Below are 115,343 nucleotides of genomic sequence, written 5' to 3' on the forward strand. Positions count from 1 at the left end.
CGAGAATGCGACGCGCGGTCATTCAAACGAACAGACATCGCTGAAACCATTAGAGCAAAAGATCCTCGAAGATTTTGAATGTCAGAAATTTATTTACTGCAGCGATGCAGGTCTGGGATCCGAATCTATCAGGGAATATAACCATATGGGGGAACGGGCCTATATTGTGACCCAGTCTATTAAAAAGCTGAAAAAAGAAGAGAAAGAATGGGCTTTAAGCCCGCAGGGATTCAAAAGGGTATCTGATGATAAACCTGTTGATATCTCAAAACTGCCCGAAGACGACAAAGGACTTTATTACAAAGACGAACCATATACCACTAAAAAGTTACAGCAGCGTTTGATCATTACTTATTCCCCTAAATATGCCCTTTACCAGAAATCCATCCGCAGCAAACAGATAGAACGTGCACAAGCGATGCTGGAAGCAAAATCTCCGCAACATTCCAAACAAATCAGAGGGGATACTGCAATGTATAATGTGCATTGCCGGTATCCCCTCTGATTTATTCAACCATTATTCACAATTTTTTATTTCATTTTAACTTTTCTGACATTTGACCATTCGCTGAATGTTTTTGAGTTATCCTCAGAAGTACGGTTCCATGCATGTAAACCAATATAATAAATGCCTGATTTAACGTTCTTAAATGTAACAGTTACCGTATTTCCTTTTATCTTTTTTACATAATAATTCTCTCTGGAAACAGCAGGACGTTTCTGTCCGTTAGTTCTGGTAAGGGTATCACTGAGAACTACATCATAGCCCTGAGCGTTTTTGCTCTTCGTATATTTTACCGTCACTGTGGAGCCTTTAACAGTTACCTTACTGATCACAGGTGTCTGTGGCGTAATGGCACTCACATCTACTTTATGGATCTCAGACCACTGTCCAAATACTTTTTTGCCATCTTCACCCTTAAGCCATGCGTGACACGCTACATACCAGGTTCCCTTATCCATATATGCAAATGCAGACTTCAGGTCTTCCTGATTTTTCAGGACCTTTGTATACTGTCTTGTTTTAAGCATATCCTCAGAGGTGCCGATTACATAATCATAGTTAAGAGCACCCTTACACTCTTCATTCAGCACCATTTTTACAGAGTTTTTGGAAACAGATACATTCTTTATAACTGCTTTTGCAGGTCTGGTATAATTTCCGTCTGAATCTGTGATACTTCCGTCTGTACTGTAAATATTTCCTTTTGTATCTGTTACAGTTTCATCTTTATTTACAGTTGGCTTTTTACCATCTGCATCAGGTGTCAGCTTCGTGCCATCCGGAAGTGTTACAGTTCCATCTGAACTGATCACGATTCCTTTTGGTGTAACGAGATTTCCATTCTTATCTTTCTCAGTCCCCTCCGGGTAAGTATCCGGTATCGGAGTAACAGTTGGTGCTGGCGTTACTGATGGATTTACCGATGGTGATGGATTTACCGATGGTGTCGGATTTACCGATGGTGATGGTTTTACCGATGGTGTCGGATTTACGGTCTGTATGATTGTAGTGTCTGATATGGTACAGTTCTGAATTTTATCATCCGGTGTTTTTGTAATGTCACTCCAATATGTATTCGGAGCAGATTCACTGTTGGAAGTTATTTTTTTACCATTTACTGCTGTTCCTTTTGTAGAAGGAGATATAGTGACAGATTCAGTATACGCTTTGCCTGGTTCCGCATTTTTGTTCATAAATAAATAAGCAGAACCTCCTTCCAGATATGCTTTTGCTGTTTCTACATTTCCGGTGCCCTCAACTGCATTACCACCGTTATCACCATCTCCTCGTCCTGCAACAGCAATCAACGTTCCTGCTCCGGAAATCTTTCCGTTGTCAAGAATCACCGCTGCACCGCCAACTGAAGTAGTTGCTATGTTTCCTCCACCGTATGCTGCAAGCTGGCTGCCCTCGCCAATAGTAAGTGTCCCGCTGCTGACTTTCAGGGCCGGCTGTCCGCTGTAGCTTTTTCCTGTGGCAGGATCTGTTCCTGTGGCAGCTTCATCACCTTTGATATATACTTTTCCTTCTACCTTTACATTTCCATTTGTCACAACAACAGGTGATGTATTGTGACGTGCCTGTGTTCCATCAGTAAGGAAATTAGTGTTGGAGTAGATCATAGAATTCTTTATGGTCGCTCCATCATTCAGAATCAGCTGTCCATTAACAGAAGTACCTGTCAGGAATTTTCCGCTATAATCATCGTGGTTGACAGATATTGTTCCACCATTTTCTACTTCAATCTGTCCATATATGGAAGAATCTCTCAGATTCAATGTTCCGCCATTTTCTACTTTTACCTTCACACTGCTGAGAACCTTCATATTGACCATTGTAAGGTTACATCCATCCGGTATGATCAATGTCTGAGTTGTAGCTTCTCCCTCTGAAACAGCACATCCCAGTTCTCCATACGTACCGCTGGTATGAGAGCCATACCAGGCTTTAATCTTTGCCGGGACTATTACAATATCATCTGTATCATTAAAATCAGGAATTAACCATGGATCCATATCATACATATATTTTCCGTCTGCAGTCTCGGTTGCATTGGCAAGCTTCAGATGATCTGCCAGTTTTTCATTAGTACTGTAAACCTTGAAAGTAAGCTCATTACTTGTTACTGTACGCCCTGACTCATCGGTCAATGTAACGCTGACAGGATATGTACCTATTTCAGCAGGAGTTCCGCTGAGAGACAGAGAACTGTCATATGTGGAATACATCCCTGCCATTCCACTTTTACTGTCAATGTTTACCTTTGTATTCTTTGTGTCAATTTTTACACTTGTTTTTGTTAACTCCTTCCAGTCATCTTCAACAGGTTCCTTCCCATCCGGAAGATCTGCCGCTTCCACAACTACATTACTGTTTTTGTTGGATGAAACAGAAGTGGATGCACCTGAAACTGCATCGTATTTCTTCTGCCCTGTAACAGCGCTTTCGAAGTATCCTTTTAATCTGACATGAAGAGTGTTCACTCCGTTGGATGCACCGTTAATATTAGTTTTATCGGAATCAGTTGCAACAACTGTGAAGGCATTTCCCTCTGCATTTACCTTAAGATAAAGTTCTTTATATCCATCACTTTTTATTGTAATGACATTTCCAGTGTGAAGTACAGTTGAATCAAATACAACACGATTCTCACTGCTGTCTGGATAATATGCATTTCTGCCAAATAATGCTGCTGCAGAATTTGTTTTATCCCATTTTGTCCCATCTACAGATATTTCTGTGATTTTACTGATGTAATCAGAATCAGTATTTTCATCAGCTGGTTTAATGATCTTGTAGTCTGTATATGAAATTTCCACTTGATCTCCCACAAATGTTGGTGCATCTTTGGTCTGTTCAGGTTCAGTCTGTGAAGTTACTTTTTCAACAGCCCAGTTATTTCCGATTCCTGTTACCTTTAAAGTAAGATCCTTGTATCCGGTACTGGTGATTACAATCTGATCGTTTACTTCAAAAGAATCCGTCGAAAATTGAATATACTGATCCGTTGAATGCATATAATACTCTCCCTTTTTTAAAAAGAAAGAAGATGATGCTTTTGTTAAATTTGCAGTTGAATTATTGCTTCTTACAGATATTTGTAGAGTACCATTAAAATAGTCAATACCAAATTGTCCTTTTATTTTATATGTTGGACTCCATCCGCTGTTATATTCTGCCGTCACATCCGGCGGTTCTGTTGCATTTTGCGTTCCCTCATCCTGAGCTGCCTGTACATTGTCCTGCTCATCCGCAAAATCCGGTGTTCCCGATCCATCACTAAAGGAATCATCATCTGCCTCCTGTGTGGTCGCTGAATCCGTAGTCATTGAATCTGTAAATATGTCTGTTGCACATACCGGTACAGAAGCAATCATATTTGCCGCAATTGCCATAGACATCAGAATTGCCATTCTTTTCTTCATCTGTTTCTTTCTCCTCCTGTAATATGATATCAGGGGCAAAAAACATTTCGTCCCTGACTTGAAGCTATCTGTGCATCATCTCATTTCAGATGAAGCGGATAAAATCCTCCGATTCATCTCAGTTCTTCAATAGAAGTTTAAATGAACAAATCGCACAATAGTTTACTTCGGTTAACTCTGTTGGTTAGTGTATACTAATCTGTATAAAAATGCAAGAAAATTATCGTGCCACTGTTGAGAAAGTATCTCATAAATCAAGCAGTATCCTGTTGACAATTTTTTCTCATTTCACAGCAAAATAAGACAGAATAGAGCAATTATGGCAATTCCATAAAATAATGCAGGAAATAAATCAGGTAACATCCTGCTATCAGTCTGAAAATATCATCTTCTATCTCTTTTTCGCTGCTGTCTAAAGTAATTTTGTTTCTTTCTATCTGAAGCCCCATTGTATCCGCAAGATTCTCAATCCGTTGTCTGTCATATTCTTTTTCATCCAAAAGAACAGAATCCTCATAGACCCTGAATTTCCCGGCTTCATCACATTCCAGTCTCAGATGCAATTCAGGGAGTTTTCCGGGTTTAAAGGTTATCTCACTGTAATTCCTCTTCGCCGCAGTGCGATCCTGCCCGGAGGGCTTTTTTATATTATAGGAACATTACGGCGTAATTTCCTATAATATAAATAAAAAATCTCCGTCTGTATTATATGGACGGAGATTTTTTCACACACCTGTTATTTATTTTTCCTTGTTATAAACCTGAACATATCAGAACCAAGAATATGTACATCAAGTTTATCAGCCATCTTTTCCAGACGCCTTATCTCTTCTTCTGTAAGAATTGTATTTACAGCCTGACTTAGTTCCTTTACCTGTTGCAGCCGTCTGCATCCACATATCGGTACAACTCCTTTATTACTACAATAAGCAATGGCTACCTGTGGAATTGTCAACTGATGAGATTTTCCTATTTTGTTCATCAATACATAAAGAGGATGCAGCGTTCTCTTTTTTCGATCAAATATGATCTTCATTATAGACTTTCCCGTTTTGATACGTGGATCAACAAGCATCCCCTCTTCCAGAACTGCCCATGCCCAAAAGCTTATGCCATATTCTTTGCACCATGCTATAATTCATTAGTGAGTATAAAATATGCTATGATATTCAGTCAATATAATATGCTCATGTTTCATATTGTTTTCCAAACACACTCTAAAACAGTGGGAAGCTATTTCCCCAACATATTTTCAATAAAGATCCCATACCCACTCGTAGAATCCTGCACAAAGACATGGGTGATGGCCCCGACCATTTTGCCGTTTTGCAGCACAGGACTTCCGCTGAGTCCCTGCACGATTCCTCCGGTTTTCTCCAGCAGTTTTTCATCCGTTATCTGTATCACAAAGCTTTTATTGGTATCCTCATGGTTCAGATCGATTCTTTTAATCTCTGCCTGATATTCTCTGACTTCTCCATCGACGTTACATAAAACGGAAGCTTCTCCTGTTTTCACATCCTGCTTATATGCCACCGGCATTTTTTTCAATGTGATTCCATCTTCCGCACCTTTGTAAAACTGTCCATAGATTCCGTTCTTACTGTTTATCTCAATACTTCCCAGAATATTCCTGTCATCATAGCGGATAAAGCCTGCCAGTTCACCCGGATTTCCCTTGCTTCCTTTATTGATTGCAAGAATCTGGGCTTTATACAGCGCTCCGTTTCTGATATTCAGAAGCTGTGCCGTGTCTATATCACTGATTCCATGTCCCAGTGCCCCATATCTTCCATTCTGATCTACATAAGTAAGTGTTCCGATTCCCTGCGTATCATCCCGGACCCAGATTCCAAGCTTATAGTCTCCTTTTGTGTCCTTTACCGGCGTTACTGAAACAGGCACACTCTCACCTTCCCGTTTCACTTCCAGCGTAACTTCTTCCCCATCCAGTCCGGCGATATCATTAATCAGCTCTCTCTTCGTAGAAATTTTCTCGCCGTTAAATGAAACAATATAATCTCCCTGTCTGACCAGGTTCTTCGCCGGTTCTTTCATTTCACCGTTCTGATCCTCTATCTCTCCGGTGTCGATCACCAGCACACCTTCTGTCTCCATGTAAATTCCTATCGTACTTCCGCTGACATAGATTTCCTGCTCATCTACCGGTGTCACTTTTACTTCTTTAAATGGAATATACCCTAACAGCCTGCAGGGCAGGATATATCCTCCATCCTGCGAGACTGTAACCGCTTTTTCAAATGTGACCAATGGTGCCGAGAGAACTTCCGTTACATCTTCAGTATTCTCACCACTGTCCCTGGATATCTGGATCTCGTCCGGAATTTTTCTGTCCAGATACTTATATCCAAGCCAGAATATTGCCAGCAGATCCAATGCCAGACAACATATAACAAAGAATCTGTATTTTTTTCTTCTGTTCATTCCTGCGCACATCCTTTCCGTAAAAAAATAAGAGAGAACAATCTGTTATAGGATTATCCTCTCTTAGTATATGGTCAATTATTTTATTTGAATCTTGTATTTTTTTGTTTCTGTGCCAATTCTTTCATTTCTTTTGCATTCTCAAAAACCGCAGATGTGATTTCTGCACCACCTAAGAGTCTTGCCAGTTCCCGGATGGAATCATCTTCCTCGAGTACATGAATCTGGGTGATCGTTTCCGTTCCCTGCAGATGTTTCTCAATTTCAAAATGACTGTCAGCCATAGCCGCGATCTGTGGCAGATGCGTGATACAGAGCACCTGATGATGCTGACCGATCACTGCCATCTTCTCTGATACCTTCTGCGCAGTTCTTCCACTGATACCAGTGTCTATCTCATCGAAGATCAGAGTTTCTATCTGATCTCTGTCGGCAAGGATTGCTTTCAGTGCAAGCATGATTCGTGATAACTCACCACCGGATACAATCTGGCCCAATGGTTTCAGACTCTCACCAGGGTTTGTGGAAATCAGATACTGAATATCATCGGTTCCGTTATCTGTATAATTTTTCTTCTGTTGGAAATCAATGGCAAAATTCACATCCAGGAAGTTTAAATCTTTCAGTCCCTGAATAATCTTTTCTTCCAGCTGTTTACTATATTCTTTACGGATTCGGGATAATTCATCCGATCTTTCTTCAAGAACATCTTTTAGTTCTTTGAGATGGTTCTTCAATTCCTGCAAATTTTCCTCATATTTACGTAATTTTTCCAGTTTTTCTTCTTGAAGTTTACGATAGGAGAATATATCTTCGATCGTACGTCCATATTTTGCCTTCAGCCCATTGATTAAATCCAGACGCCTTTCTGTCTCATAAAATTCTCCCTCATCAAAGGTCATATCATCCAGATATGCGGACAGTTCTCTGTTAAAATCATTCAGCAGACCATCCACAGAAGTCAGTGTTTCTGCCATAGGTGCAAGCTCTGAATCGTACTGGGTTACATGTGAAAACTCCTTCAAAGCCTCACCTACCGTCTCACCGGCGCCTTCTTTGCTCTCATATCCTGTAAGATTATGTACTAGCTGTAATGAATCCACGATTAGTTTTGCATTACTCATTTTCCTGTACTGGCGCTCCAGTTCCTCATCCTCATCCGGCTGAAGATTCGCCTTCTCAATCTCTTTGATCTCAAATTCCAGAAAAGCAAGCTCCCGGTTTCTCTGTTCTTCATCCATATTCATGGAATTCAGTTCTGTTTTGCATTTACTGTACTCTTTATAGGCCTGAGATACTTTATCTTTTACAGGAAGAACCCGGTTCTTTCCATACGCATCCAGAATTGCAAGCTGCTTATCCTGATACAACAGAGACTGGTGTTCATGCTGTCCATGAATATCTAACAGACAAGCTGCCGCAGCTTTCATCTGACCGACTGTACTTGTCTCACCGTTAATTTTATTGATACTTCTTCCATCCATGATTTTTCTGGAAAGAAGTACCTGACCATCCTCCGGATAAATATCCAGCTCTTTTAATGCTTCTTTTGCTTTTTCATTCTCTATCTGAAAAAGCAGCTCCACTAACGCATAAGGTGCATTTTCTCTTATCATATTTTTAGAAGTCTTTGCCCCGAGGATCAGCTGCATTGATCCCAACAGAATCGATTTACCCGCTCCGGTCTCACCAGTCAGAATGTTTAATCCCGGTCCGAATTCAACTTCTATTTCTTCTATCAGTGCAAGATTCTTTACATGCAGATGAGCTAACATTTATAATTGCCTCCAAACTAGTCTCGTTGTTGTCATTGATTCAGCCTTACAAAGCTTCTTAATTTCTCTGCTGCTCCCAGTGCCATGTCTGCATTCTTTGCAGCGCACATAATGGTATCATCACCTGCAATACACCCCAATATTTCCGGCCATTTCAGGGCATCCAGTGCTGCTGCCACGCCCATTGCCATTCCGGAAACGGTCTTTATCACAATGATATTCTGTCCCACATCAATAGAAAGCAGGGTATCTTCCAGTACTCTTGTATATTTTGCTCCAAGACTGCCTGATTCATTATTAATGATCGCATAGCGGGATTTTCCCTCTTTTCCTGCTACTTTTGTCAGTTTAAGGGCACGGATATCTCTGGAAACAGTCGCCTGTGTTACCTTAAATCCTGCCTCATTAAGTCTGGATGCCAGTTCCTCCTGTGTATCAATATCATACTGATGAATCAGTTCAATAATTTTCTCATGTCTTGCAACCTTCACGTTATTTCCTCCTGCTAATCAGCTGTCTCTCATCTTCCGGCGCAGCACTTCCACGAAGCTTAAATGATTCAGCTTCAGAATCTTTGTCTTTACATCCGCCTGACGAATCTGTATGCAATCACCGGTAACCATGGGAATAAATGTATCTCCGTCAAAAGATGCGATTCCCTTTTCGCAGTCACAGTGTCTTCCTTTTCCTATCTCCACAGTGATCACATCCTGTGCAGGAAAAATAATGCTTCTCATATTCAGCGTATGAGGTGCTATCGGAGTCATAATTGTCATCGCCGCATTCGGTGATACGATAGGGCCGCCTGCTGACAGACTATATCCCGTAGATCCGGTCGGCGTGGAAATAATGATTCCATCTGCATTATAGGAATTAAGATATACATCATTTACGTAATTCTTAAAACGCACCACGCGAAGATGTCCGTCTCTGCCGATCACAATATCATTCAGGGCAATGTCATCCCCGATGAGTTCTTTTCCCCTGTATACTCTTCCTTCCAGCATCATTCGTTCTTCCACTTCATAATCATCTGCCATCAGCTGATCAAGTGAACTGTATAAAGATGTCTGATCTACCTCTGCAAGAAATCCGAGATGCCCCAGATTGATACCAAGAAGCGGAATCTCTTTGTGCACCACATCTCTGGCCGCCTGAAGAAGTGTACCGTCTCCACCCAGAACGATGATACACTGTGTATCATCCGGAATCTTTGACGGATCTGTATAATGATAAGCCCCTTCATGCTTTCTTTCGGCCTGCTGTACTTCACAGCTTCTGCCATGTGCCTTCAGATATTCTGTAATTTTTCCTGTGATCGCAAGATTTGAATCTTTGTCACTGTTTGTAATGATATAAAACCTGTCCATAGTTTCTTCCTGATCCAGTCTTATTTATCTAATGCTCCATGTGCCTGGGCAACCACGTCCTCCACAGATACTTCCAGACTGTCTGTAACCTCCGTTCCTTCCGGATGCTTCTTAAGATGAAGAAGATATTCGATATTCCCCTCCGGTCCTTTGATCGGCGAAAAAGAAAGATGACATGGTTCCATGAAAATACTCATGGCATAATCGCGCACTTTCTCAATAACCTCCTGATGAACAGCAGGATCTCTTACCACACCTTTCTTACCGACTTTCTCTCTTCCGGCTTCAAACTGTGGTTTAATCAGGCATACAATCTCGCCCTCATCTGTAAGAAGATTTCTTACAGGAAGCAGAACTTTTGTAAGAGAGATAAAGGAAACATCAATAGATGAAAAATCTGCCGGTCCCTCTAAATCTTCCGACACTACGTAACGGATATTCGTTTTCTCCATACAGACTACTCTCGGATCATTACGCAGTTTCCAGTCAAGCTGTCCATATCCGACATCGATCGAATATACTTTTACAGCGCCATTCTGAAGCATACAGTCCGTAAATCCACCGGTAGAAGCACCGACATCCATACAGACTTTGCCGTCTAATGTCACATCAAAATTCTTCATCGCTTTCTCAAGCTTCAGTCCACCGCGGCTTACATACGGAAGAGTATTTCCTCTGACTTCAATCTTTACTGTCTCCGGAAACATTGTCCCTGCCTTATCCTCTTTCTGACCATCTACATATACATCTCCTGCCATGATGTATGCCTTTGCTTTCTCACGTGACGGCGCAAGGGCACGTTCCATCATAAGCATATCTAAACGTTTCTTCATTGTCTTTTTAATTCCTCACTATCCTCTATTGCCTGTCTGATATCAGCTACACCAAGACCAATTCTTGCACGCAGGCTGTCTACATTTCCCTGTGGCACAAAACGATCCCACACAGATGCAGATAATACTCTCACCTCAGGATGACAGGCTTCCATATAAGCAGATACATGCTCTCCGTATCCGCCGCTTTTTACGTTTTCTTCTACGGTTGCAAACAGGCTGTGATCTTTTGCAAGCTCATCAAGCAGCTTCACATCTAACGGTTTGACAAACCTGACATTTACAAAAGTAGGATCAAAACCGTCTTCTTTCAGTCCCTTACAGACTTCCAGGCAGGATGGAATCATGCTTCCTACTCCCAGTACTGCGATTTTCTTTCCTCTGTGAATAACTTCGCTCTTACCATGTTCCACAGGTGCCTGATGTTCCTGCAGACCCTGATATGCGCTTCCACGTGGATATCGAATGGCAACCGGTCCGTCACAATCCACTGCAAATGCAAGCATTTCTTCCAGCTCTTTGTCATTCTTCGGTGCAAGAACTGTCATATTCGGCATCATAGACAGATAAGACAGATCAAAGCACCCCTGATGTGTCTCTCCATCTGCTCCTACCAGTCCTGCTCTGTCAATAGCAAAAATCACATGAAGATTCTGCATACATACGTCATGCAATATCTGATCTACCGCCCGCTGGAGAAAAGATGAATAAATCGCGACTACAGGAACCAGTCCGCCAAGAGCCAGTCCTGCTGCAAAACTCACTGCATGTTCTTCTGCAATTCCCACATCAAAAAAACGATCCGGAAAACGTCTGGAAAACTCTATAAGTCCGGTTCCGTCTGGCATCGCAGCTGTAATAGCTGTCAGTTTCTTATTCTTCTCTCCCAAAGAAACCAGTGCTTTAGAAAAAACATCTGTATAACCCGGTACAGATTTCTTCTGAAGCGGATGGCCTGTATGAATATCAAATGGTCCGGTTCCATGAAATCTGTCCGGATGAGCGCTTGCAGGACCATATCCTTTTCCTTTCTTTGTAAGAACATGGACAACAACAGGTCCTTCCACTCGTTTCGCCTCATTAAACAGCTTCATCATCTGACGCATATTATGACCGTCAACCGGTCCAAGATATGTCAGTCCCATATTCTCGAACAGCATTCCCGGAATAAAAAGCTGTTTGATGCTGCTTTTGGTCTTTCGCATGGTATCTACCAGTGCGGTGCCGACTTTCGGAACTTTCTTCAACGTCTTTGTCACTCCCATCTTCATCCCTGTGTAAGCTTCCGCAGTCCTCAGGGCACTCAGATAAGTAGACATTCCTCCCACATTTCTGGAAATCGACATATTGTTATCATTAATGATAATGATAAAATTCGTCTTTAATTCTGCCGCGTTATTTAATGCTTCATACGCCATTCCTCCGGTAAGGGCACCATCTCCGATCACAGAAACCACATGATGTTTCTGACCCAGAATATCTCTGGCCCGCACATATCCAAGACCTGCTGAAATCGAATTGGAACTGTGGCCTGCATCATATGCGTCGCAGTCACTCTCACTTCTCTTCGGAAATCCACTTAAGCCACCCTCCTGACGGAGATTCTTAAATTCATCTTTTCTTCCGGTAAGAATCTTGTGCGTATATGCCTGATGTCCTACATCCCAGATCAGTTTATCTTCCGGAAAATCCAATACATTGTGAAGAGCCAGCGTCAGTTCCACCACTCCCAGGTTAGAAGCAAGATGTCCCCCTGTCCGGCTTACAGACTGGATTAAAAAGTCTCTGATTTCCTCTGCCAGAGGCTCAAAATCGGCCAACGGTATTTTATGGATATCATTGGGTTTCTTGATTTTTTCCAGAATCATTTGTATCCTTCCTTTATTTTCTGCGGTTTATCAATTTTTCAATTAACAAATACAGAAATTCATTATTTTTATTCAGGCTTTTCAGCAGTTTTATTGCTTTTTCTGAAAGCAGTTCTACCTGTCTGGAAGCCTCTTTTATCCCAAAAAGTGTCACATAAGTGACCTTATTATTCTTCTCATCACTGTGCACAGGTTTTCCAAGTTCTTCATCTGTGCTGGTCACATCCAGAATGTCATCCTGAATCTGGAAAGCAAGACCGATATTTCCGGCAGCCTCTTCTACCACAGCTACCTGCTGCTCATCTGCCCCTGCAAGAATTGCTCCTGTCATCATAGATGCTTCGATCAGTGCAGAGGTCTTATTTCTGTAGATGTAATCCAGCATCTCTTTTTCAAGAGGTTTTCCGTCGTTCTCTACATCCACGCTCTGACCGCCGAGCATTCCATGAATACCTGTTTTCTCTGCCATCACTTTCAATGCACAGATTACTCTGTCCTGGTCTTCTGTAAGTGAAAATGCCTGTAACATTGTTTCATATGCATAATTAAGCAAAGCAACACCGCTTAAGACTCCCATAGCTTCTCCATAAACCTTATGCGTTGTCAGCCTGCCTCGCCTGTAATCATCATTATCCAGCGCAGGAAGGTCATCATGGATCAGCGAATGGGTATGGATCATCTCCATTCCCGCCATAAATGGCTCTGCAACTTTCTCTGTGCCGCCAAATAAACGATATGTCTCCTGTATCAGCATCGGACGCAGGCGCTTTCCTCCGGCCAGCATGCTGTAATTCATCGCCTGTGCCATTGTTCTGGCAAATCCCTCTTCCGCTGGCAGAAAGCTACGGAACATTTCTTCTATTTCATCCGTTCTTCTCTTTAATTCATCTTGAAAATTCACTAAACGTACCATCCTCATTGAGCTGCAGCATCTTCTTCTCCACTGTATCTAGCTTCTCACTGCATAGTTTCAAAAGTTCCATACCCTGTCTGTACAGTCTGAAAGAATCCTCCAGTGATGTCTCGCGATCCTCCAGTTTCCCAGCCAGCAGATCAAGCTCTGTAAACATCTCCTCCAGAGGCTTCTCCTCCTGTAACTGTTCACTGTTCTCATTCTTCGCCATGGATCCTCTCCTCCTTTACTGTACTCTCAACCTGTGCTTCTATTGTACCATCTGTCACAGATATATAAATGGTATCCCCATTTTGTACCTGTTCTACACTTGTCAGTGTTTTTTTCGTCTTATCTGTTACATAAGAATATCCCTGATTCAGTTTCTTTAATGGAGAAAACCCTGTAAAACGTTCCAGATAAATAGACAGTCTGTGCCTGTCCTCCTGAAGTTTCCTCTCCATTGTATTCTGAATCGCATTCTCCAGATCAGCTAGGCGCTGTCTCTGCTCACGCAGTCGATTCTCAGGGCTCAGATAACCGAATTTCGTCTGAAAATATTCAACTTTGCTTCTATACAGATCTACCCTGTTGCTCATTGCACGGTAAATCCGCTGTCTGTAAAGGCTCACCGCCTCAACAACACTCCTGTAATCATCCACTGCAAGTTCTGCTGCAGCAGACGGTGTCGGCGCACGCAGGTCCGCAACAAAATCAGCGATCGTAAAATCAGTCTCATGACCTACTGCAGATATGATCGGAGTACGGCATTCAAAAATTGCCCGGGCTACAATTTCTTCGTTAAAGGCCCACAGATCTTCGATAGAACCGCCGCCTCTTCCGATGATAATCACATCTACATCTGCCACATCAAGCATCTCAATTCCTCTGACAATACTCTCTGCTGCCCCTGCACCCTGCACAAGAGCCGGATACAAAATAATCTGGAGATAGGGATTTCTTCGATAGGAAATATTGCGGATATCCTGAACAGCCGCACCTGTCGGTGCAGTTACCACACCTAGACGTTTGATAAATCTGGGAATGGGCTGCTTATACTCCTGTGCAAACATCCCCATATCTTCGAGCTCCTGCTTCAACGCAAGATATCTCTCATATAAAGCTCCGGCACCTTCAAGGGTAATCTCTTTTGCATACATCTGATAGCGTCCGTCGCGTTCATATACGTCTACACTTCCGCCTACGATTACCTTGTCGCCATTTTTCATGGCAAATGCGAGTCCCCGTCTGTGTCCGGCAAACATTACACAGTTTAATGTGCCTGTCTCATCTTTCAGGGAAAAATAGATGTGTCCACTTGTATGGTATTTACAATTGGACACTTCTCCTTTTACATAAATCTTCTGCAGTAAATAATCCTGGGTAAACATATTCTTAATGTAACGGTTTACCTGTCCTACAGAATATGCATTTCTCATTCTGTTTTCTCTTCGCTTTCACTGTTGGCGATCTTGCCAAGGATACCATTTACAAAGGAACCTGATGTCTCACCACCGAAACGTTTGGCAAGTTCTACTGCCTCGTTAATGGCAACTCCTGTAGGTACATCCTTGTCATATTTCAGCTCATACACTGCCAGACGCAGAGCAGTAAGGTCAACACGACTCATTCGCTTAGTCTTCCATCCCCTGCTTGTCTCATTTAACAATACATCGATCTCATCTAATTTCTCAAGTACATGACGATATTTCTGGCTCATATACTCCTGATCTTTCCCTGAAAGCTCCTCCAGAGTATCAAAATAAAGCGAAAGCTGTTCACTCATCTCTTCCTCTGAATTAAATTCTGTCATGAACAGTAATTTAAAAATATGTTCTCTCTGCTCTCTTCTTCGCATAATTCCCGCTGTATAAACAGCTTTCCTTTCTATTATCTTCTTAAGTACACAAAAAAGGAAAGGGTTACTTTCCTTTTTCGTTCTCCATATCTACACTGGCAATATGAATGTTGACATCTGCAACCTCAAGGCCTGTCATATTCTCTATGGATGATTTTACTTTCTCCTGGACTTTCTTACTTGTCTCAAGAATATTTCTGCCATATTCGATATTCAGGTTCAGGTCTACTGTTACTACTCCTTCGAGTACAGTAACCTTAACACCCTTGGAAAGATTCTTCATTCCAAGCTTGCTTACCAGTTCATTTGTAATATTGCCTGCCATGGAAGCAACTCCATCCACTTCTGTAGCAGCAAGTCCGGCAATGATAGCAACCACTTCGTCTGCGATCTGAACTTCACCAATGCCGCCTAAATCCTGTATTTTATATGTTGTTCTCTTCTCTGCCATTGAAAAACCTCCTAAGGAATCTCTTAATCTTTGTCCATTATACCAAATCGGCAGATAAATGAAAAGGGTTATTTGCTGAATTCCGTTAATATTAAGCCCGGATTTCTGTCTTCTGTCATACCCACGCTCCAGGAATTTACGAAAAGAAGCAGAGGATTTCCCTTAAGATCGGTAACTTTCTTCATATCAGAAGTTCCAACGATCTTGTCCACTTTTACCTCTTCTTTATTTGCGATCCAGCGGATATGTTCATATGGAAGTGTCTCCAGACGGATATCTACATTATATTCATTTTCCAGACGATATTTCAGAACATCAAACTGCAGGACACCTACAACGCCTACGATAATCTCTTCCATACCTGTATTAAACTCCTGGAAAATCTGTATTGCACCTTCCTGTGCAATCTGATTGATTCCCTTTACAAACTGCTTTCTCTTCATGGTGTCGATCTGACGAACTCTTGCAAAATGTTCCGGTGCGAATGTCGGGATTCCCTCAAACGCAAATTTCTTACCCGGTGCACAGATCGTATCACCGATAGAAAAGATGCCCGGATCGAATACACCGATAATATCTCCCGCATATGCCTCGTCTACTACATGACGTGACTCAGCCATCATCTGCTGCGGCTGAAGCAGACGCATTTTTTTGTCCCCCTGTACATGATATACTTCCTGGGAAGCATCAAATTTACCGGAACAGATTCTCATAAATGCGATTCTGTCTCTGTGCGCCTTGTTCATATTGGCCTGAATCTTAAATACAAATGCTGAGAAATTATCATCCATAGGATCAATCTCTCCGGCATCAGACATTCTCGGAAGCGGTGAAGTAGTCATGTTGAGGAAATGCTCCAGGAACGTTTCCACACCAAAGTTTGTCAAAGCAGAACCAAAGAATACAGGAGTTAATTTCCCCTTGCTTACCAGCTCCTGGTCAAAATCTGCGCTTGCTCCGTCCAGAAGCTCAATTTCATCCAGAAGCTGTGCTTTCTGTTCCGGATCCATAATCTCATCTGCATGACTGTCATTTAACGGAATTTCTTCAATGACACCCTCCTTCGTTCCCTTCTGTGTATCAGAAAAAGTAAGAATTTTTTCGGTGTTACGGTCATAGACACCGCGGAATTTCTTACCGGAACCGATTGGCCAGTTGATCGGGCATGTTGCGATTCCAAGCTCTTTCTCAATTTCGTCCAGAAGATCAAATGTGTCGTTTGCATCACGGTCCATTTTATTAATGAATGTAAAAATCGGGATATGGCGCATAACACAGACTTTGAATAATTTTCTTGTCTGCGCCTCGACACCTTTAGAACCATCAATTACCATGACAGCAGAGTCTGCCGCCATCAGTGTACGATAAGTATCCTCTGAGAAGTCCTGATGTCCCGGTGTATCAAGAATATTGATACAATATCCGTCATAATGAAACTGCAGAACAGAAGAGGTGACGGAAATACCTCTCTCTTTCTCGATTTCCATCCAGTCTGATACTGCATGGCGGGCAGTTGCCTTACCTTTAACACTACCGGCAAGGTTGATAGCTCCGCCATACAGCAGGAATTTCTCAGTCAGTGTTGTCTTACCTGCATCCGGGTGGGAAATAATGGCAAATGTTCTTCTTTTTTCTATTTCGTTCGTATACTTAGACACGTTTAGCCTCCTGTGCGCTTTCTTAAATTAATTATTATCTGCAACTGTCCAGCATCCAGCCAAACAGTATCTGTTACGTTTCCTATTTTTTTACAGCATTCCTATTCTAGTATATGCACCGCTTTTCTGTCAAGATATATGTCTGTTGATTTTCAGGATATTTCTGTCGGGCTGTCAATCATAAATGTCAGTCGTGTCAATCGTTGTATCTTCATATGGCTGTGCGGATGTCTCACTGTCCTCATAGGAAGTATCATCTGATGATCCGTCTGATGTGTCTGAACTTTCACCAACATCTGCCGCTGTATCTACGCTGTCCTCTGCAACATCTTCTCCTTCTTTCAGCGGAGTGATCACAATATTCTCTGCGGCAATTCCTGTTTTTCTTTTTACGATATCTTCAATCTGTGCCCTCTGGGCATCAGAAAGTTCCGCATCCGGAACTACTATATCTGCGGTTTCTCCGGTAAGATTTACCACGACATCCTTAAATCCTTTCGCTTCCAGCAAAAGTTCTGCCGCCGCTTCTTTCTCCGAAAGGTCTGTCATAGAAACCATGGTATGTATTGCTTCCTGCTTCTCTTCATCATCAATCCCCTCATTATTGATAATGTCCTGGAGGTCAGCTTTATTCTGAGACCGAACCTGTTCTCTGCTGATTTTTGCCTGTGCGGCAAATCCGGTAGAACCTGTAAGCACCGCCTCTCCCGGCGTATCTGTTTCCTGGCTGTTTGTGAGGCTGTCATCTGTAAGACTTGCACTTTTATCCGACTGATTTTCATCCAAAAGGGCTGTCTCATCTGTGAGATCATATCCCGCATCTTCAAGGATACTGCTGCTATCCGTACTTGCTTCCTTATCCTTAAATCCGAGATCTACATCTGCAAAGTTCAGATATCCTGCTACTGCAATGAGAATTGCCAGTGATGTAATGATGACCTGATTTTTTTTGATGACTTTTTTCACATTTCTCTCCTCATTTCATTTTCATTATTCTAATTCTATGAGCGTCCACCTGAAATAATGCCATTACTGCCTCCTGAATCTCCCGTACCACCACAGGATCTCCACCTCCTTCTGCCGAGATCAGAACGCCTGTCACCTGTATCGTGCCGGAATTATAAAAACTCTGTCCGTCCTTCTTCTCATCTGTCATCAGAATGACCTGTACTTTTCCCACTCCGTCCACATTTTCAAGAAGCGCTTCCAGTTTTTCTTCCAACATGCTTTTTTGAAGATCTGCTGTTTCATTCAATGCAAAAGTGGTCTTTTGTTTCTTATCAGAGACTGGCATCGCTGCCACGGCCAGAAGTATCCCAAGAAGTAAGAGAATCCCCCACTTTGCCGGACTCATCTTTGGCAGTTTGGATATGAATCCTGTTTTCATTAATCCCCCATTCTTCCACCAGTTCATCTGCGATCCCCCTTTTCTCTTCCTGCGAAATCTTTTTCTTTAGTAAAATATCTGCCTGCGCGTCCTCTCCTTCTATATTTACTTTCACCTTATATACTTCTATGCCTCTTTTTTCCAAAGATTCTCTGATTTTCTGTTCCAGCTCCATTTCATAGCCTTTTTCCAGATATATCTTTTGTAGATTTTGAAATTCCTGAAGTTCTTTTTCTTTATTCTCCCTCGAAAAGTTCTCCAGAAAACTCACCGTCAGTTCCTGACCTTTTCCAAGAATAGAAAATATCGGTGTGCTCATCATAAATATCAGTAGCAGCCCCATAAAAAAACGCACATATTTTTCATATTTTTTATCCGGAACCAGATTGAGAACAGCTGTAAAAAAAATATAAAACACAGCCAGATTCCGGATCCATAAATACAGCTCTTTTTTCATCCACTCCTCCTGCTGAATATTCTATAGCCGGCCAGGAAAATCAGCTGTGCTATGATTGTTTCAGGATACGCCTGCAATAACAATTAAAAAAGTCAGCATACAAAGTACTTCCGCAGTCATCAGAAGTTTCAGAAGCAACGCACAGCCTTCTCCCATTGTTGTCAGCGCTCCCACAACTCTTTTATCCGAGACAGGCTGTGCAAGTGCCGCCAGAAAGCGATAGATCAGTGACAGGCTCCCATAATGAAGCACCGGGCCTGCTCCGATCACTAGTAATAAAATGACGATCACAACTCCCAGACTGTTTCGAACCATCACCGCACTGGTCAGCACCAGCTCTGTCACCGCAGTTACCGCATTTCCGATTCCGGGGATTGCACTTGCAGTTTTTCCTATGGCAGATCTTTTCAACGTATCGATCACAGGACTTACCATGTTCCTCACAATCTGAAGTCCCACTACAGTTCCCAGAAGTGTTTTCAGCCCCCAGCTCACAGCAACATCCAGAAGTTCAGCCATTTTGCTGAGCATTTCTTCTTTTGACAGGTGATTTACCATCTTCAGAAGTACGCTCAAGTTAATGACAGGAAGAAACAGATTTACAAGCAGCCACTGAATCGCCCATACCATCAAAAGAACACCCTCATAAAACACAGCTGCCGTTGCAGCCCCTGTTGAAGCAGTTACTGTCATAAAATAAGCCGGAGACAATACTTTCATAAAATTTACCAGTCCCATAAGCCGTTGCGACAGAACATTTCCTAATCGTGTAAAGTTCTCCATCAGTATCATAAACAGAGCAAGATAAACAATATAAAAACTGATACTTCCAACCTGTCCATCTCCAAATACATCTGCAAACTCTGCCAGCACCGCCGCAATCAGTATGATCAGCAACAGTTTCCATATCATCTCCTTCTCATTCTTCATTTCCGAAAAAAAGAGACTGCACAAAAAACTTCGTACAGTCTCTTTTGAAATCGGTTCTTCCCCGTTTATTAAATTCAGTAATGCTTCTCTGACGGAAAATGTATGGTCAGCCATAATCTCGTTTAGCATCTTCTGCATATCATCAATCTGTATTTCATCGAGCAGTTGCTCCTGTAACGCCAAAGAAGTCGATTCTTCCTGCTGCTCATTCTGTGTAGCAGCTTTTACGAGTACTGTCTGCTTCCCAAAAAATATAATACCCTGCATGATCATCACTGCCGCTATCCTGCGCAGTATCTTCTTGCGCAGGATTTTCTTATGTAGGCGTATTTCTTTTTGCATCATATCATAAACTCCGAAATCGTATCAAGGATTGCCAGCAACACCGGCATGCTTAATACCATTACTGACAACTTGCAAAAAAGGTCTATCTGTGTTCCGATCGTCTGATATCCAGCATCTTTACAGATTGCTGATGAAAACTGTCCGATATATGTAATACCAATGATCTTTATCAGAACCGTCAGATAACTGCTGTCTATGGGAAAGCTTTCTTTCAGTCTGTTCATCGTTTCAAACAAATATGAAACCTTTCCGGCCGCCAGACTAAGGATCAGAAAACCGGTTGTCATAGTCACAAGTGCTGCAAACTCCGGTTTGGTTTCTTTCAAAATAAATCCTAACATCATTCCGCAGATTCCCATGACCGAAACTTTTACAATATCCATGATCGTCATCCTTTCTGATGCTAAGCATAGGATTACAGATTAATATTTTCAATTGGATCAAGTATTCGAAATCCGCTTTCACTACTTGCCTGATCAAAGTACAAATAACTGTTGAATACTCTCAAACAATTCATAAATATACGGAACAATCCAGAACAGCACCATCAAAAGCCCTGCCAGACTCACAAGAAATGCCTGTTCTTCTCTTCCACTGTGCTTCAGAATCTGGCAGAGAATGGAAACCAGAATTCCCACTGCAGCGATTTTGAAAATAAGACTTACCTCCACAGTCTCTCCTTTCCGGCTTCTGCCTTTTGACTCCATTACAGGAAAAGAACAACTACAAATATTCCGCCCAGAATTCCCATACTGCGGTATAATTTTCTTTTTTCATGAAAATCTTTCTCAAGTTCCCTGATTGCATATTCGGTTTCTTTTTCCAGCTGGTCCAACTGTTTCAGCTGCATCTCCAATCCAAGATAACCCAGTCGGTCTCCCAGTGAATAAAAACGTTCTCTTTCCTCTTTAGAAAGGCAGCTCAGATCAAGACATTTCCCTGCACATTCTCTGAATATTCTGCCAAAAGTCACTCCTGTTTTCTTTTTCATCTCCTGTGCAGTAAGTATAAAAAATTCTCTGTACTTTCCTTCCAGTTTACCGGAAGCGCCTGTAAAAGCATCGTACAGAGATTTATTTCCATAGCGTATTTCCCCTCTTAAGAGGATGATCATCCGTAAAATCATTTCCAGCATTTTCTTTCGTTTTCCAAGTTCAGCACTCTTGGCTGATCCAATGCCAATGCCGGAAATCATAATCACACATAATCCTATTGTTTTAAGCATACCCTGCCATTTTCGTCAAGCACGGCCTCGAGACAACCTGCCTGATCATTTTTGTCAAGAATAATATATCGTTCAAATACCTTTTCACTCATGAGCTTATAGAAAAATGGCTGCTCCAGAACATCTTCCAGACAATTTCCATGTGCAGTTGCGATCAGCTTACATCCACAATGGATCACTGACTCAACTGCCTTGAAATCTTCCTCACATCCCAATTCGTCCACAGCCACCACATCCGGTGACATGGAACGCACCAGCATCTGCATTCCTTCCGATTTCGGACAGCAATCCAGCACATCTGTGCGCATCCCCAGATCATTCTGCGGAATCCCCTGATAACATCCTGCCAGCTCACTTCTCTCATCCACCACACCGACAGTCAGGCCAGGAGTGTTTGACCAGCCGTTACTCAACTGCCTGATGATGTCTCTCAATAAGGTAGTCTTTCCACATCTCGGCGGTGAGATGATCAGTGTGTTTGCAACCCATTTCTCTGTACGGATATAAGACATTACTTTATCCGCGCATCCCTGGATCTCATGGGCCAGACGGACATTAATACAGGAAATATACTTCATTCCCATGATCCTGCCTCTGTCCAGCACGACTTTACCGGTCACTCCTACTCTGTGACCGCCCTGAACACTGATATATCCCTGTCTGATCTCATCTTCATAAGCATACAGGGAATATCCTGTCACGTATTCTAATGTTTCTTTCAGATCCTCCCTTGTTACCAGATATTGCTCCTGGCCCGGTTTTCTCAAGAAACATTCTCCTCCGTCATATGTCAGAAATAACGGACGCCCTACCCTCAGGCGTATTTCATATAATTTATCATAGTTAAGCTCCGCATCCATCAGTAACTGCCGGATATTTCCGGCAAACAGGTTTTCAATCTGCTGCGCTTCTATGTGTCTCACCTCTTTACCTCAATATCTACAGATTGCTCCGCTGTAAACAGCTCCCGCAATCCTGCATATCATAATATATGTGGACAAACCGTTTTTATTACTCTTCCTGATAGGAGTCTTCCATTTTAGTAAGATCCAGTTTCAGCACACGGTCTACCACATTGCCTGCATATCCTCTGTACGCATAGGCACCTGATTCAAAAAGTACGTAGAGTTCATCTCCATCTACTACGATCTGCTCGATCATCTCAGGCATTCTGTATGATCTGGCGGAATTTTCATTTACATACAGTCTCTTATCTGACTGCTCGTAGAAAACAATTCGAGACGGTAAAATTCCAAAAGAATGGGACAGCAGCAATTTATCGTTATAAAAAGCCATCCCCTGTGCCTGCTCTGATATCGTAGAATAATCCAGAGGAACTGCCATCTCAAACATCATGCCTAATTCCTCGTCAAAAGTATTCACCAGGTCTCCCTGCTCATCTACCGCATATCTTGCAATCATACTTTCTGTATATTTGTTAAAACAGCCAACATACAGGCATCCCTTATAAAAGGTCATAAAGGAATCTCTCACGATTCCGTAAAGACTGCATGTCTGGTTTACCTGCACAGGCATATGGTTGTCTGCATAATTATACTCTCTCAGAACATCCATCTTAATACTGACTGCCTGCGCAATCCCATTCGTATTTGAAGAGTACCACAACATATCATGATCCGGGTCGTATGCAAGTCCCCCTACATGAGGCAGACCAGGCAGCACGACTTCTTTGATAAATCTGTGAGTTTCTTTATTTATCACATATATAACGGAATTGTGTTTTGCCGTATGACAGTATGCACTTACAAGTACATACTCATCCGTTACCGCAAGGCCCTGCGGGGTCATGGATGTACATACTGCCTGCTTCGTACCTTGTGCATTCAGAAACGTTCTGGTATATTTCAGCCCCGGAATGATATAAGTTCCGTACTCCTTTTCTTTTTTTCTTCCATCAAAAGCAAATCTGTTCAATTCCTCCTGCTGTGACAGCATCTGAATCTGTCCCCGCAGTGAATACACTGCTGCATCCTGATTCGTTACAAGATATTTTGCAGGAGGCTCTGTCTTACCTCTGTATACGAAAGCATATCCCCAGAAAGCCAGTCCAAGTGCAAATACAACCATCAGCACCTTCACTGCCAGTCTTCGGATTTCTTTCTTCGTCTGTTTATTCATGTCTTACCCAAGTAGTATGATATCTTCAAACTTCCAGCAGATTTCCATGGGATTCATCGCCCATACGGCTCCACTGTAACCATCTTCCATGTCAAGGAGCATACTGCTGCCTTCATTCATTGATATTGTCCTTAAGTCCCTGGAAAGCCCTTCACCGGTCCATTTAATATAAGCTTCCCGTAATACCCACTGTTCAAAAAAACGCTCTTGCATATCCGCGCTTGCCAGAATCTCATTATACTCATCTTCCGGTACCATGCGCTTAAGCATCCTCTCATAATTGGCCTTACGATGAATCTGTACATCAATTCCAACTTCCTGGTCAGCCAGAATACATACCACATATTCTCCCGAATGACTGATATTATAATGTAAAGACGGACGATAAGATAGGAAAGGCTTCCCATGTTCGCCTTCCGCTCTCGGCTCATAACTCAGATTGATATTATATTCCTTTCTGAGCGCAGTCTCCAAAAGCTTCTCCGCGATCATGTGTTCCATATGCGCACCCACATATTCTTCCCGTATCTTCGTATAATAAATTACTCCTTTATTCATAGGCCTGTCTCCTCAAGGAACCGAGATGGCTCCCGTTCCTTCTCATACTGGTGTCTCACATAGGAAAGTACAAGTTTCTTCTTTGCTCTCGTCATACCTACATAAAACAATCTTCGTTCTTCTTCCACTGCTTCTGCAAGAACTGCCTTACGGTAAGGAATACTTCCCTCATTGACATTCAGGATATACACGATATCATATTCCAGGCCTTTCACAGCATGAAGGGTGGATATGGTCACTCCCTCTCTGTGATCCTGTTGCTTTCTCGCCTGTTCATTCAGTCTCTTTGTATATTCCTCTATGTATACCTGCCACTGTGCAAGGTTTTTCATCCCTTTTGTACTTTCATGAATCCTGTCCAGAGTTTCAAGCAGTTCCTCTGGTTTTATTTTACGATACTGTGCATATTCGCGCAAGTATTCTTCGAATCCCATTCCTTTTCGGATAAAATTAATTGCGGCAAAAGGAGAAAGTGTGCCAAGAATCTTAAGATGAGTCTCCAATGTAGTAATTCTGTCGCACATCCAGTCTTTATCTTTATAATATTCCCGTAACTGCTCAAAATTAATCTGTGTATTCTTCAAAGCTTCCCTTGAAATATATCGATTAGGCCTGTTCATCACTTCCAGAAAATTCTTCCGGCTTCTGTCACCTGCCGACATCTCAAGATAAGCCAGAATACTGCGGCAGATCCAGTGGCGGAAAAGATTGGGCAGCTGCTCTTTCATGGTAAATGGAACCTGATACTCCATCAGTGCATTAATCAGCCCTTCTGACTCCTGATTGGTACGGAGCAGAATCGCTGTATTTTCCAGATTCTCACCACGCTCCAGTCTCTTTTTCAAAGCCGCTACTACACACATATACTCTTCTCTGGGATTATCAAATTCCTTGCAGGTGACTGGCATTCCTTCTTCATTCGGTGTAGTAAGCTGCTTCTTAAATCGTTTCGTATTGCATGAAATCACTTCCATCGCTGTATGTAAAATATTCTTACTGCATCTGTAATTTACATCCAGAAGAACAGTCTCCGCTTTCGGATAATCCTTTGTAAAATTCAGCATGATCTCCGGTCTCGCTCCCCGAAAATGATAGATAGACTGATCATCATCCCCCACAATAAATAAATTATTGGCAGGGGCAGCCAGCATCTGCAAAATCTTATACTGCAAGCTGTTAATATCCTGAAACTCATCCACCAGGATATAGACAAACTTTCGTCTCCATGCATTCAGAATATCTGGTCTCTGGGAAAAAAGTTCATAGCAACACAATATCATATCATCAAAATCCAGTTTACGTTTTGCTTTCAGCGTCTGCTTATATCCTCGAAAAATATCCCTGAAAATCTCATCTGAACAGCAGGAAGCATAATAGTGCTCCGGAGAAATACAATTTCCCTTTACAACACTGATTTCTTTGGCAATCTCCTCAAGAAAATCTCCTTCCTGTGCCATTTCCTGTCCATATTTCTCAGTCATTTCCCTCAGAATACTATATTTCTCTTCCTCAGAAAGAATATTAGCCGCACTCAGATGATATGCCGCCTTTAAGATCCCATAAAAAATTCCGTGGAATGTTCCAAAAGTCACTTCACTTCTGTCTTGTCCCACGAATTTCAAAAATCGTTCTTTCATCTCTGTCGCCGCTGCTCTGGAAAAAGTTACAACCAAAATAGAAGAAGCCGGTATCTTCCCCTCATTGATCATGTATGCAGTTCTCTCCACAATAACGGATGTTTTCCCCGAGCCGGGACCTGCCAGAACCATCATAGGTCCCGACAGGTGAGCGATAGCCCGAAGCTGAGATGGATTTCTCTTCATATTTATTTGCTTAATTTCTCAATAGCCGCCTTTACTCGTTTGATCGTCTCATCTTTACCGATGATCTCCATAATCTCTGTTGCACCGGCAGGTGTCATCTGCTTACCTGAAACAGCAGTACGTAAAGGCCACATTACATATCCGTTCTTATAACCGTGCTCTTTGACAAAGCCGCTTAATGTCTCATATAACGGATCGTTCATGTAATCTTCCTGCTCTTCAAGGACCGGGAGTACTTCTTTTAATACTGCAAGAGAGGTCTCTTCATTTGTTTTCATTTTCTTGTGGCAGTACATAGCAGAATCATATTCCGGTACTTCCTCAAAGAAATCGATCAGAGCCGGGATATCAGGGAATGTCTCAATTCTTGTCTGAACCATTCCGGCGATCTTCTTAAAGTTATAATCTTTCTTCAGAACCTCTTTCATGTACGGAAGAGCTTTCTCATAGAATTCGTCCGGATCCATTTTCTTAATATACTCACCATTCATCCAGCGAAGTTTTGCAACGTCAAAGACTGCCGGTGATTTGTTGATATGATGATAATCAAATGCCTGAACCAGTTCATCCAGTGTAAAGATTTCTCTGTTGTCAGCCGGACTCCATCCAAGAAGTGCAACATAGTTGATAATTGCTTCTGAAACAAATCCCTGATCCAGCAGATCTTCATATGAGGAATGTCCGCAACGTTTAGAAAGTTTCTGATGTGTCTCATCTGTGATCAGAGGACAATGTACATAAACCGGGATATCCCATCCGAATGCTTCATAAATACGGTTGTATTTCGGAGCTGAGGAAAGATATTCGTTACCTCTTACTACGTGAGTGATCTCCATTAAATGGTCATCAATAACATTTGCGAAGTTGTAAGTCGGATATCCGTCAGATTTGATAAGAATCAAATCTTCAAGTTCTTCGTTATTTACTGTGATATCTCCATAGATTACATCATGGAAGGTTGTTGTTCCTTCTGTCGGCATGTTGAAACGGATAACATGTGGTTCTCCGGCATCCAGACGGCGCTGTACTTCTTCTTTGGAAAGTCTGAGGCAGCGTTTGTCATAGATAGAAATTTCTTTGCCTGCAACAACTCGTTTCATGCCTTCCAGTTCTTCTTTCTGACAGAAGCAGTAGTAAGCATCTCCCTGTTCTACTAACTGCTGTGCATATTTCAGATAGATTCCCTGTGCCTGACGTTCACTCTGTACATACGGACCGAATCCTTTGTCTTTATCCGGACCTTCGTCATGAACCAGTCCTGTTTTGGCGAGTGTACGGTAGATAATGTCTACAGCGCCTTCTACGTAACGTTCCTGGTCTGTATCTTCAATACGGAGGATAAAATCTCCGCCTTCATGTTTTGTAATGAGGTATGCATATAATGCTGTTCTTAAATTTCCAACATGCATTCTGCCTGTAGGGCTTGGTGCAAATCTTGTTCTTATCTTAGCCATAACTTTTCACTCCTGAATTTTTAGTCAATCTGTAAAAAAAGGCCCTGCTTAAAAGCAGCGCCTTTCTACTTTCGGGTTTATTATACGTCAGAGGCTTTTTTATTTCAAGACAGGATATGGGAATTTTTTTAATTTGTTTTAGAAAGGGGACGCATGGTGGATACTGGCTGTATAACATAACGTTAGTTCTCACATTCTGCGAAATCTTTCATACCTTTCCTGCGCGATCTGCTCTGCGGTTTTTCCGGATTGGTTTATAAGGAATTGTTTCATGCGGATTTTCATGTATTCTGCGATTTCCGGAAGGGTTTCTTTGCTGGCGGGGTGTTCTTCGGGGATGATTCGTTCAATGATTCCCAGTTCTTTCAGGTGTGCTGCTGTTACTTTCATAACTTCTGCGGCTTCGGGGGCTTTTTTGCTGTCTTTCCAGAGGATGGATGCAAATCCTTCCGGGGAGAGAATGGTGTAGGTTGCATTTTCCATCATCCAGACTTCGTTTCCTACGGCCAATGCAAGGGCACCACCGCTGCCGCCTTCTCCGATTACGATAGAGAGTACCGGCACTTTGAGATCAGAAATTTCCAAAAGATTGCGTGCAATGGCTTCTCCTTGTCCTCGTTCTTCGGCTTCGAGTCCGCAGAATGCTCCGGGGGTGTCTACGAATGTGATGACTGCCCGGCCAAATTTCTCGGCTTGTTTCATCAGGCGGAGAGCTTTTTTATATCCTTCCGGGGAGGGCATTCCGAAGTTGCATCTGATGTTTTCCTTTGTAGTGTGGCCTTTACGGATTCCGATTACTGTTACCGGCTGTCCGTCGAGCGTGGCAATTCCGCCGATGATTGCGGCATCATCTTTAACACCTCTGTCACCATGGAATTCCATAAAGTCGTCGAAGATTGTATCAATATACTCTGCGGCCGACGGGCGGTCATTACTTCTGGCAATTTTAACTCTGTCCCAGGCAGTGAAATTTTTTTGTTTCTTTTGTTTTTTCTTTTTTCCAAAAGTATCAATTGCTCTTGCGACAGTTTCTTTAGGAAATTCTTTGTATTGTTCTCTGGTGCTGTGCATTTTTAATACCAAAGACAGTACCTCTTTCATGGATCCACGTTCTGCGATTCCATCCAGAAAGCCGTGGTCCAGAAGAAATTCCGGGCGTTGGAAGCCTTCTGGCAGTTTCTGACCTATGGTCTGTTCGATGACTCTTGGACCTGCAAATCCGATCAATGAGCCAGGTTCTGCCAGGATGATGTCTCCAAGCATGGCGAAGCTTGCTGTGACGCCTCCGGTTGTTGGATCTGTCAGTACAGAGGTGTAAAGAAGTCCTGCTTTTGAATGGCGTTTAATGGCTGCGGATGTCTTTGCCATCTGCATCAGGGAGATGATTCCTTCCTGCATTCTGGCGCCGCCGGAGCAGCAGAAAAGAATGACCGGAAGTTTCTGTCTTGTTGCTTCTTCGAATGTGCGGGTTATTTTTTCTCCGACTACATAGCCCATGGATGCCATCAGAAATCTGGTATCCATGGCGCCGATTACTGTCCGGATCCCTCCGATGGTGGCTTCCCCGATTAAGATTGCTTCATCCAGTCTGGTTTTTTCTTTCAGGTTTTCTATTTTCTGTGGGTAGTCCGGGTAGTCCAGGGGATTGTTATTTTCAATTCCCTTAAACCATTCTTTAAAGCTTCCCTCGTCTGCGATCATCTTAATGCGGCGTTTTGCGCTGATTCTAAAATATCCTCCGCACTTCGGGCACGCATAGGCATTGGATATTACGTCTTCTTTATAAACCATTTCTCCGCATTTCGGACATTTAATCCATAACCCTTCCGGTACGGAAACAGATGCGGCCTGTTTATGTCGTTCTTCTGAAATTGTTTTTTTAAAAAATCTTTTTAAGTCTGCCATTGATCCTGCTCCTTTATGTAACCCGTTTCTCTTCTTTTCTCAAATCAATTCTGCCTACGGCGGGTCGCTTTAGCGCCGTAATTTCTCTATAAAATCTTTATCACAAATCCGGATAATGCTGTGGTATGAAATCTGTGGTGATATTTCCTTCCTGGAAATCCGGCTGGTTGAGGAGTTCATATAGAAAATCTACGTTCGTCTTTACCCCTTCTATTGCAACTTCTCCCAGTGCACTGATCATTTTGCGGATAGCATTGTGACGGTCTTTGTCATAGACGATGATCTTCGCAATCATGGAATCGTAGTATGGTGGAATTGCATAGTCATTGTATACTGCGGTGTCTACACGTATCCCATTTCCTCCAGGCAGATGTAATCCTGTGATCTTACCCGGGCATGGCATGAAATGTCTCGCAGGATCTTCTGCATTAATCCTGCATTCCATGGCATGTCCGCGAATTTCTATGTCTTTCTGCCTGATACTTAATGGTTCTCCTGCTGCAATACGGATTTGTTCTTTAATCAGATCCACGCCTGATACAAATTCTGTCACTGGATGTTCTACCTGGATTCTGGTATTCATTTCCATGAAGTAGAATTCTCCGGACTGGTCCAAAAGAAATTCGATTGTCCCGGCACTTTCATAGCCTGCGGCTTTTGCGGCAAGAACGGCTGTCTCACCCATTTTTTTTCGAAGTTTATCTGAAATTGCAATACACGGTGATTCTTCGATCATCTTCTGATGGCGGCGTTGTACAGAACAGTCACGTTCTCCAAGATGGATCACATTTCCGTATTTATCGGCAAGAATCTGTACCTCTACGTGTCTTGGATTCTCCACAAATCGTTCCAGATACATCGTATTATCAGAGAAAGAATGTATCGATTCCTGCTGCGCTGTCTCAAATAATTTGCCAAATTCCTTTTCGTCTCTTGCCACTCGCATTCCTTTTCCGCCACCACCTGCGGATGCCTTGATCATGACCGGAAAGCCTATCTCCTTTACAGCTTCCTGTGCCTGTGCGACTGTATAAACCGGCTCTTTTGTTCCCGGAACTACCGGAACTTTGGCTTTTCGCATGGTGTTTTTTGCTTCAGATTTATTTCCCATTCTGGAAATTACTTCTGCGGACGGACCAATGAATGCTACGTTACATTTCTCACACATTTCTACAAAGCGGCTGTTCTCTGACAGAAAACCAAATCCCGGATGAATCGCTTCTGCCTTTGTGGCAATCGTAGCACTTAAAATCCGTTCCATATTCAGATAGCTGTCTGTAGACGCCGCTTTACCAATGCAGACTGCTTCATCTGCAAGCTGAGTATGTAAGGCATCTTTATCCGCCTCCGAATAAACAGCAACCGTACGGATTCCCATTTCACGACAGGCGCGGATGATCCGCACTGCAATCTCTCCACGATTGGCGATCAAAATTTTTCCAAACATTTTTATGCTCCTACTGCAAAGGTCAATTCTGCGATTACTGCTACCTTGCCGTCCTGATTGGTGGCTTTTGCTCTGCCGACTCCCATAGGACCTTTTTCTTTGATAATCTCTACTTCCAGAGTCAGAGTATCTCCGGGTACTACTTTATTTTTAAATTTCGCATTATTGATAGATGCAAAGTATGCGATTTTTCCTTTATTTTCCGGTTTGCTTAAGATTGCAACTGCTCCTGTCTGGGCAAGTGCCTCAATGATCAGTACTCCCGGCATTACCGGTTCCTGCGGAAAATGACCTGCAAAATATGGCTCATTATAAGTTACGCATTTCTTTCCTGTTGCTTTCACTCCCGGCACCAGTTCTTCAATCGTATCAATTAAAAGGAACGGATGTCTGTGTGGAATAATTTCCATAATTTCTTTTGTTGTTAATTTCATGAGCTTTATCTGCTGCTGTTTACTCCTGATACAGCAGCAATACCTCCTTTCCTTTATTATGTACTCTCGGAGTCTTTATTGCACTTGCTTTTATGGCTGATTTTTCGCCAGATGCACCCGAATTTTATCAACGTACGCCTCAAAAATCCGGGCACATCTGACAAAAAATCTTCTCATAAAATCAAGTACAAAAAGATTCCGAGAGTACATTATTCTATCACAAACATGGGCTGTCCGAACTCTACCATTTGCTCATTTTCTACCAGAATTTCTTTAACTGTTCCGTCAAATTCTGCTTCTATTTCATTCATCAGCTTCATTGCCTCAACGATACCCAAGACCTGCCCTTTACTTACTTTATCTCCCACTTTTACAAATGGGGCACTGTCCGGTGAGGAAGCTGCATAGTAGGTTCCCACAAGTGGAGATTTCACTATATTTCCAGTGAGTTTTTGTGTATCATCTGCTCTGTCTGTGTCTTTCTGATTCTGTGCGGCAGCCTGTAAAGTCGGCTGTACTGTTGGCTGATAACCAGCCGCAAAGGATGCTGTATCTGCGCTTGCGGCTACCTGCTGTACGATTGTCTTCTCTGTTGACATGGAAATATTTAAGTTTCCATCCTGCAAATTAAATTCTGTCAGATTAGAATCGCTGACTGCATGAATGAGTTCCAGTATATTTGATAATTCCATCTACTTAGTCCTCGTATTTCTTAATAAGTAAGGAAGCATTATGTCCACCAAATCCAAGAGAGTTGGATAATGCATATTTAATGTCCATCTTAACCGGGCCATCTCCTACATAATCCAGGTCACATTCCTCATCTGGCACCTGATAACCAACTGTCTGATGAATCAGACCTTCCTGAAGTTCTTTTACGCAGGTGATCACTTCTACAGCACCGGCTGCTCCGAGAAGGTGTCCTGTAATAGATTTCGTAGAATTTACTTTCATTTCTTTTGCATGTTCACCGAATGTTTTCTTAATAGCGATTGTCTCAAATAAATCATTATGATGTGTGCTTGTGCCATGAGCGTTTACATACCATACGTCATCTGTGGAAATTCCAGCTTCTTTTACGGCAAGTTCCATAGCTTTGGCAGCTCCGGAACCGTCCTCTGCCGGAGACGTGATATGAAATGCATCACCTGTTGCACCGTATCCTACAACTTCACCAAGAATCTTCGCACCGCGTGCTTTTGCGTGCTCCAGTTCTTCGAGAACAACGACACCGGCACCCTCGCCCATGACAAAGCCGCTTCTTTCTTTATCAAACGGAATAGAACATCTTTTAGGATCTGTGGAAGATGTCAGCGCAGTAAGCGCCGCGAAACCACCAAATCCTGTTGGTGTAATGGCAGCTTCTGTTCCGCCTGCAACCATAACATCTGCATCAGAACACTGGATGGTACGATATGCTTCACCGATACTGTGGGTTCCTGTCGCGCAGGCAGTCACAACATTGATGTTTTTTCCGCGAAGCCCAAACTGAATGGAGACATTTCCGGATGCCATGTTGGAAATCAGAAGCGGAATCATCAGTGGATTCAGTCTGCCTGGTCCTTTCGTGTTAAGAATTTCGCAGGATTTCTCAACAACCTGCATGCTTCCGATACCACTTCCAACGCTGCATCCAACGCGAAATGGATCTTCTTTCGTCATATCCAGTCCGGACTGCTCAATTGCCTCTTTTGCCGCAGCTACTGCATACTGGCTGAAAAGCTCCATACGCTTTGCCGATTTAAAATCCATATAATCTTTTGCATTGAAGTTATTGATTTCTGCTGCCATATGTGCTCTGTATTTACTTGAATCAAAACGTGTAACTTCCGCAAAATTTGTTTTGCCTTCTTTCACGCTGTTCCAGAATTCTTCTACACTCAATCCTACCGGAGTGATTGCTCCCATTCCTGTGATTACAACTCTTCTCATTTTATTACATATAATCTCTGTTTATCCTCTTTGAGGATAATGGATTATTCCCCTTTCTCCCTGTTTCCTGGGTTTGGTCTTAGTTATCTGTCAATATCTTATTCTCACTTTACAGTTCATCGTATTTCCCGATTTTATATCTCTGGGAAAACTTATACATTCATTCCACCATCCACACTGATGACCTGTCCTGTGATATAATCAGCTTTGTCTGATGCCAGAAATACCGCCACATTCGCGATATCTTCCGGTTTTCCAAATCGTCCCAGGATAATCTGTCTGCAGGCATTTTCCCTGATTTCTTCTGAAAGAACGCCTGTCATCTCTGTATCCACAAATCCCGGTGCGATTGCATTTACTGTGATACCACGGCTTCCGAGTTCTCTTGCCATTGTCTTTGTCAGACCGATCACACCTGCTTTAGACGCTGCGTAATTTGCCTGTCCTGCATTTCCAAGAATTCCGGAAACTGAAGAAATATTAATAATTTTTCCACTCTTTTGTCTCAACATCTGACGGGCACTGTGACGAATTGTATTAAATGTACCTTTCAGATTCACATTCAATACAGAATCAAAATCCTCTTCCTTCATTTTCATGATCAATCCGTCTTTCGTAATTCCTGCATTATTAACCAGAATATCCAGACGTCCATGCTCTTTCACAATGTCTTTGATCATTGCTTCACATGCCTCAAAATCACTGACGTTACATTTATATATAGAAGCTTTTCCGCCATTTTCTTCGATTGTCTGTTTTACTTCTTTTGCTCTTTCTTCAGAACCGTTATAATTAACGACTACCTCTGCACCTTCTTTCGCAAGGGCAATTGCAATCGCACGTCCGATTCCACGTCCCGCACCTGTGACAAGTGCAACTTTATTCTCCAGCATTTACAGGCACTCCTTTCTTACTGCTTCCAAGTCTTCTATTTTCTCTATGTGTAATGCTTTCACATTCCTGTTAATCTTCTTGAGGAAGCCTGTCAGAGTTTTTCCCGGTCCAATCTCAATAAACGTATCTACACCATCATTTATCATCTGCTCCACGCATTGCTGCCAGCGGACAGAAGAAGAAACCTGTTTTACCAGCAAATTCTTTACATGGTCTGATTCTGTAACATATTGTGCAGTCACGTTTGTCACATACGGAATTGCGAAAGTCTGGATTTCTATTTTCTCCAGTTCTTCTCCAAGCTTTTTACCTGCTTCCTTAAGAAGCTCGCAGTGAAACGGTCCACTGACCTTAAGCGGAATCACACGTCTTGCGCCGGCTGCTTTTAATGCTTCTCCCGCTGTCAAAACCGCCTTTTCCTCTCCTGTGATCACAATCTGTCCAGGGCAGTTATAGTTGGCAATGGATACGATTCCCGGTGTCTCTTCGCAAATCTTCTCAATCAGTTCTGCATCTGTTCCAAGAATTGCTGACATCGCACCGCCTGTCGGATATGCCTCCTGCATCAGGATTCCTCTTTTTCTTACTATGGCAAATGCATCCTCTTCTCTCATTACTCCAGAGGCTGCAAGCGCACCATATTCTCCAAGGCTTAGTCCTGCATTTACCTGAGAGTGGATTCCCGCTTCCTCTACAGCTCTTAAGATTGCGATTTCTGCTGTCAGCATTGCAATCTGTGTATATTCTGTAATATTTAAATTCTTATTTTCCTCAAAGCACAACGTCTTTATATCCAACCCCGAGACTTTCGAAGCTTTTTCAAATACTTCACGGCTTACAGGAAATTTTTCATAAAAATCTTTTGCCATTCCTGTGTACTGTGCGCCCTGTCCTGGAAATACAAATGCAATTTTGGACATATCATTTTCCTTTCTTCATTTCTACTCAATAGTCAAGTGGATAAAAGTATTCCTTTTCGTTACTTGATTTGTTTAAACCAGTATAAATTCTCTTTAGTATGTTTATTATTTCAAATTATTTTGATTTAAAATATTTTGATATTCAAATTATAATATCAAAAAATTATCCCCGGAGTCATTTCTGACTCCAAGGAACGATTCATAAATCACTGTAATTAAGCTTCTACGCCTTTACCTTTAAGGTAATCCATAACAGCACCAACTGTTGTTAAGTCTGTAAGGTCTTCAGCCGGAATCTCGATATTGTATTCATCTTCCAGAGCCATAACCAGTTCAAACAAATCAAGGGAATCTGCTCCAAGGTCATCCTTAAAAGATGTCTCAGCAGTAATCTCTGCTGCATCACAATTTAACTGTTCTGCGATCATTTCACTCATTTTTTCTAACATAGTTCTTTTCTCCTTTAATCCAAGCCCGGAATATCCTATTTTCTGCCTCCGGTTATTACTTGTTTCTTCATTCTTTCATTTAAGCGGTCAACCGCTTTCTTCTCTACTTCTAACCATATCATTGTCATATAACAACTTTGGTTTCAGCTGCATCAATTACTTTGATGTTCAAAGTATATATTCTTCTCTTTTGTTTGTCAAGCACTATTTTATATTATTGAGCACATAGAAAACAGTAGGTGTTACTGTTCACTACGTGCTCAGTAACGTATGCTTAAAACGATATTCTGTAACTATCGTTATCGTCAGAATACATACCATACATATTATTAGCTCTCAAATTTAATCTGCCTTGCCACACTCAGCGCAAGACCCATCTCCGCCATAAGGAACAGTATCGACGTACCTCCGTAACTGATAAATGGCAATGTAACACCTGTATTTGGCATCAGATTGACAACAACTGCTATATTCAGAATTACCTGCAGTGCTATATGAATAAAGATTCCGCTGACCATCAGTGATCCAAATAAATCCGGCGCATTCTGTGCAATAAAGAATAATCGATAAAGCAGATACGCATACAGCATCAGAACGATCAGTCCACCGAAAATCCCAAGTTCTTCACAGATAATAGAAAAAATCATATCATTCTGTGCCTCAGGTACACTTCCAAGTTTCTGAATACTATTTCCAAGTCCTCTGCCAAAAAAACCACCTGAACCAATCGCATATAATGCCTGAATCGTCTGATATCCCCATGTATCCGCATATTCTTCCGGATGTAGCCACACCATGATTCGTCTCAGACGGAAACTTCCGCTTCCATCTACACTTGCAGTCGCATTTAAAATCAGCACTCCCACCACAATTAATGTGATACCGACAGCCGCGATAATCACAAAAATCTTCATATCCGGATGTGCTACAAAGATCAATCCTGCGGTAATACAGAAAATAATGATCGCCGTACTCAGGTTATCTGTAAATAAATATGCAGCAAATGCCAGAAGACCTCCTACACCGGCAAGAACCATACATCCCTTTAAAGTACGTACTTTCTTTCCCATGTGAACAATCATATACGGAAGACAGACAATAACCGCAATCTTTGCAATCTCTGCCGGCTGAAACTGAATCGGTCCAAGATTCAACCATCTCTGCGCACCATGTGAGGACTGTCCCAAAGGTGTCTTAACCAATGCCATTAATACTAATGCTGCTACATATAAAGCAGCTGCAAAACGATTAAGTATGCGATAATTGATTCTGGAAATAACAAGTGCCATAATAATACACGCAACACTGATCATGGCCTGTTTTTTGAAGAAGAACATATCATCTCCATAATTTATTTCTGCCGTATAGGAGCTTGTACTATATAGCATGATAAGCCCAAAACAGGTCAGTAAGACAATAACCGCAACAAGACTGTAATCATAATAATCTGCTTTCGCCTTTCGCTGCGTATTGCTTCTTCCTGATGAAGACGTATAAGACTGCTTCTGTGATTTTGTATTTGACATTTAATCACCTGCCGCTTTCTGTTTTTGTTTCCTGTAATAGGGAATCACCCCTAAATCGTACTTCATTATAACAGAAACTTTCTGTATAAGCAATGGGGCAGATGCATTATGCCTCTGCCCCATTTTTCAAGATATTTGTTACTGTTCACTCCGTTCCCAGCAACACGCTTCGCGATGCACAGAATTTATGCTAATCGCATAAATTCGCGCGGTATGTCTCGGGTTTTCTGTGACCTTCGCTCACAAAAAACACCTCGCGGGATATTACCAGTGAACAGTAACAGATATTTCCCCATTATTTCTCATCATCAATCTCAATCGGATCGGATTCAAAGATAAATTTAACATTTCCATCCATATCACTGGATCTATCTGTAAATGTTGTGTACATTACATCATCAGACTGAATTGCCTCAAATCTGTCAAGGATATCCTGAAGGTCTCCATTTACTGCATCATCCAGTTTCTTGATACCTTCTTTGTAGAACTTCTTCTGACCATCATTTAAATCTTTTGCCCCATCGTTGAGTTCTTTGATACCATCTTTAAGCTGGTCACTTCCGTCTGACAGTTCATTTGTTCCATCAAGCAGTGTCTGTGTTCCTGAAACAAGGCTTCCTGTTCCGGATGCAAGAGTCTGTGCTCCTGTTGCAAGAGTCTGTGCTCCTGTTGCGAGCTGAGATGCCCCGCTGTTTAATGTAGAACTGTTAGAAGAAAGCTGATCTGCGCCGCTATACAAAGCACCACTGTTGGATGCAAGGGTTTCCACACCACTTGTAAGCTGACCTGTTGCTGAACTGATCTGTGACATACCACTTGTCAGGCTCTTTCTTGCGCTCTTAAGTGTTTTTGCACCTTTTAACAGCGCCTGTGCGTTTGCATTATTCTTACCCTGAAGCTGTGTGATACCATCTGTCAAAGTCTTTCCGGAACTCAGAAGTGTATCTGCACCGGAGATCATCTGCTCAGTACTTGCTTTTGCAAGACTCTCATATCCACTCTGAAGGGATTTATTTGCTGTTGTAAGCTGTTCAGATCCGCTCTTAAGCTGTTCAATTCCCTGTAACATTGCAGGCATCTGCTGTCCAAGGCCATCAAACAATGTACTCATACCATTTACGCCGTTAGCAATCTGTGTTCCAAGTTCAGAAAGCTGACTTCCGGAAGCTGTCAGTGTGCCATCATTTGCAGTAAGCTGTTTTGCACCTGCATTCAACTGCTCTACAGTTGCTGTCACTGTCTGCATTCCCTGGCTTAATGCCTGTAGCTGCTGCTGAAGCTGTTCAACGCCACTGTTTACTGCTGCTTCCTGTGTATCTGCTGCGGAAGCCGCGCTGTCAGCAGATGCTCTTAAGCTGTCTGCTGCTGCCTGCAGCGCTGATGTGTCAGGTGCGGAAGCTGTGATCGTGGATGTTTCAATATTGGATGCGCTGTCTGCTGCTGCCTGGATAGAACCTAACGCACCGTCAACAGCTGCCTCTACTGCGGCTGCTGTCTCATCATCCATGTTGCTGTAATCAATATTATATAAAGCAGATTCTGCCGCTTCCAGCTGGCTGCTGACAGCTGCAACTCCTGCCTCTACTGAAGAAGCATCTACTGAAGCTTCTGAAGAATCACTGATCCAGGATTCAATCGCATCTGCCTGGCTGTTCATTGTATCTGCACTGTCACTTAACTGACCGGACATTGCCTGTGCACTTGCCTGTACCTCTGAAGCTGCAGAAGTTCCCATACTCTTAAGTGCAGTTTCAAGCTGATCCAGACCTGCTGCAAGCTGTTCTACACTTCCAACATATTCTTGTACTTTAGAAGTATAAGTAGAAACTCCTGTTGTATAATCAGTTATGTTTTTGCTGAAATTAGCAATCTGGTCTGCATCAATCTGGGAAGAAAGAGCAGTCATTTTATCTACTGCTGTCTGAATTCCGGTAACTGCAGTATCAATTCCCGGTACGATCTGTCCGATTCCATCTACCAGACTCTTAATTCCACCTGCATACTGGCTCACGCCACCTGCAAGCTGGTTAACTCCCGCAATGTACTGCTGCATTCCGTCTGTCAGAGTGCTGGTTCCGTTTACATAGTTCTGCACGCCACTTGCAAGCTGGTTACCACCGGAAACATAGGCATTTACGCCATCAGAAAGAGACTTCATTCCTGCCTCATATTCTGCCATCTTACTGTCCAGTGTATCCACACCTGCGGTATACTGTTTGATTCCGGCTGAAAGTGTATCTGCACCAGACGTGTAGGAAGAAACACCGCTGCTTAAAGACTGTGCTCCTGTGTTTAATGTCTGTGCTCCGCTGCTTAACTGCTGTGCTCCGTCATCCAGTTCCTTCGCACCATCATTAAGATCACTGACACCGGATTTTAATGTTCCGATTCCATCATAGAATTCTTTGTATTTATCATTTAATGTATTTGTTCCGTCATAAAGATCTTTTGTTCCATCTACCAGTTTTACCGCAGCATCTGTCAAATCTTTCATGGAGTCTTTCAGATCATCAAGTCCGTCTATATTGTCAAAATCGATATCTTTAAAGATATCAGTTAATGCTACGGTAAATGCAGAACTCATCTCGCAGTCTGTGACATCTGCTTCCATTGTAAACCCTTCCGGAATATCCACTTCATCAGCAATATCTGAAGACATATCCAGACTGTCTTTCATTCCCGGCATACCAAATCCAACTACAACATTTCTGCTTCCATCAGAAATAACTTTACCATTATCTACTGTTACGTTAGAGAAATTATCTGTAGAAAGAATCATTCCTGTTACCATAACAAACGGGGAATAAATCTCTGTGTTCTTACCATTCACTTTCTTGGTTGTTTTGGAAGTGTTTGTATAGGTAACCTCCATTTTAAGATGTCCGGTCTTTCCTGCCAGATCATCCGGTGAAACTTCTGTACCGTCCAGGTAATACTTGATTCCTACGGAAACCGGAAGTTCTTTATCTGTTTTACCCTGATAGTAAATATCTTTTCCTTCAGCACTCCATGTCAGATCATTTCCGCTCTGGGTAAATGTCTCATCACCTTTTACATTCTTGATATCTTCCAGATCAGAAGTATCCTTGATCTCAGAATCTGAACTGTCTCCTGAGTTTTTCAGCCAGTCGGATACGGTAACATCTGTTACTTCTCCATCTGCAGTTGTATTTACATAAACGGTTTCTTCCTTCTGAACGCTGTTATCACCTGTCTGTGCTGCTGCCATTACTGTACCTGCTCCGAGAACTACAGCCATACCTGCTGCAAGTGTTGCTGCAGCTGCTTTCTTTCTGTTTCTGTTCATAATAGACTACTCCTTTTTTATTCTGTCTCTTTACAATAAATTTCTTTTTATTTCTCTTTTAATCTTTTATTTCTTCTCTTCTGCGTTTTTCTTCTTGGCAAATCCAATAGATGTGTGGCAGATGAGTGGATCAAATATCATAAACATTGCCGGCAGGATCAACAATACAACCAGTGTACTGATAACCGCTCCTCGTGAAAGCAGGTTTGTGATACTTCCGATCATATCGACCTGTGTATAAAGACCAACGCCAAAGGTCGCTGCAAAGAAACTGCATCCACTGATTACGATTGACTTCATGGATGTCTTATGCGCAATGGCAATCGCTTCTTTTTTATTCTTTCCAAGTCCACGTTCTTTCTGATACCTGCTGGTCATCAGGATCGCATAGTCAACGGTTGCGCCCAGCTGGATACATCCGATAACGATACTTGCTACGAATACAACTTCTTTTCCCTGATAATATGGAACAGACATATTGACGAAAATTGCAAATTCAATAACTGCAACCAGGATAAATGGAAGTGAAATAGATTTAAACACAACCATAATAATGATAAAGATTGCCAGGATTGAGATTGTATTTACTGTCTTTAAGTCTACATCTGTAACATCCTGCAGGTCTTTTGTCAGAGGTGCCTCACCGATTACCATAGATTCCGGACTGTAGCTCTTTACAATCTTCTGAATCTCATCAATCTGATTATTTACCTCGTCTGTCGCTGTCTTATACTGGGAACAGATGAACTCCATCTCATATTCATCACTCTCGAGCATCTTCTTCAAATCACTCGGAATCATGGTATCCGGGAATGCAGCACCTACGAAGGAATCCATTCCAAGGGCCCATTTTACTCCGTCAACATCTTTGATCTGGTTGAGCATTTCTGTTTTTTCTTTTGATGTAAGTCCTTTCTTTAATAAGACCATATGAACATTGTTCATGTCAAAAGTTTCCTGAAGCTTTGCATTCGCCACGTTACTGTCCAGAGTAGCCGGAAGTGACTTATCAATGTTATAGTAGTTCTTTAAATTATTATTTCCATGGATTGCCGGGAAGAGCATTACCAGGAAAATGATCAGCCATATTTTATAATGCTTTGTGATAAATGCAGATGCTTTATCGAAGCTTGGAAGTAATGGCTTATGTGTTGTCTTCTCAATTGCTTTATCAAAAGTGAGTACTAATGCCGGAAGCAATGTTACGCAACAGAAAACACCGATCACAACACCTTTTGCCATAACGATACCCATATCTCGTCCAAGTGAGAAAGTCATAAAACAAAGTGCAATAAATCCGGCCACTGTGGTAATGGAACTTCCGATTACAGATTTGAAAGTTGCATTGATGGCATGCGCCATCGCTCTCTCTTTATCCCCTTCAAATCGTTTCTTATTTTCCTCATAACTGTTCAGCAGGAAAATAGAATAGTCCATTGTAACGCCTAACTGAAGAACCGCTGTCAGAGCCTGTGTGATATAGGAAATCTGGCCCAGGAAAATATTACTTCCGAGGTTATATAAAACTGCTACACCTATGCAAAGCAGGAAAAGCACCGGCACAACCAGGGAATCCATTGCAAGAAGCAGGACTACCAGAGAAAGACAGGATGCAATCACAACATAGATTGGCATTTCTTTCAGTGCGATCTGTTTGATATCAGTAACAATACCTGTCATTCCACTGACGAAACAATCCTTTGAAGTAATCTTACGGATCTCTGTTACAGCATCCATGGAAGTTTCAGATGATGTTGTATTGTCAAACAATGCAATCATCATTGTCGCATTTCCATTAAAGAATGCCTCTCTTAAATCTTTCGGAAGCATTTCAACAGGAACGGAAACATCCAGAACACTGTCATACCATAATACTTTCTTGACATGATCAACTGCTTCAACCTTTTCTTTTAAAGCAGCTACGTCCTTAAGCTCCATGTCCTCCACAACTATCATGGAGAACGCTCCCATTCCAAACTGGTCTACCATGATATCCTGTCCCTCAACGGTCTCAAGGGTGTCTGGCAGATAACTTAATACATCGTAATTGATTTTGGTTGCAGCCATACCGAGATATGCCGGAATCAGTAAGATAATCCCGATGATAATGATCAGTATTTTGTGTTTTGCAATCCACTTTCCTACCTTAATCATTTTATTCTCCTTTTCCTTTTTATTTCTTATTGATACTGTTTAATCATTCTATGACCAACAGTCATTTTTTATTTCATGGAATGTTATATACTAAAAATGACTGGTAGTCAATAATCATTTTTCACAATTTGTCTAAATTTTTTCAACAAATAAATAGACAGTATTTTTCTTTCTGTTGCCCGATTATGGTTCTATCATTTTTTTGCTTTCATTATCCAAAATCCAATATTGACTTTTAGTCATTTTTGTTTAAAATAAAAGTATGAACTCTTTGAAGAAAGAAGGAAAAACTGTAATGGGAAAACTGGAGCTAAATAAAAAGAAGAAAAAGGATGCTCTGTTTAACACCGCTTTTGAGTTATTTACTACAAAGGGACTCACAAAGACTACGATTTCAGATATCGTAAATCAGGCAGGTGTAGCCAAGGGTACTTTTTATCTCTATTTTAAAGATAAATATGATATTCGCAATAAGCTCGTTTCCCATAAAACAGGAGAACTGTTTTTCCGCGCACATGAAGCATTGCAGGATGCGCATATCACACAATTTGACGAGCAGGTACATTTTATTGTAGATTTTATCCTGACAGCACTTGATCAGGACCGCACTCTTCTGCTTTTTATTTCGAAGAATCTTGCCTGGGGTGTATTTAAGGGTGCTTTTGAAGAGAAGATGCCGGATGACGAATACAATTTCTATCAGTCATATCTGGATATGCTGGCTCAGAATGGGCTTCATTATAAGAATCCGGAGTTGCTTCTATTTACAATTATTGAACTGGTAGGGTCTACCTGTTATAGTTGTATTCTGTATCAGCAGCCAGTATCCATGACAGAATATCGTCCATATCTGCATAAGACAATCTCAGGCATCATGAAAACCTTTTCCCAGGATAATACTGTATGCGCTACTTTACCACCTGTGACTTCTGTTGATCATACTGCATAATAACTATAAAACTGTGAATCCAGAAGCTCAGAGTCTTTTGACTCTGACATCACAATATAAAAACCTCCGAATATTCAGATTTTTTCTCTGAATATTCGGAGGTTTTACTTTTATTTCTTCATCTGCAAGATTGTTTCAAGAATCAACTTGTCGGCACACTAATGTTTTTTGTTTTTTAGTTATTACTCGACGGCATATACTGTCTGAGAACTCCTGCCACATTACTGATTGGCATGGTCTGAAGCCATATATGACCAGGACCTGTAATTTCTGTATTAAATACCCCTTCTCCACCGAAAAGCATATTCTTTACTCCCGGAACTGTCACGATTTCCATCTTACAGCTGGCACTCATTGCGGCAAGATGTCCGGTATCAACTACGATCTTCTGACCTTCTTTTAATTCATATTCTACAACATGTCCATCAAACTCGGCAAACAGTGTTCCGTTTCCGGAAAATTTCTGCATGATAAATCCCTCACCACCAAAAAGACCTGCACTGAATTTTTTACTGAAATGTACAGAACAGCCTACGCTGGCTTCGCTGGCAAGAAAAGCTGATTTCTGTGCGATGATCTCATTTCCCGGTGTGATATCAAACGCACGGATAGATCCTGGGAAACAGGATGCAAATGCGATCATTCCATTTCCACCGACTGCTGTATAGATATTCTGGAACATTTTTTCCCCGGAGAACATACGCCCAAACATCTTTCCGATTCCGCCATTGGAGGTTGTCTCCATCTTCATATTTGGTGACATCCAGGACATTCCGCCGCCCTCTGTCACAACCTTTTCACCATTGTCCAGATAGCAGATTACAACTGGGAGTGTATCACCTTTAATTTCATATTTCATATATTTACCGCTCCTTTCCATTCCGTGTGGATTATACATCTTGATGTCTGAATAAAATATAATTTTACCTGCATCTTTTTCTATTAATTATAACATATTATACATCAGCTGCGATACAGGTATTTTCACAACAATTACAAAAAGATGGTGAACCGGGCTGAATTCACCATCTTTTTTTCTTTATCTTCTGTTATTAATAACCTCTCTCGCCATATCTGCAAGTTCACCGGCAGATAATTTTCCATCTATTTGCAGCAAACCATACTGGATGCCATCTTTATTCCAGTTAACGCTTTGAACCTGACTAACTTCAATCTGAGAAGCGCTGTCATCGTAACTGAATACAACTTTTCCACTGGCCTGGTCTTTTTTATCTTGTTCTGTCAATTCGTAATCATCCGATACCAATTTATTTATATAATGTACATAATACATATTTGTTCCACTGTAGAAATATTAAGCCCCATTGCTTTTGAAATGTCCTTGATTTTTTCATCAAATTTATACCACCTTACAAAAATCTCGCTGTCAGGTTCGCCAAGGCTCATAACTGTTTCCCATACATAATTATTGTGAAAATTCTCTTCAATGAAGTCTTTGCCATCTGACAGTTCAATATCTTCAAGAACTATATGATCCGTTTTTCTGTTTATCCGTTTCAGAGCAAAATTTCGGGCAACAGCAGCAAGATATGACCGTAATGTACCTTTCTGCAAATCTATCCTTTCAGCATTCTTCCAGAGTATAACAAACACATCTGCCACAATTTCTTCAATATCCTCTTTCGGCAGTGAATTGCCGGCCATATGATACAAAACAGTACTCAAATATGGCGTATAAATTTGGATTGCTTCATCTATTGAGTTTTTTTCTCTGTTCCTGAGACGTTGCAAAAGCTCTGCTTCATCTGTCATATCAATCCTACTTTCTTTTTAATACTTTCAAAAATTAAAAGCTTTTAACCTTTACATTCTTATATATCCTGTCAAAGAACAAAAAGTTTCATTTTTTATAAAAAAAAGTATACAGAACTCGTGTTAAATTCTGTATACTCTCAATAAACTGTTCCTTTTCCGGAATTATGAGCTTTACCTGTGTCCCAGCTCCCAGAATGCCACTGCACTTGCCGCTGCCACATTCAACGAATCTACTCCGTGGGACATTGGTATCTTTACTGTATAATCGCAGTCTGCAATTGTCTGTGATGCAAGACCATCACCTTCAGTTCCGAGAATAACTGCCAGTTTTTCTTCTGAACGGAGTGCTTTGTCATCAATTCCTACGGAATCGTCACGCAGAGCCATTGCCGCTGTTTTAAATCCCAGATTTTGCAGAATCTGCATTCCATCCTGTGGCCATACATTTTTTTTATTAAAGTATGTCCAGGGAATCTGGAATACGGTTCCCATGCTTACTCTGGCTGCACGTCGGTAAAGCGGGTCACTGCATCCGCTGGTCAGAAGTACTGCATCCATATGGAGAGCTGCTGCTGAGCGAAAAATAGCTCCGATATTTGTAGGGTTTACAACATTTTCAAGAACTGCTATTCGGCTGGCGTTTCTGCAGATTTCCTCTACAGATGGCAGTGGATTTCTGCGCATTGCGCAGAGCATTCCTCGAGTAAGAGCAAATCCGGTCAGCTTGACCAACAGTTCATATTCTGCAGTATAAACCGGCACATCCGGATATTGTTTCAGGATTTCCTGTGCCTCTCCTTCCAGGTCTTTATGCTCCACCAGAAAAGAGATTGGCTGATATCCTGCTTTCAGAGCTCGCTCAATTACTTTCGGACTCTCCGCAATAAAAATTCCCGGTTCCGGTTCATAATATCGTAAAAGCTGCACCTCAGATGTTCTGGCATATACATCCAGTTCCGGCGCAGCGAAATCTTTTATTTCGTTAAACATAAAAATAAAACCTCCAAACTGAGTAATCTTATCTTACATCAGTTTTGAAGTTTATACAAGAATTCTTTCCACAGTTGAATCAGGTAACTTATTTGATTCGGTTAAAATCTCAAGACTTATAAACTGAGATTTTATTGCTTTTGTCATGCGAAAATTTTATAATGAATTGTACCAATAAGAAGCCAAGTGCTATCTATTATTACTTATTTTTCTATGAGGGTGAATATTATGATTTACAGAACTTATTATCTGTCTCCACTTGGAAAAATGCTGTTGGCAGCTGATGATATTGGGCTTGTGGGAGCCTGGTTTGAGGGACAGAAGTATTTTGGAGAATTTCCAGGACACAGGGATTTTGTTTTTGAGGAAAAAGAAAACTGTATTTTGAAAGATGCTCTGCGCTGGCTGGATATTTATTTTAGTGGGCAGAAGCCGGATTTCCTGCCGAAGCTTCATTTGATCGGAACAGATTTTCAGAGAGAAGTGTGGGATATTTTACTGGAGATCCCTTATGGTCAGACAGTTACTTACGGCGAGATTGCCCGCAAAATAGCTGATAAACGTGGACTGAAAACCATGTCTGCTCAGGCAGTTGGCAGTGCAGTTGGACATAACCGGATTTCCGTAATCGTCCCCTGCCACAGAGTTATAGGTTCAGACGGAAGCCTTACCGGTTATGCCGGAGGGATTGAACGGAAAATCAGACTGCTTGATATTGAACAGCCTGATTTTATTCGGACAATTCCTAAATTTTAACCAAATCAAGCAAATCTCGCTCTCTTCTTTACTTGCTATAAGTTCAGACAACTGCCATTCTTTTTCTTCTGTCTTTATATGCCAGAAATAGAATCGTCAGAAAAGTAACTGTCTCCGCTGCAAGCAGAGAGATCCAGATTCCATTTAATCCAAATAATTTCGCAAGTATAACTGCGCAGATAACAATGGCAACAATTCCTCTCAGGAATGAACCGACAATCGCAATTTTCGGTTCATCCACTGCTGAGAAATATGCCACCAGTACAATGTTGATTCCTGCCACTATAAATCCAAGGAAGTACAAACGCAGTCCTGTGTGTGCATAATTCAATAACTGAACATTGTTTTCACTGTTGAAAATGCCAATCAGCGAGTCAGTTGCTGTCCAGATAATCAATTGGATCATTACTTCTACTGCAAGGCATACGAGCAGGCTCCATTTCAGAAGTTTTTTTACCTGAGTGAGCTGAACTTTTCCGTAGCTTTCACTGATCAGGGGCTGTACTCCCTGAGCCAGACCGTTGAAAATTGCAAATGCCACGATAGAAAGGTTTGCCACAACTCCATAGGCTGCTACACCCACATTTCCCGCGATTCCCAGGATTAGAAAGTTAAATACAATGGCGATCACACCGTAAGACAGTTCACCGACGAATGCGGAAACTCCCAGCTGGCAGCAGGAAATCAGGTGTCTGAATGACGGTTTTTTCCAATGGAATCCCACATGGTTTCTGCTGCTTCTGTAGTGTATGGTACAGACACTCATTGTTATGATCGGACAGATTGCAGTAGCCAGTCCTGCTCCGGAAAATCCCAGAGCTACAGGGAACATGAATATGTAATCAAATACAATGTTAAAAAGACTTCCACTGATGGAACCGATCATTGCAATAGAAGGCGCTCCATCATTTCTGGCAAATGCAGTAAATGTATAATTTGACATGAAGAATGGTGTTGCAATCAGAATAATTCTCATATAGTTTCGTCCAAGTCCGATCAGTCCGGCATCTGCACCCAGCAAAGCCAATGCTTTGTCCGGAATAAAAATTCCGATCAGCATAAATGGAACTGCAGCCAGTATGCTCCAGGTTACTGACTGTATGAAATAATAATCTGTATTTTCTCCTTTTGCCCTGCTTATGGCATACCTGGTAGCGGAACCAATCCCGATCATAGCCCCAATCGCATAGATCAGCCCATAAACCGGCAGGATCAGGTTCAGGATTGCCAGTCCGTCAGCACCTGAATATACAGATATAAAGAAAGTATCTGCCAGAATATAAACGGAAATCCCGATCATTCCGGCAACACTCTGGGTTACATATCTGGTGAATCTTTTCAGCATAATACTTCGCTCCTTCGTTATATTGTCAGCATTGTCTTCCTTTCATCTGCAGACTTATCCCACCATTATACTGATATAAAATAAAAATGCAACCACAAAAACTCCAGACATAAAAATCTCCTTAAGCAGATTTTCTAGCACTGCTCAAGGAGACCCGTTGATATTCGCAATTCACTTCACGACACTCTTTATTTTATCCTGTTTTTTTTCAGGTCTTCTATAATTTCATTGTAACGTTTTTTGTTCAGACGGTAGAAAAACAGTACAATTGCTGTCACTATCCATAAAATTCCCGGAATTGTAGTAAAGGAATGTCTCATAATACTGAGGACAGCCGGATTCTGTACCTGATTTGCCACATATCCATATTTTCCAAGAAGTGCTGCAAGAAGCGCAGTTCCTATTGCCATGCCAATTTTATTTCCCAGTGACACAAATGCATATTGAAAACCATCATTTCTTAATCCCGTTTTCCACTCTCCGTATTCTACGCAGTCGGGAATGATCGCATAGATCGCAGTGTTAAATCCAGAGAAAAAGAACTGTGTAATTCCTGCAAGTGTATAGAACGCTGCCGGTGTTTCTTTTACATTAAAGAAGAACATACAGAGCATGGAAATTCCAGTGAGGAGAGCAAAAATGGATGCCGTTCTTCCTTTATTGTTCAGTTTGCGGAATACAGGCTGGAAACATGCAGCACCGATAATGGATGGAATGATAATGCACATGGAATATGTAGTATAGTAGGATGCATTTCCCTCTACATAAGTGAAATAGTATAAAACATCTGCATTTCTTCCATAAAGTGTAAATCCGAATAACACCTGTCCGATTAATGCCAGAATATATGGGCGGTTCTGCATCACTGCTCTTAACTGCACTTTTATGGATATTTTTTCTTTTTCCGGCATAATCACCTGCTCTTTTGTTTTTGCGAAACAGAAGAAATGACAGGCTGCAAAAATACATCCGTATATGATTGCTACCAGTAGGTATCCGGTTTTAGCACTTTGACTGCCCAGTTTTTCAATCAGTGGAACTGTAATGATATTGATAATTCCAATTGCGACCATTGCAGATACTGAACGTGATGTATTAATCTTTGCACGTTCATCGATATCCTGTGTCATTGCTCCACAAAGGGTGCCATACGGGATATTTACACAGGTATATCCAAGTACCAGCAGACAGTATGTAATTACCATATAGATAACCTTTGATCTGTCCGACCAGTCCGGATGTGCCCAGAATGTCATAATCAGAAGCACGGCCGTGATCGGAGCTGCAATGAGAAGCCATGGACGATAACGTCCCCATTTCGTTTTGGTTTTATCTGTCAGTCCGCCCACGATCGGATCATTGATCGCATCCCAAAATCTTGAAAACAACATCAGGGCAGAGACTGCTGCCATACTGATTCCAAATACGTCTGTGTAAAAAATCATGAGAAAATTACTGACGAACATCCAGCTGAAATTACATCCTACATCGCCAAATCCATATGCGATTTTACTGATCAACGGAACTTTTACATTTTCGTTTTTACTCTCCATAATTCCTCCTGCCTGCTGCCATCCTCCGTCTTTCCGTTTACTCATGTCTTCTCTACAGCAGTCTTTTTTATTATATCTTTGTCTTACATAATGCTTATGTATGATCAGCAGGGTATTTTATTTTTCCTGCACATTGATAATCACTTTCATTGTAGTCTCACGGTTATCGTCAATGTACTGGTATGCTTTCAGATAATCTTTAAATGCAAATGTCTTAGAGATCAGCGGTCTTAAATGCACTTTTCCTTCATTCACCAGTCTGATTCCGTCTACATAATCATCATGTCTGTACATCATTGTGCTCTTGATATCAAGCTCATGATCATTTGCAACTGCCAGATCGATCTCAGCCATTCCTGCAAAAACTGCAACCAGCACAATCACGCTTCCTTTTCTTGCATACTTGATTGCCTGTCCCATTGTAATGTTATTTCCTGCACAGTCATAGATAACATCTGCCTTATCCGGTCCAAAGGCTTCTACCATTGCTTCCCCGAAATTTTTATTCCTTGTGTTGACACATACGTCAATTCCACACTCTTTTGCTTTTTCCAGACGAAGATCACTGACATCTGTGATCATAACTTTAGCTGCTCCCATCCCTTTTGCAGACTGCGCTACCAGATTTCCGATCGGACCGGCTCCTATCACCACAATATTCATTCCTGTTACATCGCCCATCTGTTTAACACCATGAACAGCTACTGCCAGAGGCTCGATCATTGCGCCCTCTTCATAAGACATATCTTCCGGTATCGGTGTTACTTTTGATGCATCAACTGCAAAATACTCGGATGCAGTTCCTGTTGTCTGGAATCCCATTACTTTCAGCTCTTCGCAGAGATTATATTTTCCGTGACGGCATGGATAACAATGTCCACAATATACCTGTGGCTCAATTGTTACTTTCTGTCCCACATGAAATTCTGTTACTGCATCACCTGTTTTTACCACTTCTCCTGATACTTCATGTCCCTGGGTTACCGGATATTTTGTAAAAGGATGTTTTCCGTGATATACATGGATATCAGAACCACAGATACCGATATTCATAATCTTAACCAAAACCTGGTTGTCTTTAATCTCTGGTACGGGAACCTCTCTGAAAATGATTTCTCCTGGATTTGTCATAACCTGCTGTAACATAATATTTTCCTCCTTGTTTGTTGAATATACTTTGAATCTCTAGTTATTTATTATCTTTTATTAAATATTTTATTAAAGTAATTACATTATTATTCAAATCTCTAAATTTGTCAATAAACATTTAAAAATATTTCTCATTTCTACCAATTGCACAAAGTATAGATTTTATTTTTATGCAGATGTTACTATAACACTCCTCCTATAGCAATTCCCGCACAACAACAAAATACCCTGATCACAACATTTCTTTGTTGTAATCAGGGTATTTGTTATATTCAGATATTTATTTACTATGGTATATCAGCAGATCATCAGTGATTTAAGAATGCCATCAGCTATATCTTTCCGATAAAATCCTGCAGGAAATGCTTTGCTGCACCTACAGCTGAGGCTTCTTTTTTATAAGAACAGTTTTTCAGATATCTCAGATCATGATCAAATCCATTATACCTCATTACTTTTTCTCCAAGAGGTATCATATAATCTGAGAGATATCCACCCATTTCGCCGCCAAGAATGATATCCATATCATATGCCATGCGCAGATTTGAAATCAGAATTGCAAGATAAGTAAGATACTCTTCCCATTTTTTCTCTGCCTTTTCATCATTACTTTTGAGCAGCTGCATAAACTGTTCCACAGAATCCTTTGACTCACCAACAAGTGCGCCTGCAGCGCAATAAGCATCTGCACAACCTGATTTTCCACAATAACACTTGCGGCCCTGAGGTACAAGTATCATATGTCCAAATTCTCCGGCCTTCTGATTTTCTCCGGAAAACAATTTTCCCCCTATGCAAAATGCACCGCCAAGAGTCTGATTCAATGAAAGGTAAATTGCATTCTGATAGGTGTTCATATCTTCTGCCATCATTGCCGCATTGGCATCATTTGAAAAATAAACCGGGACAGAAAATGCCTGTTCCAGGAAACTGAGACTATAGTTTTCAAGTTTCAGTGCGTGGGATTTTATCACCAGTTTCTGCTCCTGATTAATGATTCCCGGAATAGAGATTCCAATACCCAGAAGCTTTTCTTTCTGTTCTGCATCATTCATATTATCCAGAAATTCCGCCGCAAACTCTGCCACCTGACTACAATATGACATATCAGGTACAAATTTCAGACGGACCCGCTCTGATTTCACAATCTCATACTTCAGATTTACCAGCACCATTCCCAGATGATTTGCAGTGATCACAATTCCCATTGCATAACGATAGGATGGATTGATTCCAATACTTTTAGCCTTTCTTCCTCCTGTGGATTCATATTCTCCAGTTTCTATTATGATGCCCTTTTCCAATAAATCTTTTACATTAGACAGAACTGTTGGCATACTCAGATTCAGTTCTTTGGATATTTCCACTTTTGATGTGGATTCTCTATTTATAATATAATTTACGATTTTTGATTTCGTGGCAAATTTCTTTTCCAGTCCGCTCATTCTGTTTTACCTTCTTTTATGAATGTATTTATAAAAGAATGATACCTGTTATTGTCATATTTGTAAATAGCCATTGTCTCTCAAGAGTGTGTTGCAACAGATAAACTTATATCGTCCGGATAAAATATTATATTTCATTTTTCACGTTAATGATATAAAATTATTGTAACTGTTCAGTACCTTCACAGTTACGAGCCAAAATGCATTAAAAATCACCTGCGGTGATGGCATTTTGGCTTGTATGTCTCGGGATTTTGGTACTTACGTGCCAAAACACCTCGCGGGATAGTAGACTACTGAATAGTTACAAATTATTAATATAAATATCAGGACATATTCGAAAAATTATTCTTAATCTTTTCAAATATGCTCCGGAAAGGAACTTTTATACCAATGAAAACCAAGATTCAGGATATGACCTCCGGTTCACCGGGACGGTTGATCATTCTTTTTGCAATTCCCCTGATGCTGGGAAATATCTGTCAGCAACTTTATACAATGGTGGATACCATGGTCGTTGGACAGGTTGCAGGTGTGGAGGCTCTTGCCGCACTGGGCGCTGTTGACTTTCTGATGTGGGTTGTCACAGGAATATCCACCGGACTCACCCAGGGATTTTCCATTCAACTCTCTCAATATTATGGGGCAAAGGATTTCGAAAATCTGCGTAAATCTCTGGCTCACAGTTATCGGCTGACCGCATTTATCGCAGCCGGAGTATTCATTCTCAGCCAGTCATTTGCTTCGCTGGTATTAACAGGGCTGCATACACCTTCCAATATTATCGGAATGTCTCTGTTATATCTGCGCATCATTTTCTGTGGCATACCGGCCACAGCAGCCTATAATATGTTTGCCTCTGCCCTAAGGGCTATGGGAAACAGTAAAACACCACTGACTGCGATGATCATCGCATCTGTGCTGAATGTTTCACTGGACCTCCTTTTTGTGGCAGGTTTCGGATGGGGTGTGGCAGGAGCAGCAATCGCAACTGTGATCGCACAGAGCTTCTCTGCTGTTTACTGTTTTCTGATTTTACGCAGAATTGATATTGTTCATCTGACCAGAGCAGATTTTATGCCTGCATCCGGCATGAATGCCCGCCTGATGAAGCTTGGTATTCCTGTTGTATTCCAGAATATCATCATCGGTGTGGGCGGTCTGGTAGTCCAGTATGTGATCAATGGCTACGGTTTCCTTTTTGTAGCAGGATTTACAGCTACAAACAAGCTTTATGGTCTGCTGGAAATGGCTGCTATTTCCTATGGATATGCCATCGTTACCTATGTGGGTCAGAATCTGGGAGCCAGAAAGATTGACAGGATCAGAAAAGGCGTCCGCAGCAGTATGCTGCTTTCCCTGCTTACCTCACTGATCATTTCTGCTGCCATGTTTTTATTTGGAAAAAATATTCTCTCACTTTTCATCTCAGGTGAACCGCAGCAGACACAGCAGGTACTTGCAATTGCTTTTAAATACCTCTCTATTATGGCTGCCATGCTCTGGGTTTTGTACTTTCTGTACGTGTACAGATCTGCACTTCAGGGGCTGGGAGATACCTTAATGCCTATGGTAAGTGGTATGGCTGAATTTGTCATGCGTATCAGTGCTGCACTGATCCTTCCCCATTTTATCGGACAGGACGGTATTTTCTTTGCAGAGATTGCAGCATGGAGCGGAGCCACTGTGATCTTATGTATCAGTTATTATGCACGGATGCATAAATATCATTAAGACAAAACAGGCACATAGTCCCGGATATCCGGTATATGTGCCTGTGAAGCGTGTAAAATTATGTAAGATTCTTAATCCATTTATATTTCTTATAATGTTTATAAACCACCGGCAGTTTAATAATCTCGTCCAGATTGAGTACAAAGTAGACAACCATAACCGGCAGTTTCAGGATAAATGCACAGATGCATCCCAGAGGAACGGTGATGCACCACAAAGTTACGGAATCACACAGCATTCCAAATTTGGAGTCTCCGCCTGCTGCGAAGATTCCGCCTATCGTCATACAGTTTACTGATTTTCCTGCGATGTAATAGGAAGAGATCAGCAGCATTTTTTGCAGATATCCGCGGGCTGTCGGGGTGAGATCTACCATTTTTGTGATAAATGGGGACAAGGCGATCAAGACAAGGCCTGATACAATTCCTGCAATAATCGCAGTTCTGGTAAGTGTTCCGCCTGCCTCCTTTGCTTCCTGCAGGCGGTCTGCACCAAGACGGTTTCCCACTATGATACTGCCTGCATTTCCAAGTCCGAGGCAGAAGCATACAACAAGATTTTTGGAAATATTTGCTATCCCATTGGCGGCAACGGCATCCGTTCCCAGATGTCCCATGATCACAGAATACATGGAAAAACCTATTCCCCATGCAAGATTATTGATCAGTAACGGAACGGCTTTCTGCCAGAAACGGCCAAATAACTTTTTCTCACAGCTTCTGAGACTGAATTTCACAGCTCTGATCCTGCACAATACATAACCAACACTCCATAGGAACTGCACAACTGTTGCAAATACGGTTGCCAGTGCAGCACCTTTAATTCCCATCTTCGGAAAGCCGGACAGTCCGAAAATGAAAACAGCATTCAATGCGATATTGAGAATTACCATAACCCCATTGATCAGGGTACTCATATTTACTGCACCACAGTTCTTCATGATTGCCAGGAAAGTCTGTGCAATTCCCGAAAACACATAGGAAATGCCAATCATCCTTAAATACTCACTTCCCAGAACAATCAGAGTTTCCTCATTTGTCAGGATTCTCATAAGCTGTTCCGGAAAGAAAAGGGCTCCTGCCAGAAATACCACTGCAATACATCCACAAATCTTTGTCACAAGGCTGAACACCTGGGAAATACCTTTGTAATCCCCCTTTCCATAATATTGTGCCACAAACATATTCTCGCCTGCCATAAATGCAAACATAAACAGATTAAATACAAAAGTAACCTGTGTGGCCAGTGATACAGCTGACATGGCATCCTGGCTTAACTTTCCCAGCATGATCGCATCACATGCTCCGACCAGGGCTGTCATGAACTGCTGAAGTGCGATTGGAAGTGCCAGCCTGACTATTTCTTTTCGTAAACTTCGTTTGCGCTCATCCATTATCTTTTTTGCTCCTGTATAAAATATTAATGATACTCATCAGTCAATTTTCAGAATCATATTCAGGATTCTTCTTGCGCTGAGACGGATTTCTGCTTCAGTAATAAACCCTTTTTCATATGCTTCTTTTATGCGTTCCGGATATCCTGCTGCCATTTTGATATCGTTTCCTGCTTTTGTCTCGCGATAGTGTTCTCCGAATGTCCACCAGTCTGTTGTAACTATTCCGTCGAATTCCCATTCATCACGGAGAATACCTGTCAGGAGTTCTTTATGCTCTGAAGTATGAATACCATTAAGCAGATTATAGGAGGACATAATCGTATACGGATGAGACTCTTTTACAATAATTTCAAACTGTTTCAGATAGATTTCACGGAGTGCTCTCTCGGATACTCTGGAATCTGAATCCTTACGGTTTGTCTCCTTATTATTGGCTGCAAAATGTTTCACACTTGCTCCGATATGCTGAGACTGGATGCCTCTTACCATAGCTGCACCTGTCTTTCCTGCAAGATACGGATCCTCAGAATAATACTCAAAGTTACGTCCGCAAAGCGGGCTTCTGTGGATATTGCAAGCTGGTGTAAGCCAGATACTGATATTATTTTCTTTTACTTCTTCTGCTCCTGCTTTACCAACTTCCTCTACCAGTTCTTCATCCCAGGTACTGGCAAGAAGTGTGGCACATGGCCATGCAGTTGTGTTCACTCCGCATTTCGGAAGAATGCGAAGTCCGGCTGGTCCGTCTGCTGTCATCACATTCGGGACTCCGTATTCCGGAAGATTTCCCATTCCAAATGTATTGGCACAGCCTGTATTTGGCTGTCCGCCAAGGAGATTGATACAGTCATCCAATGTCAGGATATCCATAAACTCATCCAGTGCCATTTTACCGTCTGCTACATCAGAGAAGCGAACTCCCTTGGAATCAAGAAAATCAAGAAAGTCTATTCCTTTTTGTCCTCTTGTATCAGGGCATGGGAGACCAATCGCATATTTATCCTGTCTCGGAAGTCCTTCTTCTTCCACATATTCACGCTGTGGAAGTTCCTCATAAGAGCCGTCTGCAAGCATACGTTTCTGAAGATGATATGGCGCTGCCTTCTGGCTTAACTGCTCAGTTACTGTGTCTTCTTTTACTACATATGTAAAGTCGATCTTTTCTGCATCTCTTACATTTGTACCGATATAGATCGCATATTCTCCTGCCTCCAGAACATAGGCTGATCTGCATACTTTACCCAGATCATCGTAGGATGCCATCTGATTCACAGGAAGTTCCAGGGTAAGGATCTGACGTTCACCCGGCTGAAGAAGACTGGTCTTTTTGAATGCTCCCAGTACTTTCGCAGGCTTTCCAAGTTTCCCCTGTGGCGCTCCGTAATAAAGCTGGATAACTTCTTTTCCTGCTGTTTTTCCTGTGTTAGTTACTTCTGCAAGGACCGTGATCACACCGTTTTCTTCAGAAGCACCTGTTACTTTCCAATCGAAATCTGTGTAGGACAGTCCAAACCCAAACGGATAATTTACTCTCTCCGCTGCACCCGGAATTGTTTCAAAATAACGGTATCCTACATAAATATCTTCTGTGTAATCTACATAGAATGCAGACTCATGGAAGTTTGCTGTTGATGGATAGTCTTCCAGATCTTTTGCGTAAGTATCGGACAATTTACCAGACGGATTGACATCACCACAGAGTATATCTGCTGTTGCAAGACCACCTTCTATTCCGCCCTGCCATGCCATCAGTACTGACTGAATCTCATCACAGTCTCTGAACCATTTCGTGTCCACGATACCGCCAACATTCATCACTACGATTACATGTGGGAATGCTTTCTTTACTTTCTCTACCATGACATTCTCTGCATTTGTCAGGCAGAAATCACCGTTTTCAAAAATCTTCGCTGACAGCTCGGAGTTTCTTTTCTCCTCTCCGTCAAGAACGTATCCATCCTGTGCAGCTTCACATTTTCTGTCCCATCCTTCACCTGAAAAACGACAAATGGTAATTATTGCAGTATCTGTATATTCTCGCGCTTCATTCAGAAGTTCATCCGGAAGCTCCGGCTCAACTGTCATACCCGGTACTGCACCATCTGCGTACTGTTTCTGAATATCTTCCGCATAATATTTCGCAAGTTTATCGAAAACTTCTACTTTTCCCTCATCCTCTTTAATCTTCATGCCCTCGTAAAGATTACGGATGTATTCTACAGTTACATCGCCGCTTCCTCCGCCTCCTTTTACGTAATCTACAGTGCCCTTGCCAAAGAGCGCGACTTTCGTCCCTCTCCGGATAGGAAGTGTGTTTTTCTCGTTTTTCAGAAGGACCATTCCCTCTCCTGCTGCCATTCTGGAAAGTGCAATGTTTTCTTTACTTCCTGTAACTCTTCGTCCATCTTCTCCCAGCGGAAGTACCGGCTGGAAAAAGCTTCTCTGCCATTTTTCCATTAGTGTAATCCTCCTTTAATTCTCCTTAGTCAAGCAGATAAAATCATCTGCTTCGTTATTTGCTTGATTTGGTTAAAGTTCTTCCTTCAAAAATGCAAAAGGTTCTTCATCCTGAAGGAAATGCATAAGCTGATATGCACACATGATCGCTACATTTTCCTCTTTCAGGATTCTCTTTACTTCTTCTCTGTCAGCAAGCACAACTTCGATTTCTTCGGAATCCTCCTGTGCCGCTTTACTGATCCCGCCTTCCGCGTAACCGTAAACAGTTGCGCAGGATTCATCTGTCATGCCAACCGTTGTGAAATAAGGTTTCTCGAATGCCGGATCTACTTTCAGAGGTGTGAATTTCAGTCCTGTTTCCTCATACATTTCTCTTACTGCACCTTCATGGAATTCTTCGTTCGGTTCTACCAGACCTGCCGGGAATTCATAGATGTATCCGCCGATTGCATATCTGTACTGACGTACCAATACAACCCTGTCTTTTTTCTCTCCGTAAAGACTGTAAATGATCACGCCATCAGGAGTGTTTTTACCTGTTTTTATCTTTAATTCGTTAATACTCTTCGCACGTGATGCCACAAAATATGACACAGGAGTATTATGAATGCTTGTTGCATTTAAATGATACAAATTCAAAAATTTACAGTCTGTCAGTTTCTCAATATTGTGTATCTGTCCCATAATGGATACTTCCTTTCGCTTTCTATCCCTCTGTTGATTATCACAGCCAGTTTTCTTCTATCTCTGTTTTCAATTTACAAAACATCTGATAAAACTCTTCTTTTGCATCAGCTATAATTCCTAACGCAATTTTCATACTTTCTCATACAAAACCCGCCCCTCCTTCTCTATAGCTTCTCTTAACTCATCCTGCATGTCACGATCAAGATTTACAATATCATATTTTTGCGCAAGGTTTCGGATTTCTTCTATAACTTCCGGTCTGATTCCTGTATCATTCATTTTATAAACCTCACATTCAGGTGTTTATATTGTCTGCTTTATCTTACCATATTATCTTATCTTTTTTAAGTCCGTCTGCCAATTTCCATAATTATTTTTTACCCGTCAAAAAGAAAAACAGCCGTAGATTTTTCCTCATACGACTGTTCTTCTTTTATATTTATTGGACTGCCAATTTATTCTTTATCAGATATAAAATCAATCTCCCTTAAGAACTACACGGATTCTCTTATAAATAAAGAATACGATCAGAGATGTCAGTGTATATTTAAATATACTGAATGGGAAAATGATCATTGCTGCAAATGTACATCCAAAGATGAAGTTTGCCACATCACCTACATCTGCTGTCACAGATCCCTTTGTTACCAGATGCACAAGAATCTTCACCAGCTCGATCAGTACACCTGCGATCGGTTCCATTGCAAATGAGCCAACCAGCACCGAGATTTCTTCAACATATAAAAAACCCCGGATTATATATCCGGGGTAATAAGCACGTATGGTAAATATCGCGTGTTCTTCTCTCATCCAGACTATACTGTCGGTCCTGAAATTCCACCAGATCAGCCGCCTAAGCGGGTCGCGGACTATAACCGCCGGTAGGGAATCTCAGCTGATGCTGATCACCACAACCCCGAAGAATTTTCTTTTATCTGCGTCTGGTTATACTACATACAGACATTTATTTCAATATCATTTGTGACTTTTTTCTGAGTTTTATTTCTTTTTAACCAATATTATTAACCTTACAGCCCGCTAATACAACAACAAGAGTGTCCCCTCCATCGGTATTCTCAAATGAACTGGTTCCAAGTGGCAGACCGGTTACTTCTACTGTATCATCCTCAAAAACGTCATCCAATTCTCCATTATAATAAACAGAATACTGCTGTTCTTCTCCATCTATCAGATTTAGCCATGTCAGATAATGTCCTTCTTCCATTTCCTGTTCCTGAACCTGTATTACGTATGCTTCTGAAATTCTCATCAGCTTATCACCGTATCTGGATGGATTTTTGTTGATATGGCGAAAATCCAGTTCTGCATCTGTCATTTCATCCGGTATTGCCAATTCTGGCGAAGCAGGGAAAAAATCATCATGTTCTTCCAGAAAAGTTTCTGCCTTCTCTGTTAATGTATACTCTGTAGTGCATTGATCCTGTAAATATGTATACAGATCCAATGCTGTATAGCTTGCTCCCGTATTCTCGGAGGCATATACGTTCAAACTATCCAGAGGTATTACTCCATTTAAAATAACCGCTGATAATACCGCTATTGCAATCCTTTTCATAATTGTTTTTGCTACCATAGTTATCCCCCTTTTCTTTTGTAACATTTACTGTTAATTATATCTTCGCTCTTTCTTTAATATCCTCTACAAATGCTGTAGCTATTTTCTTTCTTCTTGCATATACAATTGCTTTGTTTCCGCTTCTCAAACATATTGTTATTTTACGGTTTGAGCCTGCCCATATAAACAGAAAAACAAATACAATCATTCCAGGATTGGAAAAACAGGAAATCACTGCCAGACAAATGAAAAATATATAATATCCCGGTATTTTGTAGTTCATAAGTATTGCCGTAATATCTTCATAATAAATCACAGGAATCATATTCTTCTTTACCGGCCTTATATCTATAGTCAGCTTTTCGTGATCAGCAAAAATTGTGCTGTAAATCCTTCCCGTCAGCCACGATAAATAAATTCCTCTTGAAGAACTCATGGTATACTTCATATTCTGCTTTGTCACAGCATTTTCTTTTTCCTGTGTAGCCTGTGCTTGAGCTTCCAGTGCTTCCATATTACTTTCCCCCTCTTATTTCAGTTTTTGCCGATCAATGTCTGCAACAGTGCAATGGGTATCGTCACAAATCCTGCAATCATACAGATAATAAAACGTGTCATGTAGAAATATGTTGCATTGGAATAAACATACACTTTCTTAGATCACCATATCTTATTAGTCGCCCAGTATGCTGCCGCTATGTAAGCGATCATAAGTATTGCTGCCATAATTTTCACCTCGCTTATGTACAATCTTCAGTAATTCATTTAGAGGATTGTTATAATTCACTCATCCTTTATTACACTCATTATACCCTTATCTCATCAGCTTTTCATTCACTGGCAGTATATGTTTTACGCCAAAGCAACAATAATTTTCTCACTTATGAACAAACGTTATTTTTGTTCCTTACAGTAACGTATCCAACTATCGAATATAAAATTTACAATCTTCTTTGATAATTGACGAACTCCTGAGAATATGCTTTAATGGATTTAGCATAAATACTTCAGGAGAACAAACATAGTTCTCAACTACACTTCTACACCAATGATACATGTATCATATCTCACAAAAAGAAATGGGGGAACACAAATGGGACTTATAGCTATCAGTAGTCTGATGCTCTTGGGCGGTATGTATCTGATGATTGCATTTGCATGGTGGCTTCTGCAGATCATTGCCAACTGGAGAATCTTTACCAAAGCAGGAGAGGCCGGATGGAAAAGTATTATTCCAATATATGGCGATTATATTTCTTATAAAATCGCATGGCAGCCCGCATATTTCTGGCTGACTCTCATCCTGGGAATCATATCTTCTTATCTGCAGGGAACTCTGGAAACAGGCGAAAGCTTAACTGTCTACATGCTTGTCATACTGGTAAAAATCATACTTGTCGTCATCAGCATTATGTACAGCATTAAGCTTGCAAGAGCCTTCGGCAGAGGCACAGGATTCGCCATTGGCCTTATCTTCTTACCGCCAATCTTCATGCTGATCCTTGGCTTCGGCGATGACAGATATTATGGGGCAGATAAATAAAAATACGCATAATAAAAAAGGGGCTGTGAAATAACAGTCATCTACGCAAAAAGAGGACTTTTCGTTCATTTTAAAAGAAAAGTCCTTTTTAAAATTTCATATTCAAATCTTAAGACACATTCTTATAATTCCTAAAATCAGCAAATGTACTGGATAAAAAAGATAATTAAACCACTTATTCTGTTTTCCACGTTCTCCATTATAAGTAAGTGTCAGGCCAAATCCAAGCAAAGCCCATGGTTCTTTGAACATGGAAAGATAGGAAAATGGAATCGCAAGTGCCTGTCGGTCATGAAAAATATAATAGAAATATCCAATCAGCACCGCATGGTGTTCATAATCTAATCCCAGATTCATTGCAGCAAAGCACAATACTGTCACAATGAGAAATGATACGAAATACCATAAAGCTTTCGGCAATGCTGCCATCTTTTCCTTGAGTACATCAATCAGCCAGATCATGGCAAGCACCAAGGCTAACGTAAACATAATATTGTTCCAGTTGGCTTCAAAAAATGTAGCTGTTGTACACATATCAAAAGGAATTTCTGATATTACTCCAAATACAAGAAGTGTAATTAAATACTTCCATTTATTTTTTGTGTGGAAATAGCCTTCCACGAGAAGGAAGATGAATATTGGAAATGCGATTCTTCCTAAAATATCAAAAAAGTCACTCAACCGATTCAATGCTCCTCCATCCAAATTCGGATAGATTAACGCTTTGTTTGTGTGATCGATAAGCATAGATAGAAAAGCAATGTATTTAAGCTGCGCCCCTGAAAATATTTTTATTCTTTCTTTTATATTGTTCATAAAAAATAGTCCTTTTTTTAATTTCTTCAATTACATTCACTTATTGGGTCATCTTTACCCACCCCACTGGATATGGCGAAAAGGAACCGTTGAATAGTAGGAAGCTAAGATTGTGATAACTCTATATTACTATAGTTGTTTTGAAAAAACTATATAAAAGAAGAGTTTATGAAGCATAAAGCTTTAAAGAAAATCGAAGGAGGAAAGTCCACTCAAAGAGTGAATATACAAAAACAAAAGATTAAGGTGCAGAAACTTCATCTGGAATTGTTGGAGAAATTGCAGTAGCATACAGCGAAAACAGAGGATGAAATGAAGAGCTGGATGCAATTGAAGAAAAATATGATATCCTAAGTGTAGCAGAAAGATATAATCATGGAGGTATATACACATGTACATTGCAGTCAAAAAAGATACGACACAATAGTTTACAACCGCTGCGGTAAAAGTGGCTTGAAGCTGCCTGTTGTTTCACTTGGACTCTGGCACAATTTTGGTGATACAAGAGTCTACGAAAATATGAAGCAGATGTGCTTTACCGCTTTTGACAATGGAATCACTCATTTTGACCTTGCCAATAATTATGGGCCTGCTTATGGCAGTGCAGAACGCAATTTCGGCAAGCTTTTCAGGGAAGAACTTCATCCATACCGAGATGAAATGCTCATCAGCACAAAGGCCGGATTTGATATGTGGGAAGGACCTTATGGCAATTGGGGAAGCCGCAAGTACCTTATTGCAGGCCTGGACCAGAGTCTTAAGCGACTTGGACTTGATTATGTCGATATCTTCTATCATCACAGAATGGATCCTGAGACACCACTTGAGGAGACTATGGGTGCTCTTGACTCTATCGTTCGAAGTGGAAAAGCCCTTTATGTAGGTCTTTCAAATTATGATGGTCCCACACTTAAAAAGGCTACAGAAATCCTAACCTATTTGAAATGTCCTTTCGTAATCAACCAGAACCGTTATTCTATTTTTGACAGAACAATTGAGAATAACGGGCTTAAGGACACTGCCTATGAGCTTGGAAAAGGTATCATAGCTTTCTCTCCTCTCGCACAGGAACTTCTTACGAAGCGCTACCTCATGGTATCCCTGCTGATAGCAGAATTGCCACTGACGGACGATTTCTTAATGAGACTGCACTTACATCAGAAAAGCTTTCCCAGATTCAGGCACTTAACGAAATTGCTATGGAAAGAGGACAGACGCTTGCCGAGATGGCTCTTAGCTGTATTCTAAAAGATGATAAAGTAACAAGTGTCCTGATTGGAGCTTCAAAACCTGAGCAGATTCTTGATAATATCAAGATAATCGGACATACTGATTTTTCAGATGAAGAACTTAAGAAGATTGATGATATCGTTAATTCTTAATCAATGAAAGGGGCTGTGAAAAAAGAATAGTCCTGAAAAAAGAAAGACCAAGAGTTTATAATGAACTCAAGGTCTTTCTTTCTGTTATAATTAACTTGTGAAAAAAATTAATAACATAATTTATTCTAACCCAAAACAGGCAGTTTTGCCAATGCTAATTCAAGATTATCTGGACATCTGTGATCCAGTGCTGACTTTTGACAGATTTATGGGAGAAATCGAACTGGAGAAATATCTGAAAAATATTCCGCAACATTATACAGGAAGATTTAGATATGCCCCGGTCAGTATGCTGAAGACAGTTTTGTTTGGATTTATGGCGAATGGCTATATATCGTTACGTGAGCTGGAGGATCAGTGTAAAGTCAATCTCCGCTTTATGTATCTTATGGACCATCAAACCCCTTCTTATCGTACCTTCGGCTACTTCATTAATGAGGTGCTTGCTGATTCCATTGAAGAAATATTTCTAGACATAAACAAAAAAATCTTCGAGACAGAACATGTGGATCTCCAACATCTATACATCGATGGTTCCAAGTTTGAAGCAAATGCAAATAAATATTCCTGGGTGTGGAAAAAAGCCACAGAAAAATCCAGATACCGGCTCTTTGATAAGATTACTGAACTCTTTAAGGAAATCAATGAAGAGCTGTCATGTACAGGGATAAAGCTTTGTATCAATAGTGAGTATGCACCAGAGTATTTAAAAGAAGCTGCCGAGCAGTATGCTGAAGCCTGGCAGATTGATGAAACGATATTTGTTCATGGTAGAGGACATCGTAAAACTACGCAGCAGCGTCATTATGAAAAACTCAGGGAGTATACAACCAAGTTGGAAGAATATGTAGAAAAAATAAAGATCTGCGGAGAAGAGCGCAACAGCTACTCAAAAACAGACCATTCGGCCACTTTTATGCGAATCAAGAAAGACTACATGGGAAATGACCAGTTGCTTCCAGCCTATAATGTACAGGTCGGTGCTGCAGATGAGTACATTGCTGTTGTCGATGTAAATCAGTATCGCTCAGATATGGATTGTTTTATTCCATTGATGAACAAGTTTTATACGACATATGGCTTTTATCCGAAATACCCAGTGGCAGATGCCGGATATGGTTCTTACAATAATTACATCTTCTGTGAGCAGCATGGAATGAAAAAATATATGAAGTTCCCTATGTTCAAGAAAGAGACTACTGACAAGAAGTATCATGAAGATCCATTTCGTGCAGTAAATTTTCCAATCGGGAAAGACGGGATTATGCGTTGCCCAAACGGGAAAAGATTTTACCTTCAGTATCAAAAAAACGTAAAGGGAAAACAAGTATGGGCGTCAGGAAGAAGTGTATCAGTGTGAAGATTGCTCCAGCTGTCCATACGCAGAACAATGTAAAAAGACAGATAAAAACCGTACTGTTCGGATCAACCGCGAACTTACAGCGATGCATCAGGAAGTGATAGAAAATCTCGAAAGTATCCAGGGAGCACTTCTGAGGATGAACAGATCCATCCAGGCAGAAGGTACTTTTGGTATCATGAAAAACGATCGGTGGTACAAAAGAATTGTCCGAAGAGGAATAAAATCTGTACTGCTCGAAGTATTTCTTGTTTCTATCGGACACAATCTTTATAAATATCACAACAAGCAGAAAAAAGGTGCAACTGCCGCATAGGATTTCATAATAGCATTCTTATGGGGTAAGGGGAACTATACCCTTTTTTATGTAATATAACTACTATTACATCCATAAGCAAAAGGACGCATGAAAAAACTCTCGTTTTTTCACACGCCCTTTTTTATTATCATACAGGCTATAGCCTTATTATAAAGTTCTGTTATCAAAATACTCTTTTACCGTTTCACAGCAGAAATCAGCCACCTCATACCTGTTACTCACATCTCCGTCAAAAATCGGTTCAAGTCCGCCTGCTGCCGCCTCGAAGAACAGTTTTGCACCAACTTCAGGAGTATATCCTGTACATGGTTTGATCATGTTGTTTAACAGTGGTCTGTTCTCTGCTCCAAGATATTTACGGATTCCTTCGATACCGAATTTCGGTCCTTGGTTTGAAGTTCATGGTATGAGAATTTTCTTCCTCTCCCGTCACGTATCTCTGAGAAAGGCCTGTGATATGTCAACCAAAGAACATATCAAAGATTATGTAAAACACAGTCTTGAGGTACTCAAAAAATTAGGTGTCAAAGACGGAACCATGGCAATTGCAGGTCTGAATCCTCACTGCGGCGAACATGGTATTCTCGGAACCGAAGAACAGACAGAAGTAATCCCTGCTGTGCAAGAACTTCAGGCAGAGGGTTATCCTGTAGCAGAACCGATCGAAGCTGGTTCTGTTTTCCACCAGGCTTTACAGGGACGCTATAACAGTGTATTATCATTGTACCGTAAACAGATATATTTGTCTGTGAATATGTCCGGCTATATTTTCACAAAATCATAAAAATAGAATTAGCAATATATATATTTCTTAGTAGCATTATCACTTCATTTTTAATATGCAGCAATGTATGGGCTGTAATTCACTATCCGTTTATATTACAATTCAAGGGTTTCCAGGTCATCCGGGATAAAAAGATTTCCTTTATAACATGGTTTTCCTTCCTCTGTATATAGTTCTTTTCGTCTGGAGATGTTTTTATCTTCTGTATGATACAAAATCAGATTGTCAACATTCAGTTCCTGTGCGAGCTGACAGGCATCCTTTACTGTGGAATGATGTTTCTCATAAGGTTTAAATTTATCTGCCTGTGAAAAGAGACAAAATGCCTCATGGAGAAGCCAGGTACTGTTCACTGCATATTTATGTTCACATTCATTATATGGCTCATCTCCACAACAGGTCAGTTTCTTTCCGTCTGCATATTCCATGCAAAATCCAAACTGTTTTGCTTTTGTAGAAAGAATATCAAAGAATGTTACCTTGTGTCCCAGAATCATTCTTTCTTCTCCATCTTTTACTTCTTTCAGATGTACTTTCTCACCAATGTATTTGGTTTCTTTTGCAGTCAGAAGCATTTGGGACATCTGCTTCAGAAGGCTGATCACTTCGTCATGTCCGTAGATTACTACTTCGCCATCAAACTGTCCTCTTGCCATTCCCTGGCAATACATACGGAGCATCCAGATAATTCCCAGCAGATGGTCGATATGTTTATGCGTAACAAAAATCGTACTGATATCCTTCCAGCTGATTCCGGCATCTTCCAACTGTTTCAAAATGGTGCTTCCACCGCCGCCATCTATCATAAAATATTCTTTACCCTCGTTTAATGTAAAACAGGTATTATAACATTTCGTTACTTTTGCATTTCCGGTTCCCAGTATTGTAAGCTTCATCTTATATAGTACCTCCTGGCTATTCATCTGAATTCTGTTTCCCATGTAGTATAACATTTTTCTTCTTTAATATATAGTAATTATTATATCTCTGTCAAAATCAAATTACATTACTGTTCACTTCGTTCTCAGTAACGCAGCCACCGCTACGCCTCTCTCCTCCGCCTTGAAATAAAAAAAATTTATCCTGCAAGATTGCTTCAAGAATCAACTTGTCGGCACACTAGTCACGATTTTCATAACATGACATAAAATATAGAGTAAACAGATTTATAATAATGAAAGGAAATATTTATGGAGAATTATCACATGGGACGTTCATGCGGCCGACCGTATAACAGAACCTGTGGCATGAACAGACCTCAGCCTATAGACAGAAAAATGAATGATCAGGGATGTTCCTGTAAAAATAGAGAAAATGAAACCAGAGAGAACTGTAATTGTATAATGCCTGGAAGTAGTGGAAAAAGTCATGAAATGTTTTCTCATTTGCAGCATCTGGAACCTGCAATGGCCTATGTACCATGTCAGGAATTTATAGAAAATTATCCTTTAAAATATGCATTGAACGTGGGAACTGTTTTTCCACAGCTATGTAAGCCATTTTGCGGAAAGAGGGGTGCTCGCAGATGAGGCAGAATTGTTCAAAGCGACAGATGTTAGAACGAATTGATCAGGTCAGCTTTGCAGTAAATGATATGCACTTATATCTCGATACACATCCCTGTGATGAGAAAGCGCTTGTTTATTGCAGAGAACTTGTGCAGGAACGAAAAAAACTCTTAAAAGAATATGCTGAAATGTTTGGTCCTCTTACTATTGACAGTACAGACCAAAGTGAAGAAACCATCTGGAAATGGATGGAACAGCCATTCCCATGGGAAAAGGAAGGAGCGTGCAGATAGTTTATGTGGAATTATGAAAAAAGACTTCAATATCCTGTAAATATTACACAGCCGAACGCAAAAATCGCACAGTATATCATGAGCCAGTATGGTGGCCCGGATGGTGAGATTGGCGCTTCCATGAGATATCTTTCCCAACGATTCACCATGCCAAACCGCATGGCAACAGCCGTCCTAAACGACATCGGCACTGAGGAACTTTCTCATTTAGAAATGGTATCCACCATCGTGCACCAGCTTACTCGAGATCTCTCTATGGAAGAAATTGAGAAATCTGGATTCGGTCCGTATTATATCGATCATACTGTAGGAGTCTGGCCACAGGCAGCAGGCGGAGTGCCATTTAATGCCTGTGAATTCCAGAGTAAAGGAGATCCTATTACCGATTTATTTGAAAATCTTGCAGCAGAACAGAAAGCCCGCTCTACTTATGATAATATTCTTCGGGTAGTACGGGATATGCCGGAGATTGCTGATCCGATTAAATTCCTACGTGCGCGCGAGGTGGTACATTTCCAGAGATTTGGTGAAGCACTTCGTTCTATTCAGGAAGAATTGGATGCAAAGAACTTCTACGCATTTAATCCAAGTTTTGATAACCCATGCACTGCATCCTGCGACGGATGCAAATGATTGCATAAAAATTGTCATATGTCAATAAATACCGTTTAATAAATCACAAAAATTTCATATTTACAAATACCCCTAACAGTGCTATAGTATCTTTGCTTTAGCAACAACAAAAGAACAAAAATATGATATAAACGGGGCTGTTTCACATATAAATGTTTATGTGACAGCCCCCTTATTGGAGGAATTATGCAAATAATTATTGTTGGGTGCGGTAAGGTTGGGCGTACCCTGGCTGAACAGCTTCAGGAAGAAGAATCTGATATTACCCTGATAGACATTTCTTCTAACGTAATCAACTCTCTTCAGGATGATATTGATGCCATGGGAATCGTCGGAAATGGTGCCAGCATTAATACTCTGATGGAAGCAGGAATTGAGAATGCCGATATTCTGATCGCAGTAACCGGCTCTGATGAGATGAATCTGCTGTGCTGTCTGATTGCGCAGAAAACAGGTCACTGCCACACAATTGCCCGCGTCCGTAATCCTATTTATGCTAAGGAAATCAGTTTTATTAAGAAACGTCTGGGTGTCACTATGATCATCAACCCGGAACTCGCAGCTGCTCAGGAGATTTCCCGTCTTCTGCGTTTCCCATCTGCGATCAAGATCGACACCTTTGCCAGAGGTCGTGTGGAAATGCTGAAATTCAAGGTTCTTCCGGAATTCGACCTGGATGGCATGGCCATTTCACGGATTACCGAAACTCTGAGATGTGATGTTCTGTTCTGTGCAGTAGAGAGCCACGACCACGTTTCTATTCCGGGTGGTAATTATGTTATCCATGATGGAGATATGGTCTCTATTCTGGCATCACCGGTAAATGCCGCAGCTTTTTTCAAAAAAATAGGACTTAAGACCAATCAGGTAAAGAACGCGATCATCGTTGGCGGAGGAACTATTTCCTATTACCTTACAAAAGCTCTGTTAGATATGAACATTTCTGTTAAGATTATCGAACAGAATGAGGCTCGCTGCGAAACCTTAAGTGACCTGCTTCCAGAGGCAACGATCATCAACGGTGATGGTACTGACCGTTCTCTTCTTATGGAAGAAGGCCTTGCACACGCAGAAGCTTTTGTATCACTCACCAACATGGATGAGGAAAATGTTTTCCTGGCTCTTTTTGCCAAAACAATTTCAAAGGCAAAACTGGTTGCAAAGGTAAACAGACTTTCCTTTGATGATGTGATTGATAACCTTGATATTGGAAGTGTTATTTATCCTAAATATATTACCGCTGATTACATCCTGCAGTATGTGCGTGCCATGCAGAACAGTATCGGAAGTAATATCGAAACCCTTTACCACATTCTTGATAATCAGGCAGAGGCACTGGAATTTGCAATCCGCGAGAATTCACCGGTAGTCGGCATTCCGTTATCTGAACTGAACCTGAAAAAGAATCTTCTGGTCGGATATCTGAACCGAAACGGAAAAGTCAAGATTCCGCGTGGACAGGATACAATTCAGGTGGGAGATACCGTAATCATAGTAACTACTCACAAGGGTCTGCGTGATATTACAGATATTCTGGAAAAATAAAGGAGCCGGATTATGAACTATTCCATTATTATTTATATTATCGGGATGATTTTAAAGATTGAAGCAGCTTTTATGCTTCTTCCGGCAGTTACCGCCCTGATTTATCAGGAAACTTGCGGAGTTGCTTTTCTGATCACGATCGTTCTCTGTCTGGCTATCGGATTTCCGCTCACGCGCAAGAAACCGACACGTAAAGCATTTTACACAAAAGAAGGATTTGTAACCGTAGCGTTAAGCTGGATCGTTCTGAGTATTATGGGTGCAATTCCTTTTGTGATCAGCCGCAGTATCCCGAATCCTGTGGATGCTTTATTTGAGACTGTTTCCGGATTTACCACAACAGGAGCCAGTATTCTGAGTAATGTGGAAGCACTTCCTCATTGTGTGCTGATGTGGCGAAGCTTCACTCACTGGATCGGTGGAATGGGGGTTCTCGTTTTTATCCTCTCTCTTCTGCCACTTACCGGTGGATATCACATGAATCTCATGAAAGCAGAGAGTCCCGGACCTTCCGTAAGCAAGCTTGCGCCGAAAGTACAGTCAACCGCTAAGATTCTGTACACGATCTACTTTGTAATGACTGTTATTCAAATCGTTTTACTTCTGATCGGAGGTATGCCGCTCTTTGATACAATATGTACTGCTTTTGGTACAGCAGGCACCGGTGGATTTGGTATCAAGAATGACAGTATGGCAAGTTACAGCACCTATCTGCAGGTTGTTATTACTGTATTCATGATCTTATTTGGTGTTAACTTTAATGCATACTTTTTTATTATCACTAAAAAATTTGCCCAGGCTTTCAAAATGGAAGAAATACGATATTACTTTGGAATCATCGGCGTTGCAACTCTGATCATCACCTGCAACATCTACCATATTTTCGGCAGTGCAGCCAGGGCCTTCCAGCAGGCAGCTTTCCAGGTTGGTTCTATTATCACAACAACCGGATATGCAACTACCGATTTCAATATGTGGCCGGAAATCTCACGAACGATTCTGGTGATGCTGATGTTTATCGGTGCCTGTGCCGGAAGTACAGGTGGTGGTTTCAAAGTTTCCAGAATCCTGATTCTGTGCAAGACTGTCAGAAAGGAACTGCATATTTTCCTGCATCCTAACGCCGTAAAGAAAATAAAAATGGATGGCAAAGCCATCCCTCACGAAGTCGTTCGTTCTACGAATATTTTCTTTATTGTGTATGTGCTGATCTTCGCATCATCTGTTTTTCTGATTGCTTTTGATGACTTTGACCTGATCACAAATTTTACAGCAGTCGCAGCAACCTTTAACAACATCGGACCTGGTCTTGAGCTTGCCGGACCTACCGGAAACTTTGGTATGTTCTCCTGGTTTTCAAAGCTTGTCCTTACTTTTGATATGCTTGCCGGACGTCTGGAGATCTTCCCACTGCTGTTATTATTTGTAAGAGATACCTGGAGGAAATTTTAATACATTGTTTTTTATGATGTGCGAGTTATATCGAGAAAATATTTTTTCTTTTTACATTATGTTCACATTTTTTTCACATTTATTAGATATAATAATGTTTAGAAAGACGATGAGTCTTTCTTATAAATATTTTTCTTTTTCATACGCGCCGGTACGAAAGTACCGGCCTCCTTCCATTTATGGGAGTTTTTTTATTTTACAGTTTTTTTTCGACTCCCTCATAATCAAATGCCGGAATGAAACTCTCTCTGGCAGTTTCCCCATCCTGAAAGAATCCGTTTTCAATTCCAATTTCAAACGCATAATCCAGAACTTTTTCATACTCTCTTTTTGTCACACGCCTGTTTAATTCCGTATACTCCTTTTGTTTGAAAACTGGTGTATATTGATTCATGATACTGATGTAAATCTGGTTTCCATATGTCTGGTGCAGAACTGTCAACGCTTCTTTTGAATTCTTCGTATGTCCCGGCAATATAAGGTGTCGGACAATCGTTCCCCGCCGGATATAACCATTCTCATCAAACTGCGCACTTCCTGTCTGTCGTAGCATTTCACCAATTGCACGCAATGCTGTTTGTGGATAATCTGACGCATGGGAATATTTTCGTGCCAGTTCACTTTGCGCGTATTTATAATCTGGCAGATATACATCTATGTATCCCTCCAGCATTTTCAATGCTTCTACACTCTCGTATCCGCCGCAATTATAAACAGCAGGAAGATTCATTCCCTTTTCCTTTGCAATTTTCAATGCGGCAATAATCTGCGGAATATAATGTGTTCCTGTCACCAGATTTATATTGGCTGCTCCTTTCTCCTGAAGTTCCAGAAATATCTCTGCCAGTCTGTTTATTGTGATCTCAAGACCACTGTCACCAATGGCAATATCACGATTCTGACAAAAGCAGCAGCGCAGATTACATCCTGTAAAAAAGACTGCCCCGGAACCTCTTCTGCCAGAAATACAAGGCTCTTCCCACATATGCAGAGCAGCCCTTGCCACGCGCACAGTCTGATCCATACCGCAATATCCTGTTTTTCCTGCTGTCCGGTCCGCATGACACTTTCTTGGACACAGGCAGCAATCTTTTAATATTTCCATATTCTCTCGTCCTTTGTGTAATGATACTCGTAATAAGTATACTACATCAAACAGACAATGTCAGGTGTCAAAATATGCAATGCAGTTTCATTCATATTTTACAATTTCTTTTTTCAATCTTTTCATGATTCTTTTTTCCAGTCGTGAAATATACGACTGAGAGATTCCCAAAAGATCCGCAACTTCTTTTTGCGTTTTCTCCATGCCATTATCCTTTCCCAGTCCAAATCTCAGACGTATGATAGTCTGTTCCCTTGGAGAGAGCTTACCAATGGCTTTCGCAAGCAAAGTGATTTCTACCTCATCCTCAAGACGTTTGGAAATTACATCTTCATCTGTTCCCAGAATATCAGAAAGCAGCAATTCATTTCCGTCCCAGTCAACATTTAACGGCTCATCTATAGATACTTCCATCTTAGTCTTGCTGTTGCGCCGAAGGTACATCAGAATTTCATTTTCAATGCATCTGGAAGCATAGGTGGCAAGCTTAATATTCTTAACAGGATTAAACGTATTGATTGCTTTGATCAGTCCAATCGTCCCAATTGAAATCAGATCTTCTACCCCAACCCCGGTATTGTCAAATTTTCGTGCGATATATACGACAAGTCTTAAATTATGCTCGATCAGAACAGACTTGGCTTCTTCCTCCTGCCCTGTTCCAAGTTTCTGAAGTACAAATGCCTCACGCTGTGGCTCCAGCGGTGCAGGTAACACATCATTCCCGCCAATATAAAAAACATCTCCTGAACGGTTCATTACCATTCTTGACACTACCTGAAATGGATAACAGCCCATAGTCACAACCCCTCCCGTTAAAGTAATCTGGAATTCAAAAGTACGTCATATTCCTTACCAAAAGCGGATGTTTCAAATGAAAACGCAAATACTGGTCTGTCCACACAGATAACTTCCGTCGGAGTCTGAATACAAAGCTTTTCCAATGTGACAGCCAGCATCATCCCATGTTCCCTGCCTATACTGTGAAAAAAAATAAAATGAGGATTCAGGCCGACAGTTTCGGCTTCTTTTAATTCCTCCGGATTTTCTTTCAGATGTTTTAAACAGTTTACTGTTTCTTCTGAACATATTTCAGACAAAATCTCTGTCGTACCTACAGATACCGGTTTTCCGCTCACAGAATCTATGAGAAGATTTCCGGAATCATAAAATCCATAGAAGGAATATCCTTTTCCGCTGTAAAATATTGTTATCGGGTAGATATTCTTTGTCCGTATTCTTATAGAATCAGCCAGATATGACCATGCTGCGCTTCCAAACCATGTAGCTGTGCCAAGAATCAGAAACAGTTTAGGTGTCAGATTCTCTCCGGCAATCACTTCCCAAAATCCTCCGCATAAAAATGCAGCAAAGTATAATGTAAGAATCGCCTTTAGCAGCAAACCACCTTTTTTCAGATTACATCCGATCACCAGCATCCCCGCAGCACAGCCACCATGCAGCAGTACCAACGCCGGAAGGTAAACTTCAGACTTCAGATAAAAGCGAAGATATATGATACCACAGGAAAATAACGCCCCCATAACAGCACCTGCAAATGCACGCTTTCTGTTTCCCGCGCATTTGAATAACGTTCCTATAAATCTGAGCAATATGTAATCTATCAGGAGATTTGTAAAGAAAACCACATCTATGTATATTTCGTAACGCATTTCCTGCCTCCGTCCGATACTGTTTCTTTCTCGCGCCAGCCACATTCCCCTGCTGTCTAATGCAATCTGTCTATTTTCATTTTCCGGCTTCTCCTTTACTTCGGTAAGTACTACTCATTATACGGAATCATCTGTGCGAATTTTGTCAAAAGAGTGTATCTGAGGCTTATAATTTATCGCATTAAATCGACGAAATTTTCTCTTTGGTTTTCTTGACATATGATTTAACTTAGAATAAAATGATAGATAATTTCTATGTATTACATGGGTGATTTTTATGATATTAAAATAAAACGGAGGATTTTAACATGAGTACAATTACAGGTCATACAGGTCTTACTGCGCTTTTAGGAAGCCCTGTGGCACACAGTATTTCGCCCTTAATGCACAATGAGGCATTTAGACTTCTCGAGCTTGACTATGTATATCTGTGTTTTGATGTAAATGAAGAGACACTTCCTGCGGCAGTTGCAGGATTAAGGACTTGCGGCATTCGAGGCTTTAACCTTACCATGCCGAATAAGAATAAGATTGTAGAACTTCTTGATGAACTCTCCCCTGAAGCTCAGCTGATCGGGGCTGTAAATACTGTATTAAACGATAACGGGAAGCTGATCGGATATAATACAGATGGCTATGGATTCATGCAGTCTGTACGTGATGCAGGGCATGATGTAACAAATAAAAATATCACAGTTATGGGCGTAGGTGGAGCTTCTATGGCAATCTGTGCTCAGTCTGCTCTGGATGGTGCCAGTTCCGTACATATCTTCGCACGCCGTACCAGCAGATACTGGAACCGTACTCAGAAATTTGCTGAGAATCTCACAGCCAAAACCGGATGCCAGGTCTGTCTTTTCGACAATGACGATCATACAGCTCTGAAGGATTCCATCGCACAGAGTTATCTGCTGATCAATGCAACTTCTGTGGGTATGGTTCCTGATATTGACGATACAATCATCAAAGACACATCTTTGTTCCGTCCGGGACTTGTAGTAGCTGATGTTGTCTATGAGCCGCAGGAAACCCGACTTCTCAGGGAGGCCAAGGCTGCCGGCTGCCAAACTTTCAACGGAATGTATATGCTTCTTCACCAGGGTGCAAAAGCATTTAAAATCTGGACAGGACAGGATATGCCTGTTTCCATCATTAAAGAAAAATATTTTTCTGTAAAATAATCCTTTTTATTATAGGCTATAAAAATCGTCTAATAGAAACATGATTCTTATATATTTCATTTTGTTTTGAAATATAGCAGTTTTTAAAGATAAAAAACGTCATAAAATGATATAAACTCCGATTAGGGATAATATCATTTTATGACGTTTTTCAATTAACTATTACACTGTTTTTTCCGTATTATTTTACCTCTGAATTTTCTAAATTCACATATTTCCCATTATTTTATCTTTTATAATTGCAAGAATTTCCCTTGGAATATATATCAGTAGTCTCCAGGAACGGTATCTGGAAGGAATCGGATAAATTTCTTTGCATCCACATTTTCTGCCGATAGCTGTTCCGCGAAATACATGAAAGTTATTCGTGACAACTCCCACTGAATGATCCAGACCGATCAATGCCAGACTGAATCTCAGGTTCTCTGTCGTACTGGTGGATTTTTCTTCTAAGATCAGACGGTCTCTGGTAATTCCATGCTCTGTCAGATAATTACACATTGCCTGAGCTTCCGTAATTGCTTCTCCCTCACCTTTTCCACCTGATAATACAGCTTTCGTATCAGGATTCTCTTCCAGATATTGCAAAGCCCTCCTGGTGCGTTCCAGAAGGGCTAATGTAAGCCGAGTGCCTTCTACATGGGCACCAAGCACGATAATATATTCCAGATTCGGATGCTTACGCATTCTTTCCGCAGCAGTATTTATATTTCTTACCGCTTCCGCATGGACACGGATCGTTACGTCCGATTTTCTTAGCTTTTACAACTGTTCCTGATTTCTTCTGTTCAAGATACAGTTCTTTTCTCTTCTCAGGTGTGAAAATTGCATCCCACTGTGGCAGTTCATACAGCCAGTCAGCTCTTGCATCTACCATGTTCTTGTAAAGAAGTTCTTTGTCGAAACACAGAGAAACTTTTGTGTTCTCATCCATTGTCTCGATCGGGTTCGGAATCTTTAAACTGTCATTGATTCCATCAAGGAAACCAACCATTGTCAGAACTTCCTGTCCATATTTCTCAGCCAGTTCTTTAACTGTACCGGTTACTACCTCGTCCGGATTAGTAAGAAGCTGCTCATAAATTCCTTTTTCAATATTAAAATAATTTGCCCAAAATCTCTGAAGTTTATTACGGTCTGCCTGCTGATCATAGGCGATGGAACGCCACTGCTCTAAGATTGTTTTATCGCTCATTTCCTTTAATCCTCTTTTCCAATATTTCATAGGTATTATGCCTGTGTGGAAACATGTGGAAAATTTTCCTCTCACAAGCTTTATTATTATACCATCTTTTTCATAAAAATACAAACCATATTCTTTGTATTTTTGGTGAATTTTATTTCACGCCCAGCTTCTCCAGTTCTGCTGCTGCCTGTTTGAAAGACTCAAACTGAATCGCATGAATTCCCTGTTTACGTGCTGCTTCACAGTTTTCTTTTCTGTCATCCAGAAATACAGATTTCTGCGGATCAAGATTATAACGTTTGATGAGTGTCTGATAGATATCCGGCTCCGGTTTGATCTGTTTCACCTGGCAGGAGAATACTGCTCCGTCTACATATTTGAGAAATGTAAGTTCTTCCTCTGTTTTTTCCAGTGTATAAGTTGCATAGTTTGAAAGAATATAGACATGATATCCCTTATCTTTCAGATATCGTACCCAGGTTTCCGCATAATCCATTCTCTCAATTGTTTCACCGGAGCGGCGCATTACTTCACGGATATCATCTGCATATTCCGGTGCATCTTTTATCATCTTATCCACGTAATACTGCTCATCTTCACTGCTTCTGTCTCTTTCATTCCAGGTTTCACTCTCAAAAACCGCCTTCGCAATCTTGTCTCTTTTCTCTTTCGGGAATCCAAAACTGTCCAGATATTTTTCCCATTCAAATTTTACAAGAACTTTACCTACATCAAAAATAATATTTTCCATATCAGATTCCACCACTTTCTTATTTTTATTCAATAGCTTATACACCATCCATATTGCATAGGCAAGTATGGGAACCATGATAGCCACTGCAAGAGAGGCTTTAAAATAGTTCTGGGAATTCTCCCCGCTTCCAAATGCAAAAAACATTGGTAAACAGCAGGCAAGAAGCAGGATTACGATTGCAATACATGCACCTGCTTTCTTTAATTTGTTATTATCTTTCTTCATAATCCTCCTGATTTATCTCAAACAAATACTGGCAATCCTCTTTGCCACATATCTCTGTATAAAATACACGCCGGAGAAACTCCCCGGCGTATAGTCATTTTTATTTATTTCTGTAAATAATATCGTCACGTCCCGGACCATTAGAAATCATTGTAATCGGGAATCCGATATGTTCCTCTACGAACTCAACATATTTTCTGCAGTTCTCCGGGAGATCTTCATATTTCTTGATTCCACGGATATCGCATTTCCATCCCGGAAGAGTTTCCAGAACCGGTTTTGCTTTCTCAAGCAGTGTAGTAGTCGGGAAATCTGTAGTTACTTTACCGTCGATCTCATATCCTGTGCATACCGGAATCTCATCAAGGTATCCAAGAACATCCAGAACTGTGAAAGCAACATCTGTTGTTCCCTGAAGACGGCAGCCGTATTTAGAAGCAACACAGTCAAACCATCCCATACGTCTCGGACGACCTGTAGTAGCGCCGAATTCACCGCCGTCACCACCGCGTCTTCTCAGTTCATCTGCTTCTTCACCAAAGATCTCAGAAACGAATGCACCTGCTCCTACTGCACTTGAGTATGCTTTACATACAGTAACGATCTGTTTGATCTCGTATGGTGGAAGACCAGCTCCTACTGCACCGTATCCTGCCAGGGTGGAGGAAGAAGTAACCATCGGATAAATTCCGTGATCCGGGTCTTTCAGAGAACCAAGCTGTCCCTCAAGAAGCACTTCCTTACCTTCTTTTAATGCGTTCCACAGATACAGGGAAACATCACATACATATGGCTCAACCATTTTCTTATATTCCATCAGTTCTGCAAACAGTTCATCCACCTTAAGGAGTGGTTTGTGATATAAATGCTCAAGAAGAATATTCTTTGTTTCGCATACACTTGTAAGTTTTTCTTTCAGATGTTCTTCATCAAAAAGTTCGCTTACCTGGAAACCGATTTTTGCATATTTGTCAGAATAGAAAGGAGCAATACCGGATTTAGTAGATCCGAAAGATTTACCACCCAGACGCTCTTCTTCATACTGGTCAAAAAGGATATGATATGGCATAACCATCTGCGCTCTCTCGGAGATAAGAATCTTCGGAGCCGGAACACCTCTGCTTACTACTTCATTGTACTCTTTAAAAAATACCGGAATATTCAGTGCAACACCGTTTCCGATCACGCTTGTAGTGTGATTGTAGAATACACCTGATGGCAGAGTATGAAGAGCAAATTTACCATAGTTATTTACGATTGTATGGCCTGCGTTTGCACCACCCTGAAATCTTACGATAATATCAGCTTTTTCAGCGAGCATATCGGTAATCTTACCTTTACCTTCGTCTCCCCAGTTAGCACCAACAACTGCTTTTACCATTATATATTTTCCTCCTGTTTTTTGCATAACAGCACCGGGGTCATAAAGATCCCGGCACAGCAACATTTTATCTTTTTTATTACGATCGTGTCTATATATCAGACATTAATCTCAGCTTTAACTCCCAGAAGTTCTTTATGGGAATCCAGAATCGGCTGAACTACTTCATTCACAAATCTCTCAGTCTGCTCTTTGGCACGTCCGATGTATTTCTTAGGATCCATGGACTTCTGAAGATCTTCCAGAGAAAGGTTGAATGCAGGATCTGCCGCGATCAGTTCGAGCAGATTGTTATCCTTACCCTCTACTTTTACAGTCTTACCTGCTTCCATAGAAAGCTCACGGATACGCTCATGAAGTTCCTGACGGTCACCACCTGCTTTTACAGCGTCCATCATGATATTCTCCGTAGCCATAAACGGAAGCTCAGCCATCATGTGTTTCTCGATAACCTTCGGATAAACAACCAGTCCGTCTACAACATTCAGACAGAGATCCAGAATTCCGTCGATTGCAAGGAATCCTTCCGGAATGCTCAGGCGCTTGTTTGCAGAGTCATCCAGAGTTCTCTCAAACCACTGAGTAGCGGATGTGATAGCCGGATTAAGGGCATCTACCATCACATAACGTGAAAGGGACGCAATACGCTCACTTCTCATCGGATTTCTCTTATAAGCCATTGCAGAAGATCCGATCTGGGATTTTTCAAATGGTTCTTCTACTTCTTTCAGATGCTGGAGAAGACGGATATCATTTGACATCTTGTGCGCACTTGCTGCGATTCCTGCAAGAATATTAGCCACACGAGTGTCTACCTTACGGGAATATGTCTGTCCGGATACCGGATAGCATTCCTTGAATCCCATCTTCTTCGCGATCATCGGATCAATCTTATCGATAGTCTCCTGATCTCCGTCAAAGAGTTCCAGGAAACTTGCCTGTGTTCCGGTTGTTCCCTTAGATCCGAGAAGTTTCATTGTTCCAAGAACATACTCCAGATCCTCCAGGTCAAGAAGAAATTCCTGTGTCCAGAGTGTTGCACGTTTACCAACTGTTGTCGGCTGTGCAGGCTGGAAATGTGTGAAAGCCAGAGTCGGCTGTTCTTTATATTTATCAGCGAAAGCAGAAAGTTCAGCAATAACATTGACCAGTTTCTTGCGAACAAGCTTTAATGCCTCTGTCATTACAATAATATCTGTATTATCACCTACATAACAGGAGGTTGCTCCCAGATGGATGATTCCTTTTGCCTTAGGGCACTGTACACCGTATGCATATACGTGAGACATAACATCATGACGTACCTGACGTTCTCGTTCTTTGGCAACGTCATAGTTGATATCCTCTGCATGTGCTTTCAGTTCATCGATCTGCTCCTGTGTAATGTTAAGACCAAGCTCTTTCTCTGTCTCGGCAAGTGCGATCCAGAGTTTTCTCCATGTGCGGAATTTCATATCCGGAGAAAAAATATACTGCATTTCTTTGCTGGCATAACGTTCTGATAAAGGACTTACATATCTGTCTGTACTCATCTTCACTCTCCTGTTTCTTAATAGGATTTTTATCCTTTTTATTTCGCTTCAATACACAGCTTTAAGTTTTTTCACTGCGTACGTTGAAATTATATAACATCATTCTTCTAAAAGCAACCACAAAAAACTCATCCCTGATGGAATTTGCCAAGAAATTCTTTCATTCGGGCATGTTCTGACGCAAATACCTCCTGCGAACTTCCTTCAACAGCGATCAGTCCTTTATCCATGAAAATAATATGATCGGAAATATCTCTCGCAAATGTCATCTCATGGGTAACGATTACCATAGTAATGTGCTCTGCTGCCAGATCCTTGATAACTTTAAGAATCTCTCCTGTAAGCTCCGGATCAAGCGCCGATGTAGGCTCATCAAAAAACAGAATCTTTGGATTCATGCATAATGCACGCGCAATGGAAACTCGCTGCTGCTGTCCACCGGAAAGCTGGAATGGATATGCATTTTCTCTGTCGGCAAGTCCCATCTGTTTCAGCAGCACTCTTGCCTGCGCATATACTTCTTCTTTCTTTCTCTTCTGCACTCTGATCGGCGCATCTGTAATATTTTTTAATACGGAAAAGTGTGGAAAAAGATTGAAATTCTGGAATACCAGTCCCACATCTCCCTGCTTGACGATCTCACCACTATCCGGTGTTTCGAGTCCTGTTGCACAGCGAAGAAGTGTAGATTTACCGGAACCTGACGGACCGATAATACTTAATACTTCTCCCTCTTCTACCTGAAGCGAAATATCCTTTAACACTTCAAGACTTCCAAAACTCTTTTTTATGTGTTTCATTTCAAATAATACCATGTCAAGTATTCCTCTCAAATATGATACTTCATTACTGTTCACTCGTAACTGTTCACACGCTACTATCCCGCGAGGTGTTTTGGCATGAAAATGCCAAAATTCCGAGACATACAAGCCAAAATTCCATTGCCGCAGGCAATTTGGAATGAATTTTGGCTACGTTACTGAGAACGGAGTGAACAGTAACGTTCACTCCGCGCCCGGTGATTCAGAAAGGTTTCCTATGAACAGGTAAGCTTTCTGATCAGCGATAATAGTTTAACTTCTTCTCAATCTTATCCATCACGATTGCAACCAGAAGATTAAAGATAAAATAGAAAACTGCCGCGATCACAAATGGCATCATCGTTGTCTGCGCACTTGCGATCTGCTTTGCAATCGTAAACATTTCGGCGACCGCCACAACGAAAGCTAAGGACGTATCCTTTACCAATGTGATAACCTCATTTGTCACAGACGGAAGAATTCTCTTTATCACCTGCGGCAGAATAATTCTGAAGAAAGTCTGTACCTTACTGTATCCAAGAATCTTCGCAGCCTCATACTGTCCTGCCGAGATAGATTCGATTCCACCTCTGTAGATTTCTGCAAAATATGCAGCATAGTTAATACTAAACGCGATAAATACAGCGATCAGGCTGTATCCCATAGAAATACGGATTCCAAAAATAAAATACGGTCCGAAATATACAACCATCAACTGCAGCATTAACGGCGTTCCTCTCATAACAGATATGTAGGCAGACACGATTCCACGAATCACCGGATTCTTAGCCATTCTGCCAAAGCAGATCAGAAGTCCCAGTGGAAGTGAAAAAATCAATGTCACTACAAAGATCTCCACAGAAACTACCATACCACTGGCAAGCTGCTGCAGCATTACACTTAAAGACATATCTTTTCCTCCTAAGAAATTTCTCCTGTACAGTAAGAAAAGAGGGTGCACAAAATGTACCCTCCATTCCTTTTATAATACAGACAGCTCTGTACAAGTCTGTCCTCTTGTATCTTTATCAGCTACCATTCACTCCGTAAACAATCACCTTTATCATTCACTTCATGAACAATATTTTTTATTCCGCATCTTCTGCTGTATCTTCTTCAGAAGTCTCAGCCTCAGAAGTATCTTCCTCTGCTGCATCATCTTTCTTGTCTGCGGATTCTTCATCATCACTTCCAATACAAAGCATATCTGCAACTTCGTATTTCTCTGCCAGTTTGTCAACTTCGCCAGCGTCATAAAGTTTAAGAACTTCAGCCCATACAGTGTCTTTCAGTTCATCATTGCCTTTCTTGAAGCCGATTCCGTACTGCTCGCTCTGGATTGGCTCATCAAGGATTACGTATTTACCTTCTTCTCTCTGAGAAAGCTGATATTTGGCAACACCGATGTCAACTGCAATCGCATCTGCCGCACCGGAATCCAGATTCATAAATGCTGTATTATAATCAGGGTTCTCTGTCAGTGATCCAAAGCTTGCTGTCAGATCTTTATTATCATCGCTGTTTAAAGCATCCAGTGCTGCGGAAGCTGCCTGAACAACAACATTCTTGCCTGCCAGATCGTCTAATTTCTCAATCTTAGAATCAGCAGCTACAACCATAACCTGCTCATTATTCAGATATGGATCAGACCATGTATAATCATCTTCACGTCCATTGATTGTGAATCCATTCCAGATACAGTCGATAGAACCAGAATTCAGCTCCATATCCTTAGAATCCCAGTTGATTGGTTTCTTTACAAGTTCCCATCCGAGATTGTCACATACTTCCTGTGCAAGATCGAGGTCGAAACCAACATAATCTCCATTATTGTCTTTATATCCGAAAGGAGGATACTCTGCGTCAAATCCTACAGTTAATGTCTTGCTGTCAGCATCTGCATATACAGAAACAACACCTGTCATCATAGAAGCTGCCATAACTCCTGCCATGAGTACTGCTAAAGATCTCTTTTTCATGATAAATATCTCCTCTTCATCTGTTTTGTTATTTACCACACAGCCACTCTACCATGTGAAAGTATGTTTTAATCCTAACACACCCATCCACTCCTGTCAAGCGCAAGTTACTGGGTTACTGTTCACTGTGTTCTCAGTAACACGCTTCGCGATGCACAGAATTTATGCTATTCGCATAAATTCGCGCGGTATGTCTCGGGTTTTCTGTGACCTTCGCTCACAAAAAACACCTCGCGGGATACTACCTGTGAACAGTAACGTTACTGGCACTTTTCATTATCTCACCTTACATCATTATTGTACAAAGGATGATTCTCAGTCATTGAAAGCACTGCCTGTCACGATCCCGTACTTCTGTGATATTCTTTCATAAGTTTCTCCAGAAGTGCATCCAGATTCTCTTCATCTATCTTCTTCTCGGGTACACTTGCAAACGTCTTCATAGACTCCTGGATTTCCTCTTTGATATCTTTCTTTACTTTATCATCCACGCCAAGTTCTTCCATGACTTTATCATAGTCTGTCTTATCGTGAATGCTGGCATACGTTGTCACATACGCCTTCAGCGCTTCTGCCGACTGGCTCTCTTTATATGCCTGCAAAAAACATTCCTGTGCCTTCTCCATCTGGAAAAGGTAGCTGTACGCACAGCCAAGGTTATATCTCACTGCAACCGCAAAATCTTTTCTCTGCTGATTCAGGTCATCTCTTTCCAGAATCTTCTGGTACACCTGGATTGCATTTACATACATTCCATTCTCTACCAGAGCATCTCCTTTTCTCTTCTGCCGGACTGCCTGGCGTTCTTTTCCAAAATCTGCAAGACAGATGTTAAAACTCTTCATCTCTTCGTATGTCAGATAATTGATTTCTTTGAAAATCGGATAAACCATATCTTCTATACTTACATTTCTCTCCAGATTCTGTTTCAGCTTCGCTGCCAGATGTGGAAGTTCCAGTTCGTCCCGGATCCAGCTGCATAATTCTTCATTAAATATCGTATGGTCAGCCAGGTAAAGATTATGATAAAGATAATAGCACAGTTCCTCTATAGAATAGATATTCATACTGATGTTCTCTATATAATAAGGACGTTCTGCTTTTTTTGTCTGGCATAAAATATATCCGCTCATTCGTCCATCTCCTTTACCATTCCACTGTCTCTGTCCAGGTCTTACCGCTGGAAGGGAACAATTCTCCAAATCCCAGATCGGTTACTGTCACTTTACATTCTGTTGCTGAAATATACTGTAATTCCAGTAAAAGTCTGGTCGTTTTATTCGGGCGCAGAGGAATACCAGGCAGCATCATACCTACCTTTCTCTTCTCCGGTCTGTCATAAGTGCTTACCGTAAACACCAGTTCCTCTGTATCATCAAGAATAATTTCGCAGGATGATTTACTGTCATACCAGTTATTCCCGGCCTCGATCATCGGATAATATGTCGGAGATCCCATTACTCTCATTTCCATTCCGACATCGGCCATCACAAGGTTATCACTTAAGAAACGATAACCTTTCAATGCCTTATTCTCCGTTCTCTCTTTGCCGGCAGAGCACGCTCCTTTTGCAAAAAGATTATTTCCATAGAAAACTTTTCGCTTCTGATAACATAACAGTCTGACAGACTGTTCTGCCCAGTCCTGGGAAAATCCCTCTCCTGTGATCTGAATACTGGAGAACAAATCTTTTCCAAGTGTTTTCTGGACGAATTTACAGAATTCAGAATCTCTTTCCTGTCCGTCAGCAGGAAGTGTTGTTTCCACAGCCTCTTCCAGCTTTACAGTCACCGGTTTTGTCGCACCATTCATCGTCATCTTACGGAAAGATACGCTGTCCGGTTTAAATGCATACCAGGCAACACTGCGGTTCCATGTTTCTCTTTTCTGGGATAACACATAGTAATAGAAACTTTCCCCGTAATCCAGAAGCATATATTTCTCATGTGGAAATCCCAGCGATTCAAATGCCTTCTGGAAATTCTCTACCTGAATCTCTGTCAGATGTGGCAGTGTCACTGCCACACATTTTATATTCTTGACCAGATCTGCTACTCCAAGAAACTTAAGCATTCCCTGCAAGAACTGTGCAAGAATTTCCCATGGTGCAAGCTTTCTTCCTTCTGACAATACGAAATCCTTTTTCTCGCAGATTCCATAGACATCATCAATCATGATTCCGCCCTTTTCGCGGGCAAAGTATTCAGCCTCCAAACCCACACAGTAATCCTTCTGTTCAGGTCTGTAACATACACAGCTTGGGGCTTCATACTGATTTCCGCCAGCCTTCATGGAAAGAGATCTTGCCTCATCTCCCTTGCGGTCATAATAACATATCTGAGAATATTCTTTACCAAAATCAATTCCAACGATTAAATCACGAATTTCGTTCATCTGTTCCTCCTGGTTTCAGGGTTATCTGTTCCTGTTCTTCTTTTTCGATCACGAACATATTCTGTACGTACTGTTCCTGGCGAAGATAATTCTTTACCTGAGAAAGCACTTCCTTACTCTTATCCAGTCTTCGTGCAGAAAGCATCTGGTTAATCATATGATACTTGCTCACAGGAGCACCCTCAACCTTACTCATAGTGATCACGCGTTCCTGTGTTTCATTTACCTGATCTCCCACTTCTGATCTGAAATAATATCTCAGAGTTTCGCCATAAAACAAAGTGAACGCCTTCGCAAAAATACCTTCATACAGATTGCGGAGCGGCTCTGTCTGGTATTTCACCTGATTTCCAAGCCCTGCATCAAGTGCATAATATAAGGTTACTTTTGCAGATGGGTTTGCATGATACTCCACAAAAGTCTTGTCATCCAGCTGATATGGACTGAGAATAGATACCGGAAGTTTCTTAAAGAACGCAAAGCACATATCTTTTTTTATACATTCCTGCAGGATTTCTCTGGCATTTTCCAGCTGTTTTTCTTTCAGGTTCTTCTCCTTTGAATATGCCTCCAACAGTGCAAGACTGCATACAAAATCAACCGGACTCTTTTGTTCATATGCATTCTCCAGTTGACTTCTCACGAAAATACTCATTGGATATTCTCTTACAAATGTTCCAAATGCCACCTGTGTAAGATATGCCCCTGCTATGTTTTCTTTTCCGCTGTGATGTACGTAATCTTCAAAGACTTTCTCTCCTTCTTTACGGTAATCAGCTGTAAACATCAGTAACTGAAGGAGTTTTTCCTCAAGCTCATACGTATCCATCTCGAAGCCCTGTGCACTTTTCCAGACAGATATCAGCTCATCTATCGGACCATATCTGTAATCCATCAAATATCTCAGAATCACTTCGTCATATTTTCCATGTCTGTAAACATCAGATGCAAGTGCAATCAGTTCATCATCCTCTTTCATCTCACATCGTGTCAGCATTCTGCTGATAAGCTTCAACTGACTTTCTACGCGGATTCCCTCGTATCCAAATTTAGAAACAACCACCATTGCCTGCTGATACAGTCCCTTTGCGATCAGCACTTCCAGAAGCCCTGTTCTGTCCACCTGGGCATATTTTTCGTAATCCATTTCTCTCAGATACTCATCCGTCACATCATCTTTGATATGTTCTGAATAGTAAGAAAGTAGTTTCTCTCTGACAGCTCTCTGGTATTCGTCTGAGAATTCCTCTGTATCCGGAATCCTCTGGAATGCTTTCAGATTATCCTGACTGGCTTCGGTATTCTCACTGCAATGAAGCACCAGTCCCGGTTCTTCTATATCAAAGGCAAGAACCTTATCTATCAATTCCCGTTCATCAAACAGTTTCTTGATATTATAATCTACTGTTGAAGCATATCGTCTCTGGTTTGCGTCTTGAAACAGGATCACAGCATCATCCGTATAAATTCTCGGATATGCCACACCCTGCATACATGGATAGATTTCTTCTGTCCGAAGCTGCTCATGACGTACGATCACATATCGTATTTTCTTGTCATCACAGTAAAGTCTGTTCGTAAACATCTTTCCGGCAATCAGAGAGGCCTGTCCCTCTGTTTTTGGATTACTTAAAAATTCCTGATAAAGAACCGCATAGTTCTCATTCATCTTTCCTTCTTTTGCCTTACGCATGGCAAAGACCTTCATGTGATCGCTGTAATCCGCATATGTCTGTGGCTGACGTCCTCTGTTACCCACGATACTTGCATAAATAAATGCTTTTTTATCATCACCAAGTGATGTGTTATTATATGTGAAATACATCAAAAGAGGTTTCGGAAGTTCTCTTTGATAGGAAGTGTCCATAGTCTCCACATAATACTCATATAATCTCGTCAGACGGATTCCCTTCTCCACTGCCAGTGAAAACCATCTGAAATACTCTTGTTTTCTTGGGTTTCCAAGCATGATATATCTGCAGATAGCTTCCAGGGTATCATCTGATTCAAAAGCATCATAACCCATCGCCAGTGCTCTGTACATACTTGTGTTAAACTCTCTCTCATATCCTGTAAGATAGGCAAATCTCATCACAAGTTCTTCCGTCAGAAGACCTTTCTCTCCTGCAAACAAGAACACCTGTGTCCAGAAACTGCTCATTCTGTGGAGAAGTGAAGTATCACTGCTGATGTAATTCCATGCTTCCAGATACAGGAAAGGACTTCTGCATCCCTTCTCAAAAAGTTCTTCCATCATAAATACAAGTCTTGATGAAGAACCTTTCTCTTCAACAGTTACTTCCTGCCAGAGTTTAAAGAGCAGGAAACTATCCTCTTTCTGTAAAAAGAAGCTGCGCAGACGTCTTGCCGCCTGTTCTCTGTCTTTATGCAATCCGGTAAGAACGCAAAGGTAGAGATATACTCCTGCCAGTTCCAGATTCTCCCTGGAAAAATTCTGATGTTTAAATTTCTTAAGGATTTCCTTTGCCTGTTCTTCCTCTCCTTCCATATGAAGAATATATGCTTCATACATCTGGTATTCCGGATAATCACAGCCCTCTTCCTTCAGCTGATTAAGTACAAATCTGCTACTGCCGATCCAGGTCTTACCATCCATTCTCTTACAGGAATATTCCAACAGATCCCGCATCAGTTCCAGCTTGTGGCGTTTGACATGAATCTCTGTCTTAAGCTGCACCTGCGGCTCCATTGATGCGGTAATCTGATAGACCAGCTGCTGATAAGGACTCTTTACAATGATCTCACCAAACTGGCATCCTTTTTTGAGCTTCTCTTTGTGTATCACATATTCTACCTGATAGTAGCTGCCTATGAAATCTTCATCTGTAACCACATGTCTGGTAACTTCCAGAAAATCTCCCTTTGCCTCAACGTCCAGTCTGAGATGTCCCCATCCGTTCTTTCTTACAGCAAATGATTCACGTACAGATTCATTAATATCATAAAAGCTGTTATGGTCTGCCTTTAATTCAATTTTTACAGCTTCCTTCCTGCCCGTCGCAACAAGAAATTCCTCTACATTCTGAAATGTCACAGGCTGTTTGGAAAGTCCTTTATAAAGGGCTTTCTCCTTCCTGCCGGCATCTTTTAAAAGAAGTTCAAATTTATGATCTGTAAAAATACGGTATGCTTCTTTAAAATCGTCTTTCGCAATATTGACAAACGTATCCACATCCGGAACTTCGCCGGCTATGCTCTTAAGTTCTGTTTTCTCTGTCTGGATTGCAAATGGAAGCTTATATTCTCCAATATTTGTAGTAAAGCAAATCCATCCTTCATGTTTCTCACCAGGACGCATTCCCATACCGTCTATCCCATACTGCAGTCTCACAGTCGTCCCCGAAAACTTCTCTGTTCCAGGTACAACACGCCTGTTGGAAGAAGTAATATATCCTCTGATCTTTTCGTTATCCTCTGTTCCGAAATACAGTTCTCCTTTATACACTTCTCCCGCTTTCAGCGTTACTTCTATCTTATCCTGTGAAAAAAGAAGCTGTGGCTGCTCATGTCTGAATTTTCCGCTTAATAGTTCTTCTATCGTCTTTTTCAAAATTGTCCACCTTATATCCTTGCTTAAATTACTAAGCTGCTGTTCGCTTTATGACCAATACATAGTTATTTTGAAAATGATGTACCAGTAACGTCACAAAGCCTATTGCGTTTAATTATACACCACAAACTGTATCCGCGCAACAGCCCTCACCTTGGGATTTTCGTGAATAATTTTTATTCGTTACCGGATACACAGCAAATAGCAGCCGTTATTTTATTTATTATTGCACGAAGCCAAATTGTCTTATATAATAGTTTATATCTTATAATTGAGACAGGTAATTCTTCTGAAATAATCTGTTTTATCAGAAACAAGCGCGTCAAAAACCTGTTTCATACAGGCGGGCGAAATGGTCTGCTTAATCACTCAGACAACGGAGGTATCTTGTGAAAAAGCTAAAAGTATTTTCAATCTCTGCAATTTTTATTGCTATCTGCTGCTCCCTTTTCTTTTCAGCTTCAGTTTTTGCAGCATCGAAATACCGCGACAAGTTCAACCGCAAGCCCAGTGGAAATATCTACTATTATGATGAAAACGGACATACTGTAAAGGGATTCGTTACAATCCGCGGAAAGAAATACTACTTTAATGAAAAAGGAATCCAGCAGAATGGCTGGCAGAAAATAAAAGGCAACTATTATTTCTTCCAGATTCGCAGCGGAAGTGCTGCTTCCATGGTAACTTCCCAGCGTGTTAATGGCATTTATCTTACAAAAAGTGGAAAGGCCCGCTATAACAGTGAAGAAAAACGAAAACTAAATCTCATGGTTACCGCCAATCAGGTAATGCATCATGTGACAAAGAAAAATATGTCCAAACCGGAAAAATTGTGGAGATGCTATCTGAAGGCAGTCAGCTACGGATACGGCGGAACCGGCAACGACTATGATTTCCGCTATTATTATTCAAACTGGGATGTCAGCTATGCAGAGGATATGTTCTATCGAGGACATGGCGACTGCTTTGCTTTCGCATCCGCATTCGCTTACCTTGCAAATGCTGTTGGATTCGAAGCCAAAGTTATTTCCTCCGGCGGACATGGATGGGCAGAAATAAAAGGCGCAGTCTGTGATCCAAACTGGGCCAAGGGCACCGGAAATATTGAAAGATATTATCGAATGAGCTATGATCTAAGCGGTGTGGACGGACGCCCTTATTATAAAGGAAACAGAGCTTACGTAATTACAATCTAAGCATCAAAAAAAGTTTCGGACAAACCTGTCGCCCAGGTTCTCCGAAACTTTTTTACTTTACTTCCTCCCCATGTTCATCAGACGAAATACCTGTTCCACAGTATCTGTCATATTAGCTTTTGCATTTTCAGGTTTCATGGCTTCTTCTAATGTTACCACCCCTCTAAGAATCGGGAAGAAGGCATCGATTCCGTTCTGATTACATGCAACTGCTTCTTTTGTAACGCTTCCTGCGAAAGCAATGACAGGAATATCATGTTTTTTTGCAAGACGCGCTACTCCGACAGGGGCTTTTCCCATCGCTGTCTGTCCGTCTAATCTGCCTTCTCCTGTAATTACAATATCTGCATTTTCCATATATTTTTCCAGACAGGTTTCTTCTAACACAATCTTAATTCCCGACTCCAGAACCGCATTTGTAAAACTTAAGAATGCAAAACCGAGTCCTCCTGCTGCACCTGTTCCCGCCTGATTTACATTGGCTTTTGTAAATTTCTTTTCAACCAGTTTGGCATAGTGTTTCAGCCAGTTATCCATCTGCATGATCATAGACGGAGTTGCACCTTTCTGTGGTCCATACACAGCACTGCAGCCATTCTCTCCGCAAAGAATATTGGTGACATCACAGGCAACCCGGAACTCACATTCTGCCAATTCAGGAAGTACATATTCATCTGTAATCTCTTCCAATACTTCAAGACCCCTCGCCCCAAAGGGAACCTGTTTTCCTTCTTTATTAAGAAATCCATATCCTAGCGCCTGAAGCATTCCAACTCCACCATCATTGGTTGCACTGCCGCCAATTCCTACGATAAAGCGTCTGCATCCTTTGGCAATCGCATCTTTGATCACTTCACCAACTCCATAAGTCGTCGTGTAAAGCGGATTTCTTTTTTCATCCGGAACAAGGGTGATTCCCGCTGCGCCTGACATTTCAATTACTGCTGTATGACTGCTTTCAATGATTCCATACTCACAATTTACCGGAATTCCAAGAGGTCCTGTTACCATTACATTCTGTGTAACTCCACTCATACCGCTTACCAATGCCTCGACAGTTCCCTCTCCTCCGTCTGCCAGAGGTCTTACTACGATTTCCGCATCCTGTCCATGAACTCTGCGGATTCCGTCAGCAATGGCATAGCCAGCTTCCATGGAGCTTAAGCTTCCTTTTAAAGAATCGATTGCAATTACCGCTTTCATACTTCATCTTCTCCTTTTGTATTCCTTTGGTAATATCTTACAACCAAGACCAGACAGATTCCAAATTACTGTCTCACCAATCTTACGGTTTCCTATGATTCCTACTGTCATGTCATGGAGTTCTTTTTAACCTATTAATACCTTTTTCCCCTGAAAAGCAAAACCGTAGCACCGTATTCTCTCCTGTTTTATTCCTCTTGCCTCCAGTTCACTAATATAATATTTATCCTGTATTTGTTTTTTTGCCGCTTTTACAGTGTCTTCCAATGTAGGTTCTCCAGCTTCGCATACTTTAAATTCCAGTTTTATCTACAAGAAAACAGTTATTTTCTCTGATGTATGCAAAATCCTGCGCTCCCAGAGATACCGTCTGTCTCAAAGTGATTACCTCCATCTGAAAATCATGTATCAGGCAGACTTCTCGTCTATCCGTTACTCATTTTATTTAGTTTAACATGAAGCAACAGGCAAAACAAGTTATTGTCAGTCTTTATAAATAAAATTACAAATGGGTAATTGCCGGACTCGTAAACACAGAGTCAATCGGATATTCGCAATCCACTTTCGCTACTTGCTCATAACCGAATAACTGCTCCGCAGTTTATCAGGAGGAGCTTGCACTCCTCCTGATACAAGCAAGTCCCACCCACTGCTTATTGCTTCTCGCAATTGAAGCAGGGGACTTACTTGATTCGGTTAAAACAACTCACTAATCACTTCCTGCACTGTCTCCAGCCGGTCTGCTTTCCATGCTTTCGCACCGCAGAACAACAATCCATCATCCACATTTCCTTTTACTGCATTGATCAGGCCATCTGTAATGCAATATGGAATTTCTTTTGGGCTGCATTTTACCAGGCATCCATGACATGGGCTGTGTGATATCTGTTCACCTCTCATCACACGTTTCATAAATTTGTTCATAATTGCACGTCCAGGCATTCCTACAGGGCTTTTTACAATGGCAATATCTTCTTTTCTGGCATTTAAGTGCGCTTCTTTGTACCGGATATCTGCATCACATTCTTCTGTTGTTATAAAACGGGTAGCTACCTGGACTCCATCCACTCCCAACGCAGCTACTTTCTGCACGTCTTCTTTATCGCAGATTCCACCAGCTACAATTACGGGAACTTCTGTCTGATATTTCTCCGCATAGGATTCTACTGTTGCAATTATTTTCTTTATCTCTTCGCTGTAAGATTCTTCTGTATATTTTTCCAGTTCATCTTTATGAAAACCAAGATGGCCGCCTGCCTGCGGTCCTTCGATAACTACCAGATCTGCTGTTCTTTTATATTTTCTGTCCCAATATTTCAGGATTACTTTTGCAGATTTATCTGTGGAAACAATAGGAGCAATCTTTGTCAAACTGCCCTTGACCAGTTCCGGAAGCTCTGTAGGAAGCCCTGCACCGGATATGATGATATCTGCGCCTGCCTTTACAGCTGCTTTTACGTGGGATGAATATTCTTTCAATGCGACCATAATGTTATATCCTATGATTCCATCCGGTGAAATTGCACGGGCTTTTTTCATCTCACCGCCGATTGCCCTCTCATTAGCTGCTGCCGGATTTTTATCAAAATCTGCTTCTCTGTAACCGATCTGCGCCGTAGATATAACACCAACACCGCCTTCTTTCGCAACAGATCCGGCAAGTCTTCCCAGGCTGATGCCAACTCCCATTCCACCCTGAATCAGTGGAATTCTTGTGATTTTATCTCCTATTTTAAAATTCTTCATCTGTTTTCTCCTGTTCTTGTTTTGATATTTTGTTTGCCTTTAAAATATTTTGATATTCAAAGTATATCATAAATTCCATTCTTGTCAAGAAAAACTATTTAATATAGTTTTTAATACTATATATGTGTATTTCCGAATGATCTTACATCATACTTCTCATATTATCAAATAAATCATAAAATGTAGAATTACTGCTCACTCCGTACCCAGTGCGGATCGTAAACTTTTTTTTATATTTAGTTGACATTTTGTACTTTTATATGTTAAAGTGATATTTGTGCACAAAAATCGCAAAAGGACATCACTATTATGATATGCTTCTTGAATTACGCGAAATCCAGCCAGAAGCACTGCCAATTAACTTTCTTCTTCCAATTAAAGGAACCCCGCTTGGAGATGCCGATATTTCCATTCTGACAACAGAATATTGTATGAAAGTCCTCTGTCTTGCAAGGCTTCTCGTCCCGAAAGCAGATATCCGCTGTGCTGCCGGAAGGGAAGTTTATTTTAAGGATGAAGAAAAGAAATTACTCAGTGTCGTTGATTCCATCTTTGCTTCAGGCTATCTGGCTGAAAAAGGTCAGGGAATTGAAGATACCCTGAAAACTATCACTGATGCAGGATTTACTTATGAGATTGAATCAGCATAATTTTTATACATTTCACCAGCTGAGATCAATCTGATTATCTGATCCATATAAATTTTAATAATTTTTTTAAAGGAGATTTTTCTGACATGAACCAGACCCAAAATATTACCGTGCCTCATAGTAAAACTTACGATATAACCATGACCGCACTGATGGCAGCCGTTACCTGTATTCTTGCCCCACTATCTATTCCAATCGGTCCAGTTCCGATTTCATTCACTAATCTGGCAATATATCTGTCTCTGTATCTTCTTGGATGGAAAAAGGGAACCGTCAGTTATCTGATCTATCTGTTAATGGGGTTCGTGGGACTTCCGGTATTTTCCGGATTCACTGGCGGTCCTGCGAAGCTGGCAGGTCCTACAGGTGGATATATCATTGGATTTATTGTCATGGCAGTCATTGCCGGACTGGTTATAGATAACTGTCACAAACCATGGATACAGCTTATCGGCATGATTGTCGGAACTATTGTATGTTATCTTTTCGGAACAATATGGTTCTGTATCGTTGCAGATTACACTTTTAAAGCAGCTCTTGCAGTCTGTGTAATCCCATTTATTCCTGCCGATCTGATAAAAATGATTATTGCTATGATCATTGGACCGATGATAAAGAAAAGAATACGATAATATCGAAAGCGACCATACAAGAATATAATATTCCTGTATAGTCGCTTTTTTTACCGTTTATCAAACGGATATTCACAATCTGCTTTCGCTATGTGATTCTACACCGAATAACTGTCTTATTTTACCTATTCATTATAATGTTCCGGTGATTTTTTCTGAATCATCATTGCTATCAATCAACTGCTCGCAGCTAAACAATTCCCTGACTGCACTTTCATATACAACACATTTCTCAGTTTTTTTTATTTTCTTGGCATACTTTTTATTATTTGTAAACATCGGTATCAGATAAGACCACAACTCTTTCATGCGAAATAGAATATTTCTGTCCCCGGACAGATCTTCACAGTATTCATTATACATAATATCATGAAATCTGCGGATTTCTTCTTTTGAGGCAGGTGCACCACCACGTATTTCTCTGGCAAGTGCAGGATTTCTTAGTGTTCCTCTGCCTGTCATGATACATTCTAGCGCTGGAAAACGTTCTTTCAGGCTAAGATAGTCCTTTGCAGTGACGATATCTCCATTATAGCACACTGGGGTCTTTGAATGTTCCAGTGCCTCCCCAAATGTTTCAAGACGCGGTGTATTTTTATAATAATCCTTCTGTACTCTTGGATGAATGATCAATTCCTCCAGAGGATATTTGTTATAGATTGTCAGCAAGTCCTCAAATTCATCCGGCGCATCCATTCCCAGACGGGTTTTTATGGAAATCTTCACATCGCATTTACGAAATATCTCATCCAGAAATTTATCCAGTTCATCCGGTCTGTCCAGAAAACCTGCTCCTCTGCCTTTCGTTACAACAGTCTTTGATGGACAGCCGAGATTCAGATTTACTTCATTGTAACCATATTCCTGCAGCGTTTCCGCTGTCCGAATAAAATCTTCTGCATTCTTTGTCAGAATCTGCGGAACTGCATACATCCCTTCATTGTTCTCAGGCGCAATGTCTTTCTTCTCTCTTGTGCTGAGATGACCTTTTTGATTCGGAAGAATAAATGGAATAAAATATTTATCAAATCCTCCAAAGCACTGATGAAGTGCACGTCTGTATGTGTATCCCGTGATCCCCTCAAGCGGAGCTAAATATATTTTCATGTGTTTCTCCTGTTTATTATATTTTTATATACTCATCTGTATAATGCTGACTACTGCACTCTGCAACATTTTAGCTCATTCATGCAAACAAAGGTAAACAATCAACAATTACTATATACGTTTTCTCTACAATTATCGTTTTCTATTCTATCGTTTTATCCAATTCCCGTCAAATCATTTCTGGGAAAAGCACAGACCCCCTGTCCATTACATAAACTATATAGAAATCCCCTTCGAGGTAAGAATTTGAAGGCTTTTTTGAAACCTTTGTCCATATCGCAGGAAAAATATTATCTTCAAAAATATCAGGAGGGTGATTCTCAGGCTAAGAATATCCTGATTGAACATAATCTCCGGCTGGTGGCTCATGTAGTAAAAAAGTACCAGGGAACCGGTGAAGATACAGACGACCTGATTTCTATCGGCACGATTGGGCTGATCAAGGCAGTCACAACCTTTGATCCACAGAAAGCTTCACGCCTGTCTACTTATGCTGCCAGGTGTATAGAAAATGAACTTCTGATGTTCTTTCGTTCTAAGAAAAAGCATTCGAGGGAAGTGTCTCTGTATGAGCCGATTGGCACAGACAAAGAAGGAAATGAAATTAATCTGCTTGATGTGATAGAGAGTACACCTGTAGATATTGTGGAGGATTGTTACATCAGAGAAAACACTTCTTATCTTCTGAAATCCCTGAAAAAAATCCTGTCAGAAAAAGAATACCAGGTAATCTGTTATCGATACGGTTTGTTTGGCATGGAAGAAGAAACGCAACGCGAAATCGCCCGAAAACTCTGCATCAGCCGTTCCTATGTCTCCAGAATCGAAAAAAATGCCTTGCAGAAACTTCGCGGACTTTTTCCTCAAATGCAGTAAACGCAGCCAACGTTAATTTTGTTGGCTGCGTTTACTGTATCTATCTCTATTCAGCTCTTCTAAGCAGATCATAAACATCAATCTCTGTTCCCAGATCTACGAACAGCTTCTGTTGTGCATGAGGTGCACTCTCCATCGGATTGCCATCTTCATCATAAATTCCCTTTACAGTAACAGATACATTCTGTCCGTCCGGTTTCATGATCTCAATCGTCTCACCTACTGAGAACTTATTTCTCTGTGTGATCTGCGCATAGCCACGTTCATCAACAGCTTCTGCAAATCCCAGATAAGTATATTCTTTCTGATAAGTATTATTATCGTAAATCTGTGTATTCTCATCCGGTTTTCCATAGAAAAATCCGGTCGTGAACTGTCTGTAAGTACAGTTGGAAATCTGCTCCTGATACCATGGCATATTTGCCTGATATTTCTCAGGACTCTCCATATAATCATCAATTGCCTTGCGGTAGGTTCTGGCAACTGTCGCAACATAAAGAGCAGTTTTCATACGTCCCTCTATCTTCAGGCTGTCAATTCCGCTGTTGATCACATCATCCATATGCTCAATCATGCAGAGATCCTTTGAATTGAAAATGTAGGTTCCTCTCTCATTCTCAAATACCGGCATATATTCTCCCGGGCGTTTCTCCTCAACGATGGAATATTTCCAGCGGCATGGATGGGTACAGGCACCCTGATTTGCATCACGACCAGCCAGATAATTGCTGAGCAGGCATCTTCCTGAATAGGAAATACACATAGCACCATGAATAAATGTCTCAATTTCCATATCATCAGGAATATGTTCTCTGATTTCTCTGATCTCCGCAAGGGAAAGTTCCCTGGCTGTTACTACACGTTTCGCACCCAGATTATACCAGAAACGATAGGTTTCATAGTTTGTATTATTTGCCTGTGTACTGATATGTCGCTCAATCTCCGGACAGATTTCCTTTGCATACATATAGATTCCCGGATCAGCAATGATCAGGGCATCCGGCTTCAGTTCTTTCAGCTCTGTCAGATATTCTCTGACTCCCGCCAGATCATAATTATGAGCCAGAATATTTACAGTTACATAAACCTTTACTCCATGTTCATGGGCAAAGGCAATTCCCTCTTTCATATCATCATGGGAAAAATTCTTGGCTTTAGCTCTCAGTCCAAAGGCTTCTCCACCGATATATACAGCATCTGCTCCGAAAATAACAGCAATCTTTAACACCTCAAGGCTGCTTGCCGGAACCAGCAATTCTATTTTTCTCATATTGTTTACTCCTGTTTCACACTGACCGTAACTCCGTCTCCCAGAGGAATGATCGAAGTTATCAGGGCTGGATTATGTTTCAGTTCATACAGATACTCCCGCATCCGTTTATATATAGTTCTGTTTCTGCGCTCCACCAGATAATGGGATTCTATAATATCCCCCTCCTGAAGCACATTGTCAGAAATAAGAACACTGCCCTTTCGCATAAGACGCATTACATCCGGAAGCCAGTTAATATACTGTCCTTTTGCAGCATCCATAAAAATCATGTCAAAAGAACCATCCAGTTCTTTTAATATCTGTCCGGCATCTCCCTCCAGCAGAGTAATCTGTGATTCACGACCGGCTTCTTTGAAGTTCGCTTTTGCAATAGGAATCCTTTTCTCATAATTCTCTATTGTCACAATTTCCAGATCCTTTGTTCCATATTCACACATAAGAAGTGTGGAGAAGCCAATGGCTGTCCCCACCTCCAGAATACGCTTCGGCTGGTTTAAAGCCAGAAACATTTTCATAAAACTCTGCATTTCTCTCCGGATGATCGGTACACGTTCCTTTATGGCATACTGTTCCAGATTCTCAAGGAACGGTGTATTTCCCATATCCAGTGAATTGATATAGGTACGCATTCGCTCGTCAACTATCACGAATCACTTACCCCTTCCTGTTCATCATCTCCTGCCAGAATTCCCATGATACGGTTCGGTGTATATGCTGTACTCAAGAGATAAGTTCCCGGCTGAAGCTGACCATGATAGGTAGAAAGCCTCTCCTGCACATAAAATACAGGAGCACTCTCGATCAGTCCTTTTTTCTGAAGAGTTTTGGCAATTTTGTATAAAGAATCATCTTCCTTAATTACCACGGTAACTTCCTGTCCCTCTCCAGGACTCATTGCATGCTGATTAAATACATCATGCCCAAACTGAAAAGAAGACTTTCCGATCCAGAAAAGCAACACTACCACACAAACATAAAGTGCGATTTTAAAAAACACGCCGGCTACAACAACGCCAGCCGCACCTGCACGTTCTTTGGTATCACTCATAAACTATTTCCTTTCTGCAATTCTAATGTTTACAGCAACTGTTCCGTACTCTCACAAATCCAGATTGACAGACAGTTACTACTTACGCTACTGTGCAGGATACCACCTGTCGGATGATTTCCTGTAATTTACAGTGCACCAGGGATATCCATGTCGATGCCTTCTGCCAGTTTTACGCAAATCTTCTGCATCATTTTGCAGAGAGCAAGCTCTGCATCCAGATATGCATTTACTTCCGGATGTCTGCGAAGCTCTGCAGATTCCTTTCCCATCTGTTCTACAACATCGAACAGATTATCTGAGCCACATTCATTCTGAACTCTGTAGTTATCTCCTCTGAAAGCATCCACTCTTTTCTTCAGTTCAGGTTTTTGCTTCAAAATCTCATTCTGCTTCTGAAACTCCACATATTCAGGACTCTCCTTAAAGGCTTCCAGAAGGCTGCTGATATTTTCATCTATTGTATTTGATTTCATTTTATGCCTCCATAATGATCGGCAGGATCATCGGACTTCTCTTGGTACGTTTCCATAAGAATTCGCTGAGCGCATCTTTTACAACAGTTTTGATCTTGCCCCAATCTGTAATATTACGTTCCAGACAAGAATCCAGTGCATTCTCTACTACCTCTCTTGCGTGATCCATCAGATCCTCGGACTCTCTTACATATACGAAACCTCGGGAAACAATGTCCGGTCCTGCAAGAATTACATTGCTGTGACGCTCTAAGGTTACCACAACAATCATGATTCCGTCTTCTGCAAGATGCTGACGGTCACGAAGAACGATATTACCTACATCTCCTACTCCAAGTCCGTCAACCAGGATCGCACCTGTGTGTACGGTTCCTGTTATCTGTGCGCTCTGGTTGTCAAGCTCCAGAATATTTCCGGATGCAAGAACAAAGATATTCTCTTTCGGAATTCCCAGTTCTTCTACTACATTCTTCTGGGCTGTCAGATGTCTGTATTCACCATGAACCGGAATTGCATATTTCGGTTTAACCAGAGAATAGATCAGTTTGATTTCCTCCTGGCATGCATGTCCGGAAACATGAACATCCTGGAAGATAACTTTTGCACCCTTCATGGAAAGTTCATTGATAACCTTGGATACCGCTTTCTCATTTCCAGGAATCGGATTGGAACTGAAAATAATCGTATCATTCGGTTTAATCACGATTTTCTTGTGGATATTCGCTGCCATACGGGAAAGCGCAGCCATAGATTCACCCTGGCTTCCTGTTGTAATCAGCACTACCTGCTCATCCGGATAATTCTTAACCTGATCGATCTCAATCAAGGTCTGATCCGGAATGCGGAGATATCCAAGCTCTGCTGCAGTAGTAATAACATTTACCATGCTGCGGCCTTCCACTGCAACCTTACGGCCAAATCGATATGCTGTATTGATGATCTGCTGTACACGGTCTACATTAGACGCAAAAGTCGCGATAATGATTCTGTTTGTCTTATATTCATTAAAGAGATTATCGAATACATGTCCAACAGAACGCTCAGACATCGTAAATCCACTTCTCTCAGCATTTGTACTGTCGCACATCAGTGCCAGTACACCTTTCTTGCCGATCTCGGCAAAACGCTGCAGATCAATGGCATCTCCAAATACAGGTGTGTAATCCACTTTAAAGTCACCTGTATGCACTACGATACCTGCCGGTGAATAGATTGCCAGTGCAGATGCATCCTGGATGCTGTGGTTTGTCTTTATAAATTCAATAGAAAAATCTCCAAGATTGATGACCTGTCCATGTTTTACTTCTTTTAATTTGGTGGTGCGGGTCATATTGTGTTCTTTCAGCTTATTTGCAATCAGGGCAATGGTAAGCTTTGTAGAGTAAACCGGAACGTTTACATCTTTAAGAACATACGGCAGCGCACCGATATGATCCTCATGTCCATGTGTGATCACAAAGCCTTTTACCTTGGAAATATTTTCTTTCAGATAAGTCACATCCGGAATGACAAGATCAATTCCCAGCATATCATCTTCCGGGAAAGCAAGTCCGCAGTCTACTACCACGATGCTGTCCTCATATTCAAATGCTGTGATATTCATTCCGATCTGTTCCAGACCGCCAAGTGGAATGATCTTTAATCTGGATGTCGGTTTCTTTGGTTTACGTGGAACACTCTTTACCGGATTCTTAAATGGTACCGGCTTTCCGCTCTTCTCTTTATCCGTTACAGCTTTACGATCCTGTATCGGTTTTCTTCCATGAGTGTTCCTGTGCTGCGGTTTATATTTATAATTCTTCGGTCGGTTATATGGTCTTCTCTGGCCATGACCGGACTGTCCTTCATGATTTTCACGTGCTTCGTTATTATATTGGTTGTTATTTTCGTTATTCAAGCATTACACCTCCCGGCTACATTTCAAGGTCTACGTCATCTAACATCTGTTCAAACACTTTAAAAACTGCCTGCAGTTCGTCCTCGTCCTCGACCATCTCATAGCAGGCTTCCTGACTGTCATCCTCTGACACATCTTTAAAAATATAGGCAGTCGCCTCATCATCCATAGAGTCAGATACCAGAAGATATGCGATTCCTCCGATTCTGGTCTGCTCTTCTACATAAAACTCCGCTTCTGTTCCGTCCTCGAGCTGAAATTTAATCTTATCCATTTTATCAATCTCCTAACAGGACAGGGAATCCAGATATCCCTGCAAAATAAAAACAGCTGCCAGCTGATCCAGATACTGTTTACGATTCTCTCTGCGCACACTGGCTTCCATTAAAGTACGATTGGCTTCTACTGTAGTCAGACGCTCGTCCCACATGATCACTTCCAGACCTGTCCGTCTCTCCAACATTTCCTTAAACTCCAGTGATTTCTGGGCACGTTCTCCAATCGTATTATTCATATTCTTCGGATATCCAAGTACGATCCGTTCCACCTGATACTCCGAAATAAGTTCTTCTATACGGGCAAGTGTCTGGCGCAGGTGATTCTCCTGCTTACGCCAGATTGTCTCCACTCCCTGCGCGGTGATTCCCAGCGGATCACTGATTGCCACACCGACTGTTTTTGAGCCATAATCTAATCCCAAGATTCTCATATCAGCGTTCCCAGGATTTATTCTTAATATACTCGTTTAAAAGTTCCTCTACCAGTTCATCACGCTCTACTTTCATGATCATGCTTCTTGCGCCCTTATGGCTGGTAATATAAGTAGGATCTCCGGACATAATATATCCAACGATCTGATTGACCGGATTATATCCTTTCTCATCCATTGCTGTGTAAACGAGGTCCAGTACCTCTTTTACCTGAAGCTCCTGGTCTGGTTTTGTTCTGAAATATTGGGTATTACCCAGATTGTTCTCTGCCATTTTTTTCACGTCCTTACCTGATTTATTTTCGCAGAACCTTTCAGTTATCGCATTATCTCGTACCTTCACGCACTTCGCAATAATTCATCGTTTCTGCTATGTATTGCAAATTTCGTATACAATACACATATATTCTTCTATATTTTAATATAATTCCATCTATTCTGCAACCGCAAATTTGTTGCAGTCATTAGCAAGTTAACAGTTACTGTTCGCTTTGTACCCTATTCCGTACACAGTACTCCGCCGGTCAATGTATGATTTTTCAGAAATCTCTCAGCTTTTACAGTAATTATGTCATTTACTCCATAAGCATCCTGTTTTCTTACTGCTGTTTTAATATATTCCTTGCTGTGACCGATATACCACTGTTCTCCATTAATCTCTACTTCTTCCTCAAGAAGAACTTTCAGTTCACTGCCAATCATGGATTCCTCATATTCTCTTGCATGTTCTTCATTTAGTGCAAGCATCTTATCGCTTCTGACAGCTTTCTGCGCTTCTGTCAACTGACCTGACATGGCGGCAGCCTTCGTTCCATGACGACGGGAATATTTGAAAATATGTGTCTCATAAAAATGGATACTTTCCACAAAGTCATAGGAAGCCTGAAAATCTTCCTCTGTTTCCATCGGAAAACCAACAATCACATCTGTTGTAAGTGCCGGATTTTTAAAGTATTTTCTCAGAAGATCACATTTCTCTGCATATTCTGTGCTTCTGTATCTTCGGTTCATTCTTTCCAGAGTTGTGTCACATCCGCTCTGCAAAGACAGATGGAAATGTGGGCACATCTTCGGCATAGAGGAAATCGTTCCGGCAAATTCCTCCGTAATGATTCTCGGCTCCAGAGAGCCCAGACGGATTCTCTCGACTCCTTCTACCTCATGTACAGACTGAATCAGTGAAAGCAGTGTTTCTCTTTCTTCTTCCGGGAAATCTACTCCATATGAACTTAAGTGGATTCCTGTGAGTACCACTTCTTTATATCCCTTGGCAGCAAGTGCACGGACTTCATCCATTACCTGTGCAATTTTACGACTTCTTACACGACCTCTTGCATACGGGATGATACAGTAGGTACAAAACTGATTACAGCCATCCTGAACTTTAATATATGCACGCACATGCTCTGCTGTGTGATTGATCGCCAGTTCTTCATATTCTTTTGTCTGATTGATATTTAATACATGCTTCTGCTTGGTGTGCTGCTGTTCATATTCCTGCAGCACCTGGACAATATTTCCCTTCTGGTTATTTCCAAGGATCAGATCTACTGCCTCGTCCTTATCCAGTTTTCCCTCATCTGTCTGAACATAACATCCCGTTGCCACTACAATCGCATCCGGATTCATTTTCTTTGCTTTATGCAGCATCTGTCTGGACTTACGGTCTGCGATATTAGTGACTGTACATGTATTGATCAGATAAACATCAGCTCCCGGCTCAAACGGTACGATCTCGTATCCCGCTTCTTCCAGAAGCTGCTGCATTGCCTCTACTTCATAGGCGTTTACCTTACAGCCTAAGTTGTGAAGTGCAACTTTTATTCCCATTCTTTCCTCCTGTTTCTTATCTAAATTTGTAATTCCTTGTAACTTTATGACTATTCCGCATTCTGCTATCCTGAGATATGCAAGTCAAAAACTGTTACTGCTCACTCCGTTCTCAGTAACGTAGCCAAAATTCATTCCAGATTGCCTGCGGCAATGGAATTTTGGCTTGTATGTCTCGGGATTTTGGCATATTCATGCCAAAACACCTCGCGGGATAGTGATGTGTGAACAGTAACCAAAAACTCATTGTCAAAGCTACTTTTCAATGAATTTTGTTTGCAGAATAAACGCCTGTTCCCGTACAATATTGTTCATTTTTTACAATACTATCGGAACTTTCGTCATTGTTATACATTTTCACTAAATCTTTCTGGAAATTTTATCCGTTTTCACCTTGACTTTTTGCAATACTGCCGTTAAGATGAAAACTGTAAGCTGACAGGCTATCAGGTCAGCAAATAACTATTATTAAGGGAGGTTCTCATAATGAAAACATGTAAAATTTCACTGAACTCTATCGATAAAGTGAAAGCATTCGTTAATGAAATCAGCAAATTCGACTGCGATTTCGATTTAGTATCCGGAAGATATGTAATCGACGCAAAATCTATCATGGGTATTTTCAGCCTTGATTTATCCAAACCGATCGACTTAAACATCCACGCTGATGGCGCTGCTCTTGATACCGTTATGGCAATCGTTAGCAAATACGTTACAGAATAATTTTTTCGCAGTCATTGAGGAACTGGTTTACAGTTCCTCTTTTCTTTTAGTCAATCTCAATAATCTCAACTGTCTCCAGCGCTGTTTTCATCAGTTCATCAATCTTCTCTTCCAGTTTTGTTTCTGAACGATGGATCACATTCAGGTTTGGCTTTGTAACCGGATGTTTTGCCACAAAGATCGTACAGCAGTCTTCAAATGGCTGGATAGACGTCTCGTAAGTTCCGATTTCCCATGATCTCTCTACAATTTCCTGCTTGTCAAAGCCGATAACCGGGCGGTATACAGGAAGTGTGCAGACTTCATTGGTAGCGGCAAGACTCTGTAATGTCTGGCTTGCAACCTGTCCGATACTCTCGCCTGTGATCAGGCCAAGGCATTTGCTCTGTTTTGCAAAATGCTCTGCAATACGCATCATATAGCGACGCATAATGATAGTCAGCTCATCATGTGGACACTGATCATAAATGTAAAGCTGGATATCTGTAAAGTTTACTACATGGAGACGAATCGGTCCACTGTATTTTGCTACCTGTTTTGCCAGATCTACGACTTTCTGTTTTGCTCTTTCACTTGTGTAAGGCGACGCATGGAAATATACCGCATCAATCTTAACACCACGTTTTGCGATCATATAACCGGCTACCGGGCTGTCGATACCGCCAGAGAGAAGAAGCATAGCTTTTCCGTTTGTTCCGATTGGCATTCCGCCTGCTCCCTTGATTGTCTGGGAATATACATAAATCTTGTCACGGATTTCTACAGAAAGAGTAAGCTCTGGATCATGTACGTCTACGCTTGCATCCGGGAATTCATCCAGAATACGTCCGCCAAGTTCTGCACTGACTTCCATAGATGTGATTGGATAGGACTTCTTTGCTCTTCTTGTATATACTTTGAAGCTTCCATTGTAATTTGGATGGCAGTTCTTCATGTAAGAAACAACATCCTTTGCCATCTGCTCAAATCCCTGCTCCTCATAGATCACTACCGGGCAAATTCCGACAATACCAAATACATGCTGTAACGCATCTACCGTCTCATCATAATCATACTGTTCCGGGCAGAACACATAGATTCTTCCCTGTTCTTTCTTTACTTCAAACTCTCCCTCAATTTTGGAAAGTGCGATGTTCATCTGCTTTACAAGGGCGTCTTCAAAAATATATCTGTTCTTACCCTTGATAGCGATTTCTGCGTATTTTATTAAAAATGCGTGAAATATCATTCTATTCTCCTTTTGTTCTTTCTATCATCTTAATTACACATTGTCTGCATTGCAATGTATCTGCAGCAGCATGCATATCCTGTCACTTTCTGGGTTTCGCCAGGCAGCGATGCATTATTGTCCACTGATAATATCCTGCCGTCAATCTGTTGATCTGTTATCTGCGGGCGTATCGTTTCAACATTGGAAGCACTTCATTTAATACCTCCAGGCAGTAATCAACCTCTTCAAATGTATTCTCCTCCGAGAAGCTGATACGCACAGTATTCTCAATCTGTGCATTGCTCATTCCCATGGCAGAAAGCGTGGCGCTTGGTTTTCTCTTATGGCTGGAGCATGCGCTTCCCGCAGATACAAAGATATTTCTGTCCTCCAATGTGTGAAGCAATACCTCACTTCTGATTCCCAGAAAACTTACACTCAGGATATGAGGCGCACCTTCTCTGACAGGCATTCCATTAATCACTACGTCATCTATTTTGGAAAGCCCCTTTGCCATACGTTCTTTCAGCTGATAAAGATGTTCTATCTTTTCATCAAAATTCTGATACATCATCTTCGATGCCACGCCTAGACCTGCGATTCCCGGCACATTGTCAGTTCCGGAGCGCATTCCATTCTGCTGTCCGCCGCCCAGAATCAATGGCTGCACCTTTGCTTTACTGTTAATGTAAAGAAATCCGACACCTTTTGGTCCGTGGATCTTATGTCCGCTGACAGAAAGAAGATGGATTCCCCATTTCTTCGGATAGATCCGATATTTGCCAAATGCCTGAATTGCATCTACATGATACAATGCTTTCGGGCTCTTCTCCTGAACCATAGCACCGATTTTTTCTACGGGCATCACTGCTCCAGTCTCATTGTTTACCATCATTGTAGATACTAAGATCGTATCCGGTCTTAATGCCTTTTCAAGTGCGTCAAGTTTTACAACTCCGCGCTCATCCACCGGAAGAATCGTCACTTCAAATCCTTGTTCCTTAAGAAAAGTAATCGGCTGACTGACTGCTGCATGCTCTACAGCAGTCGTGATGATGTGATTTCCACTTCTCTTATTTGCAAGCGCGCCACCAATCAGTGCCAGATTATTAGACTCTGTTCCACCGGAAGTAAACAAGATTTCTTTCTCTGTTACTTTCAGTATCTGTGACAAAATTCTGGCAGATTCTTTGACATACCCTTCCGCATCAACACCCTTCTGGTGCATGGCAGATGGATTTCCGAAATCTTCCATCATTGTCTTAACCACGATATCCTTTACTTCTTCAAAGCAGCGGGTCGTAGCTGAATTATCAAAATATGCTTCCATTTTTACTCTCTCTTGTTTCTATATATTATCCTGATATTACTATTCTCAGTAACACCAAAATACCTGAACTTTTCCCTGATCATACAACTTCATATTACTGTTCCCGGTAACAATTAATATTATCTAAGAAAAACCGCAGGTTTTCATTTTCAACTGTTTCTTATTATAACTTACTCATTCTCCAACTGAAACATCAGTACAGACAAAATCGCAAGTCCTGCTGTCTCTGTTCTGAGGATGCGCCTTCCAAGTGTAATGGCATGTGCTCCTGCCTCCAGTGCCTTTGACACTTCTTCTTCCTCAAATCCACCTTCCGGCCCGATGAAAATGCCGATAGACTGTCCCGGTCTGAGCTCGTTCAGGATTTCTCTGGTTTCTTTCATTCCCTTTGCAAGCTCGTATGGAATCAGCTTCACGTCTAAATGTCCGGCAAATGCCAGCGCCTCTTTATAAGTCATAACCTCGTGAATCTCGGGGATCAACATTCGCTTTGACTGTTTTGCCGCGCTCTCTGCGATTTGCTGCCAGCGGGCTACCTTCTTCGCCGCTTTCTTCACATCCAGCTTCACTACACATCGCTTTGTCTCTACAGGAATCACTGAGAAAGCTCCCAGCTCCACTGCTTTCTGAATAATGAGTTCCATCTTATCTGCTTTTGGAAGTCCCTGAAAAAGATAAATCTTGTTTGGAAGTTCATATTCCGGTTCCTGTGCATAAAGAATATGAAGTAAAACTTCATCCTCTCTCAGTTCTTCTATCTGACAATGATACTCCTTATTACCGCCATCGCTGATCCAGACATCCTCCCCACATTTCATACGAAGCACGTTTTTAATATGATTCACATCTGTTCCATTGATATGAATACGATGCATTTCTTCCTCGATCTGATAAGGTTCCACAAAAAAACGCTGCATAAGATCAGTCCTTTCTTGCTGTGACAGAAACCCATTCGCCCTGATGTGTTACCTCTACAACCGTCAGTCCTGCTGCCTTCACAGCTTCCACTACTACCTCTTCTTTCACATCAAGAATACCGGAAGTAATATAGTAAGCACCTTTCTTCATCTGATTAACAATCACCGGTGTCAGCGGAATCAAAACATCTGCAAGAATATTTGCTGTGACAATATCATATTTTTCATAGCCTGCCTGATCCTGGATTGCTTTGTCATCGATAATATTTCCAATAACCATGTCAAAAGTCTCATCTGCGATCTGGTTTGCTTCTTTATTCTCTGCAACTGCCGGAACTGCACATGGATCCAGGTCTGTTCCCAGCACATGTTTTGCCCCGAGTTTGAGCGCAACGATACCAAGAATGCCGCTTCCGGTTCCAACATCCAGCATCTCTGTATCCGGTGTCACATATTTCTTTAACTGGCGGATCACAAGCTGTGTAGTCTCATGCATCCCTGTTCCGAAAGCTGTACCCGGATCGATATGCAGGATCATTTTGTCCTTGTCCTCTTCTTTTACTTCTTCCCAGGATGGAACAATAAGAATATCATCTACATAGAACTGATGGAAATACTGTTTCCAGTTGTTGATCCAGTCCTTATCCTCTGTCTGGGACTCTTCGATCGTTGCTTCTCCGATATCCATGAAATTTCTTAAATCATCCAGTGCTTCACGCACATCCTTAAGAATCGCGTCTTTATCAGCATCTTCCTCCAGATAGAAATTCAGATATGCAACACCGTCATCTGCAGGACCTTCCGGCATAATGTCTACAAACATCTGAGCTTTATCTTCCTCTGTCAATGGCTGCTTGTCCTGAATCTCCACACCTTCGATTCCAACCTCTGCCAGTGTACTGATTACGATATCTTCTGCTTCTGTTTTCGTTTTTACTGTAAAACGGTTCCACTTCATATATTATTCTCCATTCTTAATTATTTTGTATAATTAACATTTATCCTTACGGTTCGCATACCACTTTATATCTTAAATCGCACAGACAAGTAAGTGGTATAGTTATTTCGAAAACAATGTACCAGAAATCTTTTCAAAAAACTTTCTGAAAATATCATGGTGATTTCCATTGCTGTAAAATCTCCACGACAGTTCCACCAGTCCTACTCCGGCGATTGCATCCACCAGATAATGCTGCTTAAGTACCTGCGTGGAAATAATGATCAGTATTGCAAATATCAGTGAAAAATGCTGATACCACTTCGGTATCTTCTCTGATTTTCTGACTCCCCGCCAGCTCAGCCAGCTTACATAACAGTGAATCGATGGGAATAAATTTGAAGGAGTACTTGCCCCATCCATCATGTAAACAAACTTAAGCAACTGTTCAGACCAGGTATTTCCCACAATCTCAGGTCTTATATTTGTAGTCGGCAAAATCAGAAAAAACACAAAACAGGCAAAATGTACTGTCAGATCTGTCGCTACAAACCGGTAAAAACCGTCCTTTCCTCTCTGTGACGCCAGAATATAATTCACCGCCCAGAAAGGAAATGCCAGCACATAGATCCAGATAAACTGTGGAATCAATGGCACTGCCCTGTCCAGTGATGTGGTAAAATCAAAATGATATCTGTTCGCTGTCAATATGCCACTGCCCCAGTAAATCAGACAATTCAGCACAAAAATACTTATCAGTGGCAAGATTGACCACAACGGGAGATATTTCTCCCGAAAAAACCGAATTTTTTCTTTTTTAGTCAAATACCTCTCCATTTCTCAGGAATCCCTGTCCATGCAACTTGTTGGTACACTACATGATCATACATTATTTTCTTCTGCTTTTTTTGCCGTTATCTTTCAATATACACGACCACGCAAAAAAAGAAAAGAGGTTTGCCCTCTTTTCTTTAATTTTCTTTCATTTTTCTTTTAAAATCCAATTTTCAAATCTCTGAAAATCAGTCCTCAAAAGTCTCTTTTAATTTATCCATGAAGCTCTTTTTCTTCTTTTCGGATTTCTCGGTCCCTTCGGAAGACTCCTTCGGGCGGTTGCCACATGCCTCATCGAATTTACGCAGCGCTTCTTTTGCTTCTTCGTTGAGATTGGTCGGAACCTGTACAACGAATGTCACATAATGATCTCCACGTACGTTCTTGTTTCTTAAGGATGGAACACCTTTTCCCTTCAGACGGATTCTTGTATCTGTCTGAGTTCCCGGCTTCACTTCATATTCCACATCTCCATCCACTGTGTTGATACGGACAGTACCACCCAGTGCCGCCTGTGCATATGTAAGAGGCGCAGTGGAGAAAATATTCATATCCTGTCTCTGGAAAATCGGATGACGTGCAACATTTACTTCTACAAGAAGATCACCTCTCGGTCCTCCGTTTGTACCCGGTTCACCCTTCTCACGGATACGAATACTCTGACCATTGTCAATACCAGCAGGTACAGATACCTGAATCTTCTTTCTGGAAGAGGTATATCCTGTTCCGCGGCATGCACTACATTTATCTTTAATGATCTTACCTGTTCCATGACAGTCCGGACAAGTCTGTACATTACGCACCATTCCGAACATGGACTGCTGTGTATATACGACCTGACCTTCACCGTTACATTTCGGACAGGTTGTCGGTGAAGTACCCGGTTTCGCACCTGTTCCATGGCAGGTGGTACATTCGTCCTTCAGTACGATCTCCAGTTCTTTTTCACAGCCAAAGACAGCTTCTTCAAAAGTAATATTTACGCGTGCACGAAGGTTTGCGCCTTTCATCGGACCGTTATTGGCACGTCTGCTTCTGCTGCCGCCGCCAAATAAATCACCGAAAATATCGCCGAAGATATCACCCATATCAGCACCGTTAAAATCAAAACCTCCGAAGCCGCCGCCGGCACCTCCGCCACCGTTTTCAAAAGCCGCATGGCCAAACTGGTCATACTGTTTTCTCTTCTCCGGATCGCTTAAGATGGTGTAAGCCTCTGTTGCCTCTTTAAATTTCGCCTCAGCCTCTTTATCTCCTGGATTTACATCCGGGTGATACTTCTTGGCCAGCTTACGATATGCTTTTTTAAGTGTTGCGTCATCGGCGCTTTTGTCCACGCCTAAGACTTCATAATAATCTCTCTTATCAGCCATGATTTTAATCCTATACCCGTTTTATTTATAACACAACTATTCAGTGAGAGAGACTCTCCCACTGAACAGTTATTATTGATATTTCCGTTGCAAATCTCTGCTTTTACAGAAATGTCACATTATACTTCTTTGTAATCAGCATCTACAACATCATCGTTGTTTCCTGCATCTGTGCTGCCTGCTGCACCGCCACCCATGTTCATGTCCGGTCCTGCCTGGCCGCCTGCCTGCTGTGTCTGCTCATACATCTTAGCGAACAGTTTCTGAGCACTTTCCATCATCTTCTCCTGAGCAGCTTTGATATCAGCTACCTGAGAATCTGTCATCTCTTCTGCATTTGTAGTCTGGGACAGTAAGTCTTTCAGCGCATTCAGGTCTGCTTCTACAGCAGCTTTATCATTAGCATCGATCTTGTCTCCGGCCTCTTTCAGTGCATTCTCAACCTGGAATACCATGGAATCAGCATTGTTTCTTGTATCGATTGCTTCTTTACGTTTCTTATCCTGTGCTTCGAACTCAGCAGCTTCTTTTACTGCTTTGTCGATATCGGAATCAGACATGTTAGAACCAGCTGTGATTGTAATGTGTTGTTCTTTACCTGTTCCAAGATCCTTAGCGGATACATTTACGATACCGTTTGCATCAATATCAAATGTAACTTCGATCTGCGGAACGCCACGACGTGCTGGCGGGATTCCATCCAGACGGAACTGTCCAAGGGATTTGTTGTCTTTCGCAAACTGACGCTCACCCTGTACAACGTTGATATCTACTGCTGTCTGGTTGTCTGCTGCTGTTGAGAAAATCTGGCTCTTTCTTGTAGGAATAGTAGTATTTCTCTCGATCAGTCTTGTTGCAATACCACCCATTGTCTCGATGGACAGTGACAGTGGAGTAACATCCAGAAGAAGGATATCGCCTGCGCCTGCATCACCTGCAAGTTTACCACCCTGGATAGAAGCACCAAGTGCTACACACTCATCCGGGTTCAGGTTCTTGCTTGGCTCTTTGCCTGTTAACTGTCTTACTTTATCCTGTACAGCCGGGATACGGGAAGATCCACCAACCAGAAGTACCTGGCCAAGTTCAGATGCTGTGATACCTGCATCTGAAAGTGCACGACGTACCGGTTCTGCTGTCATTTCTACTAAGTCATGTGTTAATTCATCGAATTTAGCTCTTGTAAGGTTCATGTCGAAGTGTTTCGGGCCTTCTGCTGTAGCTGTGATGAATGGCAGATTGATGTTTGTAGTTGTTGCGGAAGAAAGCTCTTTCTTTGCTTTCTCTGCAGCTTCTTTTAATCTCTGAAGTGCCATCTTATCATTGCTTAAGTCAACGCCTTCTGCTTTCTTGAACTCTGCAAGCATGTAATCTGTAACTTTCTGGTCGAAGTCATCACCACCAAGGCGGTTGTTACCTGCTGTGGAAAGAACTTCGATAACACCATCACCGATTTCGATTACAGATACGTCGAATGTACCGCCACCTAAATCGTATACCATGATCTTCTGTTCTTTTTCATTGTCAAGGCCATATGCAAGAGCTGCTGCTGTTGGCTCGTTGATAATACGTTTTACATCAAGACCGGCAATCTTACCGGCATCTTTTGTTGCCTGACGCTGAGCATCATTGAAATATGCAGGAACTGTGATAACTGCTTCTGTAACTTTCTCACCAAGGTATCCTTCTGCATCTTTTTTCAGTTTCTGAAGGATCATAGCAGAAATTTCCTGTGGGGAATATTTCTTGTCGTCGATTGTTACACGGTAGTCAGTACCCATCTCTCTTTTAATGGAAGAGATTGTTCTCTCTGCGTTTGTTACTGCCTGACGTTTTGCAGGTTCACCTACAAGACGTTCTCCTGTTTTTGTGAAAGCGACAACTGATGGTGTTGTTCTTGCGCCTTCTGTATTAGCGATAACTGTTGGCTGTCCACCTTCCATTACGGCTACACAGCTATTTGTTGTACCTAAGTCAATACCAATGATTTTTCCCATAATCTTGTTCCTCCTGTTTATTTTCAACTAGATTTGATATATTCTATATTTTCATGTAAATTAGTTGGCTACTTTTACCATACTGTGGCGGACTACGAAATCCTTGTAGGTGTAACCCTTCTGGAATTCTTCTACCACAATATTCTCACCAGCTTCTTCGTCCTCCACATGCATCACTGCATTGTGGAAGTTCGGATCAAATTCCTTACCAACTGCTTCAATCGGTTTCACGCCCAGCTCATCTAATGTTGTAATCAGCTGTTTGTAAATCATCTTCATGCCATCTGCAAAAGAATCTCCTTCAGGTGCCTGTGCAAGACCTCTCTCGAAGTTATCCACAACCGGAAGCATCTTCTCAACAATATCCTTGGCTCCGATGATATACATACTGGATTTCTCTTTTTCCGTTCTCTTACGGAAGTTATCGAATTCAGCCATGTTTCGTTTCAGTCTGTCTGTAAGTTCTTCAATCTGCTGTTCAAATTTATCTTTTTCTTTTTTCTTCTTGCCGAAGAAAGAAGTTTTTGATTTGCTGTCTTTCTTGTCATCCTGGGAAGCTTCCTCGTCTCCGTCCTCTACCGGGATTTCCTCTGTTTCTGCTTCACCGTTCTCTACAACCTCAGGTTCATTCTCAACAGTTTCTTCTGTTACCGGAGTCTCTGTTGTCTCTTCTTCCTGAGCTGTGTTCTTTGTTTCTTCTGACACTCTCTATTACCGCCTTTCTAACTCTCTTTCTTAATCAGTTCGTCCAGCTGGACTTTCAAAGCCTTCAGGCTGTCAACTACATTTGCATAATCCATACGCTTGGGACCGATGATACCGATGGTACCATGCATTCCTTCTCCAAGTTCGTAAGTGGCTGTGACCACACTGCAGTCTTTCATGGTCTGCACCGGCATCTCATCACCAATGTACACCTGAATTCCTGTGTTCTCGGTATCAGACATTCTCTCTTTCACCAGGTCTACCAGATCCTGCTTCTCTTCAAATGCTGAAATCAGCTCGCTCGCTTTGCTTGTGTCTGCAAGCTCCGGATACTTGAAAATGTTGGTTGCTCCTGAAGTATATATCTGCATATCATCTTCGTCTACCTGGATGGTGTCTGCCACTGCATCAAGGACTGTGCCAACCACAGAGCCATGTACACCTGCCTGTTCTTTCAGGCGGGCGATCATTCCCAGGTTGATGTCCTGAATAGGCACACCATTTAAGTTGGTGTTAAGAAGAAGATTTAATTTCAGGATTGTCTGATCGTCCATCTCCTCATCCAGATTGATGATCTGGTTTCGGATGACATTGTTATCACTCACTACTACTGCCACAAGCTGAAGTGGTGTCACTCGGGAAAGCTGGATGAATTTAATCTTGCTTCCGCTGTACTGTGGAACAGAGATCATTGTTGCATAGTTGGTATTGGAGGCAAGTACCTTTGCTACCTGTTTCAGCATTTTATCCAGTTTATCGGTTTTCTCTATCATGAGATCTTTGATTTCCTGAACCTCTGATTCCTTTTCTTTCATCAGCTCGTCTACGTAGAGGCGATAACCTTTATCAGAAGGAATTCTTCCGGCTGAGGTGTGGGGCTGTACGATATATCCCATATCTGTCAGGTCTGACATCTCATTCCGGATGGTGGCAGAGCTTACATTTAAATCTGCAAACTTGGAAATGGTCCGGGAACCCACCGGTTCGCCTGTTTCCATGTAGGTTTTGATGATGGCTTTTAGTATTTTCTTTTTACGATCATCTAATTCCTGATCCATGAAGTTCCACTCCTTTAC

Annotated in this window: 105 protein-coding genes, 5 pseudogenes and 1 riboswitch; of the genes and pseudogenes, 19 read left to right on the forward strand and 91 right to left on the reverse strand. The window is 41.4% G+C overall.

The genetic code is table 11. The annotated features are described in order from the left end of the window. Positions 1-478, forward strand: a pseudogene (locus tag WKT11_RS00005) (IS1634 family transposase); the annotation flags it as partial. A 53-nt stretch (positions 479-531) separates the two neighbouring features. On the opposite strand, the gene WKT11_RS00010 reads toward WKT11_RS00005, so the two are convergent. The 38 genes from WKT11_RS00010 to WKT11_RS00195 form a co-directional block, all read right to left on the reverse strand. Next, positions 532-3,930, reverse strand: coding sequence for a hemoblobin-interacting domain-containing protein (locus WKT11_RS00010; RefSeq protein ID WP_118590736.1), 3,399 nt, complete (start codon positions 3,928-3,930; stop codon positions 532-534). 317 nt (positions 3,931-4,247) lie between these two features. After that, positions 4,248-4,493 (reverse strand): hypothetical protein, encoded by a 246-nt coding sequence (locus WKT11_RS00015; protein WP_242986881.1) that lies wholly within the window; start codon positions 4,491-4,493, stop codon positions 4,248-4,250. A 173-nt stretch (positions 4,494-4,666) separates the two neighbouring features. Next, positions 4,667-5,068 (reverse strand): aldo/keto reductase, encoded by a 402-nt coding sequence (locus tag WKT11_RS00020; RefSeq protein ID WP_117677114.1) that lies wholly within the window; start codon positions 5,066-5,068, stop codon positions 4,667-4,669. A gap of 95 nt (positions 5,069-5,163) precedes the next feature. Then, positions 5,164-6,375, reverse strand: coding sequence for a SpoIVB peptidase (gene spoIVB, locus WKT11_RS00025; protein WP_243099592.1), 1,212 nt, complete (start codon positions 6,373-6,375; stop codon positions 5,164-5,166). Positions 6,376-6,458: 83 nt separating this feature from the next. After that, on the reverse strand, positions 6,459-8,150 hold the full coding sequence (gene recN, locus WKT11_RS00030) for a DNA repair protein RecN (protein WP_117845721.1): 1,692 nt from the start codon (positions 8,148-8,150) through the stop codon (positions 6,459-6,461). A 32-nt stretch (positions 8,151-8,182) separates the two neighbouring features. Further along, positions 8,183-8,641: an arginine repressor gene (gene argR / locus WKT11_RS00035; RefSeq protein ID WP_118136524.1), complete on the reverse strand. Its 459-nt coding sequence runs from the start codon at positions 8,639-8,641 to the stop codon at positions 8,183-8,185. An 18-nt stretch (positions 8,642-8,659) separates the two neighbouring features. Continuing rightward, positions 8,660-9,520: an NAD(+)/NADH kinase gene (locus tag WKT11_RS00040; RefSeq protein ID WP_117845719.1), complete on the reverse strand. Its 861-nt coding sequence runs from the start codon at positions 9,518-9,520 to the stop codon at positions 8,660-8,662. 20 nt (positions 9,521-9,540) lie between these two features. Continuing rightward, positions 9,541-10,353 (reverse strand): TlyA family RNA methyltransferase, encoded by an 813-nt coding sequence (locus WKT11_RS00045; RefSeq protein WP_117677119.1) that lies wholly within the window; start codon positions 10,351-10,353, stop codon positions 9,541-9,543. Further along, positions 10,350-12,221 (reverse strand): 1-deoxy-D-xylulose-5-phosphate synthase, encoded by a 1,872-nt coding sequence (dxs, locus tag WKT11_RS00050; RefSeq protein WP_178414109.1) that lies wholly within the window; start codon positions 12,219-12,221, stop codon positions 10,350-10,352. The genes WKT11_RS00045 and dxs overlap by 4 nt, the downstream gene beginning before the upstream one ends. A 13-nt stretch (positions 12,222-12,234) precedes the next feature. Then, the gene (locus tag WKT11_RS00055; protein WP_340281468.1) at positions 12,235-13,122 is read right to left on the reverse strand and encodes a polyprenyl synthetase family protein; all 888 of its coding nucleotides are present in this window, start codon (positions 13,120-13,122) and stop codon (positions 12,235-12,237) included. Then, on the reverse strand, positions 13,106-13,345 hold the full coding sequence (gene xseB / locus WKT11_RS00060; protein ID WP_117677121.1) for an exodeoxyribonuclease VII small subunit: 240 nt from the start codon (positions 13,343-13,345) through the stop codon (positions 13,106-13,108). The genes WKT11_RS00055 and xseB overlap by 17 nt, the downstream gene beginning before the upstream one ends. Continuing rightward, a complete protein-coding gene (xseA, locus tag WKT11_RS00065; RefSeq protein WP_340281473.1) occupies positions 13,332-14,552 on the reverse strand; it encodes an exodeoxyribonuclease VII large subunit in 1,221 nt (406 codons plus the stop codon). Before xseA ends, xseB begins: the two co-directional genes overlap by 14 nt. After that, positions 14,549-14,971: a transcription antitermination factor NusB gene (gene nusB / locus WKT11_RS00070; protein WP_117677123.1), complete on the reverse strand. Its 423-nt coding sequence runs from the start codon at positions 14,969-14,971 to the stop codon at positions 14,549-14,551. Before nusB ends, xseA begins: the two co-directional genes overlap by 4 nt. 64 nt (positions 14,972-15,035) lie before the next feature. After that, positions 15,036-15,422 carry an Asp23/Gls24 family envelope stress response protein gene (locus WKT11_RS00075; protein ID WP_117677124.1) on the reverse strand — a complete coding sequence of 129 codons (387 nt, stop codon included), beginning with the start codon at positions 15,420-15,422 and terminating at the stop codon, positions 15,036-15,038. A 68-nt stretch (positions 15,423-15,490) separates the two neighbouring features. Continuing rightward, a complete protein-coding gene (locus tag WKT11_RS00080) occupies positions 15,491-17,080 on the reverse strand; it encodes a peptide chain release factor 3 (RefSeq protein ID WP_118136530.1) in 1,590 nt (529 codons plus the stop codon). A 174-nt stretch (positions 17,081-17,254) separates the two neighbouring features. Then, complete coding sequence (locus WKT11_RS00085) at positions 17,255-18,046, reverse strand: SpoIIIAH-like family protein (RefSeq protein WP_340281478.1); 792 nt, start codon at positions 18,044-18,046, stop codon at positions 17,255-17,257. 10 nt (positions 18,047-18,056) lie between these two features. Next, complete coding sequence (locus WKT11_RS00090; protein ID WP_242986892.1) at positions 18,057-18,374, reverse strand: hypothetical protein; 318 nt, start codon at positions 18,372-18,374, stop codon at positions 18,057-18,059. Further along, positions 18,361-18,924 carry a stage III sporulation protein AF gene (locus tag WKT11_RS00095; RefSeq protein ID WP_117677127.1) on the reverse strand — a complete coding sequence of 188 codons (564 nt, stop codon included), beginning with the start codon at positions 18,922-18,924 and terminating at the stop codon, positions 18,361-18,363. The genes WKT11_RS00090 and WKT11_RS00095 overlap by 14 nt, the downstream gene beginning before the upstream one ends. Positions 18,925-18,984: 60 nt before the next feature. After that, positions 18,985-20,199: a stage III sporulation protein AE gene (locus WKT11_RS00100; RefSeq protein ID WP_118590738.1), complete on the reverse strand. Its 1,215-nt coding sequence runs from the start codon at positions 20,197-20,199 to the stop codon at positions 18,985-18,987. Continuing rightward, positions 20,196-20,582: a SpoIIIAC/SpoIIIAD family protein gene (locus WKT11_RS00105; protein ID WP_340281483.1), complete on the reverse strand. Its 387-nt coding sequence runs from the start codon at positions 20,580-20,582 to the stop codon at positions 20,196-20,198. The genes WKT11_RS00100 and WKT11_RS00105 overlap by 4 nt, the downstream gene beginning before the upstream one ends. Before the next feature lie 93 nt (positions 20,583-20,675). Then, on the reverse strand, positions 20,676-20,870 hold the full coding sequence (gene spoIIIAC / locus WKT11_RS00110; protein WP_117677161.1) for a stage III sporulation protein AC: 195 nt from the start codon (positions 20,868-20,870) through the stop codon (positions 20,676-20,678). Positions 20,871-20,905: 35 nt separating this feature from the next. Beyond that, on the reverse strand, positions 20,906-21,424 hold the full coding sequence (locus tag WKT11_RS00115) for a stage III sporulation protein AB (RefSeq protein ID WP_117677130.1): 519 nt from the start codon (positions 21,422-21,424) through the stop codon (positions 20,906-20,908). Beyond that, complete coding sequence (gene spoIIIAA / locus WKT11_RS00120) at positions 21,409-22,347, reverse strand: stage III sporulation protein AA (RefSeq protein WP_340281491.1); 939 nt, start codon at positions 22,345-22,347, stop codon at positions 21,409-21,411. The genes WKT11_RS00115 and spoIIIAA overlap by 16 nt, the downstream gene beginning before the upstream one ends. An 88-nt stretch (positions 22,348-22,435) precedes the next feature. Continuing rightward, a complete protein-coding gene (locus tag WKT11_RS00125; RefSeq protein WP_340281495.1) occupies positions 22,436-23,563 on the reverse strand; it encodes a YncE family protein in 1,128 nt (375 codons plus the stop codon). Between the two features lie 3 nt (positions 23,564-23,566). After that, a complete protein-coding gene (locus tag WKT11_RS00130) occupies positions 23,567-24,121 on the reverse strand; it encodes a 4'-phosphopantetheinyl transferase family protein (RefSeq protein ID WP_117845705.1) in 555 nt (184 codons plus the stop codon). Continuing rightward, positions 24,118-25,944 (reverse strand): ATP-dependent helicase, encoded by a 1,827-nt coding sequence (locus WKT11_RS00135; protein ID WP_117677133.1) that lies wholly within the window; start codon positions 25,942-25,944, stop codon positions 24,118-24,120. The genes WKT11_RS00130 and WKT11_RS00135 overlap by 4 nt, the downstream gene beginning before the upstream one ends. Before the next feature lie 2 nt (positions 25,945-25,946). Then, on the reverse strand, positions 25,947-27,398 hold the full coding sequence (gltX, locus tag WKT11_RS00140) for a glutamate--tRNA ligase (RefSeq protein WP_119242644.1): 1,452 nt from the start codon (positions 27,396-27,398) through the stop codon (positions 25,947-25,949). A gap of 189 nt (positions 27,399-27,587) precedes the next feature. Further along, positions 27,588-29,303, reverse strand: coding sequence for an acetyl-CoA carboxylase carboxyltransferase subunit alpha (locus WKT11_RS00145; protein WP_340281507.1), 1,716 nt, complete (start codon positions 29,301-29,303; stop codon positions 27,588-27,590). Positions 29,304-29,403: 100 nt separating this feature from the next. Beyond that, on the reverse strand, positions 29,404-30,750 hold the full coding sequence (locus WKT11_RS00150; RefSeq protein ID WP_119244107.1) for an acetyl-CoA carboxylase biotin carboxylase subunit: 1,347 nt from the start codon (positions 30,748-30,750) through the stop codon (positions 29,404-29,406). A 2-nt stretch (positions 30,751-30,752) separates the two neighbouring features. After that, positions 30,753-31,184 carry a 3-hydroxyacyl-ACP dehydratase FabZ gene (gene fabZ, locus WKT11_RS00155; protein WP_117677137.1) on the reverse strand — a complete coding sequence of 144 codons (432 nt, stop codon included), beginning with the start codon at positions 31,182-31,184 and terminating at the stop codon, positions 30,753-30,755. Between the two features lie 209 nt (positions 31,185-31,393). Beyond that, complete coding sequence (gene accB, locus WKT11_RS00160) at positions 31,394-31,876, reverse strand: acetyl-CoA carboxylase biotin carboxyl carrier protein (protein WP_117677138.1); 483 nt, start codon at positions 31,874-31,876, stop codon at positions 31,394-31,396. Positions 31,877-31,880: 4 nt separating this feature from the next. Continuing rightward, positions 31,881-33,116 carry a beta-ketoacyl-ACP synthase II gene (gene fabF / locus WKT11_RS00165; RefSeq protein ID WP_117845695.1) on the reverse strand — a complete coding sequence of 412 codons (1,236 nt, stop codon included), beginning with the start codon at positions 33,114-33,116 and terminating at the stop codon, positions 31,881-31,883. 152 nt (positions 33,117-33,268) lie between these two features. Continuing rightward, positions 33,269-34,009 (reverse strand): 3-oxoacyl-[acyl-carrier-protein] reductase, encoded by a 741-nt coding sequence (gene fabG, locus WKT11_RS00170; RefSeq protein ID WP_117677140.1) that lies wholly within the window; start codon positions 34,007-34,009, stop codon positions 33,269-33,271. Then, positions 34,010-34,930: an ACP S-malonyltransferase gene (gene fabD, locus WKT11_RS00175; protein ID WP_340281523.1), complete on the reverse strand. Its 921-nt coding sequence runs from the start codon at positions 34,928-34,930 to the stop codon at positions 34,010-34,012. It lies immediately after the preceding gene. Positions 34,931-35,145: 215 nt separating this feature from the next. Continuing rightward, positions 35,146-35,379 (reverse strand): acyl carrier protein, encoded by a 234-nt coding sequence (gene acpP, locus WKT11_RS00180; RefSeq protein ID WP_117677142.1) that lies wholly within the window; start codon positions 35,377-35,379, stop codon positions 35,146-35,148. Positions 35,380-35,708: 329 nt separating this feature from the next. Next, a complete protein-coding gene (locus WKT11_RS00185) occupies positions 35,709-36,905 on the reverse strand; it encodes an FtsW/RodA/SpoVE family cell cycle protein (protein WP_117677143.1) in 1,197 nt (398 codons plus the stop codon). A 295-nt stretch (positions 36,906-37,200) separates the two neighbouring features. Further along, positions 37,201-40,212, reverse strand: coding sequence for a hypothetical protein (locus WKT11_RS00190; protein ID WP_340281532.1), 3,012 nt, complete (start codon positions 40,210-40,212; stop codon positions 37,201-37,203). Positions 40,213-40,278: 66 nt separating this feature from the next. After that, positions 40,279-42,366, reverse strand: a complete 2,088-nt coding sequence (locus WKT11_RS00195; protein ID WP_117845689.1) for an efflux RND transporter permease subunit — start codon at positions 42,364-42,366, stop codon at positions 40,279-40,281. Between the two features lie 295 nt (positions 42,367-42,661). On the opposite strand from WKT11_RS00195, the gene WKT11_RS00200 reads away from it, so the two are divergent. Next, the gene (locus WKT11_RS00200) at positions 42,662-43,315 is read left to right on the forward strand and encodes a TetR/AcrR family transcriptional regulator (protein ID WP_118136549.1); all 654 of its coding nucleotides are present in this window, start codon (positions 42,662-42,664) and stop codon (positions 43,313-43,315) included. A gap of 175 nt (positions 43,316-43,490) precedes the next feature. On the opposite strand, the gene WKT11_RS00205 is transcribed toward WKT11_RS00200, so the two are convergent. The 4 genes from WKT11_RS00205 to WKT11_RS00220 form a co-directional block, all read right to left on the reverse strand. Further along, positions 43,491-44,174, reverse strand: coding sequence for a TIGR00266 family protein (locus WKT11_RS00205; protein WP_118136551.1), 684 nt, complete (start codon positions 44,172-44,174; stop codon positions 43,491-43,493). A 180-nt stretch (positions 44,175-44,354) separates the two neighbouring features. Then, positions 44,355-44,561 carry a hypothetical protein gene (locus WKT11_RS00210; protein ID WP_243099593.1) on the reverse strand — a complete coding sequence of 69 codons (207 nt, stop codon included), beginning with the start codon at positions 44,559-44,561 and terminating at the stop codon, positions 44,355-44,357. A 26-nt stretch (positions 44,562-44,587) separates the two neighbouring features. Continuing rightward, positions 44,588-45,088, reverse strand: coding sequence for an RNA polymerase sigma factor (locus tag WKT11_RS00215; RefSeq protein ID WP_117845683.1), 501 nt, complete (start codon positions 45,086-45,088; stop codon positions 44,588-44,590). 174 nt (positions 45,089-45,262) lie between these two features. After that, entirely contained in the window at positions 45,263-46,081 is an 819-nt protein-coding gene (locus WKT11_RS00220) for a TrmH family RNA methyltransferase (protein ID WP_340281544.1), read from the reverse strand. Positions 46,082-46,309: 228 nt separating this feature from the next. Between WKT11_RS00220 and WKT11_RS00225 the strand changes: the two genes are divergently transcribed. Then, positions 46,310-46,837 (forward strand): methylated-DNA--[protein]-cysteine S-methyltransferase, encoded by a 528-nt coding sequence (locus WKT11_RS00225; protein WP_340281547.1) that lies wholly within the window; start codon positions 46,310-46,312, stop codon positions 46,835-46,837. 43 nt (positions 46,838-46,880) lie between these two features. Here WKT11_RS00225 and WKT11_RS00230 read toward each other — a convergent pair whose 3' ends face one another. From WKT11_RS00230 to WKT11_RS00245, 4 genes are all read right to left on the reverse strand, one after another. Continuing rightward, positions 46,881-48,182, reverse strand: coding sequence for an MATE family efflux transporter (locus tag WKT11_RS00230; RefSeq protein WP_118630084.1), 1,302 nt, complete (start codon positions 48,180-48,182; stop codon positions 46,881-46,883). Between the two features lie 188 nt (positions 48,183-48,370). Next, positions 48,371-49,735, reverse strand: a complete 1,365-nt coding sequence (locus WKT11_RS00235; RefSeq protein WP_340282215.1) for an MFS transporter — start codon at positions 49,733-49,735, stop codon at positions 48,371-48,373. A 117-nt stretch (positions 49,736-49,852) separates the two neighbouring features. Beyond that, positions 49,853-50,881 carry a zinc-dependent alcohol dehydrogenase gene (locus WKT11_RS00240; RefSeq protein ID WP_008706353.1) on the reverse strand — a complete coding sequence of 343 codons (1,029 nt, stop codon included), beginning with the start codon at positions 50,879-50,881 and terminating at the stop codon, positions 49,853-49,855. A 335-nt stretch (positions 50,882-51,216) separates the two neighbouring features. Further along, positions 51,217-52,329 carry an ROK family transcriptional regulator gene (locus WKT11_RS00245; protein WP_118247854.1) on the reverse strand — a complete coding sequence of 371 codons (1,113 nt, stop codon included), beginning with the start codon at positions 52,327-52,329 and terminating at the stop codon, positions 51,217-51,219. 393 nt (positions 52,330-52,722) lie between these two features. Here WKT11_RS00245 and WKT11_RS00250 point away from each other — a divergent pair, with 393 nt between their 5' ends. Further along, on the forward strand, positions 52,723-54,063 hold the full coding sequence (locus tag WKT11_RS00250) for an MATE family efflux transporter (RefSeq protein WP_118247855.1): 1,341 nt from the start codon (positions 52,723-52,725) through the stop codon (positions 54,061-54,063). Positions 54,064-54,121: 58 nt separating this feature from the next. On the opposite strand, the gene WKT11_RS00255 is transcribed toward WKT11_RS00250, so the two are convergent. The 7 genes from WKT11_RS00255 to WKT11_RS00285 form a co-directional block, all read right to left on the reverse strand. After that, complete coding sequence (locus WKT11_RS00255; protein WP_118247856.1) at positions 54,122-55,456, reverse strand: MATE family efflux transporter; 1,335 nt, start codon at positions 55,454-55,456, stop codon at positions 54,122-54,124. Positions 55,457-55,495: 39 nt separating this feature from the next. Continuing rightward, the gene (locus tag WKT11_RS00260) at positions 55,496-57,916 is read right to left on the reverse strand and encodes a glycoside hydrolase family 3 protein (protein ID WP_117677157.1); all 2,421 of its coding nucleotides are present in this window, start codon (positions 57,914-57,916) and stop codon (positions 55,496-55,498) included. A gap of 72 nt (positions 57,917-57,988) precedes the next feature. Beyond that, positions 57,989-58,603 carry an NUDIX hydrolase gene (locus WKT11_RS00265; RefSeq protein WP_117677158.1) on the reverse strand — a complete coding sequence of 205 codons (615 nt, stop codon included), beginning with the start codon at positions 58,601-58,603 and terminating at the stop codon, positions 57,989-57,991. Between the two features lie 132 nt (positions 58,604-58,735). Next, positions 58,736-58,885, reverse strand: coding sequence for a hypothetical protein (locus WKT11_RS00270; RefSeq protein WP_181977721.1), 150 nt, complete (start codon positions 58,883-58,885; stop codon positions 58,736-58,738). Between the two features lie 198 nt (positions 58,886-59,083). After that, positions 59,084-59,416, reverse strand: a complete 333-nt coding sequence (locus WKT11_RS00275; protein ID WP_243101649.1) for a hypothetical protein — start codon at positions 59,414-59,416, stop codon at positions 59,084-59,086. Beyond that, positions 59,401-59,534: riboswitch (FMN riboswitch) on the reverse strand. (Overlaps the previous gene by 16 nt.) Before the next feature lie 81 nt (positions 59,535-59,615). Then, positions 59,616-60,200: a hypothetical protein gene (locus WKT11_RS00280; protein ID WP_117675044.1), complete on the reverse strand. Its 585-nt coding sequence runs from the start codon at positions 60,198-60,200 to the stop codon at positions 59,616-59,618. A 37-nt stretch (positions 60,201-60,237) separates the two neighbouring features. Then, positions 60,238-60,696 (reverse strand): hypothetical protein, encoded by a 459-nt coding sequence (locus tag WKT11_RS00285; protein WP_117675046.1) that lies wholly within the window; start codon positions 60,694-60,696, stop codon positions 60,238-60,240. Positions 60,697-61,275: 579 nt separating this feature from the next. On the opposite strand from WKT11_RS00285, the gene WKT11_RS00290 reads away from it, so the two are divergent. Further along, positions 61,276-61,725 carry a DUF5684 domain-containing protein gene (locus WKT11_RS00290; protein WP_117675048.1) on the forward strand — a complete coding sequence of 150 codons (450 nt, stop codon included), beginning with the start codon at positions 61,276-61,278 and terminating at the stop codon, positions 61,723-61,725. Positions 61,726-61,827: 102 nt separating this feature from the next. Here the strand turns inward: WKT11_RS00290 and WKT11_RS00295 are convergent, their stop codons facing one another. Further along, a complete protein-coding gene (locus WKT11_RS00295; RefSeq protein WP_117675050.1) occupies positions 61,828-62,541 on the reverse strand; it encodes a TraX family protein in 714 nt (237 codons plus the stop codon). 375 nt (positions 62,542-62,916) lie between these two features. On the opposite strand from WKT11_RS00295, the pseudogene WKT11_RS00300 reads away from it, so the two are divergent. Then, a pseudogene (locus WKT11_RS00300) lies at positions 62,917-63,923 on the forward strand (aldo/keto reductase). A gap of 151 nt (positions 63,924-64,074) precedes the next feature. Further along, positions 64,075-65,599 (forward strand): annotated as a pseudogene (locus tag WKT11_RS00305) (transposase). 150 nt (positions 65,600-65,749) lie between these two features. Here WKT11_RS00305 and WKT11_RS00315 read toward each other — a convergent pair. Continuing rightward, positions 65,750-65,920 carry a hypothetical protein gene (locus tag WKT11_RS00315; RefSeq protein WP_207658815.1) on the reverse strand — a complete coding sequence of 57 codons (171 nt, stop codon included), beginning with the start codon at positions 65,918-65,920 and terminating at the stop codon, positions 65,750-65,752. Positions 65,921-65,993: 73 nt separating this feature from the next. On the opposite strand from WKT11_RS00315, the pseudogene WKT11_RS00320 reads away from it, so the two are divergent. After that, positions 65,994-66,383: pseudogene (locus WKT11_RS00320) on the forward strand (4-hydroxythreonine-4-phosphate dehydrogenase PdxA); the annotation flags it as partial. 98 nt (positions 66,384-66,481) lie between these two features. Here the strand turns inward: WKT11_RS00320 and WKT11_RS00325 are convergent. Beyond that, complete coding sequence (locus WKT11_RS00325) at positions 66,482-67,282, reverse strand: MBL fold metallo-hydrolase (protein WP_117675054.1); 801 nt, start codon at positions 67,280-67,282, stop codon at positions 66,482-66,484. A gap of 294 nt (positions 67,283-67,576) precedes the next feature. Here WKT11_RS00325 and WKT11_RS00330 point away from each other — a divergent pair, with 294 nt between their 5' ends. From WKT11_RS00330 to WKT11_RS00350, 5 genes are all read left to right on the forward strand, one after another. Continuing rightward, complete coding sequence (locus tag WKT11_RS00330) at positions 67,577-67,915, forward strand: spore coat associated protein CotJA (RefSeq protein ID WP_242986736.1); 339 nt, start codon at positions 67,577-67,579, stop codon at positions 67,913-67,915. A gap of 23 nt (positions 67,916-67,938) precedes the next feature. Beyond that, on the forward strand, positions 67,939-68,187 hold the full coding sequence (locus WKT11_RS00335) for a spore coat protein CotJB (protein ID WP_340281592.1): 249 nt from the start codon (positions 67,939-67,941) through the stop codon (positions 68,185-68,187). Positions 68,188-68,190: 3 nt separating this feature from the next. Then, positions 68,191-68,820, forward strand: coding sequence for a manganese catalase family protein (locus WKT11_RS00340; RefSeq protein ID WP_117675058.1), 630 nt, complete (start codon positions 68,191-68,193; stop codon positions 68,818-68,820). Between the two features lie 186 nt (positions 68,821-69,006). Next, positions 69,007-70,365 carry a Trk system potassium transporter TrkA gene (trkA, locus tag WKT11_RS00345; protein ID WP_117675060.1) on the forward strand — a complete coding sequence of 453 codons (1,359 nt, stop codon included), beginning with the start codon at positions 69,007-69,009 and terminating at the stop codon, positions 70,363-70,365. Between the two features lie 12 nt (positions 70,366-70,377). Then, a complete protein-coding gene (locus tag WKT11_RS00350; protein WP_117675062.1) occupies positions 70,378-71,817 on the forward strand; it encodes a TrkH family potassium uptake protein in 1,440 nt (479 codons plus the stop codon). A gap of 196 nt (positions 71,818-72,013) precedes the next feature. On the opposite strand, the gene WKT11_RS00355 is transcribed toward WKT11_RS00350, so the two are convergent. The 3 genes from WKT11_RS00355 to WKT11_RS00365 all read right to left on the reverse strand — a co-directional run bounded on the left by WKT11_RS00355 (position 72,014) and on the right by WKT11_RS00365 (position 74,595). After that, positions 72,014-72,922: a radical SAM protein gene (locus tag WKT11_RS00355; RefSeq protein ID WP_117675064.1), complete on the reverse strand. Its 909-nt coding sequence runs from the start codon at positions 72,920-72,922 to the stop codon at positions 72,014-72,016. 87 nt (positions 72,923-73,009) lie between these two features. After that, the gene (gene sigE / locus WKT11_RS00360) at positions 73,010-73,720 is read right to left on the reverse strand and encodes an RNA polymerase sporulation sigma factor SigE (RefSeq protein ID WP_117675066.1); all 711 of its coding nucleotides are present in this window, start codon (positions 73,718-73,720) and stop codon (positions 73,010-73,012) included. Between the two features lie 17 nt (positions 73,721-73,737). Continuing rightward, complete coding sequence (locus WKT11_RS00365) at positions 73,738-74,595, reverse strand: sigma-E processing peptidase SpoIIGA (RefSeq protein WP_117675298.1); 858 nt, start codon at positions 74,593-74,595, stop codon at positions 73,738-73,740. 308 nt (positions 74,596-74,903) lie between these two features. Here WKT11_RS00365 and WKT11_RS00370 point away from each other — a divergent pair, with 308 nt between their 5' ends. After that, positions 74,904-75,776 (forward strand): shikimate dehydrogenase, encoded by an 873-nt coding sequence (locus tag WKT11_RS00370; protein ID WP_117675068.1) that lies wholly within the window; start codon positions 74,904-74,906, stop codon positions 75,774-75,776. 207 nt (positions 75,777-75,983) lie between these two features. Here WKT11_RS00370 and WKT11_RS00375 read toward each other — a convergent pair whose 3' ends face one another. The 11 genes from WKT11_RS00375 to WKT11_RS00425 all read right to left on the reverse strand — a co-directional run bounded on the left by WKT11_RS00375 (position 75,984) and on the right by WKT11_RS00425 (position 89,598). Beyond that, positions 75,984-76,463 carry a YdcF family protein gene (locus WKT11_RS00375; RefSeq protein ID WP_117675070.1) on the reverse strand — a complete coding sequence of 160 codons (480 nt, stop codon included), beginning with the start codon at positions 76,461-76,463 and terminating at the stop codon, positions 75,984-75,986. Further along, a complete protein-coding gene (locus WKT11_RS00380; protein ID WP_117675072.1) occupies positions 76,456-76,971 on the reverse strand; it encodes an SEC-C metal-binding domain-containing protein in 516 nt (171 codons plus the stop codon). Before WKT11_RS00380 ends, WKT11_RS00375 begins: the two co-directional genes overlap by 8 nt. Before the next feature lie 142 nt (positions 76,972-77,113). Next, positions 77,114-77,941 (reverse strand): HAD family hydrolase, encoded by an 828-nt coding sequence (locus WKT11_RS00385; RefSeq protein WP_340281602.1) that lies wholly within the window; start codon positions 77,939-77,941, stop codon positions 77,114-77,116. A 100-nt stretch (positions 77,942-78,041) separates the two neighbouring features. Beyond that, entirely contained in the window at positions 78,042-79,322 is a 1,281-nt protein-coding gene (locus WKT11_RS00390; RefSeq protein WP_117675074.1) for an adenylosuccinate synthase, read from the reverse strand. A gap of 98 nt (positions 79,323-79,420) precedes the next feature. Then, entirely contained in the window at positions 79,421-80,854 is a 1,434-nt protein-coding gene (purB, locus tag WKT11_RS00395) for an adenylosuccinate lyase (RefSeq protein ID WP_117675076.1), read from the reverse strand. Positions 80,855-80,982: 128 nt separating this feature from the next. After that, positions 80,983-81,669 (reverse strand): amino acid ABC transporter ATP-binding protein, encoded by a 687-nt coding sequence (locus WKT11_RS00400; RefSeq protein ID WP_117675078.1) that lies wholly within the window; start codon positions 81,667-81,669, stop codon positions 80,983-80,985. Positions 81,670-81,913: 244 nt separating this feature from the next. Beyond that, positions 81,914-82,564 (reverse strand): amino acid ABC transporter permease, encoded by a 651-nt coding sequence (locus WKT11_RS00405; protein WP_117675080.1) that lies wholly within the window; start codon positions 82,562-82,564, stop codon positions 81,914-81,916. Positions 82,565-82,742: 178 nt separating this feature from the next. Next, positions 82,743-83,633 (reverse strand): amino acid ABC transporter substrate-binding protein, encoded by an 891-nt coding sequence (locus WKT11_RS00410; RefSeq protein WP_117675082.1) that lies wholly within the window; start codon positions 83,631-83,633, stop codon positions 82,743-82,745. Positions 83,634-83,971: 338 nt separating this feature from the next. Continuing rightward, on the reverse strand, positions 83,972-84,766 hold the full coding sequence (locus WKT11_RS00415; RefSeq protein ID WP_117675084.1) for a Snf7 family protein: 795 nt from the start codon (positions 84,764-84,766) through the stop codon (positions 83,972-83,974). Between the two features lie 13 nt (positions 84,767-84,779). Further along, positions 84,780-86,027, reverse strand: a complete 1,248-nt coding sequence (locus tag WKT11_RS00420; protein ID WP_117675086.1) for a DUF5716 family protein — start codon at positions 86,025-86,027, stop codon at positions 84,780-84,782. Beyond that, positions 86,011-89,598 carry a DUF5717 family protein gene (locus tag WKT11_RS00425; RefSeq protein ID WP_242986738.1) on the reverse strand — a complete coding sequence of 1,196 codons (3,588 nt, stop codon included), beginning with the start codon at positions 89,596-89,598 and terminating at the stop codon, positions 86,011-86,013. Before WKT11_RS00425 ends, WKT11_RS00420 begins: the two co-directional genes overlap by 17 nt. 389 nt (positions 89,599-89,987) lie before the next feature. Between WKT11_RS00425 and WKT11_RS00430 the strand changes: the two genes are divergently transcribed. Beyond that, on the forward strand, positions 89,988-90,794 hold the full coding sequence (locus tag WKT11_RS00430; RefSeq protein ID WP_119242218.1) for a transglutaminase domain-containing protein: 807 nt from the start codon (positions 89,988-89,990) through the stop codon (positions 90,792-90,794). Positions 90,795-90,851: 57 nt separating this feature from the next. On the opposite strand, the gene WKT11_RS00435 is transcribed toward WKT11_RS00430, so the two are convergent. Continuing rightward, positions 90,852-91,997 (reverse strand): glycerate kinase family protein, encoded by a 1,146-nt coding sequence (locus tag WKT11_RS00435; RefSeq protein ID WP_340281613.1) that lies wholly within the window; start codon positions 91,995-91,997, stop codon positions 90,852-90,854. A gap of 696 nt (positions 91,998-92,693) precedes the next feature. Beyond that, positions 92,694-93,743, reverse strand: coding sequence for an NAD(P)H-dependent flavin oxidoreductase (locus WKT11_RS00440; RefSeq protein WP_340281616.1), 1,050 nt, complete (start codon positions 93,741-93,743; stop codon positions 92,694-92,696). 311 nt (positions 93,744-94,054) lie between these two features. Here WKT11_RS00440 and WKT11_RS00445 point away from each other — a divergent pair. Beyond that, positions 94,055-94,393: pseudogene (locus WKT11_RS00445) on the forward strand (biotin synthase BioB); the annotation flags it as partial. Positions 94,394-94,479: 86 nt separating this feature from the next. After that, entirely contained in the window at positions 94,480-95,025 is a 546-nt protein-coding gene (locus tag WKT11_RS00450) for a biotin transporter BioY (protein ID WP_117675094.1), read from the forward strand. Between the two features lie 132 nt (positions 95,026-95,157). Here the strand turns inward: WKT11_RS00450 and WKT11_RS00455 are convergent, their stop codons facing one another. Beyond that, positions 95,158-96,132: a tRNA dihydrouridine synthase gene (locus WKT11_RS00455; RefSeq protein ID WP_117675096.1), complete on the reverse strand. Its 975-nt coding sequence runs from the start codon at positions 96,130-96,132 to the stop codon at positions 95,158-95,160. A gap of 246 nt (positions 96,133-96,378) precedes the next feature. On the opposite strand from WKT11_RS00455, the gene sigK reads away from it, so the two are divergent. After that, on the forward strand, positions 96,379-97,008 hold the full coding sequence (gene sigK, locus WKT11_RS00460) for an RNA polymerase sporulation sigma factor SigK (RefSeq protein WP_117675098.1): 630 nt from the start codon (positions 96,379-96,381) through the stop codon (positions 97,006-97,008). A 46-nt stretch (positions 97,009-97,054) separates the two neighbouring features. On the opposite strand, the gene WKT11_RS00465 is transcribed toward sigK, so the two are convergent. The 9 genes from WKT11_RS00465 to mtaB form a co-directional block, all read right to left on the reverse strand. Continuing rightward, positions 97,055-98,278, reverse strand: a complete 1,224-nt coding sequence (locus WKT11_RS00465; protein ID WP_340281620.1) for a peptidase U32 family protein — start codon at positions 98,276-98,278, stop codon at positions 97,055-97,057. Positions 98,279-98,283: 5 nt separating this feature from the next. Then, positions 98,284-98,928 carry an O-methyltransferase gene (locus tag WKT11_RS00470; RefSeq protein WP_117675102.1) on the reverse strand — a complete coding sequence of 215 codons (645 nt, stop codon included), beginning with the start codon at positions 98,926-98,928 and terminating at the stop codon, positions 98,284-98,286. Further along, positions 98,925-99,329 carry an endolytic transglycosylase MltG gene (locus WKT11_RS00475; RefSeq protein ID WP_117675104.1) on the reverse strand — a complete coding sequence of 135 codons (405 nt, stop codon included), beginning with the start codon at positions 99,327-99,329 and terminating at the stop codon, positions 98,925-98,927. Before WKT11_RS00475 ends, WKT11_RS00470 begins: the two co-directional genes overlap by 4 nt. 128 nt (positions 99,330-99,457) lie before the next feature. Beyond that, positions 99,458-99,805, reverse strand: a complete 348-nt coding sequence (locus WKT11_RS00480) for a YlbF family regulator (protein WP_118247265.1) — start codon at positions 99,803-99,805, stop codon at positions 99,458-99,460. Position 99,806: 1 nt separating this feature from the next. Next, positions 99,807-101,441 carry a ribonuclease J gene (locus tag WKT11_RS00485; protein WP_117675304.1) on the reverse strand — a complete coding sequence of 545 codons (1,635 nt, stop codon included), beginning with the start codon at positions 101,439-101,441 and terminating at the stop codon, positions 99,807-99,809. 277 nt (positions 101,442-101,718) lie between these two features. Further along, positions 101,719-101,976, reverse strand: coding sequence for a DUF1292 domain-containing protein (locus tag WKT11_RS00490; protein ID WP_117675108.1), 258 nt, complete (start codon positions 101,974-101,976; stop codon positions 101,719-101,721). Positions 101,977-101,988: 12 nt separating this feature from the next. Further along, the gene (gene ruvX, locus WKT11_RS00495) at positions 101,989-102,411 is read right to left on the reverse strand and encodes a Holliday junction resolvase RuvX (protein ID WP_117675110.1); all 423 of its coding nucleotides are present in this window, start codon (positions 102,409-102,411) and stop codon (positions 101,989-101,991) included. Position 102,412: 1 nt separating this feature from the next. Then, positions 102,413-102,685 carry an IreB family regulatory phosphoprotein gene (locus tag WKT11_RS00500; protein ID WP_020994102.1) on the reverse strand — a complete coding sequence of 91 codons (273 nt, stop codon included), beginning with the start codon at positions 102,683-102,685 and terminating at the stop codon, positions 102,413-102,415. A gap of 224 nt (positions 102,686-102,909) precedes the next feature. Next, complete coding sequence (gene mtaB, locus WKT11_RS00505) at positions 102,910-104,241, reverse strand: tRNA (N(6)-L-threonylcarbamoyladenosine(37)-C(2))-methylthiotransferase MtaB (protein ID WP_340281640.1); 1,332 nt, start codon at positions 104,239-104,241, stop codon at positions 102,910-102,912. Positions 104,242-104,727: 486 nt separating this feature from the next. Between mtaB and WKT11_RS00510 the strand changes: the two genes are divergently transcribed. Further along, positions 104,728-104,964, forward strand: coding sequence for an HPr family phosphocarrier protein (locus WKT11_RS00510; RefSeq protein ID WP_117675114.1), 237 nt, complete (start codon positions 104,728-104,730; stop codon positions 104,962-104,964). Positions 104,965-105,010: 46 nt separating this feature from the next. On the opposite strand, the gene thiI is transcribed toward WKT11_RS00510, so the two are convergent. The 9 genes from thiI to hrcA all read right to left on the reverse strand — a co-directional run bounded on the left by thiI (position 105,011) and on the right by hrcA (position 115,325). Next, on the reverse strand, positions 105,011-106,192 hold the full coding sequence (gene thiI / locus WKT11_RS00515; RefSeq protein ID WP_340281643.1) for a tRNA uracil 4-sulfurtransferase ThiI: 1,182 nt from the start codon (positions 106,190-106,192) through the stop codon (positions 105,011-105,013). A 157-nt stretch (positions 106,193-106,349) separates the two neighbouring features. Further along, the gene (locus WKT11_RS00520) at positions 106,350-107,504 is read right to left on the reverse strand and encodes a cysteine desulfurase family protein (protein ID WP_340281645.1); all 1,155 of its coding nucleotides are present in this window, start codon (positions 107,502-107,504) and stop codon (positions 106,350-106,352) included. 170 nt (positions 107,505-107,674) lie between these two features. After that, positions 107,675-108,421 (reverse strand): 16S rRNA (uracil(1498)-N(3))-methyltransferase, encoded by a 747-nt coding sequence (locus tag WKT11_RS00525; RefSeq protein ID WP_340281647.1) that lies wholly within the window; start codon positions 108,419-108,421, stop codon positions 107,675-107,677. Positions 108,422-108,425: 4 nt separating this feature from the next. Beyond that, positions 108,426-109,379 carry a 50S ribosomal protein L11 methyltransferase gene (prmA, locus tag WKT11_RS00530; RefSeq protein WP_117675122.1) on the reverse strand — a complete coding sequence of 318 codons (954 nt, stop codon included), beginning with the start codon at positions 109,377-109,379 and terminating at the stop codon, positions 108,426-108,428. Positions 109,380-109,481: 102 nt separating this feature from the next. Continuing rightward, positions 109,482-110,123, reverse strand: a complete 642-nt coding sequence (locus WKT11_RS00535) for a phosphatase PAP2 family protein (protein ID WP_243101652.1) — start codon at positions 110,121-110,123, stop codon at positions 109,482-109,484. 257 nt (positions 110,124-110,380) lie between these two features. Continuing rightward, positions 110,381-111,565: a molecular chaperone DnaJ gene (gene dnaJ, locus WKT11_RS00540; RefSeq protein ID WP_118136582.1), complete on the reverse strand. Its 1,185-nt coding sequence runs from the start codon at positions 111,563-111,565 to the stop codon at positions 110,381-110,383. Between the two features lie 119 nt (positions 111,566-111,684). Continuing rightward, entirely contained in the window at positions 111,685-113,562 is a 1,878-nt protein-coding gene (dnaK, locus tag WKT11_RS00545; RefSeq protein ID WP_117675128.1) for a molecular chaperone DnaK, read from the reverse strand. Between the two features lie 60 nt (positions 113,563-113,622). Continuing rightward, positions 113,623-114,267 (reverse strand): nucleotide exchange factor GrpE, encoded by a 645-nt coding sequence (gene grpE / locus WKT11_RS00550; RefSeq protein WP_118410860.1) that lies wholly within the window; start codon positions 114,265-114,267, stop codon positions 113,623-113,625. Between the two features lie 17 nt (positions 114,268-114,284). After that, a complete protein-coding gene (hrcA, locus tag WKT11_RS00555) occupies positions 114,285-115,325 on the reverse strand; it encodes a heat-inducible transcriptional repressor HrcA (RefSeq protein WP_117675132.1) in 1,041 nt (346 codons plus the stop codon). Positions 115,326-115,343 lie beyond the last annotated feature (18 nt).

The sequence above is a fragment of the Blautia sp. HCN-1074 genome (assembly GCF_037890165.1).
Classification (GTDB): Bacteria; Bacillota; Clostridia; order Lachnospirales; family Lachnospiraceae; genus Blautia_A.

Bases quoted from the DNA above. Each gene is read 5' to 3' on its own strand.
- WKT11_RS00455 (WP_117675096.1), bottom strand. From the start codon at position 96,132: ATGAAAATATATTTAGCTCCGCTTGAGGGGATCACGGGATACACATAC.
- hrcA (WP_117675132.1), bottom strand. From the start codon at position 115,325: ATGGATCAGGAATTAGATGATCGTAAAAAGAAAATACTAAAAGCCATC.
- WKT11_RS00405 (WP_117675080.1), bottom strand. From the start codon at position 82,564: ATGTCTTTAAGTGTAATGCTGCAGCAGCTTGCCAGTGGTATGGTAGTT.
- ruvX (WP_117675110.1), bottom strand. From the start codon at position 102,411: ATGAGAATCTTGGGATTAGATTATGGCTCAAAAACAGTCGGTGTGGCA.
- WKT11_RS00420 (WP_117675086.1), bottom strand. From the start codon at position 86,027: ATGAACGAAATTCGTGATTTAATCGTTGGAATTGATTTTGGTAAAGAA.
- WKT11_RS00280 (WP_117675044.1), bottom strand. From the start codon at position 60,200: ATGGTAGCAAAAACAATTATGAAAAGGATTGCAATAGCGGTATTATCA.
- purB (WP_117675076.1), bottom strand. From the start codon at position 80,854: ATGAGTACAGACAGATATGTAAGTCCTTTATCAGAACGTTATGCCAGC.
- WKT11_RS00115 (WP_117677130.1), bottom strand. From the start codon at position 21,424: ATGCTTAAAACAATAGGATTATGTGTGATTATGATTTCCGGCATTGGC.
- WKT11_RS00195 (WP_117845689.1), bottom strand. From the start codon at position 42,366: ATGATTAAGGTAGGAAAGTGGATTGCAAAACACAAAATACTGATCATT.
- WKT11_RS00290 (WP_117675048.1), top strand. From the start codon at position 61,276: ATGGGACTTATAGCTATCAGTAGTCTGATGCTCTTGGGCGGTATGTAT.
- nusB (WP_117677123.1), bottom strand. From the start codon at position 14,971: ATGCGAAGAAGAGAGCAGAGAGAACATATTTTTAAATTACTGTTCATG.
- WKT11_RS00390 (WP_117675074.1), bottom strand. From the start codon at position 79,322: ATGGTAAAAGCAGTTGTTGGTGCTAACTGGGGAGACGAAGGTAAAGGT.
- WKT11_RS00255 (WP_118247856.1), bottom strand. From the start codon at position 55,456: ATGGATGAGCGCAAACGAAGTTTACGAAAAGAAATAGTCAGGCTGGCA.
- fabF (WP_117845695.1), bottom strand. From the start codon at position 33,116: ATGAGAAGAGTTGTAATCACAGGAATGGGAGCAATCACTCCGGTAGGA.
- WKT11_RS00220 (WP_340281544.1), bottom strand. From the start codon at position 46,081: ATGTTTAACGAAATAAAAGATTTCGCTGCGCCGGAACTGGATGTATAT.
- WKT11_RS00350 (WP_117675062.1), top strand. From the start codon at position 70,378: ATGAACTATTCCATTATTATTTATATTATCGGGATGATTTTAAAGATT.
- fabG (WP_117677140.1), bottom strand. From the start codon at position 34,009: ATGCTGGAGAATAAAGTTGCACTTGTCACAGGTGCGGGACGTGGAATC.
- WKT11_RS00100 (WP_118590738.1), bottom strand. From the start codon at position 20,199: ATGATGCAAAAAGAAATACGCCTACATAAGAAAATCCTGCGCAAGAAG.
- WKT11_RS00315 (WP_207658815.1), bottom strand. From the start codon at position 65,920: ATGATCAAACCATGTACAGGATATACTCCTGAAGTTGGTGCAAAACTG.
- WKT11_RS00335 (WP_340281592.1), top strand. From the start codon at position 67,939: ATGTTAGAACGAATTGATCAGGTCAGCTTTGCAGTAAATGATATGCAC.
- WKT11_RS00410 (WP_117675082.1), bottom strand. From the start codon at position 83,633: ATGAAAAAGAGATCTTTAGCAGTACTCATGGCAGGAGTTATGGCAGCT.
- WKT11_RS00125 (WP_340281495.1), bottom strand. From the start codon at position 23,563: ATGAATAAACAGACGAAGAAAGAAATCCGAAGACTGGCAGTGAAGGTG.
- trkA (WP_117675060.1), top strand. From the start codon at position 69,007: ATGCAAATAATTATTGTTGGGTGCGGTAAGGTTGGGCGTACCCTGGCT.
- WKT11_RS00040 (WP_117845719.1), bottom strand. From the start codon at position 9,520: ATGGACAGGTTTTATATCATTACAAACAGTGACAAAGATTCAAATCTT.
- WKT11_RS00285 (WP_117675046.1), bottom strand. From the start codon at position 60,696: ATGGAAGCACTGGAAGCTCAAGCACAGGCTACACAGGAAAAAGAAAAT.
- WKT11_RS00260 (WP_117677157.1), bottom strand. From the start codon at position 57,916: ATGGAAAAATGGCAGAGAAGCTTTTTCCAGCCGGTACTTCCGCTGGGA.
- WKT11_RS00490 (WP_117675108.1), bottom strand. From the start codon at position 101,976: ATGGATAAGATTAAATTTCAGCTCGAGGACGGAACAGAAGCGGAGTTT.
- WKT11_RS00145 (WP_340281507.1), bottom strand. From the start codon at position 29,303: ATGGCAGACTTAAAAAGATTTTTTAAAAAAACAATTTCAGAAGAACGA.
- WKT11_RS00365 (WP_117675298.1), bottom strand. From the start codon at position 74,595: ATGCGTTACGAAATATACATAGATGTGGTTTTCTTTACAAATCTCCTG.
- WKT11_RS00225 (WP_340281547.1), top strand. From the start codon at position 46,310: ATGATTTACAGAACTTATTATCTGTCTCCACTTGGAAAAATGCTGTTG.
- WKT11_RS00105 (WP_340281483.1), bottom strand. From the start codon at position 20,582: ATGGATATTGTAAAAGTTTCGGTCATGGGAATCTGCGGAATGATGTTA.
- xseB (WP_117677121.1), bottom strand. From the start codon at position 13,345: ATGGCGAAGAATGAGAACAGTGAACAGTTACAGGAGGAGAAGCCTCTG.
- fabZ (WP_117677137.1), bottom strand. From the start codon at position 31,184: ATGAAATTAACAACAAAAGAAATTATGGAAATTATTCCACACAGACAT.
- prmA (WP_117675122.1), bottom strand. From the start codon at position 109,379: ATGAAGTGGAACCGTTTTACAGTAAAAACGAAAACAGAAGCAGAAGAT.
- WKT11_RS00275 (WP_243101649.1), bottom strand. From the start codon at position 59,416: ATGAGAGAAGAACACGCGATATTTACCATACGTGCTTATTACCCCGGA.
- WKT11_RS00475 (WP_117675104.1), bottom strand. From the start codon at position 99,329: ATGAGTGATACCAAAGAACGTGCAGGTGCGGCTGGCGTTGTTGTAGCC.
- WKT11_RS00265 (WP_117677158.1), bottom strand. From the start codon at position 58,603: ATGGGACAGATACACAATATTGAGAAACTGACAGACTGTAAATTTTTG.
- sigE (WP_117675066.1), bottom strand. From the start codon at position 73,720: ATGGGCTGTTATCCATTTCAGGTAGTGTCAAGAATGGTAATGAACCGT.
- spoIVB (WP_243099592.1), bottom strand. From the start codon at position 6,375: ATGAACAGAAGAAAAAAATACAGATTCTTTGTTATATGTTGTCTGGCA.
- dnaK (WP_117675128.1), bottom strand. From the start codon at position 113,562: ATGGGAAAAATCATTGGTATTGACTTAGGTACAACAAATAGCTGTGTA.
- WKT11_RS00010 (WP_118590736.1), bottom strand. From the start codon at position 3,930: ATGAAGAAAAGAATGGCAATTCTGATGTCTATGGCAATTGCGGCAAAT.
- WKT11_RS00190 (WP_340281532.1), bottom strand. From the start codon at position 40,212: ATGAACAGAAACAGAAAGAAAGCAGCTGCAGCAACACTTGCAGCAGGT.
- WKT11_RS00090 (WP_242986892.1), bottom strand. From the start codon at position 18,374: ATGCCAGTCTCTGATAAGAAACAAAAGACCACTTTTGCATTGAATGAA.
- WKT11_RS00400 (WP_117675078.1), bottom strand. From the start codon at position 81,669: ATGGTATTATTTGAAATGAAACACATAAAAAAGAGTTTTGGAAGTCTT.
- WKT11_RS00135 (WP_117677133.1), bottom strand. From the start codon at position 25,944: ATGAAGAGAAATCCATCTCAGCTTCGGGCTATCGCTCACCTGTCGGGA.
- WKT11_RS00330 (WP_242986736.1), top strand. From the start codon at position 67,577: ATGGAGAATTATCACATGGGACGTTCATGCGGCCGACCGTATAACAGA.
- WKT11_RS00270 (WP_181977721.1), bottom strand. From the start codon at position 58,885: ATGAATGATACAGGAATCAGACCGGAAGTTATAGAAGAAATCCGAAAC.
- WKT11_RS00295 (WP_117675050.1), bottom strand. From the start codon at position 62,541: ATGAACAATATAAAAGAAAGAATAAAAATATTTTCAGGGGCGCAGCTT.
- WKT11_RS00185 (WP_117677143.1), bottom strand. From the start codon at position 36,905: ATGTCAAATACAAAATCACAGAAGCAGTCTTATACGTCTTCATCAGGA.
- xseA (WP_340281473.1), bottom strand. From the start codon at position 14,552: ATGAGAAATGCATATTCTGTAGGACAGGTAAACCGTTACATTAAGAAT.
- WKT11_RS00370 (WP_117675068.1), top strand. From the start codon at position 74,904: ATGAGTACAATTACAGGTCATACAGGTCTTACTGCGCTTTTAGGAAGC.
- WKT11_RS00205 (WP_118136551.1), bottom strand. From the start codon at position 44,174: ATGAAATATGAAATTAAAGGTGATACACTCCCAGTTGTAATCTGCTAT.
- WKT11_RS00130 (WP_117845705.1), bottom strand. From the start codon at position 24,121: ATGAATAAAGGAGTAATTTATTATACGAAGATACGGGAAGAATATGTG.
- WKT11_RS00480 (WP_118247265.1), bottom strand. From the start codon at position 99,805: ATGAAATCAAATACAATAGATGAAAATATCAGCAGCCTTCTGGAAGCC.
- WKT11_RS00525 (WP_340281647.1), bottom strand. From the start codon at position 108,421: ATGCAGCGTTTTTTTGTGGAACCTTATCAGATCGAGGAAGAAATGCAT.
- acpP (WP_117677142.1), bottom strand. From the start codon at position 35,379: ATGTTAGAAAAAATGAGTGAAATGATCGCAGAACAGTTAAATTGTGAT.
- WKT11_RS00355 (WP_117675064.1), bottom strand. From the start codon at position 72,922: ATGGAAATATTAAAAGATTGCTGCCTGTGTCCAAGAAAGTGTCATGCG.
- WKT11_RS00520 (WP_340281645.1), bottom strand. From the start codon at position 107,504: ATGGAAGCATATTTTGATAATTCAGCTACGACCCGCTGCTTTGAAGAA.
- WKT11_RS00200 (WP_118136549.1), top strand. From the start codon at position 42,662: ATGGGAAAACTGGAGCTAAATAAAAAGAAGAAAAAGGATGCTCTGTTT.
- accB (WP_117677138.1), bottom strand. From the start codon at position 31,876: ATGGAATTATCAAATATACTGGAACTCATTCATGCAGTCAGCGATTCT.
- WKT11_RS00510 (WP_117675114.1), top strand. From the start codon at position 104,728: ATGAAAACATGTAAAATTTCACTGAACTCTATCGATAAAGTGAAAGCA.
- WKT11_RS00500 (WP_020994102.1), bottom strand. From the start codon at position 102,685: ATGGCAGAGAACAATCTGGGTAATACCCAATATTTCAGAACAAAACCA.
- mtaB (WP_340281640.1), bottom strand. From the start codon at position 104,241: ATGGGAATAAAAGTTGCACTTCACAACTTAGGCTGTAAGGTAAACGCC.
- gltX (WP_119242644.1), bottom strand. From the start codon at position 27,398: ATGGCTAAGATAAGAACAAGATTTGCACCAAGCCCTACAGGCAGAATG.
- dnaJ (WP_118136582.1), bottom strand. From the start codon at position 111,565: ATGGCTGATAAGAGAGATTATTATGAAGTCTTAGGCGTGGACAAAAGC.
- WKT11_RS00215 (WP_117845683.1), bottom strand. From the start codon at position 45,088: ATGACAGATGAAGCAGAGCTTTTGCAACGTCTCAGGAACAGAGAAAAA.
- WKT11_RS00075 (WP_117677124.1), bottom strand. From the start codon at position 15,422: ATGGCAGAGAAGAGAACAACATATAAAATACAGGATTTAGGCGGCATT.
- WKT11_RS00465 (WP_340281620.1), bottom strand. From the start codon at position 98,278: ATGAGAAAAATAGAATTGCTGGTTCCGGCAAGCAGCCTTGAGGTGTTA.
- WKT11_RS00230 (WP_118630084.1), bottom strand. From the start codon at position 48,182: ATGCTGAAAAGATTCACCAGATATGTAACCCAGAGTGTTGCCGGAATG.
- WKT11_RS00340 (WP_117675058.1), top strand. From the start codon at position 68,191: ATGTGGAATTATGAAAAAAGACTTCAATATCCTGTAAATATTACACAG.
- WKT11_RS00325 (WP_117675054.1), bottom strand. From the start codon at position 67,282: ATGAAGCTTACAATACTGGGAACCGGAAATGCAAAAGTAACGAAATGT.
- fabD (WP_340281523.1), bottom strand. From the start codon at position 34,930: ATGTCCAAAATTGCATTTGTATTTCCAGGACAGGGCGCACAGTACACA.
- WKT11_RS00095 (WP_117677127.1), bottom strand. From the start codon at position 18,924: ATGAAAAAAGAGCTGTATTTATGGATCCGGAATCTGGCTGTGTTTTAT.
- WKT11_RS00240 (WP_008706353.1), bottom strand. From the start codon at position 50,881: ATGTTACAGCAGGTTATGACAAATCCAGGAGAAATCATTTTCAGAGAG.
- WKT11_RS00150 (WP_119244107.1), bottom strand. From the start codon at position 30,750: ATGTTTGGAAAAATTTTGATCGCCAATCGTGGAGAGATTGCAGTGCGG.
- WKT11_RS00385 (WP_340281602.1), bottom strand. From the start codon at position 77,941: ATGAAGAAAGATAATAACAAATTAAAGAAAGCAGGTGCATGTATTGCA.
- WKT11_RS00245 (WP_118247854.1), bottom strand. From the start codon at position 52,329: ATGAGCGGACTGGAAAAGAAATTTGCCACGAAATCAAAAATCGTAAAT.
- WKT11_RS00415 (WP_117675084.1), bottom strand. From the start codon at position 84,766: ATGAGCGGATATATTTTATGCCAGACAAAAAAAGCAGAACGTCCTTAT.
- WKT11_RS00235 (WP_340282215.1), bottom strand. From the start codon at position 49,735: ATGGAGAGTAAAAACGAAAATGTAAAAGTTCCGTTGATCAGTAAAATC.
- dxs (WP_178414109.1), bottom strand. From the start codon at position 12,221: ATGATTCTGGAAAAAATCAAGAAACCCAATGATATCCATAAAATACCG.
- WKT11_RS00375 (WP_117675070.1), bottom strand. From the start codon at position 76,463: ATGCGTAAGCATCCGAATCTGGAATATATTATCGTGCTTGGTGCCCAT.
- WKT11_RS00380 (WP_117675072.1), bottom strand. From the start codon at position 76,971: ATGAGCGATAAAACAATCTTAGAGCAGTGGCGTTCCATCGCCTATGAT.
- WKT11_RS00435 (WP_340281613.1), bottom strand. From the start codon at position 91,997: ATGAAAGCGGTAATTGCAATCGATTCTTTAAAAGGAAGCTTAAGCTCC.
- WKT11_RS00045 (WP_117677119.1), bottom strand. From the start codon at position 10,353: ATGAAGAAACGTTTAGATATGCTTATGATGGAACGTGCCCTTGCGCCG.
- WKT11_RS00440 (WP_340281616.1), bottom strand. From the start codon at position 93,743: ATGAAGAATTTTAAAATAGGAGATAAAATCACAAGAATTCCACTGATT.
- thiI (WP_340281643.1), bottom strand. From the start codon at position 106,192: ATGATATTTCACGCATTTTTAATAAAATACGCAGAAATCGCTATCAAG.
- WKT11_RS00250 (WP_118247855.1), top strand. From the start codon at position 52,723: ATGAAAACCAAGATTCAGGATATGACCTCCGGTTCACCGGGACGGTTG.
- recN (WP_117845721.1), bottom strand. From the start codon at position 8,150: ATGTTAGCTCATCTGCATGTAAAGAATCTTGCACTGATAGAAGAAATA.
- WKT11_RS00450 (WP_117675094.1), top strand. From the start codon at position 94,480: ATGAACCAGACCCAAAATATTACCGTGCCTCATAGTAAAACTTACGAT.